At 66.1% G+C, this 110,187-nt stretch carries 111 protein-coding genes, 1 tRNA gene and 2 pseudogenes (2 of these 114 running past the window's edge); 63 read left to right on the top strand and 51 right to left on the bottom strand.

Annotated features, from left to right (window positions below; translation table 11 throughout):
* On the bottom strand, positions 1–1,262 hold the 5' portion of the coding sequence (locus A6723_RS29135; RefSeq protein WP_054909475.1) for an MDR family MFS transporter. 211 nt of this gene lie to the left of the window's left edge; the window shows 1,262 of its 1,473 coding nt (coding positions 1–1,262); its start codon is at positions 1,260–1,262; its stop codon lies beyond the left edge, outside the window.
* 361 nt (positions 1,263–1,623) lie between these two features.
* Here A6723_RS29135 and cfaB point away from each other — a divergent pair, with 361 nt between their 5' ends.
* On the top strand, positions 1,624–2,808 hold the full coding sequence (gene cfaB, locus A6723_RS29130) for a C17 cyclopropane fatty acid synthase CfaB (protein WP_054909476.1): 1,185 nt from the start codon (positions 1,624–1,626) through the stop codon (positions 2,806–2,808).
* A 130-nt stretch (positions 2,809–2,938) separates the two neighbouring features.
* Positions 2,939–3,415 (top strand): N-acetyltransferase, encoded by a 477-nt coding sequence (locus A6723_RS29125; RefSeq protein WP_054909477.1) that lies wholly within the window; start codon positions 2,939–2,941, stop codon positions 3,413–3,415.
* Here the strand turns inward: A6723_RS29125 and folE2 are convergent.
* Together folE2 and A6723_RS29115 are read right to left on the bottom strand one after the other, a co-directional pair.
* On the bottom strand, positions 3,412–4,299 hold the full coding sequence (folE2, locus tag A6723_RS29120) for a GTP cyclohydrolase FolE2 (RefSeq protein WP_054909478.1): 888 nt from the start codon (positions 4,297–4,299) through the stop codon (positions 3,412–3,414). The two genes, A6723_RS29125 and folE2, sit on opposite strands and share 4 nt — an antisense overlap.
* A 69-nt stretch (positions 4,300–4,368) precedes the next feature.
* Entirely contained in the window at positions 4,369–4,770 is a 402-nt protein-coding gene (locus A6723_RS29115; RefSeq protein ID WP_054909479.1) for a hypothetical protein, read from the bottom strand.
* A 129-nt stretch (positions 4,771–4,899) separates the two neighbouring features.
* Between A6723_RS29115 and dksA the strand changes: the two genes are divergently transcribed.
* Genes dksA through A6723_RS29100 form a run of 3 tightly spaced genes read left to right on the top strand, consistent with a single transcriptional unit; the run spans position 4,900 to position 7,160 of the window.
* Positions 4,900–5,304 carry an RNA polymerase-binding protein DksA gene (gene dksA / locus A6723_RS29110; protein ID WP_024766818.1) on the top strand — a complete coding sequence of 135 codons (405 nt, stop codon included), beginning with the start codon at positions 4,900–4,902 and terminating at the stop codon, positions 5,302–5,304.
* Positions 5,305–5,325: 21 nt separating this feature from the next.
* Positions 5,326–6,528: a zinc metallochaperone GTPase ZigA gene (zigA, locus tag A6723_RS29105; RefSeq protein ID WP_054909480.1), complete on the top strand. Its 1,203-nt coding sequence runs from the start codon at positions 5,326–5,328 to the stop codon at positions 6,526–6,528.
* Positions 6,528–7,160 carry a DUF1826 domain-containing protein gene (locus tag A6723_RS29100; RefSeq protein ID WP_065348216.1) on the top strand — a complete coding sequence of 211 codons (633 nt, stop codon included), beginning with the start codon at positions 6,528–6,530 and terminating at the stop codon, positions 7,158–7,160. The genes zigA and A6723_RS29100 overlap by 1 nt, the downstream gene beginning before the upstream one ends.
* 137 nt (positions 7,161–7,297) lie before the next feature.
* Here the strand turns inward: A6723_RS29100 and A6723_RS29095 are convergent, their stop codons facing one another.
* On the bottom strand, positions 7,298–7,654 hold the full coding sequence (locus A6723_RS29095) for a hypothetical protein (protein ID WP_054909482.1): 357 nt from the start codon (positions 7,652–7,654) through the stop codon (positions 7,298–7,300).
* Between the two features lie 76 nt (positions 7,655–7,730).
* On the opposite strand from A6723_RS29095, the gene A6723_RS29090 reads away from it, so the two are divergent.
* Both A6723_RS29090 and A6723_RS29085 read left to right on the top strand, forming a co-directional pair.
* A complete protein-coding gene (locus A6723_RS29090; RefSeq protein ID WP_054909483.1) occupies positions 7,731–8,693 on the top strand; it encodes a GTP-binding protein in 963 nt (320 codons plus the stop codon).
* An 85-nt stretch (positions 8,694–8,778) separates the two neighbouring features.
* On the top strand, positions 8,779–9,795 hold the full coding sequence (locus tag A6723_RS29085; protein WP_054909484.1) for an energy transducer TonB: 1,017 nt from the start codon (positions 8,779–8,781) through the stop codon (positions 9,793–9,795).
* 142 nt (positions 9,796–9,937) lie between these two features.
* Here the strand turns inward: A6723_RS29085 and A6723_RS29080 are convergent, their stop codons facing one another.
* The 4 genes and pseudogenes from A6723_RS29080 to A6723_RS29070 all read right to left on the bottom strand — a co-directional run bounded on the left by A6723_RS29080 (position 9,938) and on the right by A6723_RS29070 (position 12,115).
* Entirely contained in the window at positions 9,938–10,447 is a 510-nt protein-coding gene (locus A6723_RS29080) for a nucleoside 2-deoxyribosyltransferase (RefSeq protein WP_054909485.1), read from the bottom strand.
* A gap of 2 nt (positions 10,448–10,449) precedes the next feature.
* A pseudogene (locus A6723_RS32770) lies at positions 10,450–10,878 on the bottom strand (calcium:proton antiporter); the annotation flags it as partial.
* Positions 10,879–10,943: 65 nt separating this feature from the next.
* Positions 10,944–11,532 (bottom strand): annotated as a pseudogene (locus A6723_RS32765) (calcium:proton antiporter); the annotation flags it as partial.
* A 100-nt stretch (positions 11,533–11,632) separates the two neighbouring features.
* Positions 11,633–12,115, bottom strand: a complete 483-nt coding sequence (locus A6723_RS29070; protein ID WP_054909486.1) for a hypothetical protein — start codon at positions 12,113–12,115, stop codon at positions 11,633–11,635.
* 196 nt (positions 12,116–12,311) lie between these two features.
* On the opposite strand from A6723_RS29070, the gene A6723_RS29065 reads away from it, so the two are divergent.
* The gene (locus A6723_RS29065) at positions 12,312–13,262 is read left to right on the top strand and encodes an adenosine deaminase (RefSeq protein WP_054909487.1); all 951 of its coding nucleotides are present in this window, start codon (positions 12,312–12,314) and stop codon (positions 13,260–13,262) included.
* A 345-nt stretch (positions 13,263–13,607) separates the two neighbouring features.
* A complete protein-coding gene (locus tag A6723_RS29060) occupies positions 13,608–14,288 on the top strand; it encodes an SDR family NAD(P)-dependent oxidoreductase (RefSeq protein ID WP_054909488.1) in 681 nt (226 codons plus the stop codon).
* A gap of 60 nt (positions 14,289–14,348) precedes the next feature.
* Here A6723_RS29060 and A6723_RS29055 read toward each other — a convergent pair whose 3' ends face one another.
* Entirely contained in the window at positions 14,349–15,257 is a 909-nt protein-coding gene (locus A6723_RS29055; protein ID WP_256234008.1) for a LysR substrate-binding domain-containing protein, read from the bottom strand.
* A gap of 74 nt (positions 15,258–15,331) precedes the next feature.
* On the opposite strand from A6723_RS29055, the gene A6723_RS29050 reads away from it, so the two are divergent.
* Positions 15,332–16,267, top strand: coding sequence for an AEC family transporter (locus tag A6723_RS29050; RefSeq protein ID WP_054909490.1), 936 nt, complete (start codon positions 15,332–15,334; stop codon positions 16,265–16,267).
* A 261-nt stretch (positions 16,268–16,528) separates the two neighbouring features.
* Here A6723_RS29050 and A6723_RS29045 read toward each other — a convergent pair whose 3' ends face one another.
* From A6723_RS29045 to A6723_RS29020, 6 genes are all read right to left on the bottom strand, one after another.
* A complete protein-coding gene (locus tag A6723_RS29045) occupies positions 16,529–18,058 on the bottom strand; it encodes an APC family permease (protein WP_054909491.1) in 1,530 nt (509 codons plus the stop codon).
* Positions 18,059–18,166: 108 nt separating this feature from the next.
* A complete protein-coding gene (locus A6723_RS29040; RefSeq protein ID WP_054909492.1) occupies positions 18,167–19,183 on the bottom strand; it encodes a DUF3445 domain-containing protein in 1,017 nt (338 codons plus the stop codon).
* 14 nt (positions 19,184–19,197) lie between these two features.
* Entirely contained in the window at positions 19,198–20,166 is a 969-nt protein-coding gene (locus A6723_RS29035) for a PDR/VanB family oxidoreductase (RefSeq protein ID WP_054909493.1), read from the bottom strand.
* Complete coding sequence (locus A6723_RS29030) at positions 20,163–20,762, bottom strand: dimethylamine monooxygenase subunit DmmA family protein (protein ID WP_024767257.1); 600 nt, start codon at positions 20,760–20,762, stop codon at positions 20,163–20,165. Before A6723_RS29030 ends, A6723_RS29035 begins: the two co-directional genes overlap by 4 nt.
* A 522-nt stretch (positions 20,763–21,284) precedes the next feature.
* Positions 21,285–22,721 carry a sigma-54-dependent Fis family transcriptional regulator gene (locus tag A6723_RS29025; RefSeq protein ID WP_054909494.1) on the bottom strand — a complete coding sequence of 479 codons (1,437 nt, stop codon included), beginning with the start codon at positions 22,719–22,721 and terminating at the stop codon, positions 21,285–21,287.
* A 10-nt stretch (positions 22,722–22,731) separates the two neighbouring features.
* Complete coding sequence (locus A6723_RS29020) at positions 22,732–23,853, bottom strand: PAS domain-containing protein (protein WP_024767258.1); 1,122 nt, start codon at positions 23,851–23,853, stop codon at positions 22,732–22,734.
* Positions 23,854–24,209: 356 nt separating this feature from the next.
* Between A6723_RS29020 and A6723_RS29015 the strand changes: the two genes are divergently transcribed.
* A complete protein-coding gene (locus tag A6723_RS29015; protein ID WP_054909495.1) occupies positions 24,210–24,572 on the top strand; it encodes a PilZ domain-containing protein in 363 nt (120 codons plus the stop codon).
* A 214-nt stretch (positions 24,573–24,786) separates the two neighbouring features.
* On the opposite strand, the gene A6723_RS29010 is transcribed toward A6723_RS29015, so the two are convergent.
* Genes A6723_RS29010 through A6723_RS28980 form a run of 7 tightly spaced genes read right to left on the bottom strand, consistent with a single transcriptional unit; the run spans position 24,787 to position 31,086 of the window.
* The gene (locus tag A6723_RS29010; RefSeq protein WP_045213356.1) at positions 24,787–26,883 is read right to left on the bottom strand and encodes a flagellar biosynthesis protein FlhA; all 2,097 of its coding nucleotides are present in this window, start codon (positions 26,881–26,883) and stop codon (positions 24,787–24,789) included.
* A 2-nt stretch (positions 26,884–26,885) separates the two neighbouring features.
* Positions 26,886–28,019, bottom strand: coding sequence for a flagellar biosynthesis protein FlhB (gene flhB / locus A6723_RS29005; RefSeq protein WP_054909496.1), 1,134 nt, complete (start codon positions 28,017–28,019; stop codon positions 26,886–26,888).
* Complete coding sequence (fliR, locus tag A6723_RS29000; RefSeq protein ID WP_054909497.1) at positions 28,012–28,812, bottom strand: flagellar biosynthetic protein FliR; 801 nt, start codon at positions 28,810–28,812, stop codon at positions 28,012–28,014. The genes flhB and fliR overlap by 8 nt, the downstream gene beginning before the upstream one ends.
* Before the next feature lie 4 nt (positions 28,813–28,816).
* Positions 28,817–29,089, bottom strand: a complete 273-nt coding sequence (locus A6723_RS28995; protein WP_045213351.1) for a flagellar biosynthetic protein FliQ — start codon at positions 29,087–29,089, stop codon at positions 28,817–28,819.
* Between the two features lie 19 nt (positions 29,090–29,108).
* A complete protein-coding gene (fliP, locus tag A6723_RS28990; RefSeq protein ID WP_089285802.1) occupies positions 29,109–29,876 on the bottom strand; it encodes a flagellar type III secretion system pore protein FliP in 768 nt (255 codons plus the stop codon).
* Positions 29,877–29,878: 2 nt separating this feature from the next.
* Positions 29,879–30,250: a FliM/FliN family flagellar motor switch protein gene (locus tag A6723_RS28985; RefSeq protein ID WP_054909498.1), complete on the bottom strand. Its 372-nt coding sequence runs from the start codon at positions 30,248–30,250 to the stop codon at positions 29,879–29,881.
* Positions 30,247–31,086: a FliM/FliN family flagellar motor switch protein gene (locus A6723_RS28980; RefSeq protein ID WP_054909499.1), complete on the bottom strand. Its 840-nt coding sequence runs from the start codon at positions 31,084–31,086 to the stop codon at positions 30,247–30,249. The genes A6723_RS28985 and A6723_RS28980 overlap by 4 nt, the downstream gene beginning before the upstream one ends.
* 452 nt (positions 31,087–31,538) lie before the next feature.
* Between A6723_RS28980 and A6723_RS28975 the strand changes: the two genes are divergently transcribed.
* The 17 genes from A6723_RS28975 (at position 31,539) to A6723_RS28895 (ending at position 46,224) form a co-directional block, all read left to right on the top strand.
* Positions 31,539–32,939 (top strand): sigma-54 dependent transcriptional regulator, encoded by a 1,401-nt coding sequence (locus A6723_RS28975; RefSeq protein ID WP_139093096.1) that lies wholly within the window; start codon positions 31,539–31,541, stop codon positions 32,937–32,939.
* A 25-nt stretch (positions 32,940–32,964) separates the two neighbouring features.
* Positions 32,965–33,300 (top strand): flagellar hook-basal body complex protein FliE, encoded by a 336-nt coding sequence (locus tag A6723_RS28970; RefSeq protein WP_054909500.1) that lies wholly within the window; start codon positions 32,965–32,967, stop codon positions 33,298–33,300.
* 9 nt (positions 33,301–33,309) lie between these two features.
* Positions 33,310–35,001, top strand: coding sequence for a flagellar basal-body MS-ring/collar protein FliF (gene fliF / locus A6723_RS28965; protein ID WP_054909501.1), 1,692 nt, complete (start codon positions 33,310–33,312; stop codon positions 34,999–35,001).
* Positions 34,979–36,019: a FliG C-terminal domain-containing protein gene (locus A6723_RS28960; protein ID WP_024766276.1), complete on the top strand. Its 1,041-nt coding sequence runs from the start codon at positions 34,979–34,981 to the stop codon at positions 36,017–36,019. The genes fliF and A6723_RS28960 overlap by 23 nt, the downstream gene beginning before the upstream one ends.
* A 6-nt stretch (positions 36,020–36,025) precedes the next feature.
* Complete coding sequence (gene fliH, locus A6723_RS28955; protein WP_054909502.1) at positions 36,026–36,724, top strand: flagellar assembly protein FliH; 699 nt, start codon at positions 36,026–36,028, stop codon at positions 36,722–36,724.
* Position 36,725: 1 nt separating this feature from the next.
* On the top strand, positions 36,726–38,057 hold the full coding sequence (gene fliI, locus A6723_RS28950) for a flagellar protein export ATPase FliI (RefSeq protein WP_054909503.1): 1,332 nt from the start codon (positions 36,726–36,728) through the stop codon (positions 38,055–38,057).
* Complete coding sequence (locus A6723_RS28945; RefSeq protein WP_054909504.1) at positions 38,057–38,479, top strand: flagellar FliJ family protein; 423 nt, start codon at positions 38,057–38,059, stop codon at positions 38,477–38,479. The genes fliI and A6723_RS28945 overlap by 1 nt, the downstream gene beginning before the upstream one ends.
* A gap of 181 nt (positions 38,480–38,660) precedes the next feature.
* Positions 38,661–38,945, top strand: a complete 285-nt coding sequence (gene flgM / locus A6723_RS28940; RefSeq protein WP_054909505.1) for a flagellar biosynthesis anti-sigma factor FlgM — start codon at positions 38,661–38,663, stop codon at positions 38,943–38,945.
* Positions 38,942–39,382 (top strand): flagellar protein FlgN, encoded by a 441-nt coding sequence (flgN, locus tag A6723_RS28935; protein ID WP_054909506.1) that lies wholly within the window; start codon positions 38,942–38,944, stop codon positions 39,380–39,382. The genes flgM and flgN overlap by 4 nt, the downstream gene beginning before the upstream one ends.
* A gap of 426 nt (positions 39,383–39,808) precedes the next feature.
* Complete coding sequence (fliD, locus tag A6723_RS28930) at positions 39,809–41,158, top strand: flagellar filament capping protein FliD (protein WP_054909507.1); 1,350 nt, start codon at positions 39,809–39,811, stop codon at positions 41,156–41,158.
* The gene (gene fliS / locus A6723_RS28925) at positions 41,155–41,553 is read left to right on the top strand and encodes a flagellar export chaperone FliS (protein ID WP_037017149.1); all 399 of its coding nucleotides are present in this window, start codon (positions 41,155–41,157) and stop codon (positions 41,551–41,553) included. Before fliD ends, fliS begins: the two co-directional genes overlap by 4 nt.
* Positions 41,537–41,854 (top strand): hypothetical protein, encoded by a 318-nt coding sequence (locus A6723_RS28920; protein ID WP_024766284.1) that lies wholly within the window; start codon positions 41,537–41,539, stop codon positions 41,852–41,854. Before fliS ends, A6723_RS28920 begins: the two co-directional genes overlap by 17 nt.
* A gap of 3 nt (positions 41,855–41,857) precedes the next feature.
* Entirely contained in the window at positions 41,858–43,012 is a 1,155-nt protein-coding gene (locus tag A6723_RS28915; RefSeq protein WP_054909508.1) for a flagellar hook-length control protein FliK, read from the top strand.
* A gap of 44 nt (positions 43,013–43,056) precedes the next feature.
* The gene (locus A6723_RS28910; protein WP_054909509.1) at positions 43,057–43,542 is read left to right on the top strand and encodes a flagellar basal body-associated FliL family protein; all 486 of its coding nucleotides are present in this window, start codon (positions 43,057–43,059) and stop codon (positions 43,540–43,542) included.
* Between the two features lie 6 nt (positions 43,543–43,548).
* The gene (locus A6723_RS28905) at positions 43,549–44,310 is read left to right on the top strand and encodes a FliA/WhiG family RNA polymerase sigma factor (RefSeq protein WP_054909510.1); all 762 of its coding nucleotides are present in this window, start codon (positions 43,549–43,551) and stop codon (positions 44,308–44,310) included.
* Positions 44,311–44,323: 13 nt separating this feature from the next.
* Positions 44,324–45,196 carry a flagellar motor stator protein MotA gene (motA, locus tag A6723_RS28900; RefSeq protein WP_024766288.1) on the top strand — a complete coding sequence of 291 codons (873 nt, stop codon included), beginning with the start codon at positions 44,324–44,326 and terminating at the stop codon, positions 45,194–45,196.
* Positions 45,193–46,224, top strand: a complete 1,032-nt coding sequence (locus A6723_RS28895; protein ID WP_082450758.1) for an OmpA family protein — start codon at positions 45,193–45,195, stop codon at positions 46,222–46,224. Before motA ends, A6723_RS28895 begins: the two co-directional genes overlap by 4 nt.
* A gap of 5 nt (positions 46,225–46,229) precedes the next feature.
* On the opposite strand, the gene A6723_RS28890 is transcribed toward A6723_RS28895, so the two are convergent.
* The 3 genes from A6723_RS28890 to lafA all read right to left on the bottom strand — a co-directional run bounded on the left by A6723_RS28890 (position 46,230) and on the right by lafA (position 48,710).
* The gene (locus tag A6723_RS28890) at positions 46,230–46,718 is read right to left on the bottom strand and encodes a hypothetical protein (protein ID WP_139093095.1); all 489 of its coding nucleotides are present in this window, start codon (positions 46,716–46,718) and stop codon (positions 46,230–46,232) included.
* Positions 46,706–47,539: a winged helix-turn-helix domain-containing protein gene (locus tag A6723_RS28885; protein ID WP_054909511.1), complete on the bottom strand. Its 834-nt coding sequence runs from the start codon at positions 47,537–47,539 to the stop codon at positions 46,706–46,708. Before A6723_RS28885 ends, A6723_RS28890 begins: the two co-directional genes overlap by 13 nt.
* 289 nt (positions 47,540–47,828) lie before the next feature.
* Complete coding sequence (gene lafA, locus A6723_RS28880) at positions 47,829–48,710, bottom strand: lateral flagellin LafA (protein WP_054909512.1); 882 nt, start codon at positions 48,708–48,710, stop codon at positions 47,829–47,831.
* A 306-nt stretch (positions 48,711–49,016) separates the two neighbouring features.
* Here lafA and A6723_RS28875 point away from each other — a divergent pair, with 306 nt between their 5' ends.
* From A6723_RS28875 to A6723_RS28850, 6 genes are all read left to right on the top strand, one after another.
* Positions 49,017–49,637 carry a CDP-alcohol phosphatidyltransferase family protein gene (locus A6723_RS28875; protein ID WP_054909513.1) on the top strand — a complete coding sequence of 207 codons (621 nt, stop codon included), beginning with the start codon at positions 49,017–49,019 and terminating at the stop codon, positions 49,635–49,637.
* A gap of 65 nt (positions 49,638–49,702) precedes the next feature.
* Complete coding sequence (locus A6723_RS28870) at positions 49,703–51,460, top strand: bifunctional alpha/beta hydrolase/class I SAM-dependent methyltransferase (RefSeq protein WP_054909514.1); 1,758 nt, start codon at positions 49,703–49,705, stop codon at positions 51,458–51,460.
* Complete coding sequence (locus tag A6723_RS28865) at positions 51,460–52,809, top strand: phosphatase PAP2/dual specificity phosphatase family protein (RefSeq protein ID WP_054909515.1); 1,350 nt, start codon at positions 51,460–51,462, stop codon at positions 52,807–52,809. The genes A6723_RS28870 and A6723_RS28865 overlap by 1 nt, the downstream gene beginning before the upstream one ends.
* A complete protein-coding gene (locus tag A6723_RS28860) occupies positions 52,799–53,245 on the top strand; it encodes a hypothetical protein (protein WP_054909516.1) in 447 nt (148 codons plus the stop codon). The genes A6723_RS28865 and A6723_RS28860 overlap by 11 nt, the downstream gene beginning before the upstream one ends.
* Positions 53,246–53,259: 14 nt before the next feature.
* Positions 53,260–53,889, top strand: a complete 630-nt coding sequence (locus A6723_RS28855; RefSeq protein WP_054909517.1) for a 1-acyl-sn-glycerol-3-phosphate acyltransferase — start codon at positions 53,260–53,262, stop codon at positions 53,887–53,889.
* Between the two features lies 1 nt (position 53,890).
* The gene (locus A6723_RS28850; protein WP_024766297.1) at positions 53,891–54,820 is read left to right on the top strand and encodes a phosphatidate cytidylyltransferase; all 930 of its coding nucleotides are present in this window, start codon (positions 53,891–53,893) and stop codon (positions 54,818–54,820) included.
* A 176-nt stretch (positions 54,821–54,996) separates the two neighbouring features.
* Here A6723_RS28850 and flgA read toward each other — a convergent pair whose 3' ends face one another.
* Positions 54,997–55,905, bottom strand: a complete 909-nt coding sequence (gene flgA, locus A6723_RS28845) for a flagellar basal body P-ring formation chaperone FlgA (RefSeq protein WP_139093094.1) — start codon at positions 55,903–55,905, stop codon at positions 54,997–54,999.
* Here flgA and flgB point away from each other — a divergent pair.
* From flgB to A6723_RS28785, 12 genes are all read left to right on the top strand, one after another.
* Positions 55,870–56,235 (top strand): flagellar basal body rod protein FlgB, encoded by a 366-nt coding sequence (gene flgB / locus A6723_RS28840; RefSeq protein WP_054909518.1) that lies wholly within the window; start codon positions 55,870–55,872, stop codon positions 56,233–56,235. The genes flgA and flgB overlap by 36 nt on opposite strands.
* 4 nt (positions 56,236–56,239) lie before the next feature.
* Positions 56,240–56,668 (top strand): flagellar basal body rod protein FlgC, encoded by a 429-nt coding sequence (gene flgC, locus A6723_RS28835; RefSeq protein ID WP_024766301.1) that lies wholly within the window; start codon positions 56,240–56,242, stop codon positions 56,666–56,668.
* Positions 56,668–57,339: a flagellar hook capping FlgD N-terminal domain-containing protein gene (locus tag A6723_RS28830; protein WP_024766302.1), complete on the top strand. Its 672-nt coding sequence runs from the start codon at positions 56,668–56,670 to the stop codon at positions 57,337–57,339. The genes flgC and A6723_RS28830 overlap by 1 nt, the downstream gene beginning before the upstream one ends.
* 35 nt (positions 57,340–57,374) lie before the next feature.
* The gene (gene flgE, locus A6723_RS28825; RefSeq protein ID WP_054909519.1) at positions 57,375–58,562 is read left to right on the top strand and encodes a flagellar hook protein FlgE; all 1,188 of its coding nucleotides are present in this window, start codon (positions 57,375–57,377) and stop codon (positions 58,560–58,562) included.
* 9 nt (positions 58,563–58,571) lie between these two features.
* Entirely contained in the window at positions 58,572–59,300 is a 729-nt protein-coding gene (locus A6723_RS28820) for a flagellar basal body rod protein FlgF (protein WP_024766304.1), read from the top strand.
* A gap of 27 nt (positions 59,301–59,327) precedes the next feature.
* Positions 59,328–60,113, top strand: coding sequence for a flagellar basal-body rod protein FlgG (gene flgG, locus A6723_RS28815; protein ID WP_024766305.1), 786 nt, complete (start codon positions 59,328–59,330; stop codon positions 60,111–60,113).
* Between the two features lie 2 nt (positions 60,114–60,115).
* Positions 60,116–60,778 (top strand): flagellar basal body L-ring protein FlgH, encoded by a 663-nt coding sequence (flgH, locus tag A6723_RS28810; RefSeq protein ID WP_037016153.1) that lies wholly within the window; start codon positions 60,116–60,118, stop codon positions 60,776–60,778.
* Between the two features lie 39 nt (positions 60,779–60,817).
* Entirely contained in the window at positions 60,818–61,897 is a 1,080-nt protein-coding gene (locus A6723_RS28805; protein WP_139093104.1) for a flagellar basal body P-ring protein FlgI, read from the top strand.
* Positions 61,897–62,937 (top strand): lytic transglycosylase domain-containing protein, encoded by a 1,041-nt coding sequence (locus A6723_RS28800; protein ID WP_054909521.1) that lies wholly within the window; start codon positions 61,897–61,899, stop codon positions 62,935–62,937. The genes A6723_RS28805 and A6723_RS28800 overlap by 1 nt, the downstream gene beginning before the upstream one ends.
* Positions 62,934–64,301 (top strand): flagellar hook-associated protein FlgK, encoded by a 1,368-nt coding sequence (gene flgK / locus A6723_RS28795; protein ID WP_054909522.1) that lies wholly within the window; start codon positions 62,934–62,936, stop codon positions 64,299–64,301. The genes A6723_RS28800 and flgK overlap by 4 nt, the downstream gene beginning before the upstream one ends.
* Positions 64,302–64,324: 23 nt before the next feature.
* Entirely contained in the window at positions 64,325–65,239 is a 915-nt protein-coding gene (flgL, locus tag A6723_RS28790) for a flagellar hook-associated protein FlgL (protein WP_054909523.1), read from the top strand.
* A 120-nt stretch (positions 65,240–65,359) separates the two neighbouring features.
* A complete protein-coding gene (locus A6723_RS28785) occupies positions 65,360–66,406 on the top strand; it encodes a hypothetical protein (protein WP_054909524.1) in 1,047 nt (348 codons plus the stop codon).
* A gap of 202 nt (positions 66,407–66,608) precedes the next feature.
* On the opposite strand, the gene mdtI is transcribed toward A6723_RS28785, so the two are convergent.
* Both mdtI and A6723_RS28775 read right to left on the bottom strand, forming a co-directional pair.
* On the bottom strand, positions 66,609–66,938 hold the full coding sequence (gene mdtI, locus A6723_RS28780) for a multidrug/spermidine efflux SMR transporter subunit MdtI (protein WP_054909525.1): 330 nt from the start codon (positions 66,936–66,938) through the stop codon (positions 66,609–66,611).
* Positions 66,932–67,291, bottom strand: coding sequence for a multidrug/spermidine efflux SMR transporter subunit MdtJ (locus A6723_RS28775; RefSeq protein WP_024766312.1), 360 nt, complete (start codon positions 67,289–67,291; stop codon positions 66,932–66,934). Before A6723_RS28775 ends, mdtI begins: the two co-directional genes overlap by 7 nt.
* 472 nt (positions 67,292–67,763) lie before the next feature.
* Between A6723_RS28775 and A6723_RS28770 the strand changes: the two genes are divergently transcribed.
* A complete protein-coding gene (locus A6723_RS28770; protein WP_175405596.1) occupies positions 67,764–69,422 on the top strand; it encodes a SulP family inorganic anion transporter in 1,659 nt (552 codons plus the stop codon).
* Positions 69,423–69,574: 152 nt separating this feature from the next.
* Here the strand turns inward: A6723_RS28770 and A6723_RS28765 are convergent, their stop codons facing one another.
* From A6723_RS28765 to A6723_RS28735, 7 genes are all read right to left on the bottom strand, one after another.
* Complete coding sequence (locus A6723_RS28765; protein WP_054909527.1) at positions 69,575–70,369, bottom strand: ABC transporter ATP-binding protein; 795 nt, start codon at positions 70,367–70,369, stop codon at positions 69,575–69,577.
* 25 nt (positions 70,370–70,394) lie between these two features.
* On the bottom strand, positions 70,395–71,156 hold the full coding sequence (locus A6723_RS28760; RefSeq protein WP_054909528.1) for an ABC transporter permease: 762 nt from the start codon (positions 71,154–71,156) through the stop codon (positions 70,395–70,397).
* Complete coding sequence (locus A6723_RS28755) at positions 71,153–71,914, bottom strand: ABC transporter permease (protein WP_054909529.1); 762 nt, start codon at positions 71,912–71,914, stop codon at positions 71,153–71,155. Before A6723_RS28755 ends, A6723_RS28760 begins: the two co-directional genes overlap by 4 nt.
* Entirely contained in the window at positions 71,915–73,132 is a 1,218-nt protein-coding gene (locus tag A6723_RS28750; protein WP_054909530.1) for an MFS transporter, read from the bottom strand.
* Positions 73,119–74,174, bottom strand: coding sequence for an ABC transporter substrate-binding protein (locus A6723_RS28745; RefSeq protein WP_054909531.1), 1,056 nt, complete (start codon positions 74,172–74,174; stop codon positions 73,119–73,121). Before A6723_RS28745 ends, A6723_RS28750 begins: the two co-directional genes overlap by 14 nt.
* Positions 74,175–74,260: 86 nt before the next feature.
* Entirely contained in the window at positions 74,261–75,316 is a 1,056-nt protein-coding gene (locus tag A6723_RS28740) for an ABC transporter substrate-binding protein (RefSeq protein WP_054909532.1), read from the bottom strand.
* Positions 75,317–75,333: 17 nt separating this feature from the next.
* Positions 75,334–76,488, bottom strand: a complete 1,155-nt coding sequence (locus tag A6723_RS28735; protein ID WP_045213251.1) for an LLM class flavin-dependent oxidoreductase — start codon at positions 76,486–76,488, stop codon at positions 75,334–75,336.
* A gap of 339 nt (positions 76,489–76,827) precedes the next feature.
* Between A6723_RS28735 and A6723_RS28730 the strand changes: the two genes are divergently transcribed.
* The gene (locus A6723_RS28730; protein ID WP_054909533.1) at positions 76,828–77,559 is read left to right on the top strand and encodes a class II aldolase/adducin family protein; all 732 of its coding nucleotides are present in this window, start codon (positions 76,828–76,830) and stop codon (positions 77,557–77,559) included.
* Positions 77,560–77,717: 158 nt separating this feature from the next.
* Here the strand turns inward: A6723_RS28730 and A6723_RS28725 are convergent, their stop codons facing one another.
* The 8 genes from A6723_RS28725 to A6723_RS28690 all read right to left on the bottom strand — a co-directional run bounded on the left by A6723_RS28725 (position 77,718) and on the right by A6723_RS28690 (position 88,954).
* The gene (locus A6723_RS28725) at positions 77,718–78,062 is read right to left on the bottom strand and encodes a type II toxin-antitoxin system HicB family antitoxin (protein ID WP_054909534.1); all 345 of its coding nucleotides are present in this window, start codon (positions 78,060–78,062) and stop codon (positions 77,718–77,720) included.
* Complete coding sequence (locus tag A6723_RS28720) at positions 78,059–78,283, bottom strand: type II toxin-antitoxin system HicA family toxin (protein ID WP_256234054.1); 225 nt, start codon at positions 78,281–78,283, stop codon at positions 78,059–78,061. The genes A6723_RS28725 and A6723_RS28720 overlap by 4 nt, the downstream gene beginning before the upstream one ends.
* A gap of 346 nt (positions 78,284–78,629) precedes the next feature.
* Entirely contained in the window at positions 78,630–79,820 is a 1,191-nt protein-coding gene (locus tag A6723_RS28715; protein ID WP_054910184.1) for an MFS transporter, read from the bottom strand.
* 242 nt (positions 79,821–80,062) lie between these two features.
* Positions 80,063–81,472 (bottom strand): aldehyde dehydrogenase family protein, encoded by a 1,410-nt coding sequence (locus A6723_RS28710; protein ID WP_054910185.1) that lies wholly within the window; start codon positions 81,470–81,472, stop codon positions 80,063–80,065.
* A 10-nt stretch (positions 81,473–81,482) separates the two neighbouring features.
* A complete protein-coding gene (locus A6723_RS28705; protein WP_054910186.1) occupies positions 81,483–83,078 on the bottom strand; it encodes a GMC family oxidoreductase in 1,596 nt (531 codons plus the stop codon).
* Between the two features lie 46 nt (positions 83,079–83,124).
* Positions 83,125–85,413 (bottom strand): TonB-dependent receptor, encoded by a 2,289-nt coding sequence (locus A6723_RS28700; protein ID WP_054910187.1) that lies wholly within the window; start codon positions 85,411–85,413, stop codon positions 83,125–83,127.
* A 236-nt stretch (positions 85,414–85,649) separates the two neighbouring features.
* Entirely contained in the window at positions 85,650–86,723 is a 1,074-nt protein-coding gene (locus A6723_RS28695; protein ID WP_054910188.1) for an ABC transporter substrate-binding protein, read from the bottom strand.
* Between the two features lie 14 nt (positions 86,724–86,737).
* Positions 86,738–88,954, bottom strand: a complete 2,217-nt coding sequence (locus A6723_RS28690; RefSeq protein ID WP_054910189.1) for a TonB-dependent receptor — start codon at positions 88,952–88,954, stop codon at positions 86,738–86,740.
* A gap of 343 nt (positions 88,955–89,297) precedes the next feature.
* Between A6723_RS28690 and A6723_RS28685 the strand changes: the two genes are divergently transcribed.
* On the top strand, positions 89,298–90,035 hold the full coding sequence (locus A6723_RS28685) for a metallophosphoesterase (RefSeq protein ID WP_054910190.1): 738 nt from the start codon (positions 89,298–89,300) through the stop codon (positions 90,033–90,035).
* Positions 90,036–90,051: 16 nt separating this feature from the next.
* Here A6723_RS28685 and A6723_RS28680 read toward each other — a convergent pair whose 3' ends face one another.
* Positions 90,052–90,486, bottom strand: a complete 435-nt coding sequence (locus A6723_RS28680; protein WP_054910191.1) for a CBS domain-containing protein — start codon at positions 90,484–90,486, stop codon at positions 90,052–90,054.
* Positions 90,487–90,661: 175 nt separating this feature from the next.
* Here A6723_RS28680 and A6723_RS28675 point away from each other — a divergent pair, with 175 nt between their 5' ends.
* Both A6723_RS28675 and A6723_RS28670 read left to right on the top strand, forming a co-directional pair.
* Positions 90,662–90,844, top strand: coding sequence for a hypothetical protein (locus A6723_RS28675; RefSeq protein WP_054910192.1), 183 nt, complete (start codon positions 90,662–90,664; stop codon positions 90,842–90,844).
* A gap of 77 nt (positions 90,845–90,921) precedes the next feature.
* Entirely contained in the window at positions 90,922–91,647 is a 726-nt protein-coding gene (locus A6723_RS28670) for a hypothetical protein (protein WP_054910193.1), read from the top strand.
* Between the two features lie 35 nt (positions 91,648–91,682).
* Here the strand turns inward: A6723_RS28670 and A6723_RS28665 are convergent, their stop codons facing one another.
* Both A6723_RS28665 and A6723_RS28660 read right to left on the bottom strand, forming a co-directional pair.
* Positions 91,683–92,276 (bottom strand): hypothetical protein, encoded by a 594-nt coding sequence (locus tag A6723_RS28665; RefSeq protein ID WP_054910194.1) that lies wholly within the window; start codon positions 92,274–92,276, stop codon positions 91,683–91,685.
* Positions 92,277–92,515: 239 nt separating this feature from the next.
* Positions 92,516–92,592: transfer RNA gene (locus tag A6723_RS28660), tRNA-Arg, on the bottom strand.
* Between the two features lie 657 nt (positions 92,593–93,249).
* Between A6723_RS28660 and gabD the strand changes: the two genes are divergently transcribed.
* The 3 genes from gabD (at position 93,250) to A6723_RS28645 (ending at position 97,630) form a co-directional block, all read left to right on the top strand.
* On the top strand, positions 93,250–94,701 hold the full coding sequence (gene gabD, locus A6723_RS28655) for an NADP-dependent succinate-semialdehyde dehydrogenase (RefSeq protein WP_054910195.1): 1,452 nt from the start codon (positions 93,250–93,252) through the stop codon (positions 94,699–94,701).
* Between the two features lie 201 nt (positions 94,702–94,902).
* Positions 94,903–96,183 carry a 4-aminobutyrate--2-oxoglutarate transaminase gene (gene gabT, locus A6723_RS28650; protein ID WP_024766390.1) on the top strand — a complete coding sequence of 427 codons (1,281 nt, stop codon included), beginning with the start codon at positions 94,903–94,905 and terminating at the stop codon, positions 96,181–96,183.
* 250 nt (positions 96,184–96,433) lie between these two features.
* Positions 96,434–97,630, top strand: a complete 1,197-nt coding sequence (locus A6723_RS28645; RefSeq protein WP_054910196.1) for an HDOD domain-containing protein — start codon at positions 96,434–96,436, stop codon at positions 97,628–97,630.
* Here A6723_RS28645 and A6723_RS28640 read toward each other — a convergent pair.
* Positions 97,616–97,897, bottom strand: a complete 282-nt coding sequence (locus A6723_RS28640) for a hypothetical protein (RefSeq protein WP_054910197.1) — start codon at positions 97,895–97,897, stop codon at positions 97,616–97,618. The genes A6723_RS28645 and A6723_RS28640 overlap by 15 nt on opposite strands.
* A gap of 51 nt (positions 97,898–97,948) precedes the next feature.
* Entirely contained in the window at positions 97,949–99,343 is a 1,395-nt protein-coding gene (gene argH / locus A6723_RS28635) for an argininosuccinate lyase (RefSeq protein WP_054910198.1), read from the bottom strand.
* A gap of 233 nt (positions 99,344–99,576) precedes the next feature.
* Between argH and A6723_RS28630 the strand changes: the two genes are divergently transcribed.
* The 6 genes from A6723_RS28630 (at position 99,577) to A6723_RS28605 (ending at position 105,574) form a co-directional block, all read left to right on the top strand.
* Positions 99,577–100,647: a sensor histidine kinase gene (locus tag A6723_RS28630; RefSeq protein WP_054910199.1), complete on the top strand. Its 1,071-nt coding sequence runs from the start codon at positions 99,577–99,579 to the stop codon at positions 100,645–100,647.
* Between the two features lie 4 nt (positions 100,648–100,651).
* Positions 100,652–101,398: an alginate biosynthesis regulator AlgR gene (gene algR / locus A6723_RS28625; RefSeq protein WP_024766394.1), complete on the top strand. Its 747-nt coding sequence runs from the start codon at positions 100,652–100,654 to the stop codon at positions 101,396–101,398.
* Between the two features lie 113 nt (positions 101,399–101,511).
* Positions 101,512–102,450, top strand: coding sequence for a hydroxymethylbilane synthase (gene hemC, locus A6723_RS28620; protein ID WP_054910200.1), 939 nt, complete (start codon positions 101,512–101,514; stop codon positions 102,448–102,450).
* Positions 102,447–103,205: a uroporphyrinogen-III synthase gene (locus A6723_RS28615; protein WP_054910201.1), complete on the top strand. Its 759-nt coding sequence runs from the start codon at positions 102,447–102,449 to the stop codon at positions 103,203–103,205. The genes hemC and A6723_RS28615 overlap by 4 nt, the downstream gene beginning before the upstream one ends.
* Positions 103,206–103,232: 27 nt before the next feature.
* Positions 103,233–104,345, top strand: coding sequence for a uroporphyrinogen-III C-methyltransferase (locus A6723_RS28610; RefSeq protein ID WP_054910202.1), 1,113 nt, complete (start codon positions 103,233–103,235; stop codon positions 104,343–104,345).
* On the top strand, positions 104,342–105,574 hold the full coding sequence (locus tag A6723_RS28605) for a heme biosynthesis HemY N-terminal domain-containing protein (protein ID WP_054910203.1): 1,233 nt from the start codon (positions 104,342–104,344) through the stop codon (positions 105,572–105,574). The genes A6723_RS28610 and A6723_RS28605 overlap by 4 nt, the downstream gene beginning before the upstream one ends.
* Before the next feature lie 48 nt (positions 105,575–105,622).
* Here A6723_RS28605 and A6723_RS28600 read toward each other — a convergent pair whose 3' ends face one another.
* Entirely contained in the window at positions 105,623–106,708 is a 1,086-nt protein-coding gene (locus A6723_RS28600; RefSeq protein WP_054910204.1) for a sorbosone dehydrogenase family protein, read from the bottom strand.
* 116 nt (positions 106,709–106,824) lie between these two features.
* Between A6723_RS28600 and A6723_RS28595 the strand changes: the two genes are divergently transcribed.
* Together A6723_RS28595 and A6723_RS28590 are read left to right on the top strand one after the other, a co-directional pair.
* Positions 106,825–107,310, top strand: a complete 486-nt coding sequence (locus A6723_RS28595; protein WP_054910205.1) for a disulfide bond formation protein B — start codon at positions 106,825–106,827, stop codon at positions 107,308–107,310.
* Between the two features lie 257 nt (positions 107,311–107,567).
* Positions 107,568–108,035 carry an Rsd/AlgQ family anti-sigma factor gene (locus A6723_RS28590; RefSeq protein ID WP_024766399.1) on the top strand — a complete coding sequence of 156 codons (468 nt, stop codon included), beginning with the start codon at positions 107,568–107,570 and terminating at the stop codon, positions 108,033–108,035.
* 190 nt (positions 108,036–108,225) lie between these two features.
* On the opposite strand, the gene A6723_RS31945 is transcribed toward A6723_RS28590, so the two are convergent.
* The gene (locus tag A6723_RS31945) at positions 108,226–108,444 is read right to left on the bottom strand and encodes a hypothetical protein (protein ID WP_139093093.1); all 219 of its coding nucleotides are present in this window, start codon (positions 108,442–108,444) and stop codon (positions 108,226–108,228) included.
* A gap of 372 nt (positions 108,445–108,816) precedes the next feature.
* Here A6723_RS31945 and A6723_RS28585 point away from each other — a divergent pair, with 372 nt between their 5' ends.
* Positions 108,817–109,995, top strand: a complete 1,179-nt coding sequence (locus tag A6723_RS28585; RefSeq protein ID WP_054910206.1) for an AlgP family protein — start codon at positions 108,817–108,819, stop codon at positions 109,993–109,995.
* A gap of 3 nt (positions 109,996–109,998) precedes the next feature.
* On the opposite strand, the gene A6723_RS28580 is transcribed toward A6723_RS28585, so the two are convergent.
* Positions 109,999–110,187, bottom strand: partial view of a TIGR02444 family protein gene (locus A6723_RS28580; RefSeq protein WP_054910207.1) — the 3' end only. Its footprint extends 276 nt past the window's final position; only the last 189 of its 465 coding nucleotides appear in the window; its start codon lies beyond the right edge, outside the window; the stop codon is at positions 109,999–110,001.

Raw genomic sequence — 110,187 nt, 5'->3', positions numbered from 1 at the left:
ATCGCCAGCAGCAGGGCCGACATCAGTGCGATCCCCACCGCCCCGCCCAGCGAGCGGAACAGCGTGATGTTGCTGGTCGCCACACCTAGGTGCTTCATTTCCACTGCGCTCTGCGCCGCCACCAGGCTGGTGGGGAATTGCGTGCCGGCGGCAATGCCGGTGAGCAGCATGCAGACCCCTGAAAGGAAGTATGCGCTCGGCGGCGTCAGCGCCAGGCCGGCAATCGCCAGTGGCATCAGCAGCGCGCCGCCGACGATCTGCGGTTTGTAGCGGCCGATGATCGCCGTGAGACGGCCGCAGCAGTACGCGCCGATCGGCACACCCATGGCCAGCGGCAGCAGGTGCAGCGCGGCGCTGTCGGCGCCCGCGCCGGTCACCGACTGAAAGCGCAGCGGCACCAGCACTGACAGCGAGATGACCTGGAAGCTGGCAAAGAAGCTGATCAGCCAACTCAGCGTGGCGGCGCGAATACCGAACAGGTGCATCGGTACCAGTGGCTCCGGTGCGCGGCGTTCCTGCACGACGAACAGCGCGATCAGCACCACTGCGGCGGCGAACAGCGCGAGCATCTGCGGGTCGTTCCAGCGTGCACCCTGGCCGACCTCGGTGATCGCCAGCAGCAGGCTGCCCAGGCCGGCGATCATCAGCATCGTGCCGAGGTAGTCGATGACCGGCTTGCGCCCCGGCACCGGCAGGCCGCGCAGGGTCTGGCGGGATACCGCGAGGGCGACCAGGCCCACCGGCAGGTTGATCAGGAACACCCAGCGCCATGACAGGTATTCGGTGAGCAGCCCACCCAGCACCGGGCCGGCGATGCTCGCCACCGCGTACATGCTGCTGAAGTAGCCCTGGTAGCGGCCGCGTTCGCGGGGCGGGACGATGTCGCCGATGATCGCCTGGCTCACCGACATCATGCCGCCGGCGCCGATGCCTTGCAGGACCCGGGCGATCACCAACTGCTCCATGCTCTGGGCGGCGCCGCAGAGCAGCGAGGCGAAGGTGAACAGGGCGATGGCGAAGAGCATCAGCACGCGGCGGCCGTAGAGGTCGCCGAGCTTGCCGTAGATCGGCATGGAGATGGTCATCGCCACCATGTAGCCGGAGATGACCCAGGCCAGCAGGTCGAAGTCGCCGAAGCCGGCGGAGATCGCCGGCAGGGACACGGCGACGATGGTCTGGTCGAGCGCACCGAGGAAGATCGCCAGCATCAGCCCCACCAGCACGGTGCGGACCGTCGGACGCGGCTCGGAAAAGGTAGTCAAGACAGCCCCCTTCACTTCAGAGGATCTCCGGCCGGGAGGCGGGCGGAGGGACCACAGTGTAGTGCAATGCAGCGGCAATCTGTCACGGCGCCGTCATCGTTGCGGTGCAGTAAAGGCTCTATCTCGGCGCTGGCAACGATGCTTCCCGGATCGGCTGCTACGCTTGCGTAGCGAACTATTCTTCCATTGCAGCCTGCGGATTTTCCGGGAACGCAAACCTTCGGAACGGGCTCCAATACAAAGGAAACGGCACGTCCCGCGGTGGTCGGCGCCACGATAGTTTTTATGCGGGCCAGGCCATAGGGGAAGACTATGGGTGTGCTGGTCTATAGTTTTCCAGCCCTGTGACCAGGAGGTATGCATGAACGCCAACCTGCCCTCTGAGTTGCTGTCCCTGCAGTTGCCGCTGCGCATCCGCATCGGCGAGGCCCAGGCATTCGACCTTGGGCCTGATCCGCAGGTGACGCTCGTCGTTCGCGATCCGACCCTGCTGACCGAGATCACCCATCCCAGCCTCGATCTCCTCGGTCGTGCCTACGTCGAGAAGCGCATGGACATCGAGGGGCCGATCGGTGAAGTGATCGCCACTGCCGATGCCCTGAGCAGCGCGCTGGGTGACGACGACGGGGATGCCGACTACGTGCGCGAAAGCCACGACAAGGCCACCGACGCCGAGGCCATCCATTACCACTACGACCTGTCCAATGCGTTCTACCAGCTCTGGCTCGACCCGGAGATGGTCTACTCCTGCGCCTACTACGAGACCGGTACCGAGGACCTGGCCACGGCCCAGTTGGCCAAGCTGCGCCACCTGTGCCGCAAGCTGCGGCTGAAGCCTGGCGAGAAGCTGCTCGATGTCGGCTGCGGCTGGGGCGGGCTGGCGCGCCTGGCGGCGCGAGAATTTGGCGCACAGGTGCATGGCATCACCCTCAGCGAGGAGCAGCTCAAGCTCGGCCGCGAGCGGGTCAAGGCCGAGGGCCTGGAAGACAAGGTGACGCTGGAACTGCTGGATTACCGCGACCTGCCGCGCGATGGCCGTTACGACAAGGTGGTGAGCGTCGGCATGTTCGAACACGTCGGCCACGCCAACCTCGGGCTCTACTTCCAGCAGCTGTATGACGCGGTGCGGCCAGGCGGGCTGGTGATGAACCACGGCATCACGTCCAGCAATACCGATGGCCGTCCGGTGGGGCGCGGCGCCGGGGATTTCATCGACCGCTACGTGTTCCCCCATGGTGAGCTGCCGCACCTGTCACTGGCCGTCGCGCGCATGAGCGAGGCGGGACTGGAAGTGGTCGACGTCGAAGGCCTGCGCCTGCACTACGCGCGCACCCTGGACTTCTGGAGCGCCAACCTCGAAGCGAAGCTGGCCGAGGCGGCGAAACTGGTGCCCGACCAGGCCCTGCGCATCTGGCGCCTGTACCTGGCCGGTTGCGCCTATGGCTTCAAGAAGGGCTGGATCAACCTGCACCAGATTCTCGCCAGCAAGCCCTACGCGGACGGCGGCCAGGAGGTGCCCTGGAGCCGGCGCGACATCTACTCCTGAGTCTTTTCTGCCCCTGCATCGGGCCCGCTTCGGCGGGCTCGATGCGTTTCTGGCGCGGGGCAAAAAGCTTGCATCGAGGAGCACGGGGCGCTAAACCCCCTGTCCCCACTGACTCTTTGGTAGATGAATCATGGTGAACTTCTTCCCGGACCTGTCCCTCGTTGAATTGTCGCCCGCACAGGCGCCCTGGTCGTTGCTGCTCAAGGCTGACCCCAGTCGCGAACAGATCGAGAGCTACCTGCACGACTCCCGCCTGCTGGCGCTGAACGAGGCAGACTCTGTGCGCGGCGTCCTCACGCTGACGCCGCGCGAACCCGGCGTCGCCGAGATCACCAGCCTCGCGGTGGAAGATGAATGGCAGGAGCGTGGCCTGGGCCGTCGCCTGCTGCTGGCCGCCATCGAGCAGGCGCGCGATGCCGGGCTGCAGCGCCTGACCATTGCCACCGGCAACTCCAGCCTGGCGCAGCTCGGCCTGTACCAGCGGGTCGGCTTCCGCATCGTCGGTATCGATCCGGATTACTTCGTGCGGCATTACCCCGAGCCGATCTTCGAAAGCGGCATCCAGTGCCGCGACCAGATTCGCCTGGCGCTGGACCTCGCCGCCTAGTCGCGTTCCCAGCGACTCACTGCCACCGCATCGTGGGCGTGCAGGCTTTCCGCATGCACCACGCGCACCTCGAAGCCCGACACCTCTTCGCGCTGCACCAGTGCCCGGTGCAGCCGGCGTGCGGCGTCCTCGCAGAACATCAGGTTCTGCCCGTTGGCCAGGGCGAAGGCCTGCTCGTCGGCGCGTTTCACCGCCGTCTGCACGGCGGTGCCGAGGGCGTCTTCGGCGTGGTCGATCAGCTCGCTGAAAGCGAATGCCGTCGCGGCTGGGGCGAGTCGCAGGTGCAGCCGCGCCTCGCTGCGCTGGCTGTGCGGCGTGGCGACTATGCCCTGCGGGCTGCCGAGCCAGGCACGCACCTCGCTGGCTTTCAGCAGGCGGCCGGCGAAGTCGCTGTCGAAACGTTCCTGGATCAGTTGGCGCGCCAGCGCCGCCGAGCAGGGGCACGTCGAGGAGTAGGGCAGGGCCAGGCGCAATTCCAGTTGCAGCGCATCGTCTTCCAGTTGCGCGTGGATCTCGCAGGGATAGCGTTTCCAGCCGCTCAGCGGGCTGACCAGCGCCGAGCGCTGCAGCATCAGGTCGAAACGCAATAGCAGGTTTGCGCGTCGGGAAAGCTGCGCGTGGCTGCGCAGGAACTGCCTGAGCAGGTCACGTAGCAGCATCGGCGAAAGCTCTGTTTCCGCCAGCGCTTCCAGCGCCAGGTACAGACGCGACATATGGATGCCGCGCGCGTCGGCTTCGTCGAGGCTGACACCAGCGTCGGCGTATGCGGCGACGCGCTCGCCGGCGATACGCAGTGGCACGGCGATGCCCTGCATGCCGACCCAGTCGAGCGGGATGGGCAGGCGGGTGGATTGGCAGGCGATGTCGGGAAGCGGGATGGTCATGGGCGGGTCACGGCTGGCAATTGTTATAATATAACGTATTTGCTTCCCGGCGATCCCGCAATGGGTTCTTCAGCGCTCCTGCTGCTTGCAGCCGCTCACGCGCCCGCAGGTCAGCCGGGCGCTGTCGCCTGATGAGCTGCTGAAGCGGCTGACGTTGGTCCAGCCGATGCCGCGACTGGTGCCCACCCACACCTGGCCGTCGCTGGCCACGCCGCTGAAGAAGGTCAGGCTGCCGTAGCGCGTGCCGGTCTGCGCCCAGCGCCGGCCGCTGCTGGCCTCGAAGCCGCGCAGGTAGGTGTCGTGGCCCTGGGTGGCGACGCTGTAGAGATTCCCCGAACCGTCCATGCAGGCCAGCACCGAAGCCGACCAGGCGCAGCGCGCCGGCTCCTCGCCGGGAAAAGGCAGTGGCGCGGAACCGCTGGCGTGGGCGAAGGGGGCGAACAGGCAGAGCAGCAGGGTGCGGCGCAGCATCGAAGGTCTCGGCGGGCGGGTGGAGCGGAACATCGGTATCGCACGTCGTCGGACGGTTGTCGATTCCCGATTGCGGGCAATGCATTGTTATAATATAACATAAAAGATCACTCCCCTCCGGAGACGGTCATGACCGAACAGGAACTGCTTGCCCAGCCCGGCGAGGCCTACATGAGCGAGGCGCAACAGGGCTATTTCCGCGCGCTGCTGCTGGACCAGCGTGACGAGTTGCAGGGGCGCATCGACGAGGAATTCCAGGCGCTGCAGGACACCGAGCGGGCCAGTGACGAAGCCGATGTCGCCAGCCGCGAGGAGGCGCGCCAGTGGCAACTGCGCCTGCTGGAGCGCGAGAAGAAGCTGCTCGACAAGATCGACCAGGCGCTGGAGCGCCTGGCCCGGGGCGACTACGGCTGGTGCGAGGAAACCGGCGAACCGATCGGCCTGCGCCGCCTGTTGCTGCGCCCCACCGCCTCGTTGTGCATCGAGGCCAAGGAGCGCCAGGAACGGCGCGAACTGCACGTCCGCGAAGCCTGATTTCCCTGGAGCCCCACCGTGATGAATGCGCCACTTCCCGTAACCGTGCTGTCCGGCTTCCTTGGCGCCGGCAAGAGTACGCTGCTCAACCACGTCCTGAAGAACCGCGAGAATCTCAAGGTCGCGGTCATCGTCAACGACATGAGCGAAATCAACATCGACGGCCGCGAGGTGCAGCGCGACGTCAGCCTCAACCGCGGCCAGGAACGCCTGGTGGAGATGAGCAACGGCTGCATCTGCTGCACCTTGCGCGAGGACCTGCTGGAAGAGGTCAGCCGCCTCGCTGGCGAAGGCCGCTTCGACTACCTGCTGATCGAGTCCACCGGTATTTCCGAGCCACTGCCGGTGGCGGAAACTTTCACCTTCCGCGACGAGCAGGGCCGCAGCCTGTCGGACCTGGCGCGGCTGGACACGCTGGTCACGGTGGTCGACGGGTTGAACTTCCTCGCCGACTACCAGGGCGCCGACAGCCTCGCCGAGCGTGGCGAAACCCTCGGCGAGGACGACGAGCGCTCGCTCAGCGACCTGCTGGTGGAACAGGTGGAGTTCGCCGATGTGATCCTGGTGAGCAAGATCGACCTGATCGGCAGCGCCGAGCGCGACGAGCTGCTGGCGATCCTGCGCAGGCTCAATCCCGACGCCGATATCCAGCCCATGGTGATGGGCCAGGTACCGCTGGCGCGCATCCTCGACACCGGCCGCTTCGACTTCCAGCGCGCCGAGCGAGCGCCGGGCTGGCTCAAGGAGTTGCGCGGCGAGCACCTGCCGGAGACGGAAGCCTACGGCATTTCCTCCAGCGTCTATCGGGCGCGCAGGCCCTTCCACCCGCAGCGCTTTCATGACTTTCTCGCCCGGCCCTGGAGCAACGGCCGGTTGTTGCGCTCCAAGGGCTTCTTCTGGCTCGCCAGCCGCTACCGCGAGGCGGGCAGCTGGTCCCAGGCCGGCGGCCTGATGCGCCACGGCCTGGCCGGACGCTGGTGGCGCTTCGTCCCGCGCGAACATTGGCCGCAGGACACCACCGAGCTGCAGGGCGTGCTGCGCCACTGGCGCGAGGACAGCGGCGATTGCCGCCAGGAGCTGGTATTCATCGGGCAGAACCTGGACTTCCAGCAGCTGTTCGGCGAACTGGATCACTGCCTGCTGGATGACGAGGAAATGGCTGCCGGCACCACCGCCTGGAAGCGCCTGCCCGATCCCTTCGAACCCTGGGAGGCCGGCGCCTGATGCTCGCCCTCGAAACTCCGACCTGGCCGCGGCAGGTGCTTGGCGACGATCCGCAGGTGCTCGCCGAGGTGCTCAAGGAAGACGTCAATCTGGCCGTCTGGCAACGCACGCTGTACCCGGAAATCAGCACTTTTGCCGGTTGGCTGAGCGCCCAGCCGCTGGACCTGACGCAGAGCCTGGAGGTGGTCGAGGAGCGCGTCGGACTGGGCGACCTGCTGCGCCAGTACGCCCTGCTTGATGGCTGCACGCTGTTTCGCAGCGACCTGCAATGGCTGGCCGAAGCCTTCGCCTGCCTGACCGGCGCGCAGCGTATCGGCCTGCGCCTGCGCAGCCTGGACAAGGCCATGTGCCCGCGCTTCCACGTCGATCACGTACCGCTGCGGTTGGTCACCACCTATGCGGGGCCCGCCAGCCAGTGGCTGGAGGAGTGGGCCATGGCCCGCGCGCGGCTGGGCGACGCGGCGGCCGAACCGGCCAGCCGGGCGGAGATCCGCCAGATGGCGGCGGGTGACGTAGGCCTGTTCAAGGGTGAGAAATGGGCCGGCAATCTTGGCTCCGGCATCATCCACCGCTCGCCGTTGCCGGCACCGGGCGAGCGCCGCCTGCTGCTCACGCTCGACTGGCTGGGTTGAGGTTTCGCCCGGGCAAAAAAATAGGCCGCCCGGGGAGAGCGGCCCAATTCACCAAGATCATGTCCGGCGTGGGGCGCCGGGAGGGTGTGAGGTACCCGGGGACAGTAGGCCCGAAGCGTGTGACAGGGCGATGACCGTTACTGGGGTTTGCGCCAGTGGCCGTTGCTCTGCTGCTCGCAGAACGGCTGGAGAATGCGCGCATCGCTGGCCACGCCGTAGTAGTGGATGTCCTGGCGATAGGGCACGCCCTGGGTCTGGGCGTTCTCGCAGACGCCGAAGGCGCCGCTGGGGCAGTTTTCGGCGTAGGTCACCTCGACCTTCTGGTCCTTCAGCTGCGGTTGGCAGAAACCCTCGCGGAAGAGTTTTTCCGGGATGGTGCGGTTCTGCTGGCAGACCTTCACGTCGACCTGCTTGCCCTGGGTATGCACCACGCAGGCCTCGCCGTAGGCGAGCAGGGGCAGGCAGGCGAGAGCAAAAGGCAGCAACAGGCGCATGATCGATCCGGGGTGGCGAGGGGAAGCCGCGACTCTAGCGCTTTTCCCGGCGAGCGTCAGGCGGCACCATGGGCGAATGTTGAAGCAGATCCCGACTCATCTCATCGCCGGCCCCCTCGGGGCAGGCAAGACCAGCCTGCTGCAGTCCCTGCTGGCGCAACGTCCCGCAGGCGAAAGCTGGGCGGTGCTGGTCAACGAATTCGGCCAGGTGGGGCTCGACGCCGCGCTGCTGTCCCGCGACGAGGACGGCATCGCCCTGGGCGAGGTCGCCGGTGGCTGCCTGTGTTGCGTGAATGGCGCGCCGTTTCAGGTCGGCCTTGGCCGGCTGCTGCGCAAGGCGCGGCCGCAGCGACTGTTCATCGAGCCGTCCGGCCTTGGCCATCCCGCGCAACTGCTGGCGCAGCTGCGTGCGGCGCCCTGGCAGGGCGTACTGGCCGTGCAGCCGATGGTGATGGTGCTCGATGCTGCCGCACTGGCGGTCGGCCAGCCCCTGCCCGAAGCGCAGCAGCAGGCGCTGGGCGAGGCGGCGCTACTGGTGATGAACAAGTCAGAAGCCCTGGATGGCGCGGCGCGTGCGGCTCTGGCTGCGCACCTGCCGGACGTGCCGTTGTGCTGGACGATCCAGGGGCGCCTGTCGCTGGGCGAGCTGCCAACGACGCCAACTGAACCGGCGGGCGCTGATTTGCCGCAGGGCGCTTCTGCCGGTGAACCGGCGATGCTGTTGCTCCGTGAAACGCCGTTGCGCCAGGTACGCCTCGAGGACGGTCGACAGTCGGTCGGCTGGCGCTTCCATCGAGACTGGCGCTTCCGCACGGCTGAACTGGACGCTTGGCTGGCCGGGGTTCCCGGCCTGCTGCGGGCCAAGGCCGTGTTGCACGGCGAAGGTGCCTGGCTGGCCTGCAACCGTACCGTCGGTCCGGCACCCTGGACGCCCAGTGCCTGGCGCAAGGACAGCCGGATAGAGCTGATCCTGGCTGCCGAGCTCGATCCGCAGGCCTTGCAGGACGGCCTTTTACGCTGCGCCATCGCACCGATCTGACAGATAAGGTTGCCCTCGAGTAACTAGTGAATGATAATAATTATCAGCAGATACTGCTTCGTGAACTCTTCCCGCAGGCTTTCTCATGTCGTTACCCCAACCGCGCAAGGCGGCGGACGCCAGTCCAGCCGTAGACGCTGAGGAACAGCTGTTCACTTCCGCCACGGCGGATGACGGCGCCCATTTGCCCAGCGTGAACGCCCAGCGCGTCAATGAGGCCACCCTGCGACTCGTCAGTTGTGCCGGCCCCCGCCGCGACGAGGAAGTGGTTCCCGAAGAGGTCCTGATTCCCTACGCGGCGCCGGTCGAAGGCGTGGAAGACGGCGAGCAGCCGCCCCCCCCCGGTGGCTGGTGGAAGTCCTCGGGTCTGGCGATTGCCATGCATGTGGCCATCGTCGCCGCGCTGGTCTGGGTGATGCCGACCCCGGCCGAACTGAATCTGGGCGCCGGCGAGATGCCCAAGGCCATGCAGGTGAGTGTCGTCACCCTGCCACCCAAGCCGGAAGTGCAGCAGCCACCTGCTGCCGCGCCGACTCCGCCGCCGCCGGAGCCCGAACCGCCCAAGCCCATCGAGCCGCCCAAGCCGGTGGAAAAGCCCAAGCCCAAGCCGGTCGAGAAGGCCGTGCCCAAGGTGTCGCCCAAGCCCAAGCCGAAACCCAAGCCCGAGCCGGACCCCGAGCCCGCCGAGGAAGCCGCCGCGCCGCCGACCCCGGCTGCACCGCCGCCGCCTGCCGCGCCGACTGTCGGCCAGTTCACCCAGGGTGCCCAGGCCGCACCGACCGGTTCGCAGGGCCCCGCCGGCCTGCCCACCGGTAGCCTGAACGATAGCGACATCAAGCCGCTGCGCATGGACCCGCCGGTCTACCCGCGCATGGCGCTGAACCGTGGCATCGAAGGTCGGGTGAAGGTGCTGTTCACCATCACCAGCGATGGCCGCATCGCCGATATCCAGGTGCTGGAATCCTCGCCGCCGCGCATGTTCGACAACGCCGTGCGCGACGCCATGGACAAGTGGCGCTTCGAGCCCCGCGTCAGCGGCGGCCGGATCGTTGCCCGCCAGGCGACCAAGGTGTTCTTCTTCAAGCTCGAAGGGCGTCGCTGACAGCCATTGCGAGCCAAACGAAAAACGCGCCCGAGGGCGCGTTTTTCGTTTCCGGCGGTTGGCTCTTGGTAGGAGCGAGCTTGCTCGAGAACCGCTTACGCAGCGGAGTCGCCGGAGAATCCGTTCGCGAGCAAGCTCGCTCCTACTGATAACCTGGCAGCTCCTTGCGCAGCAGCTCCAGTGCCTCTCGTGCCCCGCCCACGGCGATCTTCGCCGGCACGCCGAGCATCAGGTTCAGCGGCAGGCCGAAGCCCTCGATCTGGTTGCCGTCGCGATCGCGGTCCAGCTGGTCGCCCTTCCATTCGCAAGGCAGGCGCTCGGTGCAGCTGCCGCCTTCATCGATGTAGCCGAACAGCGGCTTGCCCAGCGCGGCGGCGTAGCCCAGTTCGAAGGCGGTGCCGCTGTCCGGTTCGGCGCCGCGGAACGGGTTGAGATTGGCCAGCACCACGTCGGCCTGGCGGATCAGCTCGAGGTTGGCCTGGTAGATCCAGCGCGCCTGCTCCACCGGCTCGACGATGCCTTCGGGCACCGAGTGGTCCAGGGGATACAGCCCCTGCACGCCGAACTCGGCGCACAGCGCCTTGAGCCGCTCGCCCTGCTCGAAGGCGTCGGGGAGAAACACGTCGGGGCCGGCGAGGTACAGCTTGAGCATGTTCAGAGTCCCATGAACGACAGCATCAGGAAGGTGGCGAACAGCACGAAGTGGGTCATGCCCTCGATGGCGTTGGTCTTGCCATCATGCAGGTTGTAGCCGGCGACCATCAGGGTGATGAACATCATGCCGGTCTGCAGCGGGGTCATCGCCATCTGGATCGGCTGGCCCTTGAAGAGAGCCAGGGCTTCGATCACCGGTACGGTCAGGATCACGGTCGACAGCGACGCGCCCAGGGCGATATTGACCACCGGCTGCATGCGGTTGGCCATGGCGGCGCGCAGGGCGGTGAGGATTTCCGGGCTGGCGGAGATTGCCGCTACCAGCAGCGCCGGCACGATAGGCGGTACGCCGCTGCCTTCCAGGCCGACGTCCAGGGCCTTGGACATCACCTCCGCCAGCGCACCGATCAGCACCACGCCGACTACCAGCAGCGCCATGGACTGCTTGCTGTTGCCGGCCGCCTCGTGGCCTTCGCCGTGCTCGCCATGGGTAGCGTAGTTGTAGCTGAAGAAGTAGCTGTGCTGGCCGGTCTGCATGCGCAGGAACAGCGCGTAGAGCATGACCATGCAGCCGATGGTGAAGAACGAGTAGAGCTTCCACTGCTCGGCCGGGATCAGCTCCGGCACCACCATGGAGATGCCCACGGCGGTGAGGATCATGGTTACGTAGGTCTTGCCCGAGTCGTCGTTGTACGACTGCTCGCCGTGCTTCAACCCGCCGAGCAGCGCGGCCAGGCCAAGGATGCCGTTCATGTCGAGCATCACCGCGGCGTAGATGGTGTCGCGGGCCAGGGTCGGCGAGTGGTTGTGATTCATCATGATCGCCAGGATCACCACCTCCACCAGCACCGCCGCCAGGGTGAGGATCATGGTGCCGTAGGGTTCGCCGACCTTCTCCGCGAGGATCTCGGCGTGGTGCGCCACGCGCAGCGAAACGCCGATGATCACCGCCAGCAGCGCAGTCGCGGCGATCCCCGCGAGCATCTTGCCGCCACCCAGCAGGCTGTGCTCCAGCGGGTAGACCGCAATCGCCACCAGCAGGGCGAGGAGGAGGAATTTTTCTTCTTTGAGCGCGCGCAGCATCGAGAGGATGTCCATTCCGTAAGAGAGCGAGAGCGCCATCTTAGGCAATGGGTCGGTGGCGCACCAGCGACCTGCTGATCGTCGTGGCCGGCTCGCTCGCTCAGTGGGGCAGGTCGGCGCGCTCGACGAATTGTTTCTGCGCCGCCAGGACCTGGTCGGGCAATACGTGCAATGCCTTGTACGCGTCGTCGAGCTCCTTCACGAGGGCCGCCTTCCTGGCCTTGTCGCCGGTTTCCGCGTAGCGCTCGAGGTGCTGGTAGTAGCCGATCTGCAGTTCGTAGTAGCGCGACAGGCTGCTGGCGAAGTGGCTGGCATCCTTCCCGTGATGCAGTTGCTGCACCTGGGTGAGGTCGTGTTCGAGCTCGGCGATGTGGCTGGCTGCGCTTTCCACCGGTCGCGTCGCGGTGACGGCATGGCCGGAATCGAAATCGCCCTTGATCAGTCGTTTCCTGTCCCGGTCGATCCGCTGCACGTTATGCAGGAAAGCGGGGGTCACCACCTCGTTGTACCGGAAGTCGGAGGCGGAGGAGGAGTCGCAGGCGGCCAGGGCAAAAGGCAGCAGGACCAGCAGGGTCTTGTTCATGGGTCGGGCCGTAGCGGGGGGAATGCTGCGATTCTAGAAAGGAGAACGGTCGGAAGATTTCGCGGATATCTGTCTTTTGCGTCAGAATTATCTCTGTCCACGCAGGCTGGGGCCTTTGGCCCCGCTGCCAATTGCTTGCCGGATCAGCCTGTGTGCCAATGTTGGCGCCTGATCTACCCATAACGAGACCTCACCCATGTACGACTGGCTCAATGCCCTGCCCAAGGCGGAACTGCACCTGCACCTGGAGGGTTCGCTGGAGCCCGAGCTGCTGTTCGCCCTGGCCGAGCGCAACAAGGTCGCCCTGCCCTGGGGCGACGTCGAGAGCCTGCGCAAGGCCTATGCGTTCAACAACCTGCAGGAGTTCCTCGACCTCTACTACGCCGGCGCCGATGTGCTGCGCACCGAGCAGGACTTCTATGACCTGACCTGGGCGTACCTGCAGAAGTGCCAGTTGCAGAACGTCATCCACGTCGAGCCGTTCTTCGATCCGCAGACCCATACCGACCGTGGCGTACCCTTCGAGGTGGTGCTGCGCGGCATCCAGGGCGCGCTCAAGGATGGCGAGAAGCAACTGGGCATCAGCCATGGCCTGATCCTCAGCTTCCTGCGTCACCTGTCCGAGGAAGAGGCGTTCAAGACCCTCGACCAGGCCATGCCGTTCCGCGATGCGTTCATCGCCGTCGGCCTGGACAGCTCCGAAGTCGGCCACCCGCCGAGCAAGTTCCAGCGTGTGTTCGACCGCGCCCGCAGCGAAGGCTTCCTGACCGTGGCCCACGCCGGCGAAGAAGGCCCGCCGGAGTACATCTGGGAAGCCCTGGACCTGCTCAAGATCGAGCGTATCGACCACGGCGTGCGCGCCATCGAGGACGAACGCCTGATGCAGCGCATCATCGACGAGCAGATCCCGCTGACCGTCTGCCCGCTGTCCAACACCAAGCTCTGTGTGTTCGACCACATGCGCGAGCACAACATCCTCGACATGCTCGAACGCGGCGTGAAGGTGACGGTGAACTCGGACGACCCGGCCTACTTCGGCGGCTACGTCACCGAGAACTTCCAGGCCCTGCATGAGCACCTGGGGATGACCCAGGAACAGGCGCAGCGCCTGGCGCAGAACAGCCTGGATGCGCGGCTGGTGAAGTAAGGGGTGAGGATCAGCGTCCGCGCTGGCCTTCAGCGCCCTCTCCCTAGCCCTCTCCCTTGAGGGAGAGGGGACCGACCGTGCCGGATTCCAAGGCATCGCTCCCTTTAACTTCCGTTGAAACCACCGGAAAACTTTCGGCGCCAAAACCTCTGAGCGCGCCGAACAGCCCCCTCTCCCTTTGGAGCGGGGCACGCAGCCAGGGGTGGGGAGAGGGATCGCCCAGCACGGAATCTCCCCGGAAATCCCCCGTCCCGATCCGTCCCCTCATCTGGCGCCCGCGACCTTTCACGCCGGGCCTGCTAACCCTATAAGTGCGCCTCCCACTTCTTCGCGAGGAAGCACCACATGAACAGGATCGTCGCCATCACCGGCGGCTTCGGCCATCTGGGTAGCGTGGTCGGCCAGGCGTTTGCCGATGCCGGCTGGCAGGTCGCGCTGCTCGACCGTGCCGTCGGGCCGCGTTATCCACAGGCCGGGGCGCTGTCCATCGGCGGTATCGACCTCACCGATCCTGCCGCCGCCCGCGCGGCGCTGGAGCAGGTCAACGAGCATTTCGGCGGCCTCGATGCGCTGATCAACGTGGCCGGCGGCTTCCACTGGGAAACCCTGGCCGACGGCGACGTCGACACCTGGGACCTGATGTACCGCATCAACCTGCGCACCGCCGTGGTCTCCAGCCAGGCCGCGCTTGGCCACCTGAAGGCGCGTGGGCGCGGACGCATCCTCAATATCGCCGCCGCAGCGGCCAACCGCGCGGCGTTGGGCATGGGCGCCTACGCGGCGTCCAAGGCCGGCGTCATGCGCCTGACCGAAGCGCTGGCGGAAGAACTGAAGGACGCGCGAATCACCGTCAACGCGCTGATGCCGAGCATCATCGACACCCCGCAGAACCGAGCCGACATGCCCGATGCCGAGTTCGACCGCTGGGTGCGGCCGGAGCAACTGGCGGCAACCCTGCTGTTCCTCGCCTCCGAAGACGCCGCGGCGATCACCGGCGCATGCATTCCGGTGACTGGGCGGGTCTAGCGGGTGGCACTCTATCGACCGTAGGGCGCATAACCCGGAACGGGCTATGCGCCCTACATCTCAGGCTTCGACCGCACCCACGCTGCGCAGAAACGCCGCCAGGCACGGGTTGTCGTTGTGCGGGCTCCACGCTGCGCCGTACTCCACCTGCGGCGAAGCCGCGATGGCGCGGAAGGCCACGCCGGGCAGTTGCATGCGCCGCATCGAGTCGGGCACCAGGGACACGCCCAGCCCCTCGGCCACCAGGTTGACGATGGTCTGCTGCAGGTGCGTTTCCATGCGCACTGACGGGGCGAATCCATGCTGGCGACAGCAGTCCATCACCGACTCGTGCAGCGCCGGCGCCGTGGCGGGCGGGAAGGTGATGAAAGGCTCGCCGGCGAGCTTCGCCACGTCCAGTTCGGTTGATTGCGCCAGTGGATGATCCGCCGGCAGCACCGCGCACAGGGGCTCGCGCTGCAGCGTGCGGTAGAGCCGCTGGCCCGGCTCGCGTTCGGGGAAGGTCAGGGCGACGTCCACTTCGCCGTTGTCCAGCGCCGGGCCGAGGTCGCGTGGCAGGACCTCGTTGAGTACCAGTTTCACTTCCGGGTGGCCATCGGCAAAGGTCTTCAGCAGGCGCGGCAGCAGCGTCCAGGCAGCGAGCATGGTGAAGCCGATGCGCAGCTCGCCGCGCTCCCCGCGCGCCGTGGCACGGGCGGCGCGCACGGCGAGATCCAGGCCGGAGAGCAGGGCGCGGGCGTGCTGCTGGAAATCGCGGCCGGCGGCGGTCAGCTCCACCGAGCGGGAATGCCGGGCGAACAGCGGCGTGCCCAGCTCTTCCTCCAGCGCGGCAATCTGCCGGCTCAGCGGCGGCTGGGTAATGTGCAGCGCCTCGGCGGCACGGCCGAAGTGCAGGTGCTCGGCGAGGGCGAGGAAATAGCGCAATTGGCGGAAGTCGATCATCGATACGGAAAGGGTATGGATGGGCACCCTAGTAAGCATTGGACGGTATCAATTGGCAACCCTATGCTCGCCTGCCGCTCCCGTTCTCCAGGTTCCCTGCCATGCACACCGTGTTCGCCGTCGTCCTGCCGATCTTCGCGCTGATCCTGGTCGGCTGGCTGTGCCGGCGCAGCAACCGCCTCGGCCCGCAGGCGGCGTCGGAGGTGAACAAGCTGGTGGTCTGGCTGTGCCTGCCGGCACTGCTGTTCAAGGTCACCGCCACCGCGACCTGGGCGGAAATCTGGCAGCCGGGGTTCCTTGCCGCCTTTACCGCCGGTTGCCTGCTGGTGTTCTTCGCCACGCTGGCCTGGCGCCTGCTGCAGGGCCGGCCGTTGCCGGCGGCGAGCATCGACGGGCTCAGCGCGTCCTACGCCAACACCGGCTACATGGGCATCCCGCTGTGCCTGCTGGTGTTCGGCCAGGATGGCCTGGAGCCGGCGCTGATCGCCTCGTTGCTGGTGGTCTGCGTGCTGTTTGCCATCTCGGTGGTGTGCATCGAGGTCGGCCTGCAGGGGGAGAAGCACATCGGCCGCGCCGTGTGGGTGGTGACCAAGGCGCTGGGCAAGAACCCGCTGGTGGTGTCACCCATTATCGGCGGCCTGTGGGCAGTGACCGGCATCGGTCTTCCAGCGCCGCTGCTGCATTTCCTCGACATGCTCGCCGCCGCGACGACGCCCTGTGCTCTGGTATCGCTCGGCTTGTTTCTGGCGCAGAAGCAGGAAGTGCGAGGCGAGCAGGTCGGCGCCTGGCCGCTGGTGGCGATCAAGCTGATCGGCCAGCCGTTGCTCACCGGCTTCCTCGCCTACAAGGTCTTCGACCTGCCGCCGCTGTGGGCCGATTCGGCGCTGCTGCTCAGCGCGCTGCCCACCGGCACCGGGCCGTTCATGCTCGCCGAGTACTACCAGCGCGAGGCGGCGGTGGTGTCGCGGAGCATCCTGCTGTCCACCCTGGGTTCGCTGGTGACCCTGTCGTTGTGCCTGCTGTGGATCGCCCGCTAGGCCCCGCTTCAAATCGTTCAGGAAAGATTGAACGTAGGATGGGTGGAGCAGAGCGATACCCATCGATTCGGCGCGCGGGCAGCATGGGTATCGCTTCGCTCCACCCATCCTACAAAAGTCGTTCCGCCGGGAATAAAAAAACGGACCAACCCTCGGCAGAAGGCGGTCCGTTGCGCAAACGCAGGGGAGCGTCACCCGGGAAAGGTGGCGCTCCAGACGCAGCCCCTCAGGCGTATGGCCCGAATTGCGTCAACGTTGCGATCAAGCCGGTTCGGTCAGCGCGCCCGCAGCGCGCACGGATGGTTGGCGGCGGGAAATCCGGTGGGCGTCGCCCGCTGGCGCAGTGCCCTTGTCGTAGGGCTTGGCCAGCAGCATGTAGAGCAGGCCGGCGCCGAGCACGATCACCGTGGTGAGGATCATCGAGTAGTTCATGTACCAGGGCGCGTCCGGGGTGCGCGGCCAGACCATGTTGGTGATCGCCGCCACGCCATAGATCAGCGCCGCGACGTTCACCGGCACGCCCCATTTGCCCAGGGTGAACTGGCCACCCGGTGCCCAACCCTTGGCGCGGGCGATCAGCGCGGCGACGACGATCAACTGGAACGCGATGTAGATGCCGATCGCGGCGAAGCCGACGATGGTGGCCACTGCATCGGCCATGAACAGACCCAGGCAGACGATGGCTGCCGGCATCACGCCCGCCACCATCAGCGCGACCGCCGGTACGTGGTTGCTGTTGAGCTTCGACAGGGCCTTGCTGCCGACGATCATCTCGTCGCGGGCATAGGCGAACAGCAGGCGGCTGGCGGCGGCCTGCAGGCTCAGCACGCAGGAGACGAACGACACCATCACCACCGCCATCACCAGCTTCGAACCCACCGGGCCGAAGGCGTTGGCGAGGATGGTGGTCACCGGATCGGTGTCTTCGCCGTTGATCACGCGCTGGATATCCGGCACCGAGAGGATCAGCGCCAGGCAGGCGAACATCGCCGCCGCACCACCGATGTAGATGGTCATGCGCATGGTCTTGGGGATCATCTTGCCGGGGTTCGGGGTCTCCTCGGCGACGTCACCGCAGGCTTCGAAGCCGTAGTACTGGAACAGGCCCGCCAGCGATGCGGCGAGGAAGGCCGGCCAGTAGCTGCCGTCGACCTTGATGTCGAAGGTGTTGAACAGCACGCTGAAGTCGTTGTGGCGTTCGAAGATCAGCAGGTAGCCGCCCACCAGCAGTGCACCGCCCAGCTCGCAGATGAAGCCGAACATGGCGACGCGGGCGAGCAGCTTGGTGCCGGACAGGTTGAGCACGGTGGACAGGGCGATCAGGCCCAGGGCGATGCCGATGGCGGCGTTGCCGTGCATGTCGAAACCGAGCAAGGCGGCCATGTACGGGCTGGCGCCCACGGCGATGCCGGCAATGGAGGTACACAGCGCCCAGGCATACACCCAGCCGACCATCCACGCCCAGCGCTTGCCCACCAGGCGACGGGCCCAGGGGTAGACGCCCCCGGAGATGGGGAATTGCGAGACCACTTCGCAGAACACCAGGCACACCAGCAACTGGCCCAGGCCGATCAGCAGGTAGGTCCAGAACATCGGCGGACCACCAGCGGCCAGGCACAGGCCGAACAGGGTGTAGACGCCGACCACCGGCGACAGGTAGGTGAAGCCCAGGGAGAAGTTCTCCCACAGGCCCATGCTGCGTTCGAAGTTGGAGCTGTAGCCGAGGGCAGCGAGCTGCTCGGCGTCTTGATCGGTAACGCCAGCGGCACGCTTGGCAGGGGACCCACTCATCGTTGTTTCCTCTCAGGGGTTGATGGGCAGAAGGCATTCGTCCGGCGGGCCTCACGACGCCCGCCGGTTCCCTTTTCGGGTTGGTTTTTTATGTGTGCGAAGCGACGATCACTGGCCGTCGTCGTACTTCGAGAGCCACTCCACGGCCTGCTGGTGGTAGCGGGTGAAGCCCTTGTAGTCGACGAGCTGCTGGTCGAGGGACTTGAGCACGCGGTGCATGCGCTTGGCCCACGCCGGGTTGGTGGTGATATCTTCCAGGCTCAGCAGGTAGGTGCGGATCGGGAACACGATGGCGTTGCTGCGCGGCAGACGGTGCAGCGGTTGCAGTTCGATGCGCAAGTAGACCTTCTGACCGGCGTTCTCGGCGGTCACCGTGGTGCGGTCCGGCGCCCACTCGGGCAGGGACTCGGCGGAGACGTCCAGGCGCGGGTTGACGGTCAGCGACCAGTTCAGGCGGCGCACCGGGTGGCCGTTGCGCAGGCGCAGGAGGAACTTCAGCGCGCGGTCGAGCATGCCGGTTTCCTTCACCAGCGGCACCGGGCCGTGGAACTCGTGCCAGGCCATGCCCAGGTTGAAGCGCAGCGAGTAGTCGGCGCGCTGGGTGGCGATGCCCGCGCCCCAGTACAGGGTGCCGTCGCGTTCTTCCTGCAATACCCAGTCGCCCTGGGCCTGGCGGGTGACGTACTCCATCGGCTCGTAGGGCAGGGTCGCCGGATCACCGAAGGTGAAGGTGTCGTCGATGTTCAGCAGCTTGTTGGTCCAGTGCCAGCGGGTGCCGTCCTTCTCCAGGGAGAAGTACTCCGGGTAGTCCTTGGCATAGGCCTCCATGATCAGCTCGAGCAGGTCCCACTGCGCCTCCATCATGTGCGGCGCGGAGACGTAGTGCATGCCCGGGTCCTTCTCCAGGGTGATCGCGCGGTCACGGCATTCGCTGATGTAGTGCTCGTCGATGTCGAACACCGCGCGGAAGGCGTCGTTGCCCACCGAGACGTGCGGCTCCAGGTTCATCGAGTACATGTACTCGTCGTCCGGGAAGGGCCAGGGCGCGCGGTCGATGCAGGCCTGGCTGTTCGCGTAGGTGTAGTCGTCGCGGTAGGTTTCGTCGGGGCGGAATTGGATGGTCATGGTCGTTCTCCGGCTCAGCAGTCGATGACCAGCCGCGAGCACTTGGCACGCGACACACAGGGCATGATTTTCTTGTTGGCGGCCTTGTCCTCGTCGGACAGCCAGTCGTCGGTGTGGAGGATTTCGCCATCCAGTTCGAGGACGTTGGTCTCGCACATGCCGCAGGCGCCGCCGCGGCACAGGTACGGGATGTCGTGGCCGGCGGCCTCGGCGGCCTCCAGCAGGCTCTGGTCGGGCGACACTTGGATGCGCGCGCCGCTGCGCGCCAGGGTGACCTGGAACGCCTCGCCGACGCTGCCCTGTTCGAGGAAGCGCTCGTAGTGGATGTGGCTGTCGGTCCAGCCGTGGGCATGGGCGGCATCGATGGTCGCCTGGATCATGCCCTCGGGGCCGCAGACGTAGACGTCGCTGCCCAGCGGCCGGTCGGCCAGCACCGCCGAAATGTCCAGGCGCTCGCCTCGCTCGTCGCGGTACAGGCGCACGGCATCGCCGTATTCCTGCAGCAGTTCTTCACCCAGGCGCGCATGGGCGTCGCCGCGCACCGCCAGGTGCACTTCGAAGGGCGTGCCGCGCAGGCGCAGCTCGGCCAGTTGCGAGCACACCGGGGTGATGCCTACGCCGCCGGCGATGAACAGGTGCAGGCGCGCGTGCTTGCTCAGCGGGAACAGGTTCACCGGGCGGAGGATTTCCAGCTCGTCGCCTTCCTGCACCACGTCATGCATGTGCTTCGAGCCGCCACGGCCTTCTTCCACGCGGCGCACGGCGATCTGGTAGGCGCTGGCGTCGTACGGCGAACTCATCAGCGAGTAGGCGTTGCGGTAGGTGCCGGCCGCGTGGGGCATCAGCACCACGACGTTGCTGCCGCCGGAGAATGGGGTCAGGTGCGCGCCGTCGGTGGAGGCCAGGGTGAAGCGCTTGATCTCCGGGGTCACCTGCTCGATACGGGTGACGCGGACATTCAGGGTTCCGTTGGACTGGCTCATGTGTCGAGCTCCTCGGCTTCCGGCAGCTCACCGGGGACTTCGGCGTCAGCCTTCACGGCCTGGAAGGCGGCGAGGCGGCGGGAGTAGTGGTCGCGGACCACCAGGGTGCGGGCGCAGTGCGGGCAGTCGAAGACGCGCTGGGTGACGTTCTCGGTGTAGCCGTCGCAGTGCACGCACCAGACGCGACGGACGAAGGAGCCGGCGTGCTCGCGCAGCACTTCGTCCTTGTTCAGGTTGATCGCGTCGGCGGCCTGCATGGCGGTGCCGATGAAGCTCTCGGAGCCGGCCAGGTACAGACGGGTACCCATGCGCGACTGGCCCAGCAGGGCGTGCAGGTCATCGACCAGCGCGCGGTTGCTCGGGTAGATCGAAAGCTCGACGTCAGTGATGTCGCGCAGTGCGGCGAGGTGATCCTGGCCGGAGAAGGATTCGCTGGAATACAGCACGCGGATGGGCGCGGTGCGCGGCATTTCGGCGAGCAGACGGAGCATGGCGCTGCCGCCGCTGCCCTGGCCGGCGATGATGTGGTGGTTGCCGCCGGCGAGCGGGCGCAACTGGTCGTAGACCGGCCGGCTCTTGATACCTGTGATGAGCATTATTCTTGTGCCTCCAGAACTGCCGGCTCTCTCGGTCAGGAGTGCCAGCGCGATTCGAGGACCCGCGCACGGTCACGGGTCGAAGGAGACAGGGCACAGACTGTGCCAAATAGTTAAGTAATTGAAATTTAAAGGAAAAGTAAAAATACGAGATCAGAGGTGTAAGCAGAAATGACAACGGCTGTAGGCAGGGATGCAGCGGTGGATTGTCGCAGGGGCATTTGTGCTGGATGCGTAAAAGCCGCGTGACCGGGTAGTCCCGCGGATGCATGGATGGTGGGCTTTTGCAGGAGAGAAGGGAGCGCTTAGTCCTTGTTCGCGAACCTTGTCGTACCTCGGTGCCTGCGGCTGCCCTCACCCCAGCCCTCTCCCAGAGGGAGAGGGGGCCGTCTGGAGCGCTCTGAAAGCTGGGGGTAGCCGGCGAGCTCGTTAGGTGACGCTCGCGCCGATCAGTCCCCTCTCCCTCTGGGAGAGGGTTAGGGTGAGGGGCTTTGGGACAAGGCGCGCTATGTCAGGCGGCGCTCAGTCGTCGCGCTGCAACTTGCGGATCAGCGTGCCGACGTCGATGCCCAGGTGGATCGCCGCCTTGCGCTTGCTGCCGCACAGGCGCACCGCGCGCAGGATCACCTGGCGTTCGTAGCGCTGCACCTGGGCCTTGAGCGGCTGGTCGTCGATGGCCGCAGCCGGTTCGTCGAGCGCGACGGGGCTGCCGGCTGGCGGCGCGCCGAGCAGTTCCGGCGGCAGGTGCAGTTCATCGGCGACATCGTCGGCCAGTACGGCAAGGCGTTCGAAGATGTTCACCAGCTCACGGATGTTGCCGGGGTAGTCATAGCCCAGCAGGCGTTCGCGGCATGCCGAGGACAACCGCAGCGGCGGCTGGCGGTCGCGGTTGATCCGCGCCAGGAGGATGTCCATCAGCACCGGCAGGTCGTCGCGGTGGGCGCGCAGCGGCGGGATTTCCACCGGCAGCACGGCCAGGCGGTAGTAGAGGTCGGCGCGGAATTCGCCGGCCGCGACCTGGGCGCGCAGGTCCTTGTTGGTGGCGGCGATCACCTGCACCTGGACCTGTTTCGACAGCGGTGAACCTACCGGCTGGATGGTACCGTCTTCCAGGAACTTGAGCAGCTTGGCCTGTACCTGCAGCGGGATCTCGCCGATCTCGTCGAGGAACAGCGTGCCGCCCGAGGCGCTCTCGATATAGCCGCGCTTGCCCGACTGCAATGCGCCGGTGAAGGCGCCGCGCTCGTAGCCGAACATTTCCGACTCGAACAGGGTTTCCGGGATGCTCGCGCAGTTCACGTCGATGAAGGGCCGGTCGCCCCAGCCGGCAGCGCGGTGGATGTGCCGGGCGATGGCGGTCTTGCCGACGCCGGGCTCGCCGAGCAGCAGCAGGCGCGCGCGGCGGCGGAAGGCGCGCACGCCCATGTCGGCGATGGAGGAGAGCAGCGGCGACATGTGCAGCGCGTTGTCCTGCGGGTCGCCCAGGCCCTGCAGGTCGGTGGTGGAGGCGCGCCCGGAAGGGCTGCGCAGGCTGCCGGCGGTGCCCGGCTCGTATTCGCGCTGGATCAGCAGGTTGTAAGGCTTCTCGTAGGCACCGGTGGGCACGGCCTGGGCGCGGGTGAGGAACACCCGGCCATCGCGGGAACGGGTCAGTGCACTCTTGCCGCCACGGCGCAGAGCCTGCTGGAAATCGTCGAACTGCAGCGCCGAGCGCTGGAAGAAGTCCACGTCGGGCAGGCCCAGCACATCGACGCGGGTAACGCGGTTGACCCGCTCCGCCGCGAGGTTGATGAAGCGCACCCGCGAGTCACCGTCGCAGACGATCAGCGCCTCGCTGAAGCTGTCGAGCAGGGCATGCAGCGCCGGCGTCTCCAGCAGCGCGGAGAGCATCTCTCCGGACGCGCTGACCGAGGAGCGCATGCCCATCCGTAGCGGCGCGAAGAAGCCTTCTTCGCTCATGCTTCTTTGCTCATGGATGTAGCTCCGTCGCCTTGTTCGCCAAGCGCAGCACGAAGACGCGCCAGGCCACGCCCTCGCGGATGAGGATGCGCGAGCAGTGGCTGTTGAAGGACTGGTAGTTGCCGAACTGGTCCGGCAGGTCGAGCACCTGCCAGGTGCGTTCGGGCAGTGGCATGCGGTTCAGTGTCGAGGCCAGGCCGGCGGCGCGGGTGATGCCGAAGGTCTGCTCGAAGGCCGCGTTGCGCCATTGCGGCTGGGCCGCTTCGTCGATCACCAGCACCGCGTCGGGCACCGCGTCGAACACCCGGCGCAGTGCTTCGATACGCTGCTCGGCGTCGTGCTGCATGCGCAGCTCCTGGCTGACGTCGCGCAGGCTGCCCCACATGCGCAGCAGGCGGCCGTTGTGGATGCTGGCGCGCACGTCGTTCTCCACGTAGGCCGGCGAGCCGTCATGACGGCGGTCCACCGACAGCGCGCCATCGACGTGGAATTCCGCCTCGATCAGGCGCCGCACGAACTCCTCGTTGGCCGGGCTGCGCGGCCAGTACAGGCGCACCGGCTGTTCGCTGAAATCGACGTCGGCGGGCATCTCGTAGATGTTGGCCATGGCGCGGTTGCACATGCGCCAGTAGGAGCGGTTCTCGAACACCTGGCGGACGATCTCGTCCGGTGTCTCGCGCACATCCACCGACTCGGCGAACTCGATGCACCAGTAGGCCACCCGCGCGCTGAAGAGCATCTGGCTCATCACTTCATTGGCGCTCTGCAGCTCGCCCAGGCGGCGACTGACCGGCCCCAGCGGCATCTTCACCAGGTGCAGGCGCGCCGGCTCGCCGTCGCGCCATTGCAGCACGCCGCTGGCGAGCACCGGCAGCAGGCCGCCGCTGTGGCGGATCAGGGTCAACTCGAGGTCCTGCACGCGTTCATCGGCCGGCGGGTTGGCAAACAGCTGCATCAGCGCGTTCAGCGAGTCGGCGGTGTAGATCAGTTCGGCACCCTGGCCGTCCAGCGAGCCCGGCGGGTACCCGAGCTGGTCGGTCTGCTCGGCGGAGACTTCGATGAAGCGTCCCTGGGACGTCAGGCTGTCGGACAGCAACAGGCCTCTGTCCAGCAGCAGTTTTAGCGGGTCCATTTCTCCCTCCAAGGCAGATCTCCAATGCAGATTCCCAACACGACGGTGCGGCCACTCGGCGGCCCGCAGGGAGAGCAAGGCATGTTGCATGCCAGCCTGAAACGCCCGTGCGCCGCGGGGGGGGCTGAAGGGGTGTGTGCAAAATCGCAGCACTCCATGCAAGCGTGCAGCACACGTCTGCAGAATATCCGTTGCATTGCTGCAGCGGCGCGCGCGGCGATGGAAGGCGAGAGGGATCTGCCGCAAATACTGGCCAGTTGATAGCTTTTGAGTTCGTTTGAGCGACTGGCGCTGCTAGGATGCGCGCGTTTTTCTTCCCCGTCCGTCCCAGAGCCCGTTCCCTACAAGAGGCCAGCATGCGCAAGCACCGTCGATTGACCTTCCGCCACATCGGCCAGATCAACGTGACCAACCGCCTGAGCGGCGATTCCATGGGGACGGTCCTCGATGTCTCGATGGGCGGGTTGCGGCTGGTGACGGAGGAACCGCTGGCGCCGGGCAGCTGCTACGATATGCGCCTGGAGATTCCGGTACGTGAGGATCACACCCGTTCGGTGGATATCACGGCGATCTGCCAGTGGTCGAAGAAGGATGCCAAGAACGCGCGCTTCGAGCAGGGGTTCAAGCTGGATCGGCCGAGTGCGGCGTTTACCGAGCTGGTGACGTCGATGTCGGTGAGCTTCAACCGCAGCCTGTTGGGGCGGGCGCGGTTGTCGTGATGGATCTTCGGGAGGGGTAGATCGGCGCTCGGGCGGGCCCTCACCCCAGCCCTCTCCCAGGAGGAGAGGGGGCCGATCGGTGTGTTGTGGCTATTCAGGAGTCAGTCGGCGAGCGTGGAAATATCAGCCCGCTCCAGACAGTTCCCTCTCCCATTGGGAGAGGGGAAGACCCCGCGCCGAACGCTCAGAAAAGCACCCGCTCCGCCAGACCCCATCACCCCAGCGTCCCCAATATCTGTACCCCCACCCGCTCCGGAATCTCGTTCTGCGACAGCACGTGCAGCCCTGGGCTGAACACCCGCGCATAACGCGCCAGCAGCGGCCGCAGTTGCGGCATCACGGTGAGGATTGGCGGGTGGCCTTCCTTGCGCAGTTTTTCCTTTACCACCGGCATGCTGTGCTGCAGCTGGTTGAGCAGGCTGGGTTCCACCGGGATGTTGTCCAGGCTCACCGGGCCGGCCTGCTGGGCGATGCTCAGGGCGCCGAGCAGGGTGTTCTCCAGGGCGTTCTCCAGGACGAACACGGTCAGCTCCGGGCGGTCGCCGGCGATCGACGAAACGATGCTGCGGCGCAGCGCGTAGCGTACGTCGGAGGCCAGCAGCACCGGGTCCTTGGTGGTCTCACTGCCTTCGAGCAGGGCGCTGGCGATGGTGACGATGTCCTTGAGCGGCACTTCCTCCTGCAGCAGCTGGCGGAACACCCGGTGCTGCTGCGAATAGGTCAGCTGCGCCTTCAGCGATTCGGCGAGCTTGGGCGCCTGCAGGGTCAGGCGCTGCATCAGGTGTTCGACGTCGTCATGCTTGAAGATGTCCGGCAGGTGCTCGCGCACCACCTTGTTCAGGTGCGTGGCGACCACGCTGGCGCAGTCGATCACCTGGTAGCCCAGGTTCAGCGCGCGGGACTTGTCGGCCGGCAGAATCCACACCACCTGCATGCGGTACGCCGGGTCGACGCCGAGGATGCCGTCGATCTCGCCGTACAGCTCCGGCGAGGGAATCGCCATCAGCCGGTCGGCGTGGATTTCTGCACCGTCGATGCGCTCGCCGTTGATGTGGATGGCGTACTGCGAGGCCTTCAGGCGCAGGCTGTCGCGAATCTGCACTTCCGGGAGGAGGAAGCCGAGGTTCTCCGAGAGCGTCTGGCGCACACCGCGAATCCGCTGCGGCAGCGGCGCGCCGCTGGCCTCGTTGACCAGGCTGACCAGCTTGTAGCCCAGCGAGATCGACAGCCGCTCCACCAGCGGGATGTCCTCCCAGGCCAGTTGCTGCGCCTTTTCCTGGTCCATCGCGTGCGTCAGCGCCTGGGTCTGCTCCAGCGTCTGCGCCTCGATGGGCGGGCCGGCCAGCGACAGCCGCCAGGCGATGAAGGCCACCAGTGCAGCGAAGGCGAAGAAGGCGGTGTGCGGCATGCCCGGCACCAGGCCGAGCACCACGAGGATGCCGGCGACGGTGTACAGCAGCGACGGCGAGGCGAGCATCTGCCGGCGCACCAGGCTGGTGATTTCCGCGGACTCGTTGACCCGCGTGACGATGATCGCCGCGGCGGTGGACAGCAGCAGCGCCGGGATCTGCGCTACCAGGCCGTCGCCGATGGTCAGCAGGGCGTAGCGCTGGAAGGCTGCGCCGGCGGGCAGGTCGTAGACGAAGACGCCGATGGCCAGGCCGCCGAACAGGTTGATCAGCAGGATCAGGATGCCGGCGATGGCGTCGCCACGGACGAACTTCGAGGCGCCGTCCATCGCGCCGTAGAAGTCGGCTTCCTTGGCCACTTCCGAGCGGCGGCGCTTGGCTTCGTTCTGGTCGATCAGGCCGGCATTGAGGTCGGCGTCGATGGCCATCTGCTTGCCGGGCAGGGCATCCAGGGTGAAGCGCGCGGTGACCTCGGAGATGCGCTCGCCGCCCTTGGTGATGACCATGAAGTTGATGATCATCAGGATCACGAAGACGATCAGGCCGACGATGAAGTTGCCGCCGATCACCACGTGGCCGAAGGCCTCGATCACCTTGCCCGCCGCGCCCGTGCCGGTGTGGCCGTCGAGCAGTACCACGCGGGTGGAGGCGACGTTCAGGGTCAGGCGCAGCAGCGTGGTAACCAGGATCACCGTGGGCAGCAGCGAGAAGTCCAGCGGGCTCTTCGACGACACGCTGACCAGCAGCACCAGGATGGCGACCACTATGTTGAAGGTGAACAGGGCGTCCAGCACCAGCGGCGGCAGCGGCAGGATGATCATCGAGAGGATCGACAGGATGATCAGCGGGATGCCGATGCGGCCGCTCTGGAAGGTCGGCAATAGTGACTGCAGTAGGCGCATGGTCAGACTCTGTTCAGCAGTTCTTCGGGAATGGGGACATTGCGAATCAGCTCCGGCCGTTCACGGCGACCGGAGCGCCAGGCCTTGAGCTGGAGGATGTAGGTCAGGACGTGGGCGACGGCCTTGTACAGCTGCGCCGGGATCTGCTGGTTCACCTGGGTGGTGGCGTAGATCGCACGGGCCAGCGGCGGCAGTTCGAGCACTTCCAGGTCGTGGGCCTTGGCCATCTTGCGGATGTACAGCGCGGTCTCGTCGAGGCCCTTGGCGACCACGTAGGGCGCCTGGGCCTTCTTCGGGTCATAGCGCAGCGCCACGGCGAAGTGCACCGGGTTGACGATCACCACGTCGGCGGTCTTGATCGTCTTGCTGATCTGCCGGTGCACCAGCTGGCGCTGCAACTGGCGGATGCGCGCCTTCACTTCCGGGCGGCCTTCCTGGTTCTTGTGCTCTTCCTTGCGCTCCTGCTTGGTCATGCGCAGCTTCTTCTTGAAGAAGAAGTACTGGATCGGGATGTCGATGACCGAGAACAGGATGAACACCACCAGCAGTGACAGCGTGATGTCGTAGAAGGTGCTGAAAGCCGTGGCGATGGCACTGCGTACGTCGCCGCGTTGCAAGGCAAGCAGGCCGGGCAGGGCGCCGTTGAGCTGGTAGAGGGCGACGGCGATCAGCACGGCGATCTTCAGCAGCGACTTGGCCAGCTCCGTCCAGTTCTGCAGCGAGAAGATGCGCCCGAGCCCGGTAATGGGGTTGAGCTTGGACAGCTTGGGCATGAAGTTCTTGCTGGAGAAGATCCAGCCGCCGGGGATCATCGAGAACAGCACCACCAGCAGCGGTGTGACCAGCAGCGGCAGCAGCGTGGTGATGAACAGCACCAGGTGGTGGCCGAGCACCAGCGGCAGGTCGTCGAGGCCGATCTCGCTGTTCCTCAGGTCGATGAACGACAGCGCGAAGCCCTGCTTCAGGCCGTCGTAGAAATACTCCACGCAGAACTTCAGGGCGATCAGCGTGGCCAGCAGCGAGAGCGTGGTGGAGAGGTCCTTGGAGCGGCTGACCTGGCCGTCCTCGCGGCTCTTCCTGAGCTTCTGCTGGGAGGCCTCTTCGGTCTTTTCCTGGGCGCTGTGCTGCTCAGCCATGGCGCCCCTCGCGGAAGATCACGCCGATGGCGTCGAGCAACTGGCGGGTGAGCTTGAGGTAGTTCTCGGGGATGTCCGGCAGGGTCAGCCAGATGCACGCAAGGCCCGCCAGGATCGCCATGGGAAAGCCCAGGGAGAACAGGTTCAGTGCCGGCGAGATGCGGTTCAGCAGGCCGAAGCAGAACTGCACCAGGGTCATGCAGAACACCACCGGCAGGGTGATCAGCACGGCGGCGGCGAACACCCAGGCCAGGCTGCCGGCCACCGACTCCAGCCCCAGGTAATGCAGGCCGCTGCCCACCGGCCAATAGATGAAGCTCTGGTAGAGGATGCTCACCACCAGCAGGTGGCCATCGATGGAGAGGAACAGGAACACCAGCAGGATGAAGTACAGCTGGTAGAGGATCGAGGACGACGACACGCCGTTCATGGGGTCGTTGTACACCGCCATGCTCAGGCCGAGCTGGGTGGAAATCACGTCGCCCACCAGGGTGAACACGGTGAACACCAGCATCAGCGCCAGGCCCAGCATCAGGCCGAAGGCGATCTGCTCCAGCGTCACCAGCAGGCCCTGGGCGGACAGCGGGTCGATGGCCGGCGGGCGCGGCAGCGCGGCACCGAGGGCGACGGTCAGCGCCAGGCCGAGGAGAATGCGCAGGCGCATGGGGATCGCCTTGTGGCTGAAGATCGGCGCCAGGGCGAACACCGACATGATCCGGCAGAAGGGCCACCACCAGGCCTGCAGGAGTTGCAGGGTGTCGAACGCCTGCAGGATGGATGCACCTTGCTGCATGGCATCAGCCGACCAGGCGGCCTGCCTGGTGGAACGACTCGATGAACAGTTCGGAGAGGGTGCGCAGGATCCAGTGCCCGGCGAACACCAGCATCCCCAGGGTGATCAGCAGGCGCGGCAGGAAGCTGAGCATCTGTTCGTTGATCTGCGTGGCGGCCTGGAAAATGCTGACCAGCAGGCCGCCGATCAGGCTCGGCACGATCAGCACGCAGACGATCAGCGCGGTGATGTGCACGGCATTGGAAACGATATCGACGGCGCTTTCCGGGGTGAGCATGGCGTTCTCCGAAAGGCCGCTAGAACGGCTGCACGCTGCTGGTCAGCGTGCCCATCATCAGGGCCCAGCCGTCCACCAGCACAAAGATCATCAGCTTGAACGGCAGCGAGATCATCATTGGCGAGAGCATCATCATGCCCATCGCCATCAGCACGCTCGCCACCACCAGGTCGATCACCAGGAACGGGATGAAGATCATGAAGCCCAGCTGGAACGCGGTCTTCAGCTCGCTGAGCACGAAGGACGGCAACAGCAGGGAAAAGTCCAGGTCCTCCAGTTTCTCCGGCAGGGTTTCGCCGGCCAGCGAGACCATGGTTTCCAGCGAGGTGCGGTTGGTCTGCGCGAGCATGAAGCGGCTCAGTGTCTGCTTGGCGCGACCGAGGCCGTCTTCCAGGCTGATCTGGTCGGCCTCGAAGGGCTGGTAGGCATTGGCGTAGATGTCCTGCCACACCGGGCGCATCACCAGCAGCGTCATGATCAGGGCGATGCCCACCAGCACGTTGTTCGGCGGGCTCTGCTGCAGGCCGATGGCCTGGCGGAGGATCGCCAGCACGATGACGAAGCGGGTGAAGCAGGTCATCAGCATGAGCATCGCCGGGAGGAAGCCCAGCAGCGTCATGACGATGAGGATCTGCAGCTTGACGCTGAAGGCCTGGCCGTCCGCCGTGTCGTGCAGGTTGAACAACGTGACCTCGCCGCCGGCTGCCTGCGCGTAGAGCGGGCAGAGCGCGGCGATGAGCAGGCCCAGCGTGGCCAGCGATCTGCCTGTCAGAGAACGGCGCCGCATCATCACGCAGTCAGGGCGTCGAGGCTGGCGCCGCACAGTTCCAGTACGCGCAGGCCATAGTTGCCGTTCATCACCACCACTTCGGCCTTGGCGAACAGCGCGCCGTTGACCTTAACGTCCAGCGGCTCGCCGGCGAGCTTGTCGAGGATGATCACGCTGTTGGCGTCCACATCCATCAGCTCCTTCAGGGAAATCTCCACCGAGGCGACTTCCAGGGTGACGTTCACCGGAATCTTGCCGAAGAAGCTCAGGTCCTGCTGCGGCAGCGAAGCGCGCACGGGCTCGGCGGGAATATCGACGGCATCCTGGGTCAGGTCGAGGTCGCCATCGTTGATCAGCGACTCGAACTCGGAGTCGGAGAGAGAACCGGTCATGGGTTTTTCACGCTTTCCAGGGAGGAGAGGAAGAGGGTGCCGTCGTCTTCGAAGATGGCGCCGCGGAACAGCTTCTGCTGGTTCACGCGGACCTCGACGCGGTCCAGCGGGTGGATCGTCAGCACATCGCCAGGCTCCAGGCCGAGCACTTGCGAGAGCGGCATCCTGGCGGCGGCGACCACGCAATCCAGGCGTAGCGGCAGGTGCTTGATGTGCTCGACCGGGTTGCCGGTCACTCGCGGCGGTGGCGGGCCGGCGAGGCGGCGGGTCAGTTCGTCCGCCAGCGGATTGTCCAGGTAGAGGTAGAGCGAGGAGCGTTCGCCGGTCAGGTGGCTGACGTAGCTGAACTCGGCCACGTACTCCCACTGCACCTCTTCGTAGGTGGGGTCGATCTGCTGCAGCCGGCCCACCGACTCGCCCATCAGCAGGGCGCGGCCGAACAGGTCGACCACGTCCAGGCCGAGGCGGTCGAGCATGCGTTGCTCGGAGCTGCTGATCGGCGGCGTGTCGCGATTGGCGACCAGGGTGCCGCCGTAGTAACACTCGATGACTTCGGTCAGCAGGGCGCGGTCCATGGCGAAACCGAACTTGCCCAGGGGCGAATCGAAGAGGCATTCCAGTTCACGAGGAAGTTCCTCGTGAATGCGCAGGTTATCCAGTTCGAGATTGATTCGATAATGCCGCAGGAAATAATCGCTGATGATCCGCGGATACTTTCCGGAGATCTCTTTGATGTGCTGCGGAATCTTGTGATAATGCCGGCCGAGTTTCTGCGGTTTCAGTCGGATCAGACTGTCGGCGGGCACGCCATGGTGGACTTTTGATTTGCCAGTCATGCTCAGCGTCGTACTTCCAGGTTCGATCTGCCATCTGCCCAAGGACACGGGAAGTGTCGTGACCGCCGGGGTCGGCTGATCGTTGCTCGCGGCATGCTCTGTCTGTCAGGGGCCTGAAATTGCTGCATCACAGGCTGCTGACGTGGCGCAATGATAGCGATCTGAGGTCGCCCGATTAAATCAATAGATATCAAATGCTGTTTTTGACGGAACTTTTTGTCTATTGATCTTAATTAATCGGCGGAAAGCTATGGCGTAGTGCTGGCACTTGTTAGTGTGGGTGGGTTAGTTACAGATTGCAGTAACTTCATGTGTGACGAAGTTGTTGCAATGCCACCCGTGAGATAGCCATTTCGTTAAAAGGTTTCGCAGTCGCCGAGCATTTGATCGGCAGACGCTGGCGATTGACCAATGAAAGGTTTTTCGAACGCACTAGCGAATGGAAAGTTGCGGTGAACAGTGTAAGCCAGTCGATCGATCAATTATGTGAAACGCTGCTCGTAGAGCGGCCGGCGCAGAAAAAAGTTGCGATCATCGGGCCGTCCTCGGACGCCGCTCACGCCCTCCTTTTGCAGACGCTGCTGGCCGAAGGCTGCCGTGTCGAACGCTTCTCCGGCTTCGCCGAACTGGCCCGTGCGCGCAGCGACGCTGCGCTGCTGTTCATCCTCGCCGGTGCCTTCCCCGCTCCCGACCTCTATGCGCAGGTCGGCGCGCTGCTCAGCGATGGCCGCGAGCGCGACGTGGTGCCCATCGTCGGTTATGAAGAGCAGGACAAGGCCGCCACCCTGCTCGACCTCGGTTGCGTCGACTACCTGCTGTCACCCTTTGGCGCCGGCCAGCTGGCCGCGCTGCTGCGCCGCCAGGAAGCCTCCAGCGCCGCCCAGGAACTGTTCGTCTCGCGCTCCCAGGCCGGCCGCCGCCTGCTGGCGATGGCGCAACGCGTAGCGCAGACCCGCGCGCCGATCCTGATCACCGGCGAGACCGGCACCGGCAAGGAACTGCTGGCCCGCTACATCCACGGCATCGCCAGCCCGGACGCGCCCTTCATCGCAGTGAACTGCGCGGCGATCCCCGAGGCGATGCTCGAATCCATCCTCTTCGGCCACGAACGCGGCGCCTTCACTGGCGCGGTAAATGCCCAGCCGGGCAAGTTCGAACTGGCCAACGGCGGCACCCTGCTGCTGGACGAGATCGGCGAACTGCCGCTGGCCCTGCAGGCCAAGCTGCTGCGGGTACTGCAGGAGCAGCGCGTGGAGCGCCTGGGCGGGCGCCGCGAGATCGAGCTGGACGTGCGCATCATCGCCGCCACCAACCGCGACCTGCAGGCCGAGGTCAACGAAGGGCGCTTCCGCGCCGACCTGATGTTCCGCCTCGACGTGTTGCCGCTGCACATATCGCCCCTGCGCGAGCGCAAGGAAGATGTGCTGCCGCTGGCGCGGCGCTTCATCCGCCAGTACGCCCCGCAGGACGCCGAGCACGACCTGCTCACCGAGTCCGCCAGCCGCGCGCTCTTGCAGCACGACTGGCCGGGCAACGTGCGCGAGCTGGAGAACACCCTGCAACGCGCCCTGGTGCTGCGCAACGGCCTGTTCATCCAGCCCCGCGACCTCGGCCTGGCCGCGCCGGAAGCGCCCATGGCCACCGTTGCCGCGGTGATCCCGCTGGCGGCCGAGGGCGGCCGCGCCGCGCTGCGCGCCAGCGGCAAGCTCGCCGAGTACCAGCACGTGATCGACACCATCCGCCGTTTCGGCGGGCACAAGACCAAGGCCGCCGAGAGCCTGGGCATGACCACCCGCGCACTGCGCTACCGGCTCAACGCGATGCGTGAGCAGGGCGTGCAGGTGCACTTCTGATTTCGTCTTCCGGGGGAGACCTTCCATGAGTTCGATCATGCAGGTGCAGCAGGACATGCTGGACCGGATGAACCGCTACGCCGACCTGGCCAGCGGGCCGGCCGTGCGTCCCGCCGCGCAGTTCGCCGGCAACGCGCCGGTACAGGGCATCGGCGCCAGCTTCGAGCAGGCACTGCGCTCGGTGGATGCCGAGCAGCACCAGTCCAGCGCCGCCATGGCCGCGGTGGACAGCGGCCGGAGCGACGACCTGGTCGGCGCCATGATCCAGAGTCAGAAGGCCAGCGTGTCGTTCTCCGCGCTGCTGCAGGTGCGCAACAAGCTCACCGGCGCCTTCGACGAAATCATCCGCATGCCGCTGTAAGGACTGACAGTGCTGCAGAAACTCAAAGGGCGCCTGCCGCTCGACAAACTCAAGCTCGACCCGCGCCTGGGGCTGCTCGGCATTGCCCTGGGCGCCGCGCTGCTGGCCGCCGCCGTGGTCTTCTACCTGTGGCGCGACCAGGGGGCCTATCGCCCGCTGTACGGCGCCGGCGAAGCCTACCCGGCCGCCGACGTGATGCAGGTGCTCGACGCAGAAGCCTTCGACTATCGCCTGCACCCGCAGAGCGGCCAGGTGCTGGTGCGCGAGGAAGACCTGGCCCGCGCACGCATGCTGCTGGCGGCCAAGGGCGTGAAGGTATCGGTGCCGGCCGGCTACGAGCTGTTCGACAAGGACGAGCCGCTGGGCACCAGCCATTTCCTCCAGGATGTGCGCCTCAAGCGCAGCCTGGAAGGCGAGCTGGCGCGGACCATCATGGGCCTGAAGGGCATCGAGCAGGCGCGTGTGCACGTCGCCCGCGAGGACAGCAATTCCTTCGTCGTGGGCCGTCGCGATCCGGCCAAGGCCTCGGTGCTGCTGCAACTCGCGCCCGGCCAGCGGCTGAGCCCGGAGCAGGTCGGCGCCATCGTCAACCTGGTGGCCGGCAGCGTGCCGCAGCTCAAGCCCGAAGACGTCAGCGTGGTGGACCAGAACGGCGTGCTGCTGTCGCGCGGCATCAATGGCGCCGGCGGCCCGTCGCAGAACTGGCAGGCGGTGGACGAGTACCAGCGCAAGGCGGTGGGCAATGTCGAGGAAGTGCTGGCGCCGGTGCTGGGCCTGGGCAATTACCGTATCAGCGTCTCCGCCGACATCGACTTCAGCCAGAAGGAAGAAACCCTGCAGGCCTACGGCGAGGCGCCGCGCTTGCGCAGTGAATCGCTGCGCAACGAGACCACCCTCGACCAGTTGGCCCTCGGCGTACCCGGCTCGCTGAGCAACCGCCCGCCGGAGCCGCCGCCGCAGGCGCAGCAGGGCCAGGCGCAGAACGCCAACGCCCCGGCCGGCAACGGCAAGACCGCCAGCACCGACAACAAGGCCGCGACCTCGACCCGCAACGAGACCACCCGGCAGAACGATTTCGACCAGAGCGTCACCCACATCAAGTACCCGGCCTTTGCCCTGCGCCAGCAGAGCGTGGCGGTGGTGATCAATGCTTCCACCGCGCCCGAAGGTGGCTGGACCGACAAGGCCCGCGCCGACCTGGAAGCCATGGTGAAGAGCGCAGTGGGCTTCAACGCCCAGCGCGGCGATCTGATCACCGTCAGCGTGTTCCCGTTCGCCGCCACCGCGGTGGAAGAGTCCTCGGCGAGCTGGTGGGAAAGCAGCGCCCTGCAATCCCTGGTGCGCTACACCGTGCTCGGCCTGATCGCGCTGCTGTTCCTGCTCTTCGGCGTGCGCCCGGCAGTACGCAGCCTGACCCAGCGCGCCCAGCCGGCAGCTACCGCAGCTTTGCCCGAGGGTGCCGGCGACTATCCGCTGGCCCTGGATGCCGAGCGGCGCCTGGCGCTTTCCAACGAAACCGTCGGCGGCCTCAACGTCCTCGGCGAGCTGAACCCGCTCTCGGAGATCCGCCTGCCGGCGCCGGGGTCGGGGCTGGAACACCAGATCGAGCATCTGCAGATGCTGGCGAAGAACGACCCGGAACGGGTCTCGGAAGTGATCAAGCACTGGATTGGCCGCAATGACCGACACGAGCCTGCCTGAAGAACCGAAAAAGCGCGGCCCGCAGATGCGCGCCGTGAGCTCGCTGGAACAGGCGGCGATCCTCATGCTGAGCATGGGTGACGAAGCCTCCGCGGGCATCCTGCGCAATTTCAGCCGCGAGGAGATCGTCAGCATCAGCCAGGCGATGGCGCGGCTGTCCAACGTCAAGCAGAACACCGTCTCCGACGTCATCGGGCGCTTCTTCGACGACTACAAGCTGCAGTCCAGCATCAAGGGCGCGTCGCGCTCCTACCTCGCCGGCATGCTCGGCAAGGCGCTGGGCAGCGACATCACGCGCAACCTGCTGGACAGCATCTACGGCGAGGAAATCCGCGCCAAGATGGCGCGCATGGAGTGGATCGACCCCAAGCAGTTCGCCGCGCTGATCGCCAAGGAACACGCGCAGATGCAGGCGGTGTTCCTCGCCTTCCTGCCGCCGGGCATGGCCACCGACGTGCTCGAGGCGATGCCCGCCGAACGCCAGGACGAACTGCTGTTCCGCATCGCCAACCTCAGCGAAGTGAACAGCGACGTCATCGCCGAGCTGGAACAACTGATCGACCGCAGCCTGCGCGTGCTCTCCACCCAGGGTTCGCAAGTGCGCGGGGTCAAGCAGGCGGCGGACATCATGAACCGCTTCAAGGGCGACCGGAACCAGATGTTCGAGCTGCTGCGCGCCCACAACGACAGCCTGGTCGGCAGGATCGAGGATGAGATGTACGACTTCTTCATCCTCTCCCGCCAGAACCAGGAAGTGCTGCAGACCCTGCTGGAAGTCATTCCGCTGGACGAGTGGGTGGTCGCGTTGAAAGGCGCCGAACCCGAGCTGGTGCGCGCCATCCAGGGCGCCATGCCGAAGCGCCAGATGCAGCAGATGGAGTCGATCAATCGCCGTCAGGGCCCGGTGCCGCTGAGCCGCGTGGAGCAGGTGCGCAAGGAGATCATGGGCGTTGTGCGCGATCTCGCCGCCGAGGGCGACCTGCAGGTGCAGCTGTTCCGCGAGCAGACGGTGGAGTAACCGCGCATGGCGATCAAAGTCATCAAGGCCGACAGCCGCGCCTGGCGCCCGTACCGCTTCCCGCCGCGCTGCGCGACCGCCAGCGCCGACAACCACGGCTGGGACAGCGACCCGGCCGCGCGCCAGCGCGCCATCTCCGAAGGCTTCCAGGAAGGCCTGGAGAAGGGCTACCAGGACGGCGTCGGCGAAGGCCGCGAGGCAGGCTTGCGCGAAGGCTTCGAAGCCGGTCGCCAGGATGGCCTGCGCAAGGGCCGCGAGGAAGGTCGTGCCGCTGGCCGGCAAGTGTTCGACGAAGCCAGTGCGCCATTGCAGGCCGCCGTCGCTGCCTTCACCGACTATCACCAGGCCTTCCAGCACGCGCGGCAGAAAGAGCTGCTGGAGCTGGTGCAGAAAGTCGCCAGGCAGGTCATTCGCGTCGAACTCACGCTCAATCCCACGCAGTTGCTGACACTGGCCGAGGAAGCGCTGGCCGCCATGCCGGGCGAGCAGGGCGAGGTGCAGATCCTGCTCAACCCGGAAGAGTGCGCGCGCATCCGCGAGCTGAACCCCGAGCGCGCCGCCAAGTGGCGCCTGGTGCCGGACGAGCGCCTGGCGCTGGGCGAGTGCCGTGTGGTCACCGCCCAGGCGGAAGCCGATATCGGTTGCCAGCAGCGCCTGGACAGTTGCATGGAAGCGCTGAGCGCGCACCTGCAGGACGAAGACTGACGTGGCCCTGGGCGACGGCTTCAAGCTCGAAGAAGCGCTGCGCTCGCTGGATTCGGTCCAGCTGGCGCGGGTCAGCGGTCGCCTGGTGCGCGTCTCCGGCCTGCTGCTGGAAAGCCTCGGCTGCCGGCGCATGACCGGCCAGCGCTGCTACGTGGAAGTCGCCGACGGCGAGCGCCTGGAGGCGCAGGTGGTCGGCTTCAACCGTGACATCACCTACCTCATGCCCTTCAAGAAGCCCGTCGGCCTGACCTCCGGCTCGCGGGTCTTCCCGGCGCCGGACGAAGCCGTGCTGCATATCGATCATTCCTGGCTGGGGCGCGTGGTCAACGGCCTCGGCGAACCGCTGGACGGCCTCGGCAAGCTCGCCGGCCGTCATCCCCTGCCCACCGAGCTGCCGCAGGTGAACCCGCTGCGCCGGCGCCCGGTGTCGGAGCCACTGGACGTTGGCGTGCGCGCCATCAACGGTCTGCTGACCCTGGGCAAGGGCCAGCGCGTCGGCCTGTTCGCCGGCAGCGGCGTGGGCAAGAGCGTGCTGCTGGGGATGATCACCCGGCAGACCAAGGCCGATGTGGTGGTGGTCGGGCTGATCGGCGAACGCGGCCGCGAGGTGCAGGAGTTCATCCTGCACTCCCTCGGCCCGGAAGGCTTGCAGAAGGCCGTGGTGGTGGTGGCGCCGGCCAACGAATCACCGCTGATGCGCCTGAAGGCCACCGAGTTGTGCCACAGCATCGCCGCCTACTTCCGCGACCAGGGCAAGGACGTGCTGCTGCTGGTGGACTCGCTGACCCGCTACGCCATGGCCCAGCGCGAGATCGCCCTGGCCCTGGGCGAACCGCCGGCGACCAAGGGCTATCCGCCGTCGGTATTCGGCATGCTCCCGGAACTGGTGGAGAGCGCCGGCAACGGCGAAGGCGAGACGGGCAGCCTGAGCGCCATCTACACCGTGCTGGCGGAGGGCGACGACCACCAGGACCCGATCGTCGACTGCGCCCGCGCCATCCTCGACGGGCATATCGTGCTCTCGCGGCGCCTGGCGGATGTCGGGCATTACCCGGCCATCGACATCGGTGCCTCGGTCAGCCGCTGCATGAGCCAGGTGGCGGACCCGGTGCATCTCTCTGCAGCGCGCCAGTTCAAGGAATTCAGTGGCACCTACGAGCGCATCAAGGAGCTGATCCCGCTGGGCGGCTACACGCCGGGCATGGACGTGAAGACCGACCGCGCGGTGCAGCTGGCGCCGATGCTGGAGCGCTACCTGAGGCAGGAAACGGCGGACGGCGCCGAGCTCGGCAACAGCGTCGCCACCCTGCAAAGCATCGTCGGTAGCCGCTGATGAAGGCGCAGATCGACATGCTCGGGCGCCTCGCCGACGTGCGTGGCGGCAAGGTCCGCGAGTTGCTGGGCCGGGTGAATTACCAGCAGACGCTGTGCCAGCGCTACCGCAACAACATCACCGGGCTCGACCGCCTGTGCGGCTTCAGTGTCGCCACCAGCACGCCGTTGCAGCGGCACAACCAGCAACAGTACAAGGTGACGCTGCACAAGATGCTGCAGTTGCAGCGCCGCGAGCTGGAGGTCGCCGAGCAGGCCCTGGCGCGCATCCAGGCCGAGTTGCTGGCCGCGATGCGCAGCGAGAAGGTGCTGACCCAGGTGATCGAGGCCAAGGTCGGCCAGTGGCAGGCGCAGCTTGCGCAGCAGGAACAGAAAATCCAGGATGGCCTCGCCGCGCAGTCCTGGTGGCGGGCGCGGGCGTGAAGGGAATGGCGGATAACGCGTTCCGCGTTATGCGCCCTACGCCGGAACCTTCGATCCGTAGGGCGAATAACCGCTTGCGGTTATCCGCCGTCCGTTTGGCGAACTCGAAACACGGCATTTAAGTTTTCCTCCGGGGCGGTCGCCCTCTGAGGGAAAGCCCAAAAATATTCGGATACCGACCATGGAAATCACCCGGCAACTGACCAGCATCGCGCTGGCCACCAGCGAGTCCGCCAAGAGCGCGCGCAGCGAGCGTGTCGCGCCGGTGGCGGAGACCAGCGCGAGCGCGCCGGTCAACGATTCGCTGCGCCTGGACGAAATGCAGGAAACCCTGCGTGCCATGCCGGACGTGGACCAGAGCCGCGTCGCCGAAATCCGCCGCGCACTGATGAATGGCGAGCTGCAGAACGACACCAGCGTGCTCGCCACCAGCATCCTCTCCTACCATCGCGGCAGCGACGCATGACCCAGCGCGCGCGGTTGCTGCAGGTGATCGAGCAGGACATCCAGCAGGATGGCCGCGATTGCCTGGCGCTGCGCGAGCGCCTGCAGGAGCTGTATCGCCACCTGCTGGCGCGGGACAGTGTGCAGATCGAAGCGCTGAATCCCGATATCCAGGCGCTGCTCGATGCCGTCGCCGGCCGTGCGCAGCGCCGTAGCCGCGTGCTGCGCGCCTTCCAGCTGCCGATGGACGCTGAAGGCATGCGTACGCTGCTGTCCAACTACCAGCCGCCGCGCCGCGAGGAGCTCCAGCAGGAGTGGCAGCAGCTGGGCCAGCTCACCGCCCAGTGCAAGCGCCTCAACGAGCGCAACGGCAAGCTGCTGGCGATGCATCACGACATCCTCAGCCAACTGATGGGCGATCCGCGCGAGCAGCCGGTGTATTCGCGGCAGTTGTACTGACCGCTCCTACGCGACTTCCTGTGCCTCTGTGCAGCGCACAAAGCCCCTCACCCTAGCCCTCTTCCGCAAGCGGGAGAGGGGACCGTACGGCATCAAGCGGAACTCCGTGCCTCTCGGCCACGCCGATCGGCGCCCTCTCCCTTCAGGGAGAGGGCGGGGGAGAGGGCAGCCCCCGCGCAGGATTCCCTCGAAAAACAACCTGCCGAAATGGCTTAACGAATCCCTCCCCACGGTCGCCCTTCCTCTGCATCAGGGCGCGCGCCCGGTAGGCGGAAATGCCGCTTCCCGCTGCGCGCCAAACCACGCCGGGCGGAAGTTCGCCTTCTCCCCGGAAAGCCCGCAAAGCCTTGAACGGCGGGCCTTACGGCATTGGCATCGTAATTGCTCCTGACCTTATGCAGAGGGGGCACAAAGAGGTGGATTCAGATGGCGACCATAGATTCCGATTACGTCAAAAGCATGGCTCAGCAGCTGGCCACGTACGAAGTGCAGAATGGCCTGAACAAGGCTGATCGCAACAAGTCGTCGTACCAGTCCCAGCTGACCGCGGTGACTTCCCTGGAGTCGGCGCTCAAGACCTTCTCCTCGGCAGTGAAGAGCCTGCAGGGCGTGACCGGCAGCAACACCAGCATGCTGGTCAACAGCGCCACCACCAGCAAGGACGGCTACCTGACCGCCAAGGTGGACAAGAACGCCGTGCCCGGCAGCTACGACTTCTTCGTCGAGCAGCTCGCCACCAGCCACCAGCTGTCGTTCTCCGGCCTGCAGGCCGGTGACATCGACACCCAGGGCACCCTGACCCTCAGCCAGAACGGCAAGTCGTTCGACATCGACCTGAGCAAGATCGACACCGACGGCGACGGTGCCAACTCGCTGGACGAACTGGCCGCCGCAATCAACAAGGCCACCGACAACACCGGCGTCAAGGCTACCCTGGTGCGCAGCAACGGCCAGGTCTCGCTGGTGCTGGGCGCGGAGAAGTCCGGCGCGGCGAATGCCATCAGCCTGTCGCTGAGCGGCACCGACAGCGCCAACAGCGCTTTCGAGAACGCCATCGGCAACCCGCAGGAACTGTCCAAGGCCCAGGACGCCCGCGTCCGCCTGGGTGGCGAGAACGGCATGCTGCTGACCAACGCCAGCAACACCTTCGACAACATCATCGATGGTGTCAGCGCGACCTTCACCCAGGCGCAGAAATCCGGCGAACAGCCGATCCGCCTGACCGTCGCCCAGGACCAGAGCGAAACCAAGAAGAAGGTGCAGACCTTCATCGACGCCTTCAACGCCCTGGCCAGCACCATCGACAGCCTGACCGCCGCCGGCGACCAGAACGGTAACGCCCGCGGCGCCCTGGCTGGCGACTCCAGCGTGCGTGCCATCGAGAACGCGCTGAACCAGATGGTCCGTACCAGCTTCGGCGGCGCCAACCTGATCACCCTGGGCATCAGCGCCGACCGCAGCGGCAAGCTGACCCTCGACGCCACTCGTTTCGAGAAAGCCATCGCCAGCGAACCCGAGGCCCTGGACAAGCTGTTCATGGGCAAGGGCAACCTGCTCGACAGCCTGGACAAGGGTGTCGCCGTCTACACCAACAGCACCAATGGCGTCATGAAGAACCGCAAGGACGCCCTGAACAACAGCCTGCGCCGCGTCAACGATGACTACGACAACCTGCAGAAGCAGTACGACACCTACTACGCGCGCTACCTCAAGCAATACACCTCGATGATGCAGACCATGCAGTCGATGGACCAGACCAGCGGGATGTTCGGATGACCGCCTACGGCATGAACGAAAGCTACGACAGCTACCGGATGATCGACCTGGAATCCAAGGCCGCCTCGTCCTCGCCCTACGAACTGGTGCTGGTGCTGTTCGACGGCCTGCTCGACGAACTGGCCCGCGCCCGCGGGCATATCGAGCACAAGCGCTACCAGCAGAAGGGCCGCTCCCTGGAGAAGTGCCTGAACATCCTCAACGGCCTCAACGGCGCACTCGACTACGAGAACGGCGGCGAGACCGTGCAGGGCCTGGCGCGCCTGTATGACTACTGCATCTATCGGCTCTCCGACGTCAGTGTGTCGCTGGAAGTCGCCGGGATCGATGAGGTCGTGCGCCTGCTGGGCATCCTGCGTGAAGGCTGGGAGGGCGTGAGTGCCGCCCGTGGATGATCGCCGGCGCCTGCTCGAGCTATACGAACGGCTCGGCGCGGCGCTGCAGCGCAAGGACTGGAAAGCCATGGGGCAGGTCGACCTGGCGATCCGCGCGCAACTGGTGGCGATGTCATCGCAGACCGGGCTGGCCGCCGACGTGCTGCTGGCCAAGAAGCACCTGAAACGTCTGCACGAGCAGGCGTCGCAGGCTTGTGCCGAAGAGTGCGAGCGCCTGCGCCGCCTGCTGCTCTCGCACCTGGAATACGCCGAGGGTCGCTCGGCGTACATGCAGGTGGATACGTACCAGGAGGGTCGATAGACCGTGATCCAGTTGCCGACCCAATCACTGCCGACCACCGACCGCGCGGCACGCCCGGTGGCCGAGGCGCGTTCGCAGGACTCGCGCCGCGACGGCGGCGACACTGCTGCTGTGGCGGGATTCCGCGCGCAGCCGCCGGCACAGACGAATGCCGGCGAGCGAACCATCAGCGTGCAGTCGTTCCTCGCCCAGTTCGATACCGCGCAGGCCGAGGAACCGGTGCAGCAAGCCAAGGCTGCGCTGCCGCCGGAGGCGTTGCCCGTTGATACCCGCGACGACGATACGCAGGGCCGGGCAAGCGAAGAAGCATCGCCCTCCGGCGCGGAAAACTGGCTCGCCGGCATGCTTGGCCAGGCTGGGCTGGTGGTGCAGGCACGGGATAACCCGACGGCCCGGACCCATGCCCAGGTGGCCGGTTTCGCCACCCAGGCCGTGGATGGCCAGGCGCAGCCGGCGCCCGCCGCAGTGAAGCCCGAAGACGTGCTGCTGCCGCCCGCCGACCTGCCCGAAGCGCCGGCCGCACCCACGCAGCCGGCACCGCGCGAGGCGACCCAGAGCCAGGCGCAGACGTTGCTGCAACAGCACCTGGCTGCTGCCGCACAGACCCAGGAATCCGCCGTACCGACGTTGCCCGCCGGCGCGCTCGACGCGCGTCTTCCGGCGACCGACAGCAGCACGCCGGCCTCGTCTACTGCACCGGCGTCGCCGCTGTTCGACAAGCCGCTGCACCTCAAGGGGAGCAACGAGGCCCACTGGGGCGAGCAGATGGTCAGCGCCCTGCGCGACAACGTCGAGCTGCAACTCGGCCAGCGCGTGCAGAACGCCACGATCCGCCTTGATCCGCCGGAGCTGGGCGCCATGGAAATCCTCGTGCGCCATGAGGCCGGGCAGCTCAACGTGCAGATTTCCGCGTCCAACGGCGACGTTGTGCGCCTGCTGCAGAACACCAGTGAGCGCCTGCGCCAGGAGCTGGTCGGGCAGAACTTCCTGCAGGTCAACGTGCAGGTTTCGTCCGATTCGCAGTCCGGCCAGCAGGGCCAGCAGAACCGCCAGCGCTTTGCCGAAGAACCGCTCACGGTCGCCGCCAACCCGCGTGATGCGCAGGCGGGCGAGCGCTCCGCGCCGCGTGGCGACAGCGATGTACTGATTACCGTGTAGGCCGCCCGCGGCCCGCACCCCCACAGGATTTTTCGAGAAACCCCATGTCCACGCCGCGTCTCGTTCTACTGATGCTCATCGTGAATATCGCCGTCGTGCTGGGCGGCGTGTTCGTCAATTACAAGATGATCAAGTCCGCCAGCCTCGCCCCGGCCGCCGCCGCTTCCGACAAGGAGGCAGCCAAGGAAGATGCAACGGAGGAAGAGCAGGAGAGCGCCGAATACCTCTTCGTGCCGGTGGAGAAGATCATCGTCAGCTCCCGCGGCGAAGACCGCGAGCACTACTTCGTGATCGACCTGGTGCTGCAGGCCAAGGCCGAGCAGGAGCGCAAGAAGCTGGAGAGCGTCGCGCCCATGGTGCGTAGCTCGGTGGTCGCCAACCTGACGCCGGAGAAGTTCGAAGTGCTGCGCGCCATGCCCATCGGCGAGGTGCAGACGCGCCTGGAGAAGGCCGTGATCGACGACTTCGCTGCGCGCAAGGTGGTGGTGCCCTTCGAGCACGTGCTGCTCAGCAAGATGATCGTCCAGTAGGCCGCCATGCACGCCCTTCGCGATCCTGTTCACGGCTATGCCAGTGGCGTCGGCGGTTACGACAGCCCCGAAGGCGGCCATGCGCGCCTGTCGCCGGCGGCGGAGCAGCGCTGGATGATGCAGTACCTGCCGCTGGTGCGGCGCATCGTCAGCCAGCTGTCGCTGCAGGCCAACCAGGTGCTGGACCGCGAGGACATGGAGCAGATCGGCCTGATGGGCCTGCTCGAAGGCCTGCGTCGCTACGGCGAGCCGGACGAGCAGTTCGGCCGCTTCGCCGCGCTGCGCATCCGCGGCGCCATTCTCGACGAACTGCGCCGCCAGGACTGGCGCCCACGCCAGGTACGGCAGCAGGCGCACAAGGTGCGCGATGCGATCCGCGCGCTGGCGCGCCAACTCGGCCGCGTGCCCAGCGACGAGGAAGTGCTGGCCGCCACCGGCCTAGACGAGGCGGGCTACCAGGATTACCTGCGCGCCGAATCCTCCGAGGCCATCGAGAGCTTCGACGCGTTGCTGCAGAGCGGCCATGACGGCGTGCAGGCCAGCGGTGATGCGCTGGAAGAGCGCGTGCTCAAGGAACGCCTGCTGGCCCAGGCGCTGGAGCGCCTGAATGAGCGCGAGCGGCTGATCCTCAATCTGTATTACCAGCACGAACTGAACCTCAAGGAAATCGCCCTGGTGCTGGAGCTGACCGATGCGCGCATCTGCCAGCTGATGAAGCAGGCGATCGGCAAGTGCAGCCGTTTCCTCAACACCCCCGACACTCCCTGAAGAATCCCAAACCATGCAGAAAATCATCGGCGCCCTGATCATCATCGCCTGCGTGCTCGGCGGCTACGCCATGGCCCACGGCGAATTGCGCGCGCTCTGGCAGCCGGCGGAGATGATCATCATCCTCGGCGCGGGCCTGGGCACCCTGGTCGTCGCCAACCCCCGCGAAGTGCTGCTGGAGATGTGCTCGCAGATCAAGGGCGTGTTCGTCTTCAAGCGCCGCGGCGAGGAATTCCAGCGCCAGCTGCTGATGCTGCTTTACGAGCTGCTGGAGATGGTCGACGTCGGCGGCCTGAAGGTGCTCGATGCGCACATCGAGGAGCCGGACCAGAGCGAGCTGTTCGCCCGCTACCCGCTGATCCTCCAGGAAAAGAACCTGATGGCGTTCATCGCCGACAACTTCCGCCTGATGGCCATGGGCAAGATCAGCGCCCACGAGCTGGAAGGTTTCCTCGAACAGGAACTGGACGCCATGGAGCACGCCCTGCTGCAGCCGTCCAAGTCGCTGCACAAGGTCGGCGAGGCGATGCCTGGCTTCGGCATTCTCGCGGCGATCCTGGGGATCATCATCACCATGGGCAACATCGGCGGCTCGGTGGCCGAGATCGGCGCCCACGTGGCCGCCGCACTGGTGGGCACGTTCTTCGGCATCTTCGTCTGCTACTGCCTGATGGACCCGCTGTCCAACGCCATGGCGCAGCGGGTGAAGACCGAGCTCTCGGCGCTTGAATGCGTGCGCACCACCCTGGTCGCCCACGTCGCCGGCAAGCCCACGCTGCTGGCGGTGGACGCCGGCCGCAAGCTGATCGAGCAGGACGTCAAGCCGGCCTTCAAGCAGCTGGAGACCTGGGTCACCCGCTTCGAGGAAGAGCGGGACGCAGCATGAAGAAACGTGCCGACAAGCACAGCGAAGTCATCATCAAGCGCCGCAGCAAGAAGGGCCACGATGACGAGCACGGCGGCGCCTGGAAGGTCGCCTTTGCCGACTTCACCCTGGCGATGATGGCGCTGTTCATGGTGCTGTGGATCGTCCACCCGCAGACCGAGCCGCAACCGGTGGCGGTGGGCGACCAGGATGCCAACCCGGTGGTGGATGGCGGTGCCGGCGTGTTCGATGGCGCCAGCCGCACGCCCGTCGAGCTCGACGGCATGCCGCAACCGATCAAGACGCCGGAGAAACCGGCGCCGCAACTCGCCCTGGACGCCGGCAAGCAGGGCAAGGCCGGCGAGCAGGCGAAGGACGCCAGCACGCAGCAGGATGGCCGCCAGTACGACAGCAACGAGGACCTGCGCGAGCTGGCCGAGCTGATCCGAGAGGTGTCCGGCAAGGTCGATGCGCTGGCCAACATCGAGGTGACGGTGGTGCCGCAGGGGCTGCGCATCCTGATCAAGGACGACCAGCAGCGCTTCATGTTCGCCCGTGGCCAGGCGACCCTCGATCCGCATTTCCAGACGCTGCTCGGTGCGCTGTCCGGCGTGCTGTCCAAGGTGCAGAACAAACTGATCCTCAGCGGCCACACCGATGCGGTGCAGTACCGCCGGCCCGATGGCTACAACAACTGGAACCTCTCCGGCGACCGCGCCCTGCGCGCGCGCAACGTGATGGTCGACAGCGGCCTGCCTGCCGCGCATGTGCTGCAGGTGGCGGCCCAGGCCGACGTCATGCCACTACGTCCGGAGGACCCGGAGAGCGGCGCGAACCGGCGCATCGAGATCCTCCTGCTGACCCACAGGGCCGAGAGCCTCTACCGGGAAATCTTCGGCGAGAGCTACGCGCAGGTGCATTACTCGGCCTCCGGCGCGAAGCTGGTTGAGCCGCGGCCAGCGCAACCGGAGAAGACCGAGGCGCCGGCTTCTGCGGCCGTCGAGGCGTCGACACCTGCGGCAGCGGCCAAGCCGGCGTTGCAGTTGTGAGCGGGTCAGCGATCGCGCGGGTGGCGCGGACAGAACACCTGGCGCGTTTCCACGCCGTAGAGGCATTCGCCCAGGGGTTCGAGGGTGATGCGTGCGCCGCGCTGGCGCCCGTAGAGCAGGTTGAAGATCAGTTCGCTGTCCAGGCCGCTGTCGGCCTGCAGGTTGCTGATGCTGTTCTCTTCCACCTGCAACTGGTAGCGCCCGCCCAGGTCGCTGCCGACGTTGCCCGAGACCTCGAGGATGTTGGCGTCCTGCTGGATCATCGAGTAGAAGCGCCCTTCGTGGAACATGGTGGTCTGGGCGATTTCCAGCACCTTGCCATTGCCCAGCAGCACCTGCCCGGAGGACGCGTAGCGGCCGTCGATGGCCGAGGTGCTGCGCGCGTGCTTCCACAGCATGCCCAGCGCCAGCGCCAGGCAGGCGACGCCGAACAGCGAGATCACCAGGCAGCGGCGGGCCACGCCGGCCTGGCGGCGTAGGTTCAGTTCAGGCACTTGCGCAGCTGCTCCTGGGGAATCCGGGCGACCTGGCTCTCGTGGATCAGCAACCAGTTGGAGTTGCCTTCGGGTTGCACGCAGACCAGTTCGTAGAAGCCCGAGGTCATGTGCAGCATGAGGCCGATGGGGCGGGTGGCGAGGTCGGCCAGTTGGTGCGCCAGCGGCCGGGTGTTGCGGATCAGGCGTTGCAGGTCCTGTTCGTTGTCTTCGACGTAGGTGATCTGCAGCGAGCCCAGGTTCTGTTCGGTGGTGAGGACCGGGCTGCGCAACTGGGTGTAGTAGAAGGCGCCGCAGAGGACCAGCAGGCCGAGGATGCAGAGGCTGGCCGCGGCGAATTTCAGGCGCCGCAGATTCGGCGTTCGCGGGGCGGCTGCGGGGCTCTGCAGTGGAATCACTTCCGGTGTGGCATCGGCCACTTCCGCTTCCGGCTCGCTCGCCGGGTCCACCAGGTACTGCGGGTTGAACATGTAGCCGCGGCGCGGCAGCGTCTGGATGATCTGCCGCTGCTTCTCGTCCGCCAGCACCTGGCGCAGGGTGTAGATCTGCTGGTTGAGGCTGCCCTGGCCGACGACGCGGTCGGACCAGGCGTGGGTCAGCAGTTCGTCGCGGGCGACCACGTCTCCGGGGCTTTGCAACAGGCGTTCGAGTACCCGGCTGCCGGAGAAACCCAGGTCGATACGCTCCACCTGGCCGTCACGGTCGAGGTCGAGTTGATAGAGCGCGGGATAGAACTGCGCGACGCAATCGGAACGGCCAGTCCGGAGCTTCAGGCAGGCGATCGGCCGGCTGTCCGGTAGCGGTGAAGTGAGTGTGTTCATCGAGCCCTTGCCAGCCGCTCCCTTGACGGTCGCGGGGAAACTCCATTTGTCCATGGAGGCAGAGGCATTATTTTGACGTCAGAAAAATGTTGGTGCAAGTTCTGAATTTTGCACACTCGTGCTTGCAATTTTCACACAAGCCTTGAAACCACTGGCGCAGACGGGTTGCGCCGCGACCGCAAGTCGTAACACCGCTTGTCAGCGTACCCGCAGACAGCAGAACGCCCCGCCGAGGCGGGGCGCTGCAGAATCAGGGCGCGCGAGGCGGGTGCCTCGCGCTGGCCGGGCCTTAGCCCAGCAGGCCCATGATCATGCTGGGCATCTGGCCAGCTTGCTTGAGCATGGAGATGCCGGACTGCATGAGCATGGAGTTCTTGCTCATGTTGGCGCTTTCGACGGCGAAGTCGGCGTCCATGATGCGGCCCTTGGACAGGTCGGTGTTGTCCTTCATGTTGGCCAGGTTGTTGGAGGTGTGCTGCAGGCGGTTGATGTTCGCACCGAACTGCGCGCGCAGGGCGCCGATGGCGTCCAGGGCATCGTTGGCCTTGTCGATGGAGCCGTTGGCGCCAGTGATGGTTTCCAGCTCGGTACCGTCGGCGCTGGTGGCCTGGAACTGAGTGGTCAGTGCGCCGAAGGCATCGGTCACGGCCTTGAGCTGGGTGGTGACGTCGACGGTCAGGGTCTCGGCCTTGTCCGAACCGATCTGGAAGGTCACGCCGCCGGTGGTGCCGAACTTGCCGCTGGCGCCATCGACGCCGAACAGCGCGTCACCACCGAACTTGGTGTTGGCGATGATGTTCTTCAGTTCCTTGCCCAGCTCGTTGAACTCGGCGGACAGCGCCTTGCCGTCGTCGGTGGAGTTGGTGCCGTTGGCGGCCTGGGTGGCCAGGTCCTTCATGCGCTGGGTGATGTCGGTCAGCTCGCTGAAGGAACCGTCGGCGGTCTGCATCAGGGAGATGGCGTCGCTGGTGTTGCGCATGGCCACGTCCATGCCGCGGGACTGGGCGTTCAGGCGGGTGGCGATCTGCAGGCCGGCGGCGTCGTCGGCAGCGGAGTTGATTCGCAGGCCGGTGCCCAGGCGCTGCTGGTTGGTGGCCAGCAGGTTGTTGGTCTTGCCCAGGTTGCTCTGGGTGATCAGGGAGGAGTAGTTGGTTTGAATCGACAAGGCCATGGTGGACTTCCTGTATGAGCTGAATGAAGCCGGCGTTGTGCCTGCTGAAGGGGTAAGGCGACAGCTCGCGGGGAAGGATTAAGGGCGCCGGAAAAATTTTTGGCGCGGGGATTCCGACGGTGCCGGCAGTCGCGCCGCCGGCATCGACGTGCACGGTCATGTGTCCTTTTGCCTGGGATCGTTCATCTATCTTCTTGAGACATGTCTGACAGCCCCGACGCCGAGGTGCAGCTAAGCTCCCCAGGTCCACAAGGCTGTGGATAGTTCGTGTGAACCGCTCAGTGCGAACCCCGAGAAAGGAACCTCATGATCTCCGTCTACCAGCTCAAGTCCCGTTTCCAGAACCTGCTCCGCCCCCAGGTCACCCGTCTCCACGAGCGCGGCGTTACCGCCAACCAGGTGACGCTGGCCGCCTGCGGCCTGTCGCTGCTGGTGGCGCTCAGCGTCGCGCTGCTCGCCAGCCACGCCTGGATATTCCTGCTGATCCCCCTGTGGATGTTCCTGCGCATGGCGCTCAACGCCATGGACGGCATGCTCGCCCGCGAGTTCGGCCAGCAGTCGAAGCTGGGCGCCTACCTCAACGAACTGACCGATGTGATCGCCGACAGCGCGCTGTACCTGCCGTTCGCCCTGCTGCCGGGCGTGACCCCGGCGTTGGTGGTGCTGGTGGTGGTGCTGGCGATGATCAGCGAATACGCCGGGGTGCTGGGCGTGATGGTCGGTGCCTCGCGGCGTTATGACGGGCCGATGGGCAAGAGCGACCGCGCACTGTGCTTCGGCGTCTTCGGTGCAGGCGTGGCCAGTGGACTGCTGCCGCTGTCCTGGCTCGACCCGCTGCTGGTGCTGCTGGCGCTGTTGCTGGTGCTGACTATCGTCAACCGGGTGCGCCAGGGGCTGGCTGAACAGAAGGAACAACAGGCCGGCTGAACAAGGGCCTGTCGTGTCAGGAAGGGGACAGGACTGTCCCGCAAGCCATCGAAACAGAGGAAGTTATGCGCGAGTCTTCGAATCACCATTTCATCACCCACGACGGCGTCGAGCTGTTCTATCGCCACTGGCCGGCGGTGCCCGCCAACGATGAGCCGCGCCGCGCGGTCGTGCTGTTCCACCGGGGCCACGAACACTCCGGCCGCATCGGCCACCTGGCCGACGAGCTCGACCTGCCCGGCTTCGATGTTTTCGCCTGGGACGCCCGCGGCCACGGCCAGTCGCCGGGAGCGCGGGGCGATAGTCCAAGCTTCGGCACCAGCGTTCGCGATGTACAAACCTTCGTCGAGCACATCGCTGCCACCCACGGCATCGCCATCAGCGACATGGCCGTCGTGGCGCAAAGTGTCGGCGCGGTGGTCGCGTCCACCTGGGTCCACGACTACGCCCCGCCGATCCGCAGCCTGGTGCTCGCTTCGCCGGCGTTCAAGGTCAAGCTCTACGTGCCCCTCGCCCGGCCGGGCCTGAAGCTGGCTAGGGCGTGGCGCGGCAACTTCTTCGTCAACAGCTACGTGAAGGCGAAATTCCTCACCCACGATCCCGAGCGCATCGCCTCCTATGACAGCGACCCGCTGATCGCCAAGGCGATCTCGGTGAACGTGCTGCTGGGTCTCTACGAAGCGGCTGATCGCGTGGTCGCCGACGCCCAGGCGATCCAGGTGCCTACCCAGCTGCTGATCTCCGGTTCGGACTTCGTGGTGCACCGCAAACCGCAGCAACGTTTCTTCGACAACCTCGGCACGGCGCGCAAGGAACTGCACATCCTGCCCGGTTTCTTCCATGACACCCTCGGCGAGCTGAACCGCGAGCAGGCGGTGACCCGTGCCCGGCGCTTCATTCTCGAATGCTTTGCCCGCGCGCCGGAGCGCCCGGACCTGCGCGACGCCGATCGCTTCGGCTACACCTGCGCCGAAGCAGAAGCCCTGGCCACCCCACTACCCAGCTGGTCGATCCGCGACCTCTACTGGCGCGCGACCCGCGCCAACATGCGCCTCGGCCGGTTGCTGTCGGACGGCATCAACCTCGGTTTCCAGACCGGCTTCGATTCCGGCAGCACGCTGGATTACGTCTACCGCAACCAGCCCGCCGGCGCGGGGCCCGTGGGGCGGATGATCGACCGCACCTACCTGGAGTCCGCCGGCTGGCGTGGCATCCGCCAGCGCAAGGTGCACATCGAGGAACTGCTGCGCCTGGCCATGGCCAGCCTGCGCGAGCAGGGCCGCGAGGTGCGCATCCTCGATATCGCCGCGGGCCACGGGCGCTACATTCTCGAAGCGCTGCAGGGCGTCGAGCCGATGCCGGAAAGCGTGCTGCTGCGCGACTACAGCGAACTGAACGTGCGCGAAGGCTCTGCGCTGATCGAGCGCCTGGGGTTGAAGGAGCGTGCGCGCTTCGTCCAGGGCGATGCCTTCGATGGCGCTGACCTGGCCGCTGTAGAGCCGAAGCCGAGCCTGGCGGTGGTGTCCGGTCTCTACGAGCTGTTCGCCGACAACGCCATGGTCAGCGGCTCGCTGGCCGGCCTCGGCGCAGCGGTGGAAGAGGGTGGTTACCTGATCTACACCGGCCAGCCCTGGCACCCGCAGCTGGAGCTGATCGCCCGCGCCCTGACCAGCCACCGCGCCGGGCAGGCCTGGGTGATGCGCCGCCGCACGCAACTGGAGATGGACCAACTGGTCGAGGCGGCGGGCTTCCGCAAGCTGGCCCAGCGCATCGACGAGGACGGCATCTTCACCGTTTCGCTGGCGCGCCGGGAGCGCCGTTGATGGGTGCAGCAATCCCGCCGCGCGAGCCCGGCGTGTTTCGCCGAGCGGTGATCTGGCTGCTGTGCCTCGCGCCGTTCTTCTTCGCCAGCTACGGCTTCGCCAACTGGGTGACGGGGCAGCGCGAGACGGTCGGCGTGCTGGTGTTCGACTGGGAACGCGGCATGCCGCTGTGGCCGTGGACGATCATTCCGTACTGGTCGATCGACCTGCTCTACGGCTTGTCCTTCCTGCTGCCACGCACCCGCCGCGAACTGGACAGCCACGGCTTGCGGCTGCTCACGGCGCAGGTGATCGCGGTCAGCTGTTTCCTGCTGTTCCCGCTGCGCTTCAGCTTCGAGCGCCCGGCGCTGGACGGCCTGTTCGGCTGGCTGTTTGACGTGCTGATGGGCTTCGACAAGCCGTTCAACCAGGCGCCCTCGCTGCATATCGCGTTGCTGGTGGTGCTCTGGGCGGCCTACGGGCGCTACGCCAACGGGGTCTGGCGCTGGCTGCATGGCTGGTTCGCGCTGATCGGGCTGTCGGTACTGACCACCTGGCAGCACCACTTCATCGATGTGCCGACGGGTGCCCTGGCCGGTTTCTTCTGCCTCTGGCTGTGGCCGCGGGAAGGGCGTTCGCCGCTGGCCGCCTGGACGCTGAGCACCGATCCGCGGCGACTTCGACTAGCCGTCTTCTACGCCATCGGCGCGGCGCTTTGCGGGATGCTGGCCCTGAGCGGAGGCGGCATCTGGCTCTGGTTGTGCTGGCCGGCGGTATCGCTGGCGCTGGTTGCGCTGTGCTACCTGGGCATTGGCGCGGAGGGCTTCCAGAAGCGCGCGGAGGGCCGGCACTCGCTGGCTGCCTGTTGGCTGCTGGCGCCTTATCGGCTGGCCGCCTGGATCAACTCCCGCGCGTGGACGCGCCAGCACCCGCAGCCCGATGAGGTACTGCCCGGGCTCTGGCTGGGTCGCCTGCCCGGCGCGGCGGAGCGCAAGGCGCGGCCCGAGCTGGGAGTGCTCGACCTGTGCGCAGAGCTTCCCTGCACTGCGCATGGCGATCGTTACGCGAGCCTGCCGCTGCTCGACCTGATTGCGCCCAGCGTCGATCAGTGCCGACTGGGCGCCGCCTTGATCGACGAACTTCGCGCGCGTGGCCCGTTGCTGGTCTGCTGCGCCCTGGGTTATTCGCGCAGTGCGACGGTCCTGGCCGCGTGGCTGCTGTTATCCGGCCAGGCGGCCACGGTCGAGGACGCGGTGGGGCTGATTCGCCGCGCGCGTCCACACATCGTGCTCAAGGTCGAACAACTGGCGGTGCTGGCGCAGGTCGCCGGGCAGCCGCAACTATCACGGGAGGTGAGTCATGTCGGTTGATCCGGGCCTGATCCTGGTGGCCAGCCTGCTGCGCCGCGGCAGCAGTCTCAATGGGTTGTCTTCGGCGCTGACGGTGCTCGCGCTGGCGCTGGGTTTCTATGGCGCGCTGATGGCCAGCGCCACGCTGGCGTTCAGCCTGAGCATGGCGCTGCTGGTGCTGCTCGGCCTGGTGCAGAAGTTCTACGCCATGCGTGTGGCGCTGGACGCCGATCTGTTCGAGGCCATGGCCAACGCCGGAGAGGCGCTGCCGGAGAAAACCCGGCAACTGGACGATGCCCTGGCCACCTATGTCGGTGTACCCGCGGAAATGTCCGGTCGCACCTGGAGCGAGCGCAGCCGTGGCGCACTGAAACTCCTGCGTCGGCAGGTGATGCTGTGTGCGGTGCAGTGGCTCGTTGCGCTGCTGTGCCTGCTCGCCCTGACTTTCCAATTCTGAGGAACGCCCCCGCAATGCTGGAACGACTGTTCGCCTACGCCATCATCGCCGGTGCCCGCGCGGTGACCGGCCTGCGCAGCCTGTGGATCGGCACCACGCCGATCCCGGCGCAGCGCATCTACTACGCCAACCACAGCAGCCACGGCGACTTCGTGCTGCTCTGGGCCTCGCTGCCGCCCGAACTGCGCGCGCGTACGCGCCCGGTCGCCGGGATGGACTATTGGGGCAAGGGCGGCCTGCGTGGCTTCATCATCAACAGCGTGTTCCACGGCGTGCTGATCGACCGCACGCGCGGCGCAGAAGGCGGCAATCCGCTGGAGCCGGTGGAGCAGGCGCTGGCCGACGGCGATTCGCTGATCCTCTTCCCCGAGGGCACGCGCAACCTCGACGAGGAGGTGCGCCTGTTGCCCTTCAAGAGCGGTATCTATCACCTGTCCAAAGCGCATCCGCAGGTCGAACTGGTGCCGGTATGGCTGGACAACCTCAGCCGCGTGATGCCCAAGGGCCGCGCACTGCCGCTGCCACTGCTGTGCACCCTGAGCTTCGGTGCGCCGCTGGCGGTGCAGGAGGGCGAGGCCAAGGAAGCCTTCCTCGAGCGCGCCCGCGAGGCGCTGCTGAAACTCGCCGCGCCGGAGGGTCGCTGAGATGAACCAGACCTGGCTGCTGTTCGCCGGTATCGGCGGCATCCTCGTTCTCGCCTCGTTGGTCGGCGCGGTGCTGCGCTGGCGCGCGCCGGCGGGACCGCACGCGGTGATCGACAACCTCAACGCGCGGATCAATGCCTGGTGGGTGATGGTCGCGGTGATCGGCTGCGCCTTCGCCCTCGGTTACTGGGCGGTGATACTGCTGTTCTATGGCGTGTCGTTCTACGCCCTGCGCGAGTTCCTTACGCTGATGCCGACCCGGCGCAGCGATTATCCAGCGCTGGTGGCGGCCTTCTACTTCGTGCTGCCGATGCAGTACCTGCTGATCGGCATCCAGTGGTACGGACTGTTCTCCATCTTCATTCCGGTCTACGTGTTCCTGCTGCTGCCGATCCTCGCTTCACTGGGCGGCGACTCCAAGCACTTCCTCGAACGCGCCTCGAAGGTGCAGTGGGCCTTGATGCTGGCGGTGTTCTGCATCTCCTACGTGCCGGCGCTGCTGACCCTGAACATCGAGGGCTACGAGGGCCGCAACCTGCTGCTGATCGCCTTCCTGGTGATCGTCGTGCAGTTGTCGGACGTGCTGCAGTACGTTTGCGGCAAGCTCTTCGGCAAGCGCAAGATCGCCCCCAACCTGTCGCCGTCCAAGACCCTGGAAGGCTTCGTCGGAGGCGTGGCGCTGGCCACGCTGATCGGTGGCGCGCTGTGGTGGATCACCCCGTTCGCCTTCTGGCAGGCGTTGCTGATCGCACTGATGATCAACATCCTCGGCTTCTTCGGCGGCCTGGTGATGTCGGCGATCAAGCGCGACCGCGGGGTGAAGGACTGGGGCCACATGATCGAAGGCCACGGCGGCATGCTCGACCGCCTGGATTCGGTGTGCTTCGCCGCGCCGGTGTTCTTCCACTTCGTGCGGTATTGGTGGACCTGAGGCGGTTTCTGTAGCGGCGGGCTCCGTCCGCGATGAGCAATCTGCCGTGCGGTTCGCGAGCAAGCTCGCTCCTACGAAGAGCACGCTGGAGCGACCGGCTTACTGTAGGAGCGAGCTTGCTCGCGAACGATCGCCGCACGGGCTCCACCCATCCTGCGTAAAGTGGTCCGCAGCACTCAGAAGATGCTGCTCACCTCTCCCGAGGCCAGTACCTTCGCGTCGATGACCTTCTGGCTGCGCAGGTTCTTCACCCGGATCACCTCGTCCTGCTTGCCGTTGGCCAGCGCCTCGCCGGCGGCGCTGGCCTGGATGCCGTCCTGGCTGGCGACGATCTTCACCTGCTGACCGCGGCGCACCAGCAGCGCGCCGTCGAGCAGCGCCGGGCTCAGCGGCTGGTCGGCGCGGATGCGCCGGCGAGCGGTCTTGCCGGTGACCTCATCGATGCGGGTGAAGTAGCCCCGCGCGCTCTTGCCGATCTCCAGCGGTGCCAGTTTCAGCTGCCCTGGCTCCAGCGTCTGGCCGCGCTCGATCTCGCCGCTGGCGACCACGGCCGGCAGGAACACCGCGGGCTGGCTGGTGAAGTAGACCGGCCAGCCGGGCTGCCCCACGCAATTGGCCTCCAGCCGGCGCCGGGCGGTGGCCGAGGCGGGTGCTTCGCTCTCGCGCAATTGCGGCTCGCTTGGGCAGGCCGACAGCTTGGCCAGGCTGTTGGGCAGGTTGTTGGCGACCCTGAAGGTCATGCCCTTCCAGCCCTGTTTTTTCGCTTCGCTCTTCAGTTCGCTGGCGATCAGTCGCTGTGCGGCGGCGTCGAGTTGCGCGCGGGCATCCTGCGCTTGCGCAAGAGCGGGAAGGAGGACGAGGAAGCAGGCGGAAAGCGCTTTTCCGCATACCCCGGTGTGGCGCGCGAAAAGCGGAAACGACGCGTTGCGCTCGCGTTTTTTGGTTTCAATAAACGCCTTGTAAATCAACGACATGAAGCGACCTTCAGGGGTCGGCATGCTTTGTGCTGAATGGCCACGCACGCCGAACGATGAGAATGGGTTGCGGGAATGAGTATACGGTTTGACGAGACCCTGGGTCTCCACGAGAGAGCCCTCTCGCTGCACATGCAGCGCAGCGAAATCCTGGCCTCCAACCTGGCCAACGAAGACACCCCCGGCTTCAAGGCGCGGGACATCGATTTCGCTGCCGAGATGCAGCGCCAGGGCAACCCGTCGGCATTGCTGGCCAGCGCAGGCCCGCAATCGATGGAGCTGAAGTACCGCATTCCCAACCAGCCTTCCCAGGACGGCAACAGCGTCGAGCTGGCCACCGAGCAGGCGGAGTTCTCGCGCAACGCGATGGATTTCCAGACCAGCCTGACCTTCCTGACCATGAAATTCCGCGGCCTCAAGCAGGCCATCGAGGGACGCTGACGCCATGGCATTCGATTCCATCTACCGCATCGCCGGCTCATCGATGAACGCGCAGACCGTGCGCCTGAACACCGTGGCCAGCAACCTGGCCAACGCCGACTCCGCGGCCGCCAGGCCCGACGACGTGTACCAGGCGCGCAAGCCGATGTTCGCCGCCGTCTACGACAACGACCAGCTCACCCGCAGCGCCGGCATGGGCGGCGCCCACGTACAGGTGCTCGACGTGGTCACCTCCGGCCGCGCCCCGCAGCGCCGCTACGAGCCGGGCAGCCCGCTGGCCGACGCCACCGGCTACGTCTACTACCCCGACGTCAACGAGATCGAAGAGATGACCGACATGATGTCCGCCACCCGCAGCTTCGAGACCGGTGTGGAAGTGCTCAACCGGGTGAAGAGCATGCAATCCAGCCTGCTGAAACTGGGAGACGCCTGATGAGCACGGTGAACAACGACACCAGCGGTACCAGCACCAACGGCACGTCGTCCGGCACGCCCAAGCAGGCGGTGAATCTCGGCGAGATGGGCGATATGGAGAACAGCTTCATCACCCTGCTGGTCGCCCAGGTGCAGTACCAGGACCCGACCAAGCCGGTGGACAGCACCGAGTTCATCAACCAGTACTCGGCCATGGCGCAGGTGAAGAGCATGCAGAACATGACCACCCTGCAGCAGAACAACCTGGTGCTGATGGACAACCTGCAGACCCTCACCGCCGCCGGCCTGGTCGGCCAGGAAGTGAAGGTCAGCGCCGACAGCCTGCAACTGGACGGCGACAAGGTCAGCGGGCAGATCAACCTGGAACACGCCTCGGCCACCACCGTGCTGCAGCTCACCGATGCCAACGGCGTGCGCACCGACATCACCCTCGGCCCGCAGGAGCCGGGCGCCGTGCCCTTCACCGTGGACCCCGAAGCGCTCGGCCTGAAGCCGGGCAAATACAGCCTCGCAGTGAAGACCGAGAGCGGCGAGACGCCCGGTATCGAAGTGTCCGGGTTGGTCCATAACGTCCGCGTCAGCGCCGACGGCCCGGTCCTGGAAGTCGCGGGCGCCGGTTCCGTGCCGTTCTACAAGATCGTCGAATTCAGTCAGGGCCAGGCCGCCTGAGCGCCTGTTCCCCCCACTTAGGATGAGCTAACGCCATGAGCTTCAACATCGCCCTGACCGGCCTGAACGCGGTGACCCAGCAACTGGACACCATCAGCAACAACATCGCCAACTCCGGCACCGTCGGCTTCAAGTCCTCGCGCACCGAGTTCGGCAGCGTCTACGCCGACACCAAGGGCATGGGCGTGGAAGTCACCGGCACCACCCAGAGCATCAGCCAGGGCGGCTCGCTGGTGTCGACCAACCGCAACCTCGACCTGGCCATCTCCGGCGGTGGCTTCTTCGTCGTCAAGAGCGGCAACGGCGACACCCAGTACACCCGCGCCGGGGTGTTCAGCCAGGACAACGCCAACTACCTGATTAACGCCACCGGCCAGCGCCTGCAGGGCTACCCGACCGACGCGGCCGGCAACCTGCTGGTGGGTACCGTCTCCGACCTGCAGGTGAAGACCGCCAACCTGCCGGCCAAGGCCACCGACAAGCTGGAGTTCGTCGCCAACCTCGACTCCAACGAGAAGGTGCCGACCGTCGCGCCGTTCGACCCGCAGAACGTGGCGACCTACAACTCCACCTACACCAGCAAGATCTACGACTCGCAGGGCAAGGAACACACCCTGACCCAGTACTTCGTGCTGACCGGCAGCAACACCTGGGACGCGCACTACGCAGTGGATGGCAATGCCGTCGGCGCCACTCAGTCGCTGACCTTCGCCCCGGACGGCTCGCTGTCCACGCCGATTGCCGCGGTACCGGTGAGCTTCAACCTGCCGGGCGTCAACCCGATGAACATCGCCCTCGACTACACCGGCACCAGCCAGTACGGCTCGGACTTCGTCGTCACCACCAACCGCACCACCGGCTATGCCGCGGGCGAGCAGACCGGCATCGCGGTGGAGAACGACGGCAAGGTCTACGTCAACTACAGCAACGGCCAGCGCATGCTGCAGGGCCAGGTCGCGTTGGCCAACTTCGTCAACAGCGGCGGCCTGCAGAACCAGAGCGGCACCGCCTGGACCGAGACCTCCGCCTCCGGCGCCCCGCTGATCGGCGTGCCCGGCATCGGCCAGTTCGGCTCGCTCTCGGCCGGCAACCTGGAAGGCTCCAACGTCGACATCACCCAGCAACTGGTGGGCCTGATGGAAGGCCAGCGCAACTACCAGGCGAACACCAAGGTGATGACCACCGACAAGGAACTCACCCAAGTGCTCTTCTCGGCCATTTAAGGAAATCCCATGGATCGTCTCGGCTACACCGCGATGACGGCGGCCAGCCGCAGCATGTCTGCGCTGGACATCCGCGCCAACAACCTGGCCAACGTCAACACCCCCGGCTTCCGTGCCGACCTGGAGCACGCCACCGCCGTGGACGTGAGCGGCGCCGGCTACGACAGCCGCCACCTGGCGCGCATCGAGAGCAGCGGCGTCGACATGAGCGCCGGCACCCTGATGGCCACCGGGCGTGACCTCGACGTCGCCATCCAGGGCCAGGGCCTGCTCGCCGTGCAGAGCGGCAACGGCGAGGCGTACACGCGCCAGGGCAACCTGGAGATCGACGCCGACCGCCAGCTGATGATCAACGGCCGCGCCGTGCTCGGCGAGGGCGGCCCGATCACCCTGCCGGAGTACGACGCCATCGCCATTGGTAGCGACGGCACCATCTCGGTGATGCCGCGCGGCGATTTCATGATGACCGACGTCGACCGCCTCAAATTGGTGGACGCACCGGCCGCGTCGCTGGTGAAGAACGCCCAGGGCCTGCTGGTCAGCAAGGACGGCCAGAACGTCGCTGCCAGCGACGACGTGCGCCTGGTCTCCGGACACCTGGAGCAGAGCAACGTCTCGGCCATCGACCAGCTGGTGGGCACCATGAGCCTGAACCGGCGCTTCGAGACCCAGGTGAAGATGATGAAGGCCGCCTCGGATCTCGCCGAGGCCGGCGACCGCATGATCCGTGGCGGCTAACGCGCGGCGCGCAGACAGGAGCACAACATGAGTTCGGCACTTTGGGTCAGCAAGACCGGCCTGGCGGCACAGGACACCGCAATGTCCACCGTGGCCAACAACCTGGCCAACGTCAACACCGTCGGCTTCAAGAGCGACCGCGCGGTGTTCGAGGACCTGTTCTACCAGGTGCAGCTGCAACCCGGCGCCCAGGCTGACCAGGTCAACACCGTGCCGTCCGGCATCCAGCTGGGCAGCGGCGTGCGCGTCGTCGGCACGCAGAAGGTGTTCACCGAAGGCAGCATGCAGACCACCGGGCAACCGATGGACCTGGCCATCGTCGGCAGCGGCTTCTTCCAGGTCGAGGCGCCCAACGGCGACACCTACTACACCGAGAACGGCCAGCTGCAGCTGAACAACGAAGGCATGGTGGTCAACGCCCAGGGCCTGCCGCTGACGCCGAATATCGAAGTGCCGGCCGGCGCCAGCCGCTTCACCGTCGGCAGCGACGGCATCGTCACCGCCATCCTTCCCGGCGAGACGCTGCCCACCGAACTGGGCCAGATCACCCTCGTCAGCTTTACCAACCCGGCCGGTCTGGAAGCCCTCGGTGGCAACCTCTACAAGGAAACCGCCGCCAGCGGCGAGCCGCAGGAAGGCACGCCGGGCGAGGAAGGCCTGGGCACGCTCAAGCAGGGCGTACTGGAAGGCTCCAACGTGCAGGTGGTGGAAGCGATGGTGAACATGATCGCCATCCAGCGCGCCTACGAGGCCAACGCCAAGGTGCTCGACGCCGCGTCGGGCATGCAGCAGTTCCTCAACCAGACGGTCTGACCATGACGCGCCTTGCCCTGCTGCTCGCCCTGGCGCTGCTCGCCGGCTGCCAGAGCTTCAACGAGATGCTGCCGGACGAGGATTCCTCGCTCTACCAGCCGCCGGAGCTGGACTACAGCCTGCCGCCCACCACCAGCGGCGGGCTGTTCCGCTCCGGCTACGGCGGTTCGCTGCTGCGCGACAAGCGCGCCATCGGCGTCGGCGACATCGTCACCGTGGTACTCAGCGAGTCCACCCAGTCGAGCAAGAGCGCGGGCACCAGCTTCGGCAAGAAATCCAGCCTGGACGTACCGGTGCCGACCATCCTGACCAAGGAGTACGGCGGCCTGGAAACCTCCGCCACGGCCAACCGCGATTTCAATGGCTCGGCGAAAAGCTCGCAGCAGAACACCCTCACCGGCTCTATTGCGGTGACCGTGCACAAGGTGCTGCCGGGCGGCGTGCTGCTGGTGAAGGGCGAGAAATCGCTGCGCCTGAACCAGGGCGACGAGTTCATCCGCCTCACCGGTCTGGTGCGCCTGGACGACATCAACCGCGCCAACCAGGTGTCCTCGCAGAACGTCGCCAACGCCAAGATTTCCTACGCCGGGCGCGGCGTGCTCAACGACAGCAACTCGGCCGGCTGGCTGACGCGCTTCTTCACCCATCCGCTGTTCCCGATGTAAGCAGGCGAGCCCTCCATGCGTAGAAATCTTTCCCGCCTGATGGCGCTGCTCTGCCTGTTCTGGCAGGCCGAGGCGCTGGCGATCCCGCTGCTCGACCTGGTCGACATCGAAGGCGTGCGCGAGAACCAGCTGATCGGCTACGGCCTGGTGGTCGGCCTGGACGGCACCGGCGACAAGAACCAGGTGAAGTTCACCAACCAGTCGGTCGCCAACATGCTCAAGCAGTTCGGCGTGAACCTGCCGCCGAACGTCGACCCGAAACTGAAGAACGTCGCCGCCGTGAGCGTCACCGCCAGCGTGCCACCGTCCTACAGCGCCGGGCAGACCATCGACGTCACCGTGTCCTCGCTGGGCGACGCCAAGAGCCTGCGCGGCGGCCTGCTGCTGATGACGCCGCTGCAGGGTGTCGATGGCGAAGTCTATGCGCTGGCCCAGGGCAATCTCGTGGTCGGCGGCCTGCATGCGCAGGGGCAGAGCGGCTCCAGCGTGTCGATCAACAGCGCCAACAGCGGCCTGATCCCCAATGGCGCGACCATCGAGCGGATGATTCCCAGCGACTTTACCCAGCGCCCGGACGTGATGCTCAACGTGCGCAAGCCCAGCTTCCAGACTGCCACCCAGGTGATGAATGCGGTGAACGAGCGCTTCGGCTCCGGCACCGCCACTGCGCTGGACGGCACCAGGGTGTCGGTGCGTGCGCCGGTCAGTAGCGCCCAGCGCACCAGCTTCATGGCCATGCTCGAAGGCATGGAGGTGCAGGAAGGCCGCACCCGGCCCAAGGTCGTCTTCAACAGCCGCACCGGCACCGTGGTGGTTGGCCAGGGCGTGCGCGTGAAGGCCGCCGCGGTGGCCCACGGCACGCTCACCGTGACCATCAGCGAGAACCCCCAGGTCAGCCAGCCGGGGCCCTTCTCCAACGGCACCACGGCGGTCACGCCGCAGTCGGACGTGTCGGTCAGCCAGGACAAGAAGCCGATGTTCAAGTGGCCTGAAGGTACCAGCCTGGAAAGCATCATCAATACGGTGAACAGCCTGGGCGCGACCCCGGACGACGTGATGAGCATCCTCCAGGCGCTGGAGCAGGCCGGCGCGCTGAACGCCGAGCTGGTGGTCATCTGATGAGCATCACCTCGCTCAACCGTCCCATCGTGCCGACCGGCCAACCCGGCGAGTCGCCCGAGGCGATCCGCCGCGAGCAGTTGCAGGCGGCCTCCGAGCAGTTCGAGGCGATGTTCCTGCAACAGATCCTCAAGCAGATGCGCAAGGCCGGCGACGTGCTCTCCGCCGGCAGCCCGCTGCGCAGCCGCGACCTCGATACGATGCGCGACTTCTACGACGAAGCGCTGGCCGAGCACCTGGCCTCGCGCAAGCAGACCGGCATCGCCGACCTGCTGGTGCGCCAGCTTTCCGCCGAGCCGACCGATAGCGCCGAGCCCGTCGCGCTTGCCGATGGCGGCGAGGCGCTGCGCCGGCCTTCGGTGTCCAGCCGCAACCCGCTGGTGGATACCTGGCAGCGCAGGGTGGACCGCCTCGCCCACGCCTGGCAGCAGGGCAGCGCCGGTTTCCGCACGCTGGTGGACAGCGTGATCGGCCAGGAGTCCGGCGGCGACGCTGCCGCCGTCTCGCCCAAGGGCGCGCGCGGCCTGATGCAGCTGATGCCCGATACCGCCCGCGAAGTCGCCGGCGAACTCGGCCTGCCCTACGACGAGCAGCGCCTGACCAGCGACCCCGCCTACAACAAGGCGCTGGGCAGCGCCTACCTGGGCAAGATGCTCGACCGCTACGACGGCCAGCATGTGCTCGCCCTGGCCGCCTACAACGCCGGCCCCGGCAAGGTGGACGAGTGGCTGAAGAACAATGGCGACCCGCGCAGCGGGCAGATCGGCATGGCCGACTGGGTGCGCAGCATTCCTTACGACGAAACCCGCGACTACACCCTCGGCGTACTCCGCCGTGTGCGTGAGGCCCAGGCGCCGGCGCGGATCCCCGGCAGCGGCCTGTCGCCGGAGAGCGGCCTGAAGCACGCGCCGCAGGAAGGATTTAAGCGCCACGCCGATTCCGTCGCCTATCAGGGGCAACAGCCTGAATTTGTTTCCCGGCCGGCCTCGGCAGCGTTCGCCCAGCCGATCCGCATCGAGTCGAAGGAGAGTGCGTCTTGAGTATGTTGAGCCAGATCGGCTACAGCGGCCTGCGTGCGGCGCAGATTGCCCTGGCCACCTCCGGGCAGAACGTGGCCAACGCCAACACCCCCGGCTTCAGCCGGCTGAGCCCGATCCTTGCCTCGCTGGCCGGTGAAGGCGGCCTGAACGTCGGCGGCGGCGTGGTGGTGACCAGCATCCGCCGCATGGCCAACGATTTCCAGAACCAGCAGTTGTGGCGCGCCACCACCGAGCAGAGCTACTACGACAGCGGCCAGCAGTACCTGTCCGCGCTGGAAGGGCTGATGGGCGGCGAGGGTTCGAGCATCAGCGTCGGCCTCGACAACTTCTTCGCCGCGCTCAGCGAGGCTACCGCCACGCCCGGCTCGGTTGCCCTGCGCCAGCAGATCATCAACGAGACCAAGAACCTCGCCCAGCGCTTCAACGGCCTGTCCGGCAACATCGATAGCCAGCTGCGCGCCCTGCAGGAACAGCGTGGCGCCATGGTCGGGGAGATCAACGGGCTGACCGCCAACCTGGCGGCGCTGAACAAGCAGATCGTCGAGGTCGGCTCCTCCGGCGGCGACACCACCGCGCTGCGCGACCACCGCGAGAGCCTGGTGGCGGACCTGTCCAAATACGCCTCTATTCGCGTCAACGAAGTGGCCGACGGCTCGCTCACCGTGTCGCTCGCCAATGGCCAGCCGCTGGTGGCCGGCAACTCCGCCGGCCAGTTGGCGATCAGCCGCACCGCCAGCGGCGAGCAGGAAATCGCCCTGACCTTCGCCGGCACCAGTTTCCCGCTGGCCCAGGACGGCATGGGCGGCTCACTCGGCGCCTTGTACGACACCGAGTACGACTCGCTGCGCCCGAACCAGACTGCCCTGCACGAGATGGCCGGCCAGTTCGCGCAGATGGTCAACGACACCCTGGCGGGCGGCTTCGACCTCGATGGCAACGCCGGCCAGGCGCTGCTGACCTACAACGCCGGCAGCACCACGGCGATGCTCTCGCTCAACGATCTCAAGCCCGAGCAGCTGGCGCTGTCCGACACCGCTGGCGAGTCCGGCAACAACGTCAACCTGCTCAAGCTGCTCGACCTCAAGGGCCAGAACATCACCCTCTCCGGCAGCCAGGTGACGCTCAACGATGCCTTCGCCGGGCTGCTCGGCAAGGTCGCCAGTGCCAGCCGGCAGAACCAGGCCGACCAGAAGACCGCCACCACCGTGGCGGCCCAGGCGCAAGCCAGCCGCGATAGCGTCAGCGCGGTCAGCCTGGATGAAGAGGCGGTCAACCTGATCACCTACCAGCAGGCCTACCAGGCCAACATGAAAGTCATCAGCACCGCCAAGGAGCTGTTCGACTCGATGCTCGCGGCCTTTTAAGGGCCATTGCGAAGGAAAGCAGAATGCGCATTACCAACGCACAGATCACCGCGCTGATGGGCGGCTCGATGAACAGCAACTCGGCAGCCCTGGGCAAGCTGATGCAGCAGATGTCCAGCGGCCAGCGCATCCTCCAGCCGTCCGACGACCCCATCGCCAGCGTGCGCATGCTGCGCATCCAGCGCGAGGAAGCGAGCCTGGCGCAGTACCGCACCAACATCGGCAACGTCTCGGGCAACCTGTCGACCCAGGAAACCAACCTGCAGGCCACCTCCGACGCGATGCTCAACGTGCGCGACCTGCTGCTCTGGGCGGCCAACGGCTCCAACACCGGCGGCGACCTCAACGCCATGGCCGGCGAGCTGGAGAATATCGAGAAGACCATCGTCAGCTTCGTCAACGTGCGCGACGAAGAGGGCCGCTACCTGTTCTCCGGCACGCTCAGCGACACCGCCGCCGCGACCTACGAACCGCTGACCGACAGCTACGTCGCCACCGGCAACGACAAGTCGTGCCAGGCCGCCGTGGCCAACGGCGTACAGGTGGAAGAGAACGTCACCGCGCTGGGGGTGTTCGGTAGCAACATGGACTTCCTCAACCAGCTGCACGCCACGGTGAAGATGCTCAAGGACCCGGCGCTGGATGTCACCGACCCGGCGGTGCACGCGCAGATCACCGCGACCATCGACAGCCTCGACAGCGCCCACGATGGTGTGCTCGGCGCCATCACCGAGCTGGGCGGACGGCAGAACACCCTGACCATGCTCAACTCGAGCAACGAGGAAGTCTCGCTGGTGAACCAGAAGATCAACGGCGAGCTGTCGCAGCTGGACTACGCCGGCGCCAGCATCGACCTGAACACCTACCAGCTCGCGCTGCAGGCCACGCAGAAGACCTACCTGAAGCTCAACGACCTGTCGCTGTTCAGCCGCCTGTAAGTTTCTTCGTAGGGGCTCCGCACGGAGGTCTGGACGCCAATCGGCGGATCGCCCCTACTTTTTATCCCGCCTCCGCCCGGCCCTTGCGTCGGGCGGAGGCACATCGGTGCAGAGGTCACCATGAAGGTCATCAAACAACTGCCGGCCGCCGCCGTCTTCGACCCTAGCGCCCGCCGTGACGTCATCCTGCCGGCCGCCGGCGAGCGGCAGAGTGCCCTGCGCAAGGGCGAGGACAAGGGTGAGAACGCCGCGCAGATGGCGCGCGGTGCGCAGAAGAGCGGCAGCTTCAACCTGCAGCTCAACCAGCAGTTGTCGTCCATGCAGTCCGCCGACAGCTACCTGGGCGACCTGCAGGACCGCCTCGGCGGCCTCAAGCTCAACCTCAGCCGCGAACTCAGCGCGCCGCAATCCCAGGACCGCGAAGTCGTGCGCCAGGCTACCCGGCAGGTCAACGAGCTGCTGGAGCAGCGCGCCCAGCGCTCGGACGGCAGCCTCGACGCCAACTTCCGCCTGCGCCTCAACGAACCGGTGCGCAGCCGTTTCAGCCTGGAGGGGCTGGAGTCGGTGGACGCGATCCAGCGTTCCGGCAAGGAAACCCTGCTGTTCAGTGCTGGCCGCCAACTCGCCGAACCGGCGGCGGTGGTCCTGGACGATGGCATGAGCACGGAACAGGTGCTGCGCCGCTTCAACGCGACACTGGGCCAGGCCGGCATCCGCGCCGAACTCGATAGCGACGGCGCGCTGAAATTCTCCGCACCCGAGGCCGACTGGCAACAGCTCAAGGGCCAGTTGGCGGTGCAGGGCGAGGGCAAGCTGTTCGCCAAGGGCAAGAACACCCGGCTGAAAAGCCAGGAAGAAGGGCTGCTGGCATTCCCCACGGAGATCAGGACCGATGCCTTCCGTGAGCAGCGCCAGTTGCTCGATTCGGTGGTCTCGGCGCTGGATCGCATCGGCGGCCTGCGCGATCAACTTCGCCACCGTCAGGACGATATCCGCGACTTCCTCGACCGCCATGCCAGCGAGGATGAGCGCGAGTGGGCGCACACCTTCGCCGCCTCGATGCTCGACCGCATGGGCCGCAGCGCGACGCATTACAGCGCAGCGGCGCAGACGGTGGTGGCGCAGGCGAATCTCAGCCGCTTTGCGGTAGTCAGCCTGCTGGCGTGATTCGCGTGGGGCTTTCGTAGGGCGGATAACGCGCCAGCGTTATCCGTCGCGAACATGCCGGCGGATAACCTGTTCCAGGTTATGCGCCCTACGATCCTGATACGCCGGCGCAAGAGCTTGCTCGCGAACCGCACGGCACCCTCTTCAAGACAACAAAAAAGGCGGAGCCCAGCTCCGCCTTTTTAGTCCCGAGCGCCAGCAATCACGCCAGCTTCAGCAGGCCCATGCCCAGCACCAGCATCGCCAGGCCGACCCAACCGCGCCACACCAGGCGCTGGCCGAACAGGGCCCAGCCCATGGCAACGGTGGCGAGGATGCCGAAGCCGCCCCAGATGGCGTAGGCCACCGACAGTTCGATGCCGCGTACCGCCTGCGACAGCGCGGTGAACGCGCCCAGCACACAGAGGATCGAGGCCACGCCGATGGCGCGTTTGCGGAAGCCCTCGGAGTACTTCAGCAGCAGGTTGGCGATCACTTCCAGGACGATGGCCAGGCCCAGCCAGGCCATCGGAATCAGGTCATGGTTCAGCATGTCACCACCTCAAGGTTCTTCTCTCGCGGGGTGGTGCGGGTGCCGGATTTCACCAGCAGGATACCGGCGATCATCACGGCCAGGCCCAGGGCCTTGTCCAGGCTCAGGTGCTCGCCGAGGAAGAAGGCGCTGACCAGGGTGATCAGTACGATGCCGATGCCTTCCCACAGGGCGTAGGCCACGCCGACCGGCACATGCTTGATGGCCAGCGACAGGAAGTAGTACGACAGGCCGATCATCACGTACATCAGCAGCAGACCCGCGACCGGGTACAGCGCATGAGTGAATTTCATCGAGGTGGTGCCAACGACTTCAAAGCCGATGGCGGCAAACAGATAGATCCAGGAACGCATGGTGGAGCCCTCCCACGGGCAGCCGCGCGCAGTCTCGCTAAGAGCATCTTTGCGGCGGTTTCGGTTCGGGTTTCGTGGCGCCGACTCGGGCGGCAATCACCTATGAGTGTTCGCCGCACTTGGCACCACCAACAGGTAGCAGCCGAAGGGAGGAGCTAGAGGTCGCCGGTCCAGTGGCGCTCGCGCGACACCAGGCGGGAAGTGGGGAGAGGTAGAGCCTTGATGTTCAACATAATGAACATATTGTGCCAAATTTCAGGTCGCCTGGCAAATCGACGGCCTCTATTCCGCGGTGAAACGCCCATATTCCGGCATTTCAAAAGCCTGCTGGAAGCAGCGCGCCGTCAGGGTTGTGCAATATTTTGTTCACCTTGTTTTGCCTGCGACAGCACGCCACAGTCATGACCTGCGCCAGGCCGTTTTCCGCTCCGGCCTGTTAGCATCCAGCATCGATATCCCGTCGGAGACTGTGATGATCGCCCTGCGAGAAGCCTGGAAGGCCGGACTCTTTGGCCGCGAACACTGGACGCGCAACCTGGTGGCCGGCGTCATCGTCGGGGTGGTCGCGCTGCCGCTGGCGATGGCGTTCGCGATTGCCAGCGGCGTGAAGCCGGAGCAGGGCATCTATACGGCGATCTTCGCCGGCGCCCTGGTCTCGCTGCTGGGCGGCAGCCGGGTGCAGATCGCCGGGCCGACCGGCGCCTTCATCGTCATTCTCGCCGGGGTCACCGCCAAGTACGGCGTCGACGGCCTGCAGATCGCCACGCTGATGGCCGGTGCGATCCTCGTGCTGCTGGGCGTCAGTCGCCTGGGCAGCATCATCCGCTTCATCCCTGCACCGGTGATCGTCGGCTTCACCGCCGGTATCGGGGTGATCATCTGGGTCGGCCAATGGAAGGATTTCTTCGGCTTGCCTGCGGTGACCGGCGAGCACTTCCACCAGAAGCTCTGGCACCTGATCCAGGCCCTGCCGCAACTGCACCTCGCGACGACCCTGCTGGCGCTGCTGAGCCTGGCTCTGGTGCTGTTCACCCCGCGCATCGCTGCGTTGCGCCGGGTGCCCGGCCCGCTGGTGGCGATGGTGGTGGTGACGGCGATCCAGTCACTGTTCCATTTCGACGGCGTGGCCACCATCGGCAGCGCCTTCGGCGGCATTCCCCAGGGCTTGCCCAGCTTCAGCCTGCCGGAAGTGACGCTGCCGCGCGTGCTCGAGCTGATCGGCCCGGCTTTCGCCATCGCCATGCTCGGTGCCATCGAATCGCTGCTCTCGGCGGTGGTCGCCGACGGCATGGCCGGCACCCGCCATGACTCCAACCAGGAGCTGATCGGCCAGGGCATCGCCAACCTCGTTACCCCGCTGTTCGGCGGCATCGCCGCCACCGGCGCCATCGCGCGCACCGCGACCAACATCCGCAACGGCGGCAACAGCCCGCTGGCCGGGATCACCCATGCGGCCACGCTGGTGCTGATCCTGTTGTTTCTCGCGCCGCTGGCCTCGAACATCCCGCTCTGCGCGCTGGCGGCGATCCTCTTCGTGGTGGCCTGGAACATGAGCGAGGCACGGCACTTCCTGTTCATGCTCAAGCGCGCCCCGCGCGCGGACGTGGCGATCCTGCTGGTGACCTTCCTGCTCACGGTGTTCAGCGACCTGGTGATCGCGGTGAACATCGGCGTGATCCTCGCCATGCTGCACTTCCTGCGGCGCATGGCTTCCTCGGTGGAAGTGCACGCCGACGATGGCCCCGAGCTGGACGTGGAGCTGCGCGGCCGTGGCCTTGGCGACCTGCCGCCGGGGGTGCTGGTGTACAGCATCGAGGGGCCGCTGTTCTTCGGTGCGGCAGAGACCTTCGAGCGCGCGCTGGCAAAGACCCATACTGACCCGAAGGTGCTGATCATCCGACTGCGCCACGTGCCGTTCATGGACATCACCGGCCTGCAGACCCTGCAGGAAGTGATCGAGCAACTGCAGCGCCGTGGCATCGAAGTGCGCCTGTGCGAAGCCAATGCGCGGGTGCTGGGCAAGCTGCGCAAGGCCGGGGTGCTGGAGGAGATCGGGGCGGGGTATCACCCCGATTTCCCGGCGGCGCTTTCCGCTGCCAGCTCGGAGGTCGCCGGCGAAACACGGACGTAGGATGGGTGGAGCTTGCGATACCCATCGCCATCGGTGGGGCTAATCGATGGGTATCGCTGCGCTCCACGCCATCCTACGTTGACGCATCTCCTGATGCTCGGTGATTGCGTAGGGCGCATAACGCCCCAGGCGTTATGCGCCCTACTCGATCATCAGCCGTGCATCAGTTCGGCCAGCAACTCTTCCTTCAACTTCGTCAGCACCGGCTCCCCGCGCTCGCGCGGATGCGGCAGGTCGACCCGCACCTCATGGCGAATCCGCCCCGGCCGCGCGTCCATCACTACCACCCGGTCGCCCAGGTACAGCGCTTCCTCCACATCATGAGTGACCATGATCATGGTGCTGCGCTGCTGCACCCAGATGCGTTGCAGTTCGTGTTGCAGGCGCACGCGGGTGAGGGCGTCGAGGGCGCCGAAGGGTTCGTCCAGCAACAGGACCTTGGGCTGGGTGATCAGCGCGCGGGCGATGGCCGCGCGTTGCGCCATGCCGCCGGAGAGCTGGTGCGGATAGGCCTGCTCGAAGCCGGTCAGGCCGACCAGCTCCAGGTGCTCGGCGACCCGCTCGCGCTTTTCGGCGCGGCTGAGCTTCTGGTTCTTCAGCGCCAGGGCGACGTTGTCTTCCACGGTTTTCCAGGGGAACAGGCGGTGGTCCTGGAACACGATGCCGCGTTCCAGGCTGGTGCCGGTCACGGTCTGCCCGTCGAGCAGGATGCGCCCGCTGTAATCGTTTTCGAGGCCGACGATCAGCCGCAGCAGCGAAGATTTTCCGCAGCCGCTGGCGCCGACGATGCTGACGAATTCGCCGGGGCGTACGTCGAGGGAGATGTTCTCCAGCACCGGCAGGCTGCGGCCATCGATGGAATAGGCCTTGCTCAGGCCCTGGATGGCCAGCGCGCCCGATTGCGCCTGCTGGGCGGGAAGGATGGCGGGGTCGAGGATCGCGTTCATGATCGAGGCACTCATGGCAATAGGGTCAGCGCAGGTTGCGCCAGCGCAGCAGGTGGCGGCTGAGGCGGGCGAACAGCTGGTTCATGGCGTAGCCGAGCAGGCCGATGCTGAGCACGCCGATCACCACGATCTCCATGCGCGAGCCGGTCTCGGCGTTCATCATCAGGTTGCCCAGGCCCATGCCGGTGGAGAGGAACAGCTCGCAGCCCACCGAGCTGACCCAGGCGAAGGCCAGCGCATGCAGTACGCCGTTGCTCAGGCTGGGCAGCGCGCCGGGCAACAGCACTTCGCGGAACTGCTGCCAGGGGCCGAAGGCATACAGGCGGCCGACTTCGCGGTAGCGCTTTTCCACGTCGCGGAAGCCCTCGAAGGCGTTCAGCGTCATCGGGTAGAAGGCGGCGAGGCTGACGATCAGCACCTTGGACGGCTCGCCGCTGCCGAACCACAGGGCGATCAGCGGGATCAGGCCGAGGATCGGCACCTGGCGGATCGTGTGGTACAGCGGTGCGAACAGCCGCTCCACGGGGCGCGACAAGGCCATGCCGGCGCCCAGCGCGAAGCCGGCGAGCACGCCGATCAACAGGCCGAGGCAGGTGCGTTGCAGGCTGGCGGCGACACTCAGCCACAGCTCGCCGGTGCGGATCAGCTCGACAAAACCGCCGCCGATGCGCTCCAGCGGCACGAAGGCGTAAGCAGCGCTGGCGCCCTGTTGCGACTGCCAGTGCCAGGCGGCGATCAGCAGCGCCGGCAGCACCAGCCCGCGCAGGCTCTTGAGAAGTCGGGTCATGGCGTCGGTCTCCAGCGCAGCAGGCGCTTCTCCAGCAGGCGGAAGGCGAAGTCGAGGACGAAGCTGATGGCCCCGGTGACGATCACCCCGACCATCACGATGTCGATGCGCAGCATCTGCCGGCTCAGCTCGATCATCTGCCCCAGGCCGCTGTCGGCGGCGAGCAGCTCGGCGGCCACCAGCACCATCCAGGCACGGCTCAGGCTGATGCGCAGGCCGGTGACGATGGGCGGCGCGGCGGCCGGGAAGGCAACGTCGCGCAGCAGGCTCCACAGCGGCAGGCGGTACACGCTGGCGACCTCGAAGTAGCCGCGCGGGATGCCCTTCACCCCCTCGCTGGCGGCCAGCGCCACGGGGAAGAAGGCGGCCTTGGTGACGATCAGGATCTTGAAGGTTTCTTCCACGCCGAAGAACAGGATGAACATCGGGATCAGCGCGATCGACGGCACCTGGCGCAGCGTGTGGAACAACGGCGCGCAGTAGGCTTCAACGGTCTTCGACAGCGCCATGGCGGTGCCGAAGACCAGGCCGCCCAGCGCGCCGATGCTGAAGCCGATGGCCAGGCGCGACAGGCTGTTGACCACGTGCTCGCGCAGCTCGCCGCTGGCCAGCAGGTCCTTGAAGCTGGCCCAGACTTCCGCCGGCGGCACCAGCAGTTGCGGCGGGAACCAGCCGGCGCGCGCGGCGATGAACCAGGCCAGCAGCAGGAGCAGCGGCGAGACAAACCAGCTCAGGCGATCCAGGGTACGCGTGGCCATTCAGCCCTCCTGGCCGAGCAGCGGCTGGGTGGTTTGCCGGCGCAGCTTGCGTTGCCAGCAGAACAGCGTAGCCAGCAGCACCAGGGGAATCCAGCAGAGGAACAGGTTGCCCAGCCCGACGAAGTGGCTGATCGCCCCGCCCAGCAGCGCGCCGGAAAAGCTGCCGGACATCGAGGCGAGGTTGAACAGGCCGGAAATCTTGCTCTTGTCCATGGCGTGCTCGCCGAGTTGGGCCATGTTCACCAGGTGGATGAGCGCCGCCGCTGCGCTGAGCAGCACGCCGCCCAGGGCCAGCAGCCAGTAGTTGTGCGCGCTGCCGAGCAGCAGCAGGGCGAGCAGTGCCGCACTGAGGCTGCCGATGTAGGCAAGGCGCCGGCCGCTGCGCTCGATCAGGTAGCCGAAGCCGAACAGGCCGAGCACCGAGGCCAGGCCCTGGATCATCACCAGGCTCACGGCCTGGCCTTGCGAGAGACCGGCGACGTCCATCGCCAGCAGCAGGATGAAGGTGCCGAACAGCGCGCTGGTGGCGGCGCTGAGCAGTTCGATCAGGCAGCTCTCGGCGATCTCGACGTTGGCCAGCATGTTGCCGACCTGTTGCAGCAGTCCGCCGGTGGCGGCCGCGACGGGCACATCCTCGCTGGGTGCCTCGCCTTCCCAGAAACCGAGGCTGTAGAAGGCCATCAGGCCGAAGCACAGGCCGATGGCGGCGAAGCCCCAGGTGAAGCTCGCCGCGCCGCTCAGCCAGTTGCCCAGCAACGGGCCGAGCAGGCCCATGCCCAGGGTCAGCGAGCCGCGGTACCAGCCGGCCTTGTCATTGCCGATGCGCTTGAGCTGGCGCAGGAATGCGCTGTTCATGGCGACGATGCGGAACGGGATGCACAGGCCGATCAGCAGCCGCGCGAAGGCCAGCCACAGCCAGCCGCCGAACAGCGGAATGGCCAGGTTCAGCAGCATCGGCCCGAGGCTGGCGAGGAAGTACACCCGGCGCGCGCCGAAGCGGGCGATGACGAAGCCGGCGGGCAGGGTGAGGATCACCATGCCGAGGGCTTCCATCGCCGAGATGATGCCGATCTGCATGGCATTGGCGCCGATGCTGATGGCGTAGAGCGTGGTGACGATCTTCGCCATGCCGATGGTGGCCCCGCTGAAGGCCGCCAGCAGCATGAAGTTGAGCAGGAAGGCGCCGGGCCTTTCGCGCGGCGCGTCAGATGGCGACATCGACTTTCCCCAGCAGCGCTCCCAGTGGGCGCGGGTCGATCCAGTCTTCCACCGAGAAGTCGCGGGCGATGAATTGCCAGCGCTGGAGGAACGCCGTGAGATCACGCAGCGCGTTGATCGAGCGCTCGGCCAGGTTGGTCTGCAGGCGCAGGTGGGCATCGTCACCGTAGGCACTGGCCACCCAGAATTCGCTGGTGTTCAGTTCGCGGGCGAGGAAGCGCCGGGTCTCTTCGGGGTGTGCCCAGGCCCATTGCTCGGCGCGCAGCACGCTGTCGAGCACCAGCACGGCGGCGTCGAAATGCTCGTCCAGCAACTGCTGGTCGACGGTCAGGGTGCGTGGTGTACCTATGTTCGCGCGCACCAGCGGCTCGGGGTGCGAGCCGACATCCATCACCACGTGCAGGCCGAATTCGTGGGCCAGTTGCAGGCCATGGGCGCCCTTGAGGAAGATCGCGTCGATGTCGCCGCGCAGCAGGCCGATCAGCTCGTTGTTGCGCTGCACCACGCGGTTGCCCTTGAGCGCTACCTGGGCGCCGAACACATGGCGTACCGGGTCGTCGCTGAAGGTGCCGCCGTAGGGGTAGTCCACCAGCTCGACGTCGCGCACTTCCAGGCCTTCCAGGCGCAGGGCGTTTTCCAGGCCGCGCAGCGATTGGGCGCGGGTGAAGTCGATCTGCACGTTGGCCCACTTCGGCAGGCCGAAGCGCCGGTGGCGTAGGTCGCGAATGCTGCGCACGCCGCTGTCCGGCGCGCTGACGATCAGTTGCACCTCGTCGCTCCACGACAGCCCGATCACCCGCGTGCGCGCGCCGCTGGCGCGAGCCCAGATCGACGGGATGTTGCCGCCGTGGCGCACGGAATAGGGCAGGTGATGGTCGAAGTGCGCCTCGCGCACCTCGCGTTCGGAGGACTCGCGCAGCGACTGGATGCGCGTGCCGAAGGGGCGGAAGGCCTGCGCCAGGCGCCCGGATTCGACGGCGATGCCGAGGCCCGTTGGGACGGGGCTGTGGGTGTACCAGAGGGTTTCCAGCGGTGTGCTCATGGGTGTCCGTCGGGGGATGAAAGCCCCCGCGCCGGCGCGCGGGGGCTCAGGTCGGGAAACAGAGGGAATCGCCCTCGTGACGTTGGTCAGCCGGCCTTTTGCGCGAGGCGGCTGCGCAGGGTTTCCAGCGGGCGCGGGTCGATCCACTCGCGCACGTCGAAGCGCGCCGGGACGAAGTTCCAGCGGTGCAGGAAGTCGGTGAAATCCTGCAGGGCGAGAATCGAGCCTTCGTCCAGGTTGGTACGCAGGCGCAGGTGGGCGTCCTCGCCGTAGGCGGTGGCGACCCAGAACTCGCTGCTGTTGGTTTCACGCGCCAGGTAGCGGCGGGTGTCGTCCGGGTGCTGGTGTGCCCAGTCCTCGGCGCGCAGTACCGAGGCGAGGATCGCGGTGGCGGCGTCGGGGTGCTGCTCCAGCAGGTTGAGGTCGACGCTCAGGGTGCGCGGCGTGCCGTTGTTGGCGCGGATCAGCGGCTCCGGGTGCGCGCCGGTGTCGATCACCGTGTGCAGGCCGAACTGCTGCGCCAGCTGCACGGCGTGAGCACCCTTGAGGAAGATCGCGTCCACTTCGCCGCGCAGCAGGCCGACCAGTTCCGGGTTCTGGCTGCGTCGGCGGCTGCCGCCGTGGCCGGTGATGCCGACGATGTTGCCCGGCGCTTCATCGCTGAAGGTGCCCTTCAGGCCGAAGTCCACCAGCTCCAGGTCGCGCACTTCCAGGCCTTCCAGGCGCAGGGCGTTTTCCAGGCCGCGGATGGCCTGGGCGCGGGTGAAGTCGATCTGCGCGCCGCTCCAGTCCGGCAGGCCGAAGCGCCGGCCCTTGAGGTCGCGCACGCTGCGGATACCGCTCTCGGCGGTGGTCAGGATCAGTTGCGCTTCATCGGCCCAGGACAGGCCGATCACACGGGTCTCGCGGCCGCTGGCGCGGGCCCAGATGGCCGGGATGTTGCCGCCGTGGCGTACCGAGTTCTGCAGCGTGTGGTCGAAGTGCGACTCGCGCACCGCCTGGTCGGCGGACTCGCGCAGCGACTGGATCTTCGTGCCCTGCTCGGCGAGGGACTCTTCCAGCCAGCCTTTCTGCACGGCGATGCCAAGGCCGGTGGGAACCGGGCAACGGGTGTACCAGAGGGTATCGAGGGGACGGGACATGTGCAGCTCCTTGTGGGTCAGGCGCGGGCCTTGAGTTCGTGGACGTCGGCGCGTTTGCCCTGCACCAGCGGCAGCACTTCCTGGCCGATGCGCAGGGCTTCTTCCAGGTGCGGATTGCCGGCGAGGATGAAGGTGGAGAAACCGGCGTCGCGGTATTCGGCGAGACGCTCGGCGACGTTCTCGTGGCTGCCCACCAGGCCGATGGTCGGGCCGGGCTTGGCCTTGCCGAAGCCGGCCCAGAGGTTGGGGCCGAGGATCAGGTCGTCGAAGCGCTCGACGTTCTGGTGGTAGGCGGTCTGCCGTGCGGCGCCGACGGAATCCGAGCCGGTGGCGAAGTTCTTGATGAAGGCGCTGGTGCGCGCATCGATGCGTTCGTACTGGCGGCGCAGCTCGCTCCAGGCGGCCTCTTCGGTCTCGCGGGCGAACAGGTCGATGCGGATGCCGAAGCGGATTTCACGGCCCTGCTTGTCGGCCAGCTCGCGCACGCGTTCCAGGTGCGGCTTGAGCTTGTCGATGGGTTCGGCCCAGTTCAGGTAGACGTCGGCGTGCTTCGCCGCGACGTCCAGTGCCGGGTCGGAGAAACCGGAGAAGTACACGCCCGGTTTGCGCACGTTGCGCAGCGCGATGGGCAGCGAGCCGTTCTCCAGTTGGTAGATATCGCCCTGGTAGGAGAACTGCTCGTTCTTCCACAGGCCGTCGATGATGTCGAGGAACTCGCCGGTGCGCTGGTAGCGCTTGTCGTGCTCGAGGAAGTCGCCGTTGGCGCGCTGGCTGGCGGGGTTGCCGCCGGTGATGATGTTCCACTCCAGGCGGTCGCGGGACAGGTGCTGGAGGATCGCTGCCTGCTGTGCGGCGTAGGCCGGCAGCGTCCAGGCGGCCTGGAAGGCGATGAGGAACTTGATCCGCCGGGTCTCGCGGGCCAGCGCGGCGGCGGCGATCCACGGCTCCGGCCCGGTGGGCAGCAGCGCACCTTCGAAGCCGGCGATCTCGGCGGCCTTGGCGACCTGGGCGATGTAGTCGATGTAGGTGAAACCGTCCGGTTCGCCGTTGGGCAGGCGGCCCGGGGCGATGTTGCCGGGGCGCTCGATGTGGCTGCCACGGTTGTTCTTGTCCGAGGCGAGATAGGGACCGTCGCTGCCCAGCGGCAGTCGCCAGAAGAATTCGGTGCTCATGGCCTTGCTCCTTTACGTTGCAGGGGCAGCGTCGTGCTGCTCGTGCAAGGTGTTGAGCAAGGGCTGTGCCCAAAGGCTGCAGGCCAGGCTGTGCGCGGCTTTCAGGGCTGTGTGCTGTTGCGGCAACAGGGCGTTTGTCTGTACAGCAGCAGTGGGTCAGCAGAGGATGCTGGGCGGGCAGCAATTTTGCCCTCTCAGCCAGGCGTGGCATCCCTCTGTTAGCTTGATTGTTTTCTAACCTATTGATTAGTATTGATATTTTTTAGTGGCACAAGTCCTGCTCAGTCACTGGAACACCGCGACGCGGTTCATCCATCCCCGACTGCCAGGAGGCACTCCATGTCCACCCTCGATCCGCAACTCGCCAGCCAGCTCGAACAGGTCCGCCGCGACTTCGCCAAGGCCTTCCGCGTGCTCAAGGAGAGCCGCACCCTCACCGCCACCAATACCTACCAGGCCTATGTGCGCGTGCCGGACAGCGACCAGGTGATCGCCGTCCATGCGCCCAACCCCTGGGCGGACGACCAGGAAATCCGCGCAGTGATCTCCACCTGGGACGGCGAGGTGATCCTCGACGAAAGCATCGCCGGAGCGACTCCGCTCAGTGGCCGTGGTGCTGGTGGCAACGGCAAGCGCTATGCGGCGATCTTCCAGGCACGCCCGGAAATCAACGTGGTGATCCACGTCCACACGCCGTACCTCGGCGGCTGGGCCAGCGCCCACCGCGTGCTGCCGATCCGCTACGCCGCCTCCCAGCGCGTGACCCTGGCCCGCGAGCTGCCGATCTACATCGACCGCCGCCAGCCGGAGCCGCTGTTCATCCTCGACCGCATTGCCGAGAACCCGCACACCCCGGCCATCCTCGAAGCCAACGGCGGCGCGACCTTCTGGGGCGAGGACCTGATCAAGGCGTCCAAGCTGATCCTGCTGATCGAGGAAGGCGCCTACTTCCAGGGCCTCGCCGAAGGCCTCGGCGGCTCCCAGGAATTTGGCCCCGGCGTGCTGGAACAGCAGTGGAAGATGACCGGCCTCTGGGAGCAGGGCCAGAAGCTGCTGGGCGCAGCGGCCTGAGTTTTCGCCTGAACTGAAAAAGCCCTCTTGCGAGGGCTTTTTCATGGCTGTGAATCGGTGGCTTTTCGTAGGAGCGAGGGGGACGCCCAGTTCTTGCTCGCGATCCGAGCCCGCCGCGGGGTTTGTTCGCGCGCAAGCTCGCTCCTACACACCCGTACTCAACCGCCGGTGCGCCTCCGAGCTGCGCGTTCGAAAACACCCTCCGCCCACTGGTTCAGGCTCTTGCCGGACGCCTTGGCCGCAATCGCGGCGGCGGCGTGAACTTCCGGACGGATGCGCAGCATGATCTTGCCGGACGCCGGCTTCTCCGGTTCCACACCGCGCTCCGCGCAGTCGGCCAGGTAATCCTCGACGGCATCCTGGAAGGCAGCATGCAGCCCACCAACGCTGTCGGCATGGAAGCTGATGATGTCGTTCACGCCCAGCAGGCGGCCGACGAAGAGGTCATCACGATCATCGAATTCAATACGGGCGATGTAGCCCTTGTAGGTCATGCGGCTCATGCTTCCACTCCGGCCCGACGCAGGAATTCCCGGGCTTCCTCGACCTGGTAACGCTTGGCCTCCTTGCCTGGATGCGGGCGATGGCAGCGCCAGGTCTGGCCATGCAGAACCAATTTCACCCGTGACCCTTCACGCTCATCCACGGTGCCGCTCAGATGCAGAACCAGAGCTTCGATGTCGGTAAAGACTATCGATGCACTGGTTGGCGTGCGGAAGATCATGGCGAGGGTTTTACGGTGGCGGTTCTGTATCCATAAATGCTATCGCCATATGATAGCACTCTGCGGTTGCCATTTCCTCGGGATGGGCCAGCCGCGTCGGATGCTTTGTAGGAGCGAGGGAGACGCCCAGTTCTTGCTTTCGATCCGAGCCCGCCGCGGGGGTTGTTCGCGAGCAAGCTCGCTCCTACACACACTCACACTCGAGGCTTTCCGGCGTGCCTTTGTAGGATGGCGTGGAGCGAAGCGATACCCATCGTGTTTAGCCCGGCCATGGCTGGTGGGTATCGCAAGCTCCACCCATCCTACGGAAAGCGCGAGAGGAAGCGTCCTGTCGATGTCGACTCGGTCAGGCGGCTACCGGCGGTTCCGCCGCGCGCCAGCGCAGCCCCAGTGGCAACAGGAACAGCGGCAGCAGGCTGGCGACGATCAGCACGGCGAAGAACGGCAGGCGCGAGGGCAGGCTGAACAGCGGGAACAGCAGCACCGGGCCGAGGAACATCGACAGGTACAGCGCCTGCTCGGCCACGCCGCCGGCGCCCATCACGTCGCCGCCACGGCTCATGCGCGGGATGCTGGTGAACACCCAGGCGACGACGAAGCTGCCAACGAAGCCCTGGATGATCTTCGCCACGATGGCGGTGGATGCCGCGATGCCGGGGATGAACACCAGCACCTCCAGCACCACCCCGATCAACGCGCCGCCGACCACGGCCAGCGGGCCGAAGAAGCGCAGGTTGAGCACGAAGCCGGCGAGCAGCCCGGCCAGCACGCTGGAGAGGATGCCGATGGTGGAGATCACGCCGATGGTCGACGGCGCAACGCCCAGGCTGTGGATGAAGTAGTCCGGGGTGATGGTCACCAGGCCCAGCGCCACGGTCAGCGGTGCGCCCACGGCCAGCGCCAGGCGCAGCACGGACGGGTCGGCGTAGAGGCGGAAGGTCTGGCGCAGGGAGTGGCGCTCGCTGCGGGTCGCCAGGTTCACCGATGGCAGCAGCGGCGTCGCCAGCAGCAGGACCAGCAGCACCAGCGCGTGGCCGCTGAAGGCGTTGCGCCATTCGCCATGCTGGCCGCCGACATAAGGTGCCACGGCGAAGATGGCGATGGCGCCGCCCAGGGGCGAGGCCACCGACCAGAACGCCAGCGCGGTGGTGCGGCGGCGGCCTTCGGTGGTGTGCACCAGGAGGGCGAGTGCGGCGAGCACCACGCTGATGTAGCCGGCGCCTTCGATGACGCGCAGGGTGATCAGCGTGGTGAAGTCTTCAGTGCGGCTCGCCAGGTAGCTGCACGCCGCCGCCAGCAACAGGCCGAAGACGATGGCACGGCGCTCGCCGACCCGCGCCACGATCCAGTTGACCAGCGGCGAGGCGAGGGCGGCGACCACCGCCACCGCCGACACTACCCAGCTGGCCCGCGAGGGGCTGACCGAGAAGGCGTTGGCGATGTCGGCGACCAGCAGGATGGTCTTGCCGTGGCACGCCGCGATGATCACGGCGAAGGCCAGGGTGAGCAGGATCGAGGGCCAGCTTCCGGCACGCATCGGGGAATCCTCTTTGAGAGTTGGGTTGGAATGGCTGTCTGTTTTCCGGGAAAGCCTGTGCCGGCGCTTTCCCCCCTTACCCCAGCCCTGGCTGCGCGCCCCGCTCCTCAGGGAGAGGGGGCAGTCCGCGCCGGCTGATGCGGTGGTTCCGCCCGGCGCCGAACGGTCTCCTTTCCCTTTTGAGGAGCGGGGCGCGTAGCCAGGGGCAGGGTGAGGAGGCGTTGATCTGGATAAGCGGCGTCTCAGCGCCGCGAAACGTTGAGCACCTGCAGCTCGCTGAAGGCCTCGTAACCGCGTTGCCCGCCTTCGTAGCCGAGCCCGCTCCACTTGTGCCCGCCCTTGGGCGCGCCGGGCTGGATGTGGCCGTGCTGATTGACCCAGGCCAGGCCCGCCTCCAACCGCCCGGCGATGGCTTCGCCGCGCGCCAGGTCGCGGGTCCACACCGAGGCGCCGAGGCCGTAGTGGCTGGCGTTGGCCTGGGCGATGGCGTCCTCTTCGTTGCGGAAGGAGATCACCGGCAACACCGGGCCGAACTGTTCCTCGTCTACCAGCGCGACGCCGGCCGCCACGCCGCTGACCAGGGTCGGCGGGTAGAAGTAGCCGGGTCCGTCGGGCCGCGTGCCACCGCTGTGGATGCGCGCTCCGTGGGCCTTGGCGTCTTCCACCAGGCTGATGACCCGTTCCAGTTGCTGCGCGTTGGTCAGCGGCCCCAGTTCCGTCTGCGGGTCGAGCCCATGGCCGAGGCGGGTGCGCTGGGCGCGTTCGGCGAGTTTCGCCAGTAGCGGTTCGAACAGGCTGTCATGCACGTACAGGCGCTTGATCGCAAAGCACACCTGGCCGCTGTTCCAGAAGGCGCCCCAGAACAGCGGTTCGACGATGGCGTCGAGGTCGGCGTCTGCCAGTACCAGTGCGGCATCGTTGCCGCCCAGCTCCAGGGTCAGGCGTTTGAGGTCGTCCCCCGCGCCGGCATACAGGCGCTTGCCGGTGGTGACGCTGCCGGTGAAGGTCACGTGGCGCACTCGCGGATGACGTACCAGGTGTTCGCCGACCTCGCCCGCACCGGCAATCACGTTGAACACGCCAGCGGGGAACACATCGCCCAGCAGTCGCGCCAGCAGCAGGGTGGACAGCGGCGTGTGCTCCGAGGGCTTGGCCACCACGGTGTTGCCGGCGTGCAGGGCAGGCGCGATCTTCAGTACCAGCAGGATCAGCGGGACGTTCCATGGGGTGATCGCGGCGACCACCCCCAGGGGTTTGCGGGTGATGCGCACCAGGCGTTCGCCGTCGTCGCGCAACTGGGTGTCGGCGGGTAGCTCCAGCTGCGCGTGGTGCTCGAAAGTGGCGGCGACGCCAGCCACTTCCTCCAGCGTCGAGCGCAGTGGGCGACCCTGTTCGCGGGTGATCAGCTGGGCCAGCGCCTGGGCATTCTCGCGTACCCGTTCGGCGGCCTGGGCCAGGCTCTGGCGGCGGACGTCGAGATCGGCGGCCCAGGCCGGGAAGGCGCGGTGCGTGGCATCCACCGCTGCGTCGACCTGCGCCAGGCTGGCGCGGGCGGCTTCGCCAACGATTTCCTCGCTGGCCGGGTCGATCACCCGGTCGTAGTGCTCGGCCGCCTGCAGGCGACCATCGATCAGCAGTTCATAGCGTGACATGGCGAGTTCCTCAGGCACCGCCCAGGATGGCGTCGGCGATTTTCTCGGCGAGCATCAGGGTCGGCAGGTTGGTGTTGGCGGTGGGGATCACCGGGATGATCGAGGCGTCGGCAACGCGCAGGCCTTCCACGCCATGGACGCGACCGGCGCTGTCGACCACGGCCTGCGGGTCATCGGCGGTGCCGATGCGGCAGGTGCCGCTGGGGTGCCAGACGCCGCCGATGTGCCGGCGCAGGTAGGCTTCCAGCGCCGCGTCGTCGGCCAGCAGGGTTTCCAGCTTCGGCCCGCCCGGTTGCGGCACGGCGAAGGGGGTAAGCACCAGTTGCAGTTCGTAGCGCGCCAGGACCGGGTGCTTGAACAGGCGCTGGATGGTGCGCAGTGCCACGCGTGCGCGTTGCAGGTCGCGAGGGTCGGAGAGCAGGTTGAAATCGACCTGCGGCGGGCTTGCCGGGTCGCGATCGCGCAAGGTCAGGCGGCCACTGGAGCTGGGTTTGTTGATCCAGAACAGCGCGTGCGCCACGCCGCGCTCGGCGTCCGCGCCGATGGCCAGGTAGAGGTCCGAGGGCGTGTCCGGATCGACGCCCGAGGACACCCGGATACCCAGTTGGTGCGAGGTGCCGGGCCGCGCCAGCACGGCGTCCGAGCGCGCGGCATCGCCCAGGGTGGCCAGGGTGCCCAGCGAGCTGTGCTCCCACAGGTTGCCGCCGACGCCGGGGCGGTCGGCGATTACCTCGATGCCCAGCTCCTGCAACTGGCTGGCCGGGCCGATGCCGCTACGCAGCAGGAAGGCCGGCGATTGCAGCGCCCCGGCGGCGAGGATGACTTCGCCAGCCCCGACGGTGACGCGCTCACCGTTACGTTGCAGTTCGACGCCGGTGATGCGCGTGCCGTCGCGTTGCAGGCCGAGTACCTGGCTGTCGGTCCACAGCGTCAGGTTGGGCCGTGCGCGCACTGCTTCATCGAGGTAGCCGCGGGCGGCGGACACGCGTTGGCCATGCTCCAGGTTTACCGCGGGGGCGAAGTAGCCGTCGTCGAACACGCCGTTCTGGTCGCCGATGTCGCGCAGGCCTTCGGCTTGCAGCGCCGAGACCACGGAGCGGGTGAAGGGCGTCCAGTCGCGGGTGGAGACGCGGCTGATCGGGATCGGCCCGTCATGCCCGTGCAGCGGGCCGGCGTAATCGGTGTCGCGTTCGAGCTTGCGGAAGTACGGCAGCACGTCGTCCCAGCCCCAGCCTTCGGCACCCAGCGCTGCCCACTGGTCGTAGTCGCGCGGCAGGCCGCGGTTGGCCACCAGCACGTTGACGCTGGAGCCGCCGCCGAGCACGCGGGCCTGCTCGAGATAGCGTTCGGGGCGCTCGATGCCTTCGGGCTGCGCGCCGTGGCGGACGCTCAGGCCCGGCCAGAAATAGCGATCGCGCAGTTCCAGGCGCAGACGGAAGGGGTTGTGGCCGTCGAGGATTTCCGCCGGCGTGGCGTGGGGTGGGGTGTCCGGGCCGGCTTCGATGAGCAGGACGCGGCGTTGCGGGTCGGCGCTGAGGCGGCTGGCAAGCACGCTGCCGGCGCTGCCGCCGCCGATGATGATGTGGTCGTAGCGAGGAGTGGTCATGTCGCCTCCCGGCCCGGCGCTCCCGCACCGGGCGCGTGCAGGGTGATCAGAAGCCGACGGAGATGCCGGCGACCAGGGCGCGCGGGGCGCCCTTGTAGTACTTCGGCGCGCCGTAGAAGTCGCCGTCGGCCGGGTCGGCGGAGACCGTCCCCGAGTTCACGCCCGACAGGTAGTGCTTGTCGAAGACGTTGTTGAGGTTGAGCGTCAGGGTGGTTTCCTTCAGCGCGCTGCCCAGGTCCTTGAGGCGGTAGCCCAGGTTGGCGTCGAACACGGTGTAGCCGCCGATCTTCTCGTTGTTCGCCAGGTCGCCGTAGAAGCTGCCGGTGTGGCGGCCGAGGAAGTTGGCGTAGAAGGTCTGGTTGTCGTAGCCGATGCCGGCACTGAACAGGTTGCGCGGGGTGTCGTAGAGCTGGTTGCCCTTGGTGTCGAGGCTGGCGCCGCCGGCGCTGTAGTCGTCGTCCTGGGTGGAACGCAGGTAGGTCCAGGAGGCGAAGTAGTTGAAGTTCGCCGGCAGCAGGCCGTTGAGCGACAGCTCCAGGCCCTTGGTGGTGACGTCGCCGGCGTTGAAGTAGGAGGTGACGCCGGAGACTTCCTCGAACGCTGCCTGACGATCCTTGAACTTGTCGTAGAACAGCGCCGCGCTGAGCAGCACGTCATCGGTGCTGTAGCGCCAGCCGATCTCCTGGTTCCAGGTGACTTCCGGTTTCTGCTTGTCGCCGCCATTGGCCTGGCCGTAGACCGAGGCCACCGCCGGAGTGCGCATGTTCGAGGTGGTGTTGTAGTAGAGCTGCTGCTGCGGGTCGAGCTGGTAGCTCAGGCTCAGGCTGGGCAGGAAACGGTTGTAGTCGGCGCTGTCGTTGAAGCCGCTGAGGCGATCGTCGCCCTTGTTCTGCGTGTGCTGCCAGGCCAGGCCGCCGGTGAGGACGAGCTGCGAGGTGATGTCCCAGGTGTCCTGCACCCAGAGCTTCTGGGTGGTGATCTCGTTGCGCTGGTCGGTGAAGTAGATGGCATTGCCGTTGCCATCGCGCAGCTTGTGGCTGCCGTCGATGCCGGCGGGCTTGCCGTTGCCCTTGATCTCGACCACCGGGAACTGGTTGCGCGCGTGGGTGTAGTCGGTCCACAGACCCAGTTGCAGGGTGTGATCGTCGTTGACCAGGAAGTCCAGGGTATTGGTAGAGCCGATGCGGTACTGCGTCGGGTAGACGCTCAGCGCGCCGGTCACCAGCGGGTCGATGCTGTCGCCGTCGCCGTTGAGATCGGCGTTGACCTTGTTCTCGTTGACCGGCACCACGGCTACGGCGGCGGTGCCGTCGGTGACGCGGACGAAGTACGGGTCGACCTTCAGCTGGACCTTGTCGGAGAGGTTGAACAGGCCATTGAGCGCGTAGGTCTGGATCTTGAAGTCGGCGCGCGAGGCCGCCGCGCTCTGGCCCGGCACGGTGACATCGGGCACGCCGTTGGTGCCGTTGCCCTTGGTGGGGTAGATGTCGCGCGGGTAGCCCTGGTCGTACTTGTTGGCGCGGTACTCGGCGAGCGTCGGGTGGTTGTAGCTGTTGGTGCGCATCAGGAAGCTGGAGAAGATGCCGTTGATGCGGTTGCCGTCCCACTCGTACTGCAGGTTGCCTTCGTAACGGTTGGAGGACAGCTCGCCGCCGCTGTTGTCCCACAGGTCGGCGGTGGTGCGCGAGGCCGAGAGCCAGGCGGAGAAGCCGTTCACCTCGCCGGTATTCACCCGCGCGAAGGTGCGGAACAGGCTGTCGCTGCCGACGTTCTGCTTCACCAGCAGACCGCTTTCCCTGGTCGGCGCGACGGACTTGATCAGCACGCTGCCGCCACTGGCGGTAAGGGTCGGGGCGTTGATCGAGGAGGAGCCGTAAAGCACCGACACCGATTCGTAGTTTTCCGGGTCGCCCATGAAATCGGCGTGGGGCGTGAGGAACTGCGGGTCGTTGAGCGGAATGCCGTCGCGGACGAAACCGATCTGGTCCTGGGAGAAGCCGCGGATGTTCAATCCGCCTTCGGTGATGCCGCTGTTGTCACCGCCGCTGACGTGCACGCCGGGCAGGTATTTGAGGGCGCCGGTGACGGCGCTGTCGAGGCCGACGAACTTTTCCAGCTGGGATTTTGTTAGGGTGCCCTTGGAGACTGGGGCGACTTCCTTGCGGGCATCGCCGACCTGGGTTTCCTGGCTTTGTCCCTGGACGGTCACGGTACTCAGCGTGATGCCTTCGGGGGATTTCGAATCATCGGAAAGTGCAACTTCCGCGTTGAATAGCAGGGTGCTGGATAATGCTATTGCCAGCGGTTTGAGACGGAACTCTCTTGCATGCTTCATGGCAGTCACTCGGGGCTTTCAAGTCGTTGTGAGTGAGCTAGAGCAAGCTCTGTGCCATGCGTTTTAGAGCGGTTTCAGGCAGTTTTCTGATGTTTTCCTGCTGTTGCTGCAGCAACTGCTTTTACGCTGGTGCTGGGGCAGCTACTTGTTATGAACAGTGACCGCGGAAGGTAATGCGCTAAAAAAGATAAAGCCCCGAGGTCGGGGCTTTATTGTCCAACTGAGTTGGCGTGCGCTCAGGGTTGCCGGGCGACGGTTTTCATCTGCTCTTTCCAGAATCCCTCGAGCTGCTGGTTCTTCAATCCCTGCTCGACAAACTTCGGCTCCAGCAGGTCGTCCACCTTCACCTCGTTGCGGATCAGTTTCGCCTTCAGGCTGTAGGCGATGCCGTCGGTGTAGTGCTGGCGCAGGGCATCGTCATACAGCGGGGAAAAGTGCGCAGGCCATGGCTCGCCGGCGACTTCGCGTTGCAGCACGCTCAGCGGTACGCCGGAGCGCGATTGCGCTTCCTGGTACGCCGCCTGGTTGGCGTCCTGGGAAACCCACCAGGCGGCCTTCAGGTAGGCGTCCACCACCAGCTGGGTGAGGTCCGGATGATCCTTGATGAAGTCCCGCGCGCCCCAGACTTCGGCGCGCATCTTCCAGTCGGCTGGCGCCTCCTTGCTCGACCAGATGACGCGGCCGACCTGCTTGTCTTCCAGCAGGAAGGCATCGCTGAGGGTGAAGAACGCATCCACCCGTCCGGCGCTCAAGGCGGCGGCGCCGGCCTGCGGGTTGAGGTTGAAGATGCGGAAGTCCTCGAAGCCCAGATGATTGGCTTCCAGCAGCTTGGCGAACGACAGTTCCCACGGCCGGCCACGGTGCAGGGCGATGCGCTTGCCCTTGAGGTCGGCGATGGATTTCGCCGTGGAGCCCGGCGGTACGACGAGGTAGACGTTGTTGCCGATGCCGCCGGGGACGATCAGTTGGGTCTGCACGCCCGAGGCGTTGGCGATGATCGACGGCAGGTCGCCGTAGAAGGCGAAGTCGATGCGCTTGTTGGCGAACTCCTCGTTGACGAAGGTGCCCACCGAGCCGGTGGCCGCGGGCACCCACTCCAGCTTGATGTTGCGCTGGGCCAGTTGCTGCTCCAGCCATTTGTCGCGGTCGATGACATAGGCCGGGCCATTGCAGGTGATCTGCCCGGCGTTGGCATAGGCCACCGTGGCGATGCGCAGGGTGGTGGGCTGCTCGGCGGCCAGCGCGTGGCCTGCGAGCAGCACGGCGGCGGCCGACAGCAGGCGGCGCAACGTGCGATGGATCTGGGGCATGGCTGTTACCTCGCTCAGAAGTCGGTGGTGACCGAGACGCCGAAGGTGCGCGGATCACCGAACATCACCGCGGCGGTCTGGTAGCCGCCCGGCAGGGTGTGGTTGCGGTATTCCTTGTCGGTCAGGTTGTTCACGTAGGCGGTGACGCGGGTGGTTTCACCCGGCAGCTCGTAGGTCACCCGCGCGTTGCCCAGGGTGTAGCCGCCGCTGCGCATGTTGGCGCTCTGGTCGTTGGTGAAGAAGTACTGGCGGCTGCGGGTGTTCCAGTCGGTACCGAGGATCACCGCGCCGCCGACGTTCAGCGGGATGCGGTAGTCGGCGCCGATCACCGCCGAGACGCTGGGCGCGCGGACGAAGTGGTTGCCGGAGTAGTCGTCGGTGCCCGAGGTGTAGTCGGTGAACTCGGTGTGCAGCAGGCCCAGGCCGAAGTTGACGTGGAGGTTCTGCACCGGGATCGCCTCCAGCTCGAACTCGGCGCCGTAGGCCTCGCCCTGGGCGCCGTTGGCCAGGCGCGAGACGGTCTGGTTGTTCACCGCGGTGACGATGTTGAGCTGGATGTCCTTGTAGTCGTAGTAGAAGACGCTGGCGTTGGCGTTCAGGCGGCCGTCGAACCATTCCGACTTCAGGCCCAGCTCGTAGGAGGTGAGGTATTCCGGATCGACCTTGGCCACGGTGGCCTGGCTGGTGACGCCAGCGTTGTAGCCGCCGGAACGGAAGCCACGGGCATAGCGGAAGTAGGCGCGGGCGTTGTCGGAGATCCGGTATTCGGGCGTCAGGTCCCAGCTGTAGTCGCTCCAGGTGTTGCTCTCGTCCTGGGTGGCGTTGACGATCAGCGGCGAGTCGACGTTGCCCGGCTGCCACCAGTGGCCGTCGCCGAAGCTCGCCGCGCCGCGGTTGACCAGGCGCTCCAGGTCGATGTCCTTGGTTTCGCGGGTCCAGCGCAGGCCGGCGGTGAGGCTGAAGTCGTCGGTGAAGTTGTAGGTGGTGCTGCCGAAGATGGCGTAGCTCTCGGTCTTCTGGTCGTAGCTGACGTTGTTGTAGTAGCTGGGCACGTAGACGTTGGGCAGCGCCGCGTTGGCGTTCTTCGACTCCAGGTCCTCGTTGAAGTAGTGGAAGCCCAGCACCCAGTTCAGCCGGTCGCTGCGCGGCGAGGCCAGGCGCAGTTCCTGCGACCATTGCTGGCTGTCGGCATAGCTGTAGCTGCGCTGCAGCTCCAGCGGGGTGTTGTCGCTGTCGGTCCAGCCGTCGCGGGTGAAGTGTTCGAAGGCGGTGATGGAAGTCAGCTCCAGCTCGCCCAGCTGCCAGACCAGGTTGAGGTTGCTGCCAGCCTGGTCGATCTCGGCCTGGTATTTGGCGTTGAAGTTGGCCTTGCCCAGCTCCGGATCGATGGAGTAGCCGAACTGGTTGGTGCCGTTCGGGCGGGTGCCGTAGCTCACCGTGTTGTAGCTGGCGGTGTCGTGGTAGTGGCGGGCGTGGACGTTGAGGTTGGCGTCGAGGTTGTCATTCACCCGCGCGGCCAGTTGCAGGCGCACGGCGTCGTCTTCCAGCGCGCCCTGGTCGTTGCCGTCGTTCTTGTTCTCGGTGTAGCCGTCGCGGCCCTGCTGGTGGAAGGACACGCGCCCGGCCAGCTTGTCATCCACCAGCGCGTCGCTCACTGCGCCTTCGACGATGCGGTTGGCGTAGTTGCCCATGTCGACCTTGAAGTAACCCTCGGGGCTGAAGGTCGGTTTGCGCGAGATGAAGTTGATCGCACCGCCCGTGGTGTTTTTGCCCCACAGCGTGCCCTGCGGGCCGCGCAGCACTTCCACACGCTCCTGGTCGAACAGCGGGAAGCCGGTGGCGCTGATGTTGGCGATGTACACGTCGTCGACGTAGATGCCGATCGGGCTGACGGTGTTGGCACCCTGGTCGCCAGTGCCCAGGCCGCGAATCCACCAGCGCGGGCGGCCATGGCCGTCGGTGGTGCCAGCGGAGGCGTTGGGGGTATAGCGGGTGACTTCGTTGGCCGATTGCAGCGAGGCATCGCGGATCTTCTCGCCGCTCAGCACGGTGATCGGCGCCGGCACTTCCTGCACCGACTCTTCGCGCTTCTGTGCGGTGACCACTACCTTGCCGAGGGTCGGCGCGGTGCTGGCTTCTTCCTTGTTCTGTGTATCGCCGTCGGCGGCATGTACAGCGACGCTGGCGAGGCCCGCCAGGATCGCGAGGGAAAGGGTGTTGCGTTTGAACATGGTGTCCCCAGGGGGCGGCGAAAAGACGGCTGGCTCTGTGGTGCTCGGTCGTCGCCGCAAGGCATCAAGCTGTTATTGCGTTGCGCTTCTGTTGGCTCACGCGTGATAAGGCCGGTTGGCTTGCGGGGGACATCGCAACTTCCGTACCGACTTTCCAAGTCGCTGATCCTCAAGGATTTTCATGTGAGGTTCTTAGGTTGCTGCTGCTGGCGCAGCAGTCCGTGCTGCCCCGCCGCTGCCTGGGCAGCAGCGGGTCAGCAAGTGCCCAAGGCTTTCGTCGAACAACAGCGGGAACGCCATTTGCAGCTGATAAGCTGATCTCTTGAATGACCTGGAGTTGGCGATGAACACGCTCTTGCCGGAGCAACCCCTGCAACGATTTGCGCGCAATCGGCGCGGCCGCGACTTCGTGGTCGGGGATGTGCACGGCCATTTCGAACTGCTGCAGCGTCTGCTCGATCAGGTCGGGTTCGAGCCGTCCGCCGACCGCCTGTTCGGCGCCGGCGACCTGGTGGATCGCGGTCCCTATTCGCCGCAGGTGCTCGACTGGCTGGCCAAGCCGTGGTTTGCCTCGGTGCGCGGCAATCACGAGCAACTGGTGATCGACGTGGTGCTGGCCGGCGATGACCGCGACCTGCACTTTCGCAACGGTGGCGCCTGGCTCTACAAGCTCACGCCAGTGACTCGCGAACGCATCGCGCGACGGTTGCAGCAGTTGCCGCTGGTGATAGAAGTCGAGTTGGACGAAGGTCGCCGCGTTGGCATCGTGCATGCCGAAGCGCCGGTTTCCCCGGCATTTCCAGACTGGGACAGCGGCGTCGCCGCGCTGGCTGGCGAGCTGGGAGAGGCCGCCCGGCGCAACGCTGTCGGCCTGGCGATGTGGGCGCGCACCCGGATCGAGAAGGAAGATGCCACGGCGATCGAAGGCCTGGAGCGTCTGTATGTGGGGCATACCGCGCAGAAGGCGGTCCGTCCGCTGGGTAACACCCACTACATCGACACCGGCAGCGGCTATGCCGACGGCTGCCTGAGCATCGTCGACATGCGCAGCGGCAAGGTGGACACGGCGGCCGCCCGCTGAGCCGCCGCCGGGGCGATCACTCGCCGCGAATGTACTGTTCCAGTTGCTGGATCAGCTCGGCCTGCTCGGCGATGGCGGCCTTCACCAGGTCGCCGATGGACAGCAGCCCGAGGAGTTCGCCGTTCTCCACCACCGGCAGGTGGCGCAGGTGCCGCTCGGTCATGATGCCCATGCACTTGTCGACGTTCAGGTGGGTGTCCACGGTGATCACCGGCGCGGTCATTACTGCGCTGATCGGCGTGTCTTCCGAGTTGCGCCCCTTGAGTGCCAGGCGGCGGGCGTAGTCGCGCTCGCTGAAGAAGCCGACCAGCTGGTTGGCCTCCACCACCGGCAGGCCGCCGAGGTTCTTCTCCGCCATCAGGCGCAATGCGTCGACCACCATCGCGCCCGGGGCGATGGTGTAAACCTGCTGGTCCGCCTTGGCGTTCAACAGCTGAGCCACAGTCTTCATTCCTACCCCCTGTTCGTCGTTCACGGCGCGAGGCCCGTGGTTCATAGAGAATCGTGGACGAATCGCGATCCGGCAAGGCCGCAAAGCGCCGTCCGCCGTCACAGGAGCGTCATCCACCTGCGGCGCGACTTATACTGTGATTCCCTTCCCCGTTTCCCCCCACGAAAGACCGGCCATGACTGACGAAGACCTCGACCTCCACGAGCCCGAACACGACCACCTGCTGGATCTCGATGACGACCTCGACGGCCTGCTGGAGGAGGATGCGGCCTTCTTCGAAGACCAGCCCGGCGATCACGAGGAGGAGGACGAGGCAGCGGAGGAATACCAGCCGGGCCTGGACGACGAGGACTGGTAGAGGACTGACCTTCGGACGATACCCGTGCGTCATGATTGGCTGGCAGAATGCTGGCCAGACAATAAAGAGAAAGCACCATGCGCTACGTCACGCTCGCCCTGGCCGTCTCCCTGCTTTGCGGATGTTCCTCTGACGTCCGCCGGGATGACCGCACCGCGCCCATCTCCCTCTACCGCGATACCCGCCACGTGATGGTGGTGAATTTCCAGCCCGACGCCACGGTGGCGGCCAACCCGCGCTGGGGCGCGCTGAAGGCCAGCTGGCGCGAGGCGCTGCGTGACGAGGCGGATTCGGCGGACTACCAACTCACCGAGCAGGACGGCGAGCCGCGCGCCACCGATACCTTGTCGACCCTGGTGGTGATCGAAGTGGGCGCCGGTCATAGCGCCAACAACCGCACGAGCAGCGACGGTGAGGAGTGGATCACCTCCACCGTGCGTTACCACGATGGCCTGACCGGCCAATTGCTCGCCTCGCGGCGCTACGAAAGCGAAGCCGATGGTGATCTGTTCAACTCCATGAGTTCGTCCGAAGTCGGCGCCGTGTCTGAGCAGATAGTCGAGGAGATCACCGGAGCCCTGCTGGTCGCCCGCCCGTCCCGCAGCCTGCCGGCGCCGCTGCCTGCCCGCACGCCGGCGCAGCCGCCGGAGGCCGTGCCGCAGCCGGTTTCGCCCACCGCGGCGGAAACGGTCGCCCATGTCTCCCAGCCATTGACCAAGGAGCAGCGCCTGATGGAGCTGCAGCGGCGCAACCTGCCGTACGAGGAATACCGCGACGAATATCAGCGGATCATGGGGCGCTGAGCGCCCCTGCACTGTCGCGCGAACATTCGCGGTTGCTAGAACCAGCCGCTGTTCGACAGTTCCTGCTCACAGCTCTTGTACTGGGCGCCGTATAGCGAGGCGCGCGCCTGGACCTTCTGCGACGTCGCCTTCAGCCATGGCTTCGCGTCATAGCTGCGCTGGCGATAGCCGCCCCAACCCTCGTGGTAGTTCAGGTACTGGGCATAGGCGTCCCACTTGGAGACCCGGTTCACGCTGTAGGTCTTGTTCATGTACCAGCCCATGAAGTCCAGCGCATCGGCGAAGTCATCGCGGTCGGCGCCCCAGCCTCCTGCTTCCTTCTTGTAGTCCGCCCATGTCTCGTCCTTGGCCTGGGCGTAGCCGTAGGCGGAACTGACCCGGCCCCAGGGGATGAAACCGAGGAAGTAGTAACGCGGTGGCAGGGCGTCGTGCTTGAAGGAAGACTCCTGGTACATCATCGCCATCGGCACCTGGATCGTCCCGCCCCAGCGCTTCTGCACCTTCAGCGCCGCTTCGTGCCATTTCGGCTTTTCGCGAAAGATCTCGCAGAGGTTCTCGGGGTGCGCCGGAGGTTGGGTGGCGCACCCGGCAAGGGCCAGGAGGAGGGCTGGCAGCAGAAGCCGGAGCATGGGGCGGTTTGTCCTTTTCTCGCGCGATGGCGCAAGGCTTATACAACCTTGGGTGGCGAAGAGGAATCGTCGGGCGCCGAGGATAACCCTCGCCTCCGAGCCTGCCGGGATGCCCGGTTCGCACAGTGGGGCGCCGGCAAGCGGCGCAAGGCTTTACAGGCAGAAACGAAAAAGCCCGCTGAGAGCGGGCCTTTCAGGCGGTTTCGCAGATTGCCGGAGGCAACTCGAAACAAGGCAGATGGCGCACCAGGCGGGATTCGAACCCACGACCCCTGCCTTCGGAGGGCAGTACTCTATCCAGCTGAGCTACTGGTGCGTATGCCGCGGCTGGCGCGGCAGGCGGCAATCATACGCATCTCCTTCGCGGGCGTCCAATGCGGGTACGCTCGTTCATGATATCGAACGAAAACAGCCGCCCGTCGGTAGAAAGACCTCGAAAACCTGCAGCAACCTGATACCTTCGTTGGTTTTGTCGAACGAGCTATTGCCCTTTGCAGCCGAGGGCCCTAGGATTCGTTTGAGATTTCAAACGCCTCCCCATCACAACAACAGGAGACCGGAGAATTGGCATCACACCAGCCGGCCATCAGCCTGCGGGATGACAGTCTTCCGTTGCACCCACCGCATGTCCCTTGTGACAGGTCTCCGTGCGGCTTCCGTCGATCAGCGTACCGGAAGGTTGTAGGGCAGTCGTACCCCTGGGCCGAGCCCGGGAATCTGTGCGCGAACGAGTTCAACCAGACCGGGCAATGACCCCGGTCTGCGTTTTTTCGTGTCCGCATGCCGAGCGAACTAAGAGCCGTTCGCCTGGCGTCGCCTCCGTGCAGGGGCGGCATTCGCATCCTGCGTCGATACTGATCGGCCGGGGCGAATGAACGGCAGAGACCGCGGTCTCTCCCATCCAGACAACAAGGCAGGCGGGGACTCGAGGTAGACCCGTCGTCCATAGGCTTTCCTCGAAAGGAGACAGGTCATGCAACTCAATGATGCCAAGCTGTTCCGCCAACAGGCTTACATTGACGGTTCCTGGGTCGATGCCGATAACGGCAAGACCATCAACGTGAACAACCCGGCCACCAACGAGATCATCGGCACCGTGCCGAAGATGGGTGCCGACGAAACCCGTCGCGCCATCGAAGCCGCCGACAAGGCCCTGCCGGCCTGGCGTGCGCTGACCGCCAAGGAGCGCGCCAACAAGCTGCGCAAGTGGTTCGACCTGATGATCGCCAACCAGGACGACCTGGCTCGCCTGATGACCATCGAGCAGGGCAAGCCGCTGGCCGAAGCCAAGGGCGAAATCGCCTACGCCGCCTCCTTCCTCGAGTGGTTCGGTGAAGAAGCCAAGCGCATCTACGGCGACACCATTCCGGGCCACCAGCCCGACAAGCGCATCATCGTGATCAAGCAGCCGATCGGCGTGACCGCGGCTATCACCCCGTGGAACTTCCCGTCCGCGATGATCACCCGTAAAGCCGGCCCGGCCCTGGCCGCTGGCTGCACCATGGTGCTCAAGCCTGCTTCGCAGACTCCGTACTCCGCCCTGGCCCTGGCCGAGCTGGCCGAGCGCGCCGGCATTCCGAAAGGCGTGTTCAGCGTGGTTACCGGCAGCGCCGGCGAAGTCGGCGGCGAGCTGACCAGCAACCCGATCGTGCGCAAGCTGACCTTCACCGGCTCCACCGAGATCGGCCGCCAGCTGATGGCCGAATGCGCCAAGGACATCAAGAAAGTGTCCCTGGAACTGGGCGGCAACGCTCCGTTCATCGTGTTCGACGATGCCGACCTGGACGCCGCCGTCGAAGGCGCGCTGATCTCCAAGTACCGCAACAACGGCCAGACCTGCGTCTGCGCCAACCGCCTGTACGTACAGGACGGCGTGTACGACGCCTTCGTCGAGAAGCTGAAGGCCGCCGTGGCCAAGCTGAACATCGGCAACGGCCTGGAGCAGGGTGTCACCACTGGCCCGCTGATCGATTCCAAGGCTGTTGCCAAGGTCGAAGAGCACATTGCCGACGCCGTTTCCAAGGGCGCCAAAGTCCTTACTGGCGGCAAGCCGCACAGCCTGGGCGGCACCTTCTTCGAGCCGACCATCCTGGTCGACGTACCGAAGAGCGCCCTGGTGTCCAAGGACGAAACCTTCGGCCCGCTGGCGCCGGTGTTCCGCTTCAAGGACGAGGCTGAAGTCATCGCCATGTCCAACGACACCGAGTTCGGCCTGGCTTCGTACTTCTACGCCCGCGACCTGGCCCGCGTATTCCGCGTTGCCGAGCAGCTGGAATACGGCATGGTGGGTATCAACACCGGCCTGATCTCCAACGAAGTGGCGCCGTTCGGCGGCATCAAGGCATCCGGCCTGGGCCGCGAAGGTTCGAAGTACGGCATCGAGGACTACCTCGAAGTCAAATACCTCTGCCTCGGCGGTATCTGATCCGTTTTTTCCGTGGGCGCGAGGTGGCAGGCAAGAGCTGACAGCCACCTTCGCGTCGGCGTTTTCCGGTGGTAGCACCGGACAACCCGTCTGGCGGGCCGCAAGTTCCACGACAGTCGATCATCGTATGCTGTCGCGTGAGGCTTCTCCCCGCTTTCATCCTTTGATCCGGTCGCCCGATGAGCGGCCACTGAGGAAGCTATGAGCAAAACCAACGAATCCCTGCTGCAACGTCGTCAGGCCGCCGTACCGCGCGGTGTAGGCCAGATCCACCCGGTCGTCGCCGAGCGCGCCGAGAACTCCACCGTGTGGGACGTCGAAGGTCGTGAGTACATCGACTTCGCCGGCGGCATTGCCGTACTGAACACCGGTCACCTGCACCCGAAAGTGATCGCTGCCGTTCAGGAGCAACTGACCAAGCTGTCCCACACCTGCTTCCAGGTGCTGGCGTACGAGCCCTACATCGAGCTGGCCGAAGAAATCGCCAAGCGCGTTCCGGGCAACTTCCCGAAGAAGACCCTGCTGGTCACCTCCGGCTCCGAAGCCGTTGAGAACGCCGTCAAGATCGCCCGTGCCGCCACCGGCCGCGCTGGCGTGATCGCCTTCACCGGCGCCTACCACGGCCGTACCATGATGACCCTGGGCCTGACCGGCAAGGTCGTTCCGTACTCCGCTGGCATGGGCCTGATGCCGGGCGGCATCTTCCGCGCCCTGGCTCCGTGCGAACTGCACGGCGTGAGCGAAGACGAGTCCATCGCCAGCATCGAGCGCATCTTCAAGAACGACGCTCAGCCGCGCGACATCGCTGCCATCATCATCGAGCCGGTTCAGGGCGAGGGTGGCTTCTACGTCAACTCCAAGGCCTTCATGCAGCGCCTGCGCGCCCTGTGCGACGAGCACGGCATCCTGCTGATCGCTGACGAAGTGCAGACCGGCGCTGGCCGTACCGGCACCTTCTTCGCCACCGAGCAACTGGGCATCGTCCCGGACCTGACCACCTTCGCCAAATCCGTTGGCGGCGGCTTCCCGATCTCCGGCGTTGCTGGCAAGGCCGAGATCATGGACGCCATCGCTCCGGGCGGCCTGGGCGGCACCTACGCCGGTAGCCCGATCGCTTGCGCCGCGGCCCTGGCCGTGCTGAAAGTGTTCGACGAAGAGAAGCTGCTGGACCGTTCGCAAGCCGTTGGCGAGCGCCTGAAGACTGGCCTGCGCGACATCCAGGCCAAGCACAAGGTGATCGGCGACGTTCGTGGCCTGGGTTCGATGATCGCCATCGAGCTGTTCGAAGGCGGCGATCACAACAAGCCGGCCGCTGAGCTGGTCAGCAAGATCGTAGTTCGTGCCCGTGAGAAAGGTCTGATCCTGCTCTCCTGCGGTACCTACTACAACGTGATCCGCTTCCTGATGCCCGTCACCATCCCGGACGCGCAGCTGGACAAAGGCCTGGCCATCCTGGCCGAGTGCTTCGACGAACTGGCCTGAGCCTCATCGCTCTAGCCGTTCAGGAGAAAGGCCCGCGCAAGCGGGCCTTTCTTTTTGTGCGCCTTTTTTTGTGAGAATTGTCCCCCGAAGTTGATGGCGCGCATGGGAAGCCTGAGGGCTTTGGACTACGCTGCGCAGTATCCGTAGGCCGTTGGCCGGCGGCATCCGAAGGACCGGGCACTCGGCAGGGAAGGCTCTGGATCGGTTGTTTCCGCCCGCGACGGCATTCGTCCCGAACGAGGTGTGATCCATGAGCGTTTCTCCCGGCGTGCTGGTGGCTGCCAGCGATCCCTGGAGCCGCGAGCTGCTTGGCCAGCTGGTGCTGAGCGTACGCTGCGATGCGAACGTCGAATTCTGCGAAGACGGCGACACGGCTATCGAGGCCTGCCGCCGGCATCCTTTCGCCCTGATCCTGGCGGAGCGCGAGTTACCCGGCAGTGACGGCCTCGAACTGCTGCGCCATGTGCGCATGCGCCGCCGCGGGCCGGTCGCCCAGCCTTTCATCCTGATCAGCTCCAAGGCCGATGCCGCCAGTGTGCGTGCGGCCTTGCCGCTGGCGCCCACCGCTTACCTGGTCAAGCCCTTCAATGCCGAGAACCTGCGCGAGCGGCTGCGCTCGCTGCTGCTCGCACCGGGCGAGAACGTCGTCTGCGAATTGCCCACGCTGGAGCAGAGCCTGTCGCTGGAGCGCTTCCTGCAAACCGAACGCGACGCCACCGAGGGCGCACCGCTGATGGGTGAGGTTGGTGCAGCGGTGAATCGCTGCATGGAAGCCAGTGACATCAACCTGGAAATGCTCGACCAGGAGTTCGGCCATGATCCGCAGATCACCGCCTGCCTGATCTCCGCCGCCAACAGCGCTGCACGGCATGTCGGCATGCCCTGCCAGACGCTGATGCAGGCACTGTCACGCCTGGGTGTGGCGCAGGCACTGAACCTGATGCTGGCGGTCGCGCTGCAGCGCGCCGCGACACTGGCCGACCCGTTGCTGAAAGAGCGCGCCGAGCGCTTCTGGGAGCTGTCGCGGCACACTGCCGATGGTGCCTTCGCCCTGGCCGAGTCCCTGGGTGCCGATGCCGACCGCTGCTTCACCGCCGGGCTGTTGCATTGCCTGGGGGACCTCGCGTTGCTGCGCAGCCTGCAGGATTGGCACAGCGCCGGTGGCGCGCTGAGCGAGGCGGAAGTAGAGAAGTCTCTGAAGGAGCACGGCGCGAGCTTCGGCTCCGCTCTGCGCACCCGCTGGCGCCTGCCATTGGAACTGCGCAACCTGATCGCCGCGGCCTACGCCATCGACAACGGCGTGTTCAGCCGCGAGGCGCTGATCGTCAACCTGGCTTCCAGCGCAGCGCGCCTACCGGAGAGCGAATTGCCGACCCTGACCGAACACAAGGCTGCGCGCATGCTGCGGCTGACGCCGGCGCAGCTGGGCTTTCTAGGCCGGACCTAGTGCTCTCCAGAAGACCAGCGCCAGCACGGTGAGCAGCACCAGTGCGCCAACAAGTTGCACCAGCCAGTCGGTTCCACGGAAATCGTCGGGAGATGCCGGCCCGCGCGGTCGCCTGCCCAGCGTGATCAGGCGCAGGAAGAGCCAGCCGAGCAGATAGCTGAAGCGGTTGAAGATGGCGTCAAGCAGACCTTCGAGCAGAAACTCGAAGCCCAGTAGCAGAAGGCGGAACAGGCGCCCCAGCAGGGCGGTGGGGAAATCGTCGAGCATGGGAATCCTTTCCCCTCGATGGGCCGCGCCGGGCGGCGCGGCCGACTGCTTTTAACGCGAAGCCAGCAGTTCCTTGCCGCGGACGACAGCGGCGCGGACCTGGTTCGGCGCGGTGCCGCCGATGTGGTCGCGGGCATTCACCGAACCTTCCAGGGTCAACACGGCGAACACGTCGTCGTCGATCTGGTCACTGAACTGGCGCAGCTCGTCCAGGCTCATCTCGGCGAGGTCCTTGCCGCTGTCCACGCCGTATTTCACAGCGTGGCCGACGATCTCGTGGCAGTCACGGAACGGCAGGCCGCGGCGTACGAGGTAGTCGGCGAGGTCGGTGGCGGTGGAGAAGCCACGGCGGGCCGCTTCACGCATGATCTCGCGCTTGGGCTTGATCGCCGGGACCATGTCGGCGAAGGCGCGCAGACTGTCGCGCAGGGTGTCCGTGGCGTCGAACAGCGGCTCCTTGTCTTCCTGGTTGTCCTTGTTGTACGCCAGCGGCTGGCCCTTCATCAGGGTCAGCAGGCCGGCGAGGTGGCCGAACACGCGGCCGGATTTGCCGCGCACCAGCTCCGGTACGTCCGGGTTCTTCTTCTGCGGCATGATCGAGGAGCCGGTGCAGAAGCGGTCGGGCAGGTCGATGAACTGGAACTGGGCACTGGTCCAGAGCACCAGCTCTTCGGAGAAGCGCGACAGGTGCATCATCGCCACGGCGGCCGCGGCGCAGAACTCGATGGCGAAGTCACGGTCGGACACGCCGTCCAGCGAGTTGCCGGAGATCGCTTCGAATCCCAGCAGTTCGCAGGTGATAGCGCGGTCGATCGGGTAGGTGGTACCAGCCAGCGCGGCGCTGCCCAGGGGCATGCGGTTGGCGCGCTTGCGGCAGTCCACCAGGCGCTCGTAGTCGCGGCTGAGCATTTCGAACCAGGCCAGGAGGTGGTGGCCGAAGGTCACCGGCTGGGCGGTCTGCAGGTGGGTGAAGCCGGGCATGATGGTGTCGGCTTCGGCATCCGCCAGGCCCAGCAGGCCCTGTTGCAGGCGGGTGATCTCGGCGAGGATCAGGTCGATCTCGTCGCGCAGCCACAGGCGGATGTCGGTAGCGACCTGGTCGTTGCGCGAACGGCCGGTGTGCAGTTTCTTGCCGGTGATGCCGATGCGGTCGGTCAGGCGTGCTTCGATGTTCATGTGCACGTCTTCCAGGTCGACGCGCCAGTCGAAGGTGCCGGCCTCGATCTCGCCCTGGATCTGCTTCAGGCCATCGATGATGGTGTCGCGCTCGGCATCGGTCAGCACGCCGACCTTGGCCAGCATCGTGGCGTGGGCCATGGAGCCCATGATGTCGTGGCGGTAGAGGCGCTTGTCGAAGTCGACGGAAGCGGTGAAGCGGGCGACAAAGGCATCGACGGGCTCGCTGAAGCGGCCGCCCCAGGACTGGTTGGTCTTCTCTACGCTCATGGATCTCTCTCGCTGAAACGGGCAGGCGCGGCGCGCGGCCTGCATGAAGGGCAAAGTGCGACGATAATAGCAGGCTGAGGGACAAAACCGGCGGCGCTTTGGCGGGTTGCGGCCGTGCAGCGGCGGCGAATCGCCGCGGGGCCGGCGGCCGATCCTTGCGCTGGCCGACAATTCCAGGCTTTTGGTCGCACGCGGTGCTTGCCGCCGTGCAGGCGCTTACGGAAACTGCGTCGATGCCCATACTGACGAAGACCGGCGACAAGCCGGCGCCCAACGAAGACTTCTTCATTCCCGAACTCTGCCAGCCCGAGGCGCTGTTCAGCCTCGTGCTGCTCGCCGAGCTGCTGGTGCTCGTGCTGGTGCTCGCCGAGCCGATGACTCCCAGCTTCAACTGGGTGCGCCTGGCGTTGTCCTCGCTGTTCGTGCAGTGGATCGTGCTGCTCTCGGCCGGCCTGCTGTGCCAGCTGCGACCGTTCATGGCGCGCTGGCCGACGTGGGTCTCCGGGCTGCTCAGCTGCGCGCTGGTGGTGCTGCTGACCCTGGGCTGCACCTGGGTGGCAGATTATTTCTCCCTCGGCGGCCCCATGTCGCGCACCGGCGAAGTCAATCTCTACCTGCGACACGCATTGATTGCGCTCATCATGTCCACGCTGTTGCTACGCTACTTTTATCTCCAGAGCCAATGGCGGCGGCAGGAACAGGCCGAGCTGCGGGCGCGGATCGAGTCGCTGCAGGCGCGCATCCGTCCGCACTTCCTGTTCAACAGCCTGAACAGTATCGCCAGCCTGATCGAGATCGATCCGGGCAAGGCCGAGCTGGCGGTGCTGAATCTTTCGGATCTTTTTCGCGCCAGCCTGGCCAAACCTGGAACATTAATTTCCTGGGGAGAGGAACTTGAGCTGGCCAGACGCTATCTTTCCATTGAGCAGTTCCGTCTTGGCGACCGGTTGCAGATGGACTGGCAGGTGAGCGGCGTGCCCGATGGCGTGCCGATTCCCCAGCTGACACTGCAGCCGTTGCTGGAGAACTCATTGATTTATGGCATCCAGCCGCGCATCGAAGGCGGGCTGGTGAAAGTTGAGGCGGAATACCGTGACGGTGTGTTCCAGCTCTGCGTGAGCAACCCGTACGACGAATCGACCGAGACGCTGCCCACGAAGGGGACCAAGCAGGCCCTGCAAAATATTGCAGCGCGACTTGCGGCACTTTTCGGGCCAAAAGCTAGTCTCAGCGTCGAGCGCCGTGACGGACGGCACTTCACCTGTCTACGCTATCCATGTGCGCGTCTCATGCAGGAAGCCTGAGCTTATGAATGTCCTGATCGTCGATGACGAACCCCTGGCGCGAGAGCGCCTGGCCCGGCTGGTGGGGCAACTGGACGGCTATCGCGTCCTCGAGCCCTCCGCCAGCAACGGTGAAGAAGCGCTGACGCTGATCGACAGCCTGAAGCCGGATATCGTCCTGCTGGATATCCGCATGCCCGGCCTGGACGGGCTTCAGGTGGCCGCCAAGCTGTGCGAGCGCGAAGCCCCGCCGGCGGTGATCTTCTGCACCGCCCATGATGAATTCGCCCTGGAGGCGTTCCAGGTCAGTGCGGTCGGCTACCTGGTCAAACCGGTCCGCAGCGAGGACCTGGCCGAGGCCCTGAAGAAGGCCTCGCGGCCCAACCGCGTGCAACTGGCGGCGCTGACCAAGCCCCCGGCGGCCGGCGGCCCCGGCCCGCGCAGCCACATCAGCGCGCGGACCCGCAAGGGCATTGAGCTGATCCCGCTGGAAGACGTGATCTTCTTCATCGCCGACCACAAGTACGTGACCCTGCGCCACGCTGGCGGCGAAGTGCTGCTGGACGAGCCGCTGAAAGCCTTGGAAGACGAGTTCGGTGATCGCTTCGTGCGTATCCACCGCAACGCGCTGGTTTCCCGCGAACGTATCGAGCGCCTGCAGCGCACCCCGCTGGGGCACTTCCAGCTGTACCTGAAAGGACTCAACGGCGATGCGCTGACTGTCAGCCGCCGCCATGTCGCCGGTGTCCGGCGGCTCATGCACAACCTGTAGCGACACAGTGCCGCAGCGCCTGAAGCCCGGGGGGCGGCCCCCGGGCTTTTCGTTTGCGTGAGCTGTTATCATGCGGGCACTTTCTTGCACGCTTCCTTTGCCTGGAAATGCCCATGTCTCGCGAAATCCGTATCGCCACGCGCCAGAGCGCCCTGGCACTCTGGCAGGCCGAATACGTCAAGGCCCGCCTGGAGCAGGCCCACCCCGGCCTGACCGTGACCCTCCTGCCGATGACCAGCCGCGGCGACAAACTGCTCGACGCGCCCCTGGCGAAAATCGGTGGTAAGGGCCTGTTCGTCAAGGAGCTGGAAACCGCCCTGCTGGAAAACGAAGCGGACATCGCCGTGCACTCCATGAAGGACGTGCCGATGGATTTCCCCGAAGGCCTGGGCCTGTACTGCATCTGCGAGCGTGAAGACCCGCGCGACGCCTTCGTTTCCAATACCTACGCCAGTCTCGACGACCTGCCCGCCGGCAGCGTGGTCGGCACCTCCAGCCTGCGCCGTCAGGCCCAGTTGCTGGCCAGCCGCCCGGACCTGCAGATCCGCTTCCTGCGCGGCAACGTCAATACCCGACTGGCCAAGCTCGATGCCGGCGAATACGACGCCATCATCCTCGCCGCCGCCGGCCTGATCCGCCTCGGCTTCGAGGACCGCATCCGCTCCTCCATCAGCGTCGAAGCCAGCCTGCCGGCCGGCGGCCAGGGTGCGGTGGGCATCGAGTGCCGTACCGCTGACGCGGAAATCCACGCGCTGCTGCAGCCGCTGCATCACCGCGAGACAGCCTTGCGCGTCACTGCCGAGCGTGCACTGAACAAGCGCCTCAATGGTGGTTGCCAGGTGCCTATCGCCTGCTACGCCATCCTTGAAGGCGAGCAACTGTGGCTGCGCGGCCTGGTCGGCCAGCCCGATGGCAGCCAATTGCTGCGCGCCGAAGCTCGCGCCCCGCTGGCCGAAGCCGAAACCCTCGGCGTGAAGGTCGCGGAAGATCTGCTGGGCCAGGGCGCCGAGGAAATCCTCACCGCAGTCTACGGCGAGGCCGGTCACCCGTGAGCCGCTGGCGGCTGCTGCTGACCCGTCCCGAAGAGGACTGCGCGGCACTCGCCGCCACCCTCGCCGAGCACGGTATCCACGGCGACTGCCTGCCCTTGCTCACGATCACGCCTCGTGAAGAGACGCCCGCCGAACGCAGCCTGATCCTTGACCTGGACCGCTACTGCGCGGTTATCGTGGTCAGCAAGCCCGCGGCGCGCCTGGGCCTGGAGCGGCTCGACCGCTACTGGCCGCAACCGCCGCTGACCCAGCGCTGGTTTACTGTGGGCGCGGCCACGGCGGCTATCCTCGAAGACTACGGTCTGGATGTGGTCTGCCCGCAGGGCGGTGACGACAGTGAAGCCCTGCTGGCCCTGCCAGCGTTCGAGCAGGCCCTGCAGGTGCATGATCCGAAGGTATTGATCATGCGCGGCGAGAGTGGCCGAGAATTCCTTGCCGAGCGCCTGCGCGGCCAAGGCGTGGCGGTGGACTATCTGGAACTCTACCGGCGCGAAATGCCGTGCTACCCCGAAGGCGAATTGCTACGGCGAATTCAGGGGGAGCGTTTGAATGCCATTGCGGTCAGTAGTGGGCAGGGGCTGGAACATCTGCAGCTGCTCGCCGCACAGGATTGGCCGCAGGTGAGTGCGATGCCGTTGTTCGTGCCCAGCCCGCGTGTGGCTGAGCAGGCGCGGGAGATGGGTGCGCAGCGAGTGATCGATTGTCGGGGCGCCAGCGCTGTGGCACTGATGGAGGCGCTGAGAAGCGCCGAATAGAATAATTTCTGAGCGAAGGATGGATCTGTGAGCGAAGCCGTCACTCCCCAAGAGACTTCACCAACATCGCCCAGTCCGGCCCCCGCGCCGGCCCCGCGCAAGGGTGGCACGGGTATCGCGTTGCTGGCGCTGCTGGTCGGCGCCGCTGGCCTCGCCGCAGGCGGCTGGGGCATCTGGCAGGTCCAGCAGCTCAAGGGTGTCGAGCAGCAGCGCGCTGCGCAACTGGAGGATGCCCGCGCCCAGGCGCAGGGCGTGCAGAGTGCCAACGCGGACTTGAGCAAGCGCCTGGACACCCTGCCCAACGCCGACGAGTTGGAGGCCCGTCGCCGCCTGGTGGTGGAGCTGCAGGGTGACCAGCAGCAGTTGGCCAAGCAGGTCAAGCAGGTGCTGGGGCAGAGCCGCCAACAGTGGCGACTGGCCGAATCGGAGCACCTGTTGCGTCTGGCCGCGCTGCGCCTCTCCGCGCTGCAGGACATCGACAGCGCGACCGAACTGGTCCAGGGCGCGGACGACATTCTTCGGGTAAACAATGATCCGGGCGCCTTCGCCGCTCGTGCGCAACTGGCCAAGAGCCTCGAAGCGCTGCGCGCCCTGCCGCGTCCGGACCGCACCGGGCTGTTCCTGCAATTGGGCGCGCTGCGTGACCAGGCTGCCCAGCTGCAACCACTGAACCCGGCGTTCAAGCCCTCCGAGGGCGGTACCGGCCCGAGCACCGCCTGGGGTGATGGCAGCAGCACCTGGGACCAGTGGTGGGAACGCATCTCTCGCTATGTGCGCATCGATTTCAATGCCGGCCAGGACATCCGCCCGCTGCTCTCCGGCCAGCAACTGGACCGTGTGCGCCTGGCTCTGAGCCTCGCCCTGGAACAGGCGCAGTGGGCCGCTTTGAATGGCAAGCAGGACGTCTACGAGCAGGCACTGAAGCAGGCCAAGCAGATCGTCGGCGACTTCTTCAACGCAGACCTCGCCGACAGCCGTGCGCTGATTGCGCGTCTGGATGAGCTCAGCGGCCAGGCCGTCACCGTGCAGACGCCTGACCTCGGCCCGGCCCTGAGTTCGCTGCAGGCCTACCTGTCGCGCCGCGAAAGCGCGGTGCAGCAGCAGGAGGCGGTGGCGCCGGACGCGGGGACCCAGCCATGAGCCGCGTCTATGTCCTGATCCTCGCCGTGGTCCTGGCGGCCACCCTGGTCGGGTTGGCTATCGCCGAGCAGTCGGGCTACGTGCTGATCGCCTACAAGAGCTTCCGCTACGAATCCAGCCTGTGGACCTTCCTCGCGCTGCTGGTGGTGCTGTGGGTGATCTATCTTGCCGTGCGCCTGGTGCTGCGGCTGCTGGGCGTTTCCGGGCGGGTGGTGAATCCCTGGTCGCGCTTCAACCGCCGTCGCCGCTCGCAGCTGGCCGAGGAACATGGTCAACGTGATCTCGCTGAAGGCCACTGGGCGCAGGCGCTGCGTCATCTGCGTCGTGCCGCGGAGCTTAGCGATCGCCCACTGCCGCATTACCTGGGCGCCGCCCGCGCGGCAAACGAGTTGGGCAAGACCGAAGAATGCGACGAGTTGCTCGACCGCGCGCAGGAGCGCGAGCCCGGCACCGAGCTCGCCGTGGGCCTGACCCGCGCGCAGCTGCTGATCAACCGGGGCGATTTCGCCCGCGCCCGCGTGGTGCTGGACAAGCTGCACCAGGATCACCCACGTCATCCGACCGTGCTGCGCCTGCTCCAGCAGCTGTACGTCAGTCTCCACGAGTGGCAGGCGCTGTGCGTGTTGTTGCCCGAGCTGCGCAAGGAGCGCGTGCTGCAGAACGCCGAGTTGGCCGATCTGGAGCGCCGTACCTGGATGGCCGCGCTGGGCGAGGCGGGCGAACAGGGCATCGGCCAGGGCGAAAGCAGCCTGCAGCCGCTGACCCAGCGCTGGCAGAACGTGCCGACCAACCTTCGCGCGCAACCGCCGCTGGTAGCCGCGTACGCCGATCAACTGTTGCGTCTGGGGGCGCCGGAAGAGGCCGAGGAAATACTGCGCAAGGCGCTCAAGGATGGCTACGACAGCCGTCTGGTGCACCTCTATGGCCGCGCCCGTGCTCGTGATGGCGCGCATCAGCTGAAGACCGCTGAAGGCTGGCTGAAGCAGCACGGCGACGATCCGGAGCTGCTGCTTACTCTCGGTCGCCTGTGCCTGCAGAACAAGCTGTGGGGCAAGGCACGTGAATACCTGGAAGCCAGCCTGGCTCGCCAGCGCAGCGCGGAAACCTGCGCCGAACTGGCGCGCCTGTTGGCGCAGCTCGGTGAGGTAGAGCGCAGCAACCAGCTGTTCCAGGAAGGCCTTGGTTTACTGGCCCCTCCGGCGTCGTCGGCGCTGGCAGTGCGCGCCTGATCCCGTCGCTGGCAATGAAAACGGCGCCCGAGGGCGCCGTTTTCGATTTCAGGGGTTGCCGTAGCGGATGCGGTAGATCGCGCCGTTCTGATCGTCGCTGACCAGCAGCGAGCCGTCCGGCGCTACCAAGACGTCCGCTGGCCGCCCGTGCACCTCACCGTCCTTGCCGAGCCATCCTTCGGCGAAGATGCTCTGGCGCTTCAGCGTGCCGTCTTCGTTGAGTTCGACCCGCGCCACGCGGTAGCCGATCTTCTGCGTGCGATTCCACGAGCCGTGTTCGGCGATGAACAGGTTGTTGCGGTACTCGGCCGGGAACTGTTCGCCGGTGTAGAAGCGCAGCCCCAGCGCGGCTACGTGCGGGCCGAGTTTGGCCACTGGCGGGGTGAAGGCGGAGCAGGGTTTCCTGCCTTCCTCCGGGTCGGCGATGTCGCCCTGGTGACAGTCGGGATAGCCGAAATCCTCGCCCACCTTGCTGACCTTGTTCAACTCGTCGTCGGGCTTGTCATCGCCCAGCATGTCGCGCCCATTGTCGGTGAACCACAACTGCTTCGTCTGCGGGTGCCAGGTGAAGCCGACGGTGTTGCGAATGCCGTAGGCGACCACCTCCCGCGCGCTGCCATCGGCGTTCATGCGTTGCAGGTTGGCGTACTGCTCGCGATCCGGACGGCAGATATTGCACGGCGCACCGACCGGCACATAGAGCTTGTCGTCCGGGCCGAAGGCGATGAACTTCCAGCCGTGCGCAGTCTCTTTCGGAAACACTGCGGGCAGTTCCTCTGCCTTGGGCGGAGCATCAAGGCGCGCCTCGATATCGCGCAGCACGACGATGCGGCTGAGCGAGGACACGTACAGGTCGCCCTTATGAAAGGTCACGCCTACGGGCATCTGCAGGCCATCGGCGAGCACCTTCACCTGGCCGTCGGGCTTCACCGCGTAGACCTTGTCGGAGGAGCGACTGCCCACGAACAGCGTGCCCTTGTCACCCCAGGCCATGGCGCGCGCGCCGGGAACCTGATCGGTCAGCAAGCTGATATGGAAGCCTTCAGGCAAGCGGATGTGGCTGAGATCTGTGGCGGCGATGGCTGGAATCGCTGTCAGGGAAAGCAGCGAGCAAAGCAGGAAATGACGACGCATGGCATGGATTCCCGGATGAGTGCCACGGCCAGTCTAGACACTTGCCTTGAACTGATCGCGGTGTTTCCTCTACCGTAGCGGCCTTTCCTGCAACAGCGCTTTTCAGCGGAGCCGCCATGAATCTGGCCAGCCCTCGGTCCCTGTTCTTCCTCGCTTTCCTCGCTTGCGTCGCCATGCTCGGCACGGGCTTCTACCTGCAGTACATGGTCGGGCTGGAGCCCTGCCCGCTGTGCATCCTGCAGCGCATCTTCTTTGCCGGCTGCGGGTTGTTCTCGCTGATCGCCGCGCTGCACGGCCGTGCTCCGCGCGTCTACTCGGTGCTGATCCTGCTCTGCGCCCTGGGTGGCGCCGGTACTGCGGGCCGCCAGGTGTGGCTGCAGACCCTGCCGCCGGACCAGTTGCCGTCCTGCCTGCCGCCGCTGGAATACATGATGGAGAGCATGCCCTATGCCGACATCATCTGGACCATGTTCCACGGTTCGGCCGACTGCGCCGAAGTCTCCTGGACCCTGCTCGGCCTGAGCATTCCGGAGTGGAGCCTGCTGGCCTTCATCGGCTTCGCCCTGTTCGCCATCGTGCAGTTCTTCCGCCGCCGCGGCTGAGCGTCGCATCTCAAAGCGCCATGGCCTGCACCTGATCGGTGCAGGCCAGAGGCATCGCGGTCTGTCGATTAAACGCCCGTATGAATTTTCCCGCTGCTGGTGTCTTGAAGGCGATAACGGGCGGGCATACTCTGGGTTTCCACTCCGTCGGAAAGCCGCCGCCGAACAAGCTTCACACATCGCGGATGTCGAGATTCGACAGAATATTGTCCCGGGGCGGACTTTGCCGGGACGGCGAAAAGGGAAGTGAGGACAACATGCTCGAGAGCTGCCGTAATGCCCAGGAACGTTGGGGAGGCGTACACCAGCTGATCGACCGCTGGTTGCGGGATCGACATGAGTTGGTCCGGGCATTCGATTCCCTGGACGGTGTCCAGGCGCCGAAGACCAACGCCGAGAATCTCCAGAACTTCTGTCAGCTCCTGCTCGACTACGTGTCGGCGGGCCACTTCGAAGTCTACGAACAGCTGATGAACGAGGCGCAGGCCTTTGGTGATACGCGGGGCCTGGAACTGGCCAAGCAGATCTACCCCCGTCTGGAAACCATCACCGCCAACGCGCTGAACTTCAACGATCGTTGCGATAACGGCGACTGCCGCGAAGGCACCTGCCTGACCAGCGAGCTGAAGAGTCTGCGCCAGCAACTGCACGAACGCTTCGAACTGGAAGATTGCCTGATCGAAGTGCTGCACAACGCCCACGAGCAGAAAGCCGTCCTGGCCTGATCATGGTGTTGCCGAAAACGGCGCGATCACTCCCGGTGATCGCGCCGTTTTCGTTTCAGGGTTGGGTTCGTGCCGTTCAAGCCGATCACGGACAGAGCCTGCTCGTGGTTCATGTTCGGTTAAAAGGCGCCGTCGTCTTTTGAAGAATCTGTACCAGGCCATCCCTTCGCCCCGGTCCTCTGCCGTGGGGCTATTTCGCGTCCCTCCCCAGCATTGTCCCGGAGCGCAGGGGCGGGCTCTGTTCGCGATTTTTTTCGCACTTCGCAGCTTGTCTCGGCGTCAGTGTGCCATGGTGAAAACTCACGCCGTTCGGCAGCTCGCAATGAGGGTGGTGCGTGAATTTTTCGAAGGTGAAAACGATGCCCGAGGCGGTTGTTTTTCGATTGTGTGCAAGGGTGTGAGCGAGCATCGATTCGCTCCTTCGCCGGAGATATTTTCGAGCGGCGTCGAGGTGCACCAGTGGGTTCTGAATGGCGGCCTGGCGGCCTGGTGAGTGATGGCTTGAAAGGCTCTGTGACGCGGCTTTGCGGCAGTCTCGAAAAATATATTTTCGGTGCTCAAGCCCGCGCGTCATGCGGCTTTGCGTGTGGCCAGGCGATCACTCGCGGGAACCAAGTGCGAGTTACAGCGTCACTGGGTGAGTGAAAAAAACGCGCCTTCGCGCACCGCTGAAAACCTCTGAAGCCGATGCCTGCTGCGGCCTGCAGCGTAATCAGGACATTGGCGAGAGGCCATCAGCGGGGCTAGTATGGGCGCAACCACGTCCGCCAGGAGGCACGTCATGTCGGCCAACAAGAAACCCGTCACCACTCCGTTGCATCTGCTGCACCAGTTGTCCAACAGTCTGATCGAACACCTCGAAGGTGCCTGCAAGCAGGCGCTGGTCGATTCCGAAAAGCTGCTCGCCAAGCTCGAGAAACAACGCGGCAAGGCACAGGAGAAGCTGCACAAGGCTCGCGCCAAACTGCAGGACGCGACCAAGGCCGGCAAGGCGAAGGCGCAGGCAAAAGCCAAGTCGACCATCGCCGATATCGACGGCGCCCTGGATGTCCTGAAGACCCGTCAGACCGAAACTCGTGCCTACATCGCCAATCTCAAGCGTGATGTGCAGGAGAGCCTGAAGCTCGCCCAGGGCGTGACCAAGGTGAAGGAAGCCGCTGGCAAGTCCCTCGCTACCCGCAAGCCGGTCGCTGCTGCTGCCAAGCCGGTTGCCAAGGCTGCCGCCAGACCGGCCGCTAAAGCCGCTGCCAAACCCGCCGCCAAGCCTGCCGTGAAATCCGCTGCCAAGCCTGCTGCGAAACCGGCTGCCAAGGTTGCCGCTGCCAAGCCTGTTGCTGCCAAAGCCGCTGCCAAGCCTGCCGCGAAACCCGCCGCCAAGCCTGCCGCTAAAACCGCTGCCAAACCGGCTGCGAAAACTGCCGCTGCAAAACCCGCTGCTGCCAAGCCGGCTGCCAAAGCTGCCGCGAAGCCAGCCGCCAAGCCTGCTGCGAAAGCCGCCGCCAAGCCGGCAGCCAAACCCGCTGCTAAGCCTGCCGCTGCTGCCGCCAAGCCTGCTGCCAAACCAGCCGCGAAACCGGCTGCCAAGCCTGCTGCGAAAGCCGCTGCCAAACCTGTCGCCAAGCCCGCCGCGAAAGCCGCTGCCAAGCCTGCTGCCGCCAAGCCCGCTGCTGCCAAACCTGCTGCGAAGCCCGCCGCGAAACCGGCTGCCAAGCCTGCCGCCGCTGCCAAGCCCGCCGCGAAACCGGCTGCCAAACCCGCGGTGAAGGCCGCTGCCAAGCCTGCCGCAAAACCGGCCGCCAAGCCTGCTGCGCCCAAGCCCGCCACCGCTGCCAAACCGGCCGCTCCGGCTGCTCCGAGCGCACCGGCTGCCCAGCCGAGCACTCCGGCCGCTGCTCCGGTTTCCAGCGCTACTGCGGCGCCGGCGACTCCGGCCAGCAGCACCTCCTCCAGCGCTTCCTGAGGCTCAGGAGAGGCTCGCCGCGATGCGCAGGGTTTCCTGCGCATCGCGGCGCAAGCCGCCCGCTTCACCGGCTGCAGCTTCCAGCCAGTACACCAGTTCCTGCGCCTCACCTCGTGGCCAGCCGATTGCCACCGCCTCCAGTCTCCCCAGCAGCACCTTTTCCGCTTCCAGTTCGAGCTGCTTGATCCGCTC

Origin of the sequence: Pseudomonas sp. AU11447, from assembly GCF_001672555.2 — a bacterium.
GTDB classification, from domain to species: domain Bacteria; phylum Pseudomonadota; class Gammaproteobacteria; order Pseudomonadales; family Pseudomonadaceae; genus Pseudomonas; species Pseudomonas nitroreducens.
The sequence above is the reverse complement of the archived record's forward strand: the minus strand, read 5'-3'. Positions and strand labels throughout refer to the sequence as shown.

Coding starts and splice junctions, on each gene's coding strand:
- A6723_RS29025 (WP_054909494.1), bottom strand. CDS start 22,721: ATGAGCGAAGAAGGCTTCTTCGCGCCGCTACGGATGGGCATGCGCTCC.
- A6723_RS28595 (WP_054910205.1), top strand. CDS start 106,825: ATGAATCTGGCCAGCCCTCGGTCCCTGTTCTTCCTCGCTTTCCTCGCT.
- A6723_RS28775 (WP_024766312.1), bottom strand. CDS start 67,291: ATGCGTTCCTGGATCTATCTGTTTGCCGCCATCGGCTTTGAAGTCGTT.
- A6723_RS28770 (WP_175405596.1), top strand. CDS start 67,764: ATGATCGCCCTGCGAGAAGCCTGGAAGGCCGGACTCTTTGGCCGCGAA.
- A6723_RS28725 (WP_054909534.1), bottom strand. CDS start 78,062: ATGAGCCGCATGACCTACAAGGGCTACATCGCCCGTATTGAATTCGAT.
- A6723_RS28700 (WP_054910187.1), bottom strand. CDS start 85,413: ATGAAGCATGCAAGAGAGTTCCGTCTCAAACCGCTGGCAATAGCATTA.
- A6723_RS28690 (WP_054910189.1), bottom strand. CDS start 88,954: ATGTTCAAACGCAACACCCTTTCCCTCGCGATCCTGGCGGGCCTCGCC.
- flgM (WP_054909505.1), top strand. CDS start 38,661: ATGGAAATCACCCGGCAACTGACCAGCATCGCGCTGGCCACCAGCGAG.
- A6723_RS28675 (WP_054910192.1), top strand. CDS start 90,662: ATGACTGACGAAGACCTCGACCTCCACGAGCCCGAACACGACCACCTG.
- A6723_RS29095 (WP_054909482.1), bottom strand. CDS start 7,654: ATGCGCCTGTTGCTGCCTTTTGCTCTCGCCTGCCTGCCCCTGCTCGCC.
- A6723_RS28885 (WP_054909511.1), bottom strand. CDS start 47,539: ATGAACACACTCACTTCACCGCTACCGGACAGCCGGCCGATCGCCTGC.
- A6723_RS28910 (WP_054909509.1), top strand. CDS start 43,057: ATGTCCACGCCGCGTCTCGTTCTACTGATGCTCATCGTGAATATCGCC.
- A6723_RS28710 (WP_054910185.1), bottom strand. CDS start 81,472: ATGTCACGCTATGAACTGCTGATCGATGGTCGCCTGCAGGCGGCCGAG.
- A6723_RS29060 (WP_054909488.1), top strand. CDS start 13,608: ATGAACAGGATCGTCGCCATCACCGGCGGCTTCGGCCATCTGGGTAGC.
- fliD (WP_054909507.1), top strand. CDS start 39,809: ATGGCGACCATAGATTCCGATTACGTCAAAAGCATGGCTCAGCAGCTG.
- A6723_RS28870 (WP_054909514.1), top strand. CDS start 49,703: ATGCGCGAGTCTTCGAATCACCATTTCATCACCCACGACGGCGTCGAG.
- flgC (WP_024766301.1), top strand. CDS start 56,240: ATGGCATTCGATTCCATCTACCGCATCGCCGGCTCATCGATGAACGCG.
- fliH (WP_054909502.1), top strand. CDS start 36,026: ATGGCGATCAAAGTCATCAAGGCCGACAGCCGCGCCTGGCGCCCGTAC.
- fliP (WP_089285802.1), bottom strand. CDS start 29,876: ATGCGGCGCCGTTCTCTGACAGGCAGATCGCTGGCCACGCTGGGCCTG.
- A6723_RS29115 (WP_054909479.1), bottom strand. CDS start 4,770: ATGCTGCGCCGCACCCTGCTGCTCTGCCTGTTCGCCCCCTTCGCCCAC.
- A6723_RS28760 (WP_054909528.1), bottom strand. CDS start 71,156: ATGACCCGACTTCTCAAGAGCCTGCGCGGGCTGGTGCTGCCGGCGCTG.
- A6723_RS28630 (WP_054910199.1), top strand. CDS start 99,577: ATGCCCATACTGACGAAGACCGGCGACAAGCCGGCGCCCAACGAAGAC.
- A6723_RS29080 (WP_054909485.1), bottom strand. CDS start 10,447: ATGCTCAAGCTGTACCTCGCCGGCCCCGACGTGTTTCTCCCCGACGCC.
- A6723_RS28665 (WP_054910194.1), bottom strand. CDS start 92,276: ATGCTCCGGCTTCTGCTGCCAGCCCTCCTCCTGGCCCTTGCCGGGTGC.
- A6723_RS28730 (WP_054909533.1), top strand. CDS start 76,828: ATGTCCACCCTCGATCCGCAACTCGCCAGCCAGCTCGAACAGGTCCGC.
- A6723_RS29050 (WP_054909490.1), top strand. CDS start 15,332: ATGCACACCGTGTTCGCCGTCGTCCTGCCGATCTTCGCGCTGATCCTG.
- hemC (WP_054910200.1), top strand. CDS start 101,512: ATGTCTCGCGAAATCCGTATCGCCACGCGCCAGAGCGCCCTGGCACTC.
- A6723_RS28600 (WP_054910204.1), bottom strand. CDS start 106,708: ATGCGTCGTCATTTCCTGCTTTGCTCGCTGCTTTCCCTGACAGCGATT.
- gabD (WP_054910195.1), top strand. CDS start 93,250: ATGCAACTCAATGATGCCAAGCTGTTCCGCCAACAGGCTTACATTGAC.
- A6723_RS28830 (WP_024766302.1), top strand. CDS start 56,668: ATGAGCACGGTGAACAACGACACCAGCGGTACCAGCACCAACGGCACG.
- gabT (WP_024766390.1), top strand. CDS start 94,903: ATGAGCAAAACCAACGAATCCCTGCTGCAACGTCGTCAGGCCGCCGTA.
- A6723_RS28765 (WP_054909527.1), bottom strand. CDS start 70,369: ATGAACGCGATCCTCGACCCCGCCATCCTTCCCGCCCAGCAGGCGCAA.
- dksA (WP_024766818.1), top strand. CDS start 4,900: ATGACCGAACAGGAACTGCTTGCCCAGCCCGGCGAGGCCTACATGAGC.
- fliS (WP_037017149.1), top strand. CDS start 41,155: ATGACCGCCTACGGCATGAACGAAAGCTACGACAGCTACCGGATGATC.
- A6723_RS29030 (WP_024767257.1), bottom strand. CDS start 20,762: ATGCTCATCACAGGTATCAAGAGCCGGCCGGTCTACGACCAGTTGCGC.
- A6723_RS29035 (WP_054909493.1), bottom strand. CDS start 20,166: ATGAGCCAGTCCAACGGAACCCTGAATGTCCGCGTCACCCGTATCGAG.
- A6723_RS28820 (WP_024766304.1), top strand. CDS start 58,572: ATGGATCGTCTCGGCTACACCGCGATGACGGCGGCCAGCCGCAGCATG.
- A6723_RS28605 (WP_054910203.1), top strand. CDS start 104,342: ATGAGCCGCGTCTATGTCCTGATCCTCGCCGTGGTCCTGGCGGCCACC.
- A6723_RS29125 (WP_054909477.1), top strand. CDS start 2,939: ATGGTGAACTTCTTCCCGGACCTGTCCCTCGTTGAATTGTCGCCCGCA.
- motA (WP_024766288.1), top strand. CDS start 44,324: ATGCAGAAAATCATCGGCGCCCTGATCATCATCGCCTGCGTGCTCGGC.
- A6723_RS28865 (WP_054909515.1), top strand. CDS start 51,460: ATGGGTGCAGCAATCCCGCCGCGCGAGCCCGGCGTGTTTCGCCGAGCG.
- A6723_RS29040 (WP_054909492.1), bottom strand. CDS start 19,183: ATGACCATCCAATTCCGCCCCGACGAAACCTACCGCGACGACTACACC.
- flgN (WP_054909506.1), top strand. CDS start 38,942: ATGACCCAGCGCGCGCGGTTGCTGCAGGTGATCGAGCAGGACATCCAG.
- mdtI (WP_054909525.1), bottom strand. CDS start 66,938: ATGCTGAACCATGACCTGATTCCGATGGCCTGGCTGGGCCTGGCCATC.
- A6723_RS28980 (WP_054909499.1), bottom strand. CDS start 31,086: ATGACTGGCAAATCAAAAGTCCACCATGGCGTGCCCGCCGACAGTCTG.
- lafA (WP_054909512.1), bottom strand. CDS start 48,710: ATGGCCTTGTCGATTCAAACCAACTACTCCTCCCTGATCACCCAGAGC.
- A6723_RS28985 (WP_054909498.1), bottom strand. CDS start 30,250: ATGACCGGTTCTCTCTCCGACTCCGAGTTCGAGTCGCTGATCAACGAT.
- A6723_RS28740 (WP_054909532.1), bottom strand. CDS start 75,316: ATGTCCCGTCCCCTCGATACCCTCTGGTACACCCGTTGCCCGGTTCCC.
- fliR (WP_054909497.1), bottom strand. CDS start 28,812: ATGCAGCAAGGTGCATCCATCCTGCAGGCGTTCGACACCCTGCAACTC.
- A6723_RS28745 (WP_054909531.1), bottom strand. CDS start 74,174: ATGAGCACACCGCTGGAAACCCTCTGGTACACCCACAGCCCCGTCCCA.
- A6723_RS28715 (WP_054910184.1), bottom strand. CDS start 79,820: ATGCGTGCCGGAAGCTGGCCCTCGATCCTGCTCACCCTGGCCTTCGCC.
- A6723_RS28680 (WP_054910191.1), bottom strand. CDS start 90,486: ATGAAGACTGTGGCTCAGCTGTTGAACGCCAAGGCGGACCAGCAGGTT.
- A6723_RS29070 (WP_054909486.1), bottom strand. CDS start 12,115: ATGAACAAGACCCTGCTGGTCCTGCTGCCTTTTGCCCTGGCCGCCTGC.
- A6723_RS28590 (WP_024766399.1), top strand. CDS start 107,568: ATGCTCGAGAGCTGCCGTAATGCCCAGGAACGTTGGGGAGGCGTACAC.
- cfaB (WP_054909476.1), top strand. CDS start 1,624: ATGAACGCCAACCTGCCCTCTGAGTTGCTGTCCCTGCAGTTGCCGCTG.
- flgG (WP_024766305.1), top strand. CDS start 59,328: ATGAGTTCGGCACTTTGGGTCAGCAAGACCGGCCTGGCGGCACAGGAC.
- A6723_RS28875 (WP_054909513.1), top strand. CDS start 49,017: ATGATCTCCGTCTACCAGCTCAAGTCCCGTTTCCAGAACCTGCTCCGC.
- A6723_RS29090 (WP_054909483.1), top strand. CDS start 7,731: ATGTTGAAGCAGATCCCGACTCATCTCATCGCCGGCCCCCTCGGGGCA.
- A6723_RS28960 (WP_024766276.1), top strand. CDS start 34,979: ATGACCGACACGAGCCTGCCTGAAGAACCGAAAAAGCGCGGCCCGCAG.
- A6723_RS28720 (WP_256234054.1), bottom strand. CDS start 78,283: ATGATCTTCCGCACGCCAACCAGTGCATCGATAGTCTTTACCGACATC.
- A6723_RS31945 (WP_139093093.1), bottom strand. CDS start 108,444: ATGCTCGCTCACACCCTTGCACACAATCGAAAAACAACCGCCTCGGGC.
- A6723_RS29045 (WP_054909491.1), bottom strand. CDS start 18,058: ATGAGTGGGTCCCCTGCCAAGCGTGCCGCTGGCGTTACCGATCAAGAC.
- flgE (WP_054909519.1), top strand. CDS start 57,375: ATGAGCTTCAACATCGCCCTGACCGGCCTGAACGCGGTGACCCAGCAA.
- A6723_RS28640 (WP_054910197.1), bottom strand. CDS start 97,897: ATGCTCGACGATTTCCCCACCGCCCTGCTGGGGCGCCTGTTCCGCCTT.
- A6723_RS29100 (WP_065348216.1), top strand. CDS start 6,528: ATGCTCGCCCTCGAAACTCCGACCTGGCCGCGGCAGGTGCTTGGCGAC.
- flgB (WP_054909518.1), top strand. CDS start 55,870: ATGAGTATACGGTTTGACGAGACCCTGGGTCTCCACGAGAGAGCCCTC.
- A6723_RS28685 (WP_054910190.1), top strand. CDS start 89,298: ATGAACACGCTCTTGCCGGAGCAACCCCTGCAACGATTTGCGCGCAAT.
- A6723_RS29020 (WP_024767258.1), bottom strand. CDS start 23,853: ATGGACCCGCTAAAACTGCTGCTGGACAGAGGCCTGTTGCTGTCCGAC.
- A6723_RS28705 (WP_054910186.1), bottom strand. CDS start 83,078: ATGACCACTCCTCGCTACGACCACATCATCATCGGCGGCGGCAGCGCC.
- A6723_RS28750 (WP_054909530.1), bottom strand. CDS start 73,132: ATGTCGCCATCTGACGCGCCGCGCGAAAGGCCCGGCGCCTTCCTGCTC.
- A6723_RS29085 (WP_054909484.1), top strand. CDS start 8,779: ATGTCGTTACCCCAACCGCGCAAGGCGGCGGACGCCAGTCCAGCCGTA.
- flgL (WP_054909523.1), top strand. CDS start 64,325: ATGCGCATTACCAACGCACAGATCACCGCGCTGATGGGCGGCTCGATG.
- A6723_RS28755 (WP_054909529.1), bottom strand. CDS start 71,914: ATGGCCACGCGTACCCTGGATCGCCTGAGCTGGTTTGTCTCGCCGCTG.
- A6723_RS28670 (WP_054910193.1), top strand. CDS start 90,922: ATGCGCTACGTCACGCTCGCCCTGGCCGTCTCCCTGCTTTGCGGATGT.
- argH (WP_054910198.1), bottom strand. CDS start 99,343: ATGAGCGTAGAGAAGACCAACCAGTCCTGGGGCGGCCGCTTCAGCGAG.
- A6723_RS29065 (WP_054909487.1), top strand. CDS start 12,312: ATGTACGACTGGCTCAATGCCCTGCCCAAGGCGGAACTGCACCTGCAC.
- folE2 (WP_054909478.1), bottom strand. CDS start 4,299: ATGACCATCCCGCTTCCCGACATCGCCTGCCAATCCACCCGCCTGCCC.
- A6723_RS28785 (WP_054909524.1), top strand. CDS start 65,360: ATGAAGGTCATCAAACAACTGCCGGCCGCCGCCGTCTTCGACCCTAGC.
- A6723_RS28855 (WP_054909517.1), top strand. CDS start 53,260: ATGCTGGAACGACTGTTCGCCTACGCCATCATCGCCGGTGCCCGCGCG.
- A6723_RS28905 (WP_054909510.1), top strand. CDS start 43,549: ATGCACGCCCTTCGCGATCCTGTTCACGGCTATGCCAGTGGCGTCGGC.
- A6723_RS28970 (WP_054909500.1), top strand. CDS start 32,965: ATGAGTTCGATCATGCAGGTGCAGCAGGACATGCTGGACCGGATGAAC.
- A6723_RS28585 (WP_054910206.1), top strand. CDS start 108,817: ATGTCGGCCAACAAGAAACCCGTCACCACTCCGTTGCATCTGCTGCAC.
- A6723_RS28800 (WP_054909521.1), top strand. CDS start 61,897: ATGAGCATCACCTCGCTCAACCGTCCCATCGTGCCGACCGGCCAACCC.
- A6723_RS28895 (WP_082450758.1), top strand. CDS start 45,193: ATGAAGAAACGTGCCGACAAGCACAGCGAAGTCATCATCAAGCGCCGC.
- flgH (WP_037016153.1), top strand. CDS start 60,116: ATGACGCGCCTTGCCCTGCTGCTCGCCCTGGCGCTGCTCGCCGGCTGC.
- A6723_RS28645 (WP_054910196.1), top strand. CDS start 96,434: ATGAGCGTTTCTCCCGGCGTGCTGGTGGCTGCCAGCGATCCCTGGAGC.
- A6723_RS28945 (WP_054909504.1), top strand. CDS start 38,057: ATGAAGGCGCAGATCGACATGCTCGGGCGCCTCGCCGACGTGCGTGGC.
- A6723_RS28995 (WP_045213351.1), bottom strand. CDS start 29,089: ATGCTCACCCCGGAAAGCGCCGTCGATATCGTTTCCAATGCCGTGCAC.
- A6723_RS28805 (WP_139093104.1), top strand. CDS start 60,818: ATGGCGCTGCTCTGCCTGTTCTGGCAGGCCGAGGCGCTGGCGATCCCG.
- A6723_RS29015 (WP_054909495.1), top strand. CDS start 24,210: ATGCGCAAGCACCGTCGATTGACCTTCCGCCACATCGGCCAGATCAAC.
- flhB (WP_054909496.1), bottom strand. CDS start 28,019: ATGGCTGAGCAGCACAGCGCCCAGGAAAAGACCGAAGAGGCCTCCCAG.
- A6723_RS28860 (WP_054909516.1), top strand. CDS start 52,799: ATGTCGGTTGATCCGGGCCTGATCCTGGTGGCCAGCCTGCTGCGCCGC.
- A6723_RS28735 (WP_045213251.1), bottom strand. CDS start 76,488: ATGAGCACCGAATTCTTCTGGCGACTGCCGCTGGGCAGCGACGGTCCC.
- A6723_RS28695 (WP_054910188.1), bottom strand. CDS start 86,723: ATGCCCCAGATCCATCGCACGTTGCGCCGCCTGCTGTCGGCCGCCGCC.
- algR (WP_024766394.1), top strand. CDS start 100,652: ATGAATGTCCTGATCGTCGATGACGAACCCCTGGCGCGAGAGCGCCTG.
- A6723_RS29010 (WP_045213356.1), bottom strand. CDS start 26,883: ATGCGCCTACTGCAGTCACTATTGCCGACCTTCCAGAGCGGCCGCATC.
- A6723_RS28850 (WP_024766297.1), top strand. CDS start 53,891: ATGAACCAGACCTGGCTGCTGTTCGCCGGTATCGGCGGCATCCTCGTT.
- zigA (WP_054909480.1), top strand. CDS start 5,326: ATGAATGCGCCACTTCCCGTAACCGTGCTGTCCGGCTTCCTTGGCGCC.